The sequence below is a fragment of the Nonomuraea sp. NPDC001636 genome, from assembly GCF_040298265.1.
In the GTDB taxonomy this organism is placed as follows: domain Bacteria; phylum Actinomycetota; class Actinomycetes; order Streptosporangiales; family Streptosporangiaceae; genus Nonomuraea.
The window spans coordinates 1-110651 of sequence record NZ_JBEOZT010000027.1 but is presented as its reverse complement, the minus strand read 5'-3'; the positions used below and the strand labels follow the sequence as shown (position 1 = coordinate 110651).

General features: G+C 70.6%; 109 protein-coding genes, 2 tRNA genes and 1 other RNA gene (1 of these 112 running past the window's edge). 55 read left to right on the top strand and 57 right to left on the bottom strand.

Annotated features, from left to right (window positions below; translation table 11 throughout):
* A protein-coding gene (locus ABT158_RS38770) for a D-alanine--D-alanine ligase family protein (RefSeq protein ID WP_352362290.1) crosses the window boundary here: on the bottom strand, positions 1-671 show its 5' portion. 286 nt of this gene lie to the left of the window's left edge; 671 of the gene's 957 nt are visible here — the first part of the coding sequence; the start codon lies at positions 669-671; the stop codon falls past the left edge of the window.
* A 129-nt stretch (positions 672-800) separates the two neighbouring features.
* A complete protein-coding gene (locus ABT158_RS38765) occupies positions 801-2147 on the bottom strand; it encodes an aminotransferase-like domain-containing protein (RefSeq protein ID WP_397178812.1) in 1347 nt (448 codons plus the stop codon).
* A gap of 155 nt (positions 2148-2302) precedes the next feature.
* Between ABT158_RS38765 and ABT158_RS38760 the strand changes: the two genes are divergently transcribed.
* Positions 2303-2920, top strand: coding sequence for a GNAT family N-acetyltransferase (locus ABT158_RS38760; protein WP_352322962.1), 618 nt, complete (start codon positions 2303-2305; stop codon positions 2918-2920).
* Between the two features lie 77 nt (positions 2921-2997).
* Here the strand turns inward: ABT158_RS38760 and trxA are convergent, their stop codons facing one another.
* From trxA to ABT158_RS38720, 8 genes are all read right to left on the bottom strand, one after another.
* Positions 2998-3312: a thioredoxin gene (gene trxA, locus ABT158_RS38755; RefSeq protein WP_352322961.1), complete on the bottom strand. Its 315-nt coding sequence runs from the start codon at positions 3310-3312 to the stop codon at positions 2998-3000.
* Between the two features lie 10 nt (positions 3313-3322).
* Complete coding sequence (gene trxB, locus ABT158_RS38750; protein ID WP_352362285.1) at positions 3323-4255, bottom strand: thioredoxin-disulfide reductase; 933 nt, start codon at positions 4253-4255, stop codon at positions 3323-3325.
* Positions 4256-4379: 124 nt separating this feature from the next.
* Positions 4380-5252: an anti-sigma factor family protein gene (locus ABT158_RS38745; RefSeq protein WP_352362283.1), complete on the bottom strand. Its 873-nt coding sequence runs from the start codon at positions 5250-5252 to the stop codon at positions 4380-4382.
* Complete coding sequence (gene sigM, locus ABT158_RS38740; RefSeq protein WP_352322958.1) at positions 5242-5877, bottom strand: RNA polymerase sigma factor SigM; 636 nt, start codon at positions 5875-5877, stop codon at positions 5242-5244. Before sigM ends, ABT158_RS38745 begins: the two co-directional genes overlap by 11 nt.
* 16 nt (positions 5878-5893) lie before the next feature.
* Complete coding sequence (locus ABT158_RS38735; protein WP_352362281.1) at positions 5894-7411, bottom strand: protein kinase family protein; 1518 nt, start codon at positions 7409-7411, stop codon at positions 5894-5896.
* Between the two features lie 230 nt (positions 7412-7641).
* Positions 7642-9246, bottom strand: coding sequence for a murein biosynthesis integral membrane protein MurJ (murJ, locus tag ABT158_RS38730; protein WP_352362279.1), 1605 nt, complete (start codon positions 9244-9246; stop codon positions 7642-7644).
* On the bottom strand, positions 9243-11351 hold the full coding sequence (locus tag ABT158_RS38725; RefSeq protein ID WP_352362277.1) for a DUF6049 family protein: 2109 nt from the start codon (positions 11349-11351) through the stop codon (positions 9243-9245). Before ABT158_RS38725 ends, murJ begins: the two co-directional genes overlap by 4 nt.
* 44 nt (positions 11352-11395) lie before the next feature.
* Positions 11396-11920 (bottom strand): YbaK/EbsC family protein, encoded by a 525-nt coding sequence (locus tag ABT158_RS38720; protein ID WP_352362275.1) that lies wholly within the window; start codon positions 11918-11920, stop codon positions 11396-11398.
* A 130-nt stretch (positions 11921-12050) separates the two neighbouring features.
* Here ABT158_RS38720 and ABT158_RS38715 point away from each other — a divergent pair, with 130 nt between their 5' ends.
* Positions 12051-13475: a CCA tRNA nucleotidyltransferase gene (locus ABT158_RS38715; protein WP_352362373.1), complete on the top strand. Its 1425-nt coding sequence runs from the start codon at positions 12051-12053 to the stop codon at positions 13473-13475.
* On the opposite strand, the gene ABT158_RS38710 is transcribed toward ABT158_RS38715, so the two are convergent.
* Positions 13455-14744, bottom strand: coding sequence for an MFS transporter (locus ABT158_RS38710; RefSeq protein WP_352362273.1), 1290 nt, complete (start codon positions 14742-14744; stop codon positions 13455-13457). The genes ABT158_RS38715 and ABT158_RS38710 overlap by 21 nt on opposite strands.
* A gap of 95 nt (positions 14745-14839) precedes the next feature.
* On the opposite strand from ABT158_RS38710, the gene idi reads away from it, so the two are divergent.
* Positions 14840-15424: an isopentenyl-diphosphate Delta-isomerase gene (gene idi, locus ABT158_RS38705; protein WP_352362271.1), complete on the top strand. Its 585-nt coding sequence runs from the start codon at positions 14840-14842 to the stop codon at positions 15422-15424.
* A 26-nt stretch (positions 15425-15450) separates the two neighbouring features.
* Here the strand turns inward: idi and ABT158_RS38700 are convergent, their stop codons facing one another.
* Positions 15451-16530 carry an inositol-3-phosphate synthase gene (locus tag ABT158_RS38700; RefSeq protein WP_352362269.1) on the bottom strand — a complete coding sequence of 360 codons (1080 nt, stop codon included), beginning with the start codon at positions 16528-16530 and terminating at the stop codon, positions 15451-15453.
* Between the two features lie 13 nt (positions 16531-16543).
* A complete protein-coding gene (locus ABT158_RS38695) occupies positions 16544-17128 on the bottom strand; it encodes a PadR family transcriptional regulator (protein WP_352322949.1) in 585 nt (194 codons plus the stop codon).
* Positions 17129-17261: 133 nt separating this feature from the next.
* On the opposite strand from ABT158_RS38695, the gene ABT158_RS38690 reads away from it, so the two are divergent.
* The 4 genes from ABT158_RS38690 to ABT158_RS38675 all read left to right on the top strand — a co-directional run bounded on the left by ABT158_RS38690 (position 17262) and on the right by ABT158_RS38675 (position 22716).
* On the top strand, positions 17262-17648 hold the full coding sequence (locus ABT158_RS38690; RefSeq protein WP_352322948.1) for a DUF5318 family protein: 387 nt from the start codon (positions 17262-17264) through the stop codon (positions 17646-17648).
* Positions 17649-17879: 231 nt separating this feature from the next.
* A complete protein-coding gene (locus tag ABT158_RS38685) occupies positions 17880-20342 on the top strand; it encodes a transglycosylase domain-containing protein (protein WP_352362266.1) in 2463 nt (820 codons plus the stop codon).
* The gene (locus ABT158_RS38680) at positions 20339-21655 is read left to right on the top strand and encodes a glycosyltransferase family 87 protein (RefSeq protein ID WP_352362264.1); all 1317 of its coding nucleotides are present in this window, start codon (positions 20339-20341) and stop codon (positions 21653-21655) included. Before ABT158_RS38685 ends, ABT158_RS38680 begins: the two co-directional genes overlap by 4 nt.
* Positions 21652-22716 carry a mannosyltransferase family protein gene (locus ABT158_RS38675; RefSeq protein ID WP_352362262.1) on the top strand — a complete coding sequence of 355 codons (1065 nt, stop codon included), beginning with the start codon at positions 21652-21654 and terminating at the stop codon, positions 22714-22716. The genes ABT158_RS38680 and ABT158_RS38675 overlap by 4 nt, the downstream gene beginning before the upstream one ends.
* Positions 22717-22791: 75 nt before the next feature.
* Here ABT158_RS38675 and ABT158_RS38670 read toward each other — a convergent pair whose 3' ends face one another.
* Complete coding sequence (locus ABT158_RS38670) at positions 22792-23535, bottom strand: deoxyribonuclease IV (RefSeq protein ID WP_352362260.1); 744 nt, start codon at positions 23533-23535, stop codon at positions 22792-22794.
* Between the two features lie 75 nt (positions 23536-23610).
* On the opposite strand from ABT158_RS38670, the gene ABT158_RS38665 reads away from it, so the two are divergent.
* On the top strand, positions 23611-23790 hold the full coding sequence (locus ABT158_RS38665; RefSeq protein ID WP_352362258.1) for a hypothetical protein: 180 nt from the start codon (positions 23611-23613) through the stop codon (positions 23788-23790).
* A gap of 58 nt (positions 23791-23848) precedes the next feature.
* On the opposite strand, the gene ABT158_RS38660 is transcribed toward ABT158_RS38665, so the two are convergent.
* Positions 23849-24166, bottom strand: coding sequence for a hypothetical protein (locus ABT158_RS38660; RefSeq protein ID WP_352322942.1), 318 nt, complete (start codon positions 24164-24166; stop codon positions 23849-23851).
* A gap of 191 nt (positions 24167-24357) precedes the next feature.
* Here ABT158_RS38660 and rpsF point away from each other — a divergent pair, with 191 nt between their 5' ends.
* The 7 genes from rpsF (at position 24358) to ABT158_RS38625 (ending at position 28771) form a co-directional block, all read left to right on the top strand.
* On the top strand, positions 24358-24648 hold the full coding sequence (gene rpsF / locus ABT158_RS38655; RefSeq protein ID WP_026214314.1) for a 30S ribosomal protein S6: 291 nt from the start codon (positions 24358-24360) through the stop codon (positions 24646-24648).
* Between the two features lie 148 nt (positions 24649-24796).
* Positions 24797-25354: a single-stranded DNA-binding protein gene (locus ABT158_RS38650; protein WP_352362255.1), complete on the top strand. Its 558-nt coding sequence runs from the start codon at positions 24797-24799 to the stop codon at positions 25352-25354.
* A gap of 63 nt (positions 25355-25417) precedes the next feature.
* Positions 25418-25654, top strand: coding sequence for a 30S ribosomal protein S18 (rpsR, locus tag ABT158_RS38645; RefSeq protein ID WP_020543048.1), 237 nt, complete (start codon positions 25418-25420; stop codon positions 25652-25654).
* Positions 25655-25668: 14 nt separating this feature from the next.
* A complete protein-coding gene (rplI, locus tag ABT158_RS38640; protein ID WP_352322940.1) occupies positions 25669-26115 on the top strand; it encodes a 50S ribosomal protein L9 in 447 nt (148 codons plus the stop codon).
* A gap of 180 nt (positions 26116-26295) precedes the next feature.
* Entirely contained in the window at positions 26296-27174 is an 879-nt protein-coding gene (locus tag ABT158_RS38635; protein ID WP_352362252.1) for an ABC transporter substrate-binding protein, read from the top strand.
* Positions 27175-27191: 17 nt separating this feature from the next.
* A complete protein-coding gene (locus ABT158_RS38630; RefSeq protein WP_352362250.1) occupies positions 27192-28031 on the top strand; it encodes an amino acid ABC transporter permease in 840 nt (279 codons plus the stop codon).
* Positions 28028-28771 (top strand): amino acid ABC transporter ATP-binding protein, encoded by a 744-nt coding sequence (locus ABT158_RS38625; protein WP_352362248.1) that lies wholly within the window; start codon positions 28028-28030, stop codon positions 28769-28771. Before ABT158_RS38630 ends, ABT158_RS38625 begins: the two co-directional genes overlap by 4 nt.
* Here ABT158_RS38625 and ABT158_RS38620 read toward each other — a convergent pair.
* Positions 28768-30237: an APC family permease gene (locus tag ABT158_RS38620; protein WP_352362246.1), complete on the bottom strand. Its 1470-nt coding sequence runs from the start codon at positions 30235-30237 to the stop codon at positions 28768-28770. The genes ABT158_RS38625 and ABT158_RS38620 overlap by 4 nt on opposite strands.
* Positions 30238-30359: 122 nt before the next feature.
* Positions 30360-31661, bottom strand: a complete 1302-nt coding sequence (locus ABT158_RS38615) for an MATE family efflux transporter (RefSeq protein WP_352362244.1) — start codon at positions 31659-31661, stop codon at positions 30360-30362.
* A 284-nt stretch (positions 31662-31945) separates the two neighbouring features.
* Here ABT158_RS38615 and ABT158_RS38610 point away from each other — a divergent pair, with 284 nt between their 5' ends.
* The gene (locus ABT158_RS38610) at positions 31946-36076 is read left to right on the top strand and encodes a replicative DNA helicase (protein ID WP_352362242.1); all 4131 of its coding nucleotides are present in this window, start codon (positions 31946-31948) and stop codon (positions 36074-36076) included.
* Positions 36077-36180: 104 nt separating this feature from the next.
* The gene (locus ABT158_RS38605; protein ID WP_352362240.1) at positions 36181-36636 is read left to right on the top strand and encodes a universal stress protein; all 456 of its coding nucleotides are present in this window, start codon (positions 36181-36183) and stop codon (positions 36634-36636) included.
* Here ABT158_RS38605 and soxR read toward each other — a convergent pair.
* Positions 36602-37108 carry a redox-sensitive transcriptional activator SoxR gene (gene soxR, locus ABT158_RS38600; RefSeq protein ID WP_352362238.1) on the bottom strand — a complete coding sequence of 169 codons (507 nt, stop codon included), beginning with the start codon at positions 37106-37108 and terminating at the stop codon, positions 36602-36604. The two genes, ABT158_RS38605 and soxR, sit on opposite strands and share 35 nt — an antisense overlap.
* Before the next feature lie 9 nt (positions 37109-37117).
* On the bottom strand, positions 37118-37549 hold the full coding sequence (locus ABT158_RS38595) for an Lrp/AsnC family transcriptional regulator (RefSeq protein WP_352362236.1): 432 nt from the start codon (positions 37547-37549) through the stop codon (positions 37118-37120).
* 56 nt (positions 37550-37605) lie between these two features.
* Between ABT158_RS38595 and ABT158_RS38590 the strand changes: the two genes are divergently transcribed.
* Entirely contained in the window at positions 37606-38517 is a 912-nt protein-coding gene (locus ABT158_RS38590; protein ID WP_352362234.1) for an SMP-30/gluconolactonase/LRE family protein, read from the top strand.
* Positions 38518-38522: 5 nt separating this feature from the next.
* On the opposite strand, the gene ABT158_RS38585 is transcribed toward ABT158_RS38590, so the two are convergent.
* A complete protein-coding gene (locus tag ABT158_RS38585) occupies positions 38523-39254 on the bottom strand; it encodes an ABC transporter permease (protein ID WP_352318465.1) in 732 nt (243 codons plus the stop codon).
* The gene (locus ABT158_RS38580) at positions 39251-40156 is read right to left on the bottom strand and encodes an ABC transporter ATP-binding protein (RefSeq protein ID WP_352362232.1); all 906 of its coding nucleotides are present in this window, start codon (positions 40154-40156) and stop codon (positions 39251-39253) included. The genes ABT158_RS38585 and ABT158_RS38580 overlap by 4 nt, the downstream gene beginning before the upstream one ends.
* A 109-nt stretch (positions 40157-40265) precedes the next feature.
* Between ABT158_RS38580 and ABT158_RS38575 the strand changes: the two genes are divergently transcribed.
* From ABT158_RS38575 to dnaN, 3 genes are all read left to right on the top strand, one after another.
* Positions 40266-41684, top strand: a complete 1419-nt coding sequence (locus ABT158_RS38575) for a sensor histidine kinase (protein ID WP_352362230.1) — start codon at positions 40266-40268, stop codon at positions 41682-41684.
* Positions 41684-42337 carry a response regulator transcription factor gene (locus tag ABT158_RS38570; protein ID WP_352362228.1) on the top strand — a complete coding sequence of 218 codons (654 nt, stop codon included), beginning with the start codon at positions 41684-41686 and terminating at the stop codon, positions 42335-42337. The genes ABT158_RS38575 and ABT158_RS38570 overlap by 1 nt, the downstream gene beginning before the upstream one ends.
* 125 nt (positions 42338-42462) lie before the next feature.
* Positions 42463-43560, top strand: coding sequence for a DNA polymerase III subunit beta (gene dnaN / locus ABT158_RS38565; protein ID WP_352362226.1), 1098 nt, complete (start codon positions 42463-42465; stop codon positions 43558-43560).
* Positions 43561-43567: 7 nt separating this feature from the next.
* Here the strand turns inward: dnaN and ABT158_RS38560 are convergent, their stop codons facing one another.
* Positions 43568-44023, bottom strand: a complete 456-nt coding sequence (locus ABT158_RS38560; protein ID WP_352362224.1) for a MarR family winged helix-turn-helix transcriptional regulator — start codon at positions 44021-44023, stop codon at positions 43568-43570.
* Positions 44024-44085: 62 nt separating this feature from the next.
* Between ABT158_RS38560 and ABT158_RS38555 the strand changes: the two genes are divergently transcribed.
* Both ABT158_RS38555 and ABT158_RS38550 read left to right on the top strand, forming a co-directional pair.
* Complete coding sequence (locus tag ABT158_RS38555) at positions 44086-44373, top strand: antibiotic biosynthesis monooxygenase (protein ID WP_352362222.1); 288 nt, start codon at positions 44086-44088, stop codon at positions 44371-44373.
* The gene (locus ABT158_RS38550; protein WP_352362220.1) at positions 44370-45212 is read left to right on the top strand and encodes an SDR family oxidoreductase; all 843 of its coding nucleotides are present in this window, start codon (positions 44370-44372) and stop codon (positions 45210-45212) included. Before ABT158_RS38555 ends, ABT158_RS38550 begins: the two co-directional genes overlap by 4 nt.
* A 7-nt stretch (positions 45213-45219) precedes the next feature.
* On the opposite strand, the gene ABT158_RS38545 is transcribed toward ABT158_RS38550, so the two are convergent.
* From ABT158_RS38545 to upp, 5 genes are all read right to left on the bottom strand, one after another.
* Positions 45220-45894: a FadR/GntR family transcriptional regulator gene (locus ABT158_RS38545; RefSeq protein WP_352318450.1), complete on the bottom strand. Its 675-nt coding sequence runs from the start codon at positions 45892-45894 to the stop codon at positions 45220-45222.
* 100 nt (positions 45895-45994) lie between these two features.
* Positions 45995-47338: a helix-turn-helix domain-containing protein gene (locus ABT158_RS38540; protein ID WP_352362218.1), complete on the bottom strand. Its 1344-nt coding sequence runs from the start codon at positions 47336-47338 to the stop codon at positions 45995-45997.
* Between the two features lie 96 nt (positions 47339-47434).
* Entirely contained in the window at positions 47435-47968 is a 534-nt protein-coding gene (locus ABT158_RS38535) for a PH domain-containing protein (RefSeq protein WP_352318446.1), read from the bottom strand.
* Positions 47969-48220: 252 nt separating this feature from the next.
* Positions 48221-48445, bottom strand: a complete 225-nt coding sequence (locus ABT158_RS38530; RefSeq protein WP_352318442.1) for a hypothetical protein — start codon at positions 48443-48445, stop codon at positions 48221-48223.
* Between the two features lie 210 nt (positions 48446-48655).
* A complete protein-coding gene (upp, locus tag ABT158_RS38525) occupies positions 48656-49294 on the bottom strand; it encodes a uracil phosphoribosyltransferase (protein ID WP_352362215.1) in 639 nt (212 codons plus the stop codon).
* Positions 49295-49443: 149 nt separating this feature from the next.
* Between upp and ABT158_RS38520 the strand changes: the two genes are divergently transcribed.
* The 4 genes from ABT158_RS38520 (at position 49444) to ABT158_RS38505 (ending at position 51007) form a co-directional block, all read left to right on the top strand.
* Positions 49444-49959 carry a tRNA adenosine deaminase-associated protein gene (locus ABT158_RS38520; protein WP_387671736.1) on the top strand — a complete coding sequence of 172 codons (516 nt, stop codon included), beginning with the start codon at positions 49444-49446 and terminating at the stop codon, positions 49957-49959.
* 19 nt (positions 49960-49978) lie between these two features.
* Positions 49979-50455: a tRNA adenosine deaminase-associated protein gene (locus ABT158_RS38515; RefSeq protein ID WP_352362211.1), complete on the top strand. Its 477-nt coding sequence runs from the start codon at positions 49979-49981 to the stop codon at positions 50453-50455.
* A 14-nt stretch (positions 50456-50469) separates the two neighbouring features.
* Positions 50470-50907 carry a tRNA adenosine(34) deaminase TadA gene (gene tadA, locus ABT158_RS38510; RefSeq protein WP_397155899.1) on the top strand — a complete coding sequence of 146 codons (438 nt, stop codon included), beginning with the start codon at positions 50470-50472 and terminating at the stop codon, positions 50905-50907.
* Positions 50908-50917: 10 nt separating this feature from the next.
* Positions 50918-51007: transfer RNA gene (locus ABT158_RS38505), tRNA-Ser, on the top strand.
* 40 nt (positions 51008-51047) lie between these two features.
* Here the strand turns inward: ABT158_RS38505 and ABT158_RS38500 are convergent.
* From ABT158_RS38500 to ypfJ (ABT158_RS38485), 4 genes are all read right to left on the bottom strand, one after another.
* Positions 51048-51365, bottom strand: a complete 318-nt coding sequence (locus tag ABT158_RS38500) for a hypothetical protein (protein WP_352362207.1) — start codon at positions 51363-51365, stop codon at positions 51048-51050.
* Between the two features lie 109 nt (positions 51366-51474).
* Entirely contained in the window at positions 51475-51771 is a 297-nt protein-coding gene (locus ABT158_RS38495; protein WP_352362205.1) for a type II toxin-antitoxin system VapB family antitoxin, read from the bottom strand.
* Positions 51772-51816: 45 nt separating this feature from the next.
* Complete coding sequence (ypfJ, locus tag ABT158_RS38490) at positions 51817-52674, bottom strand: KPN_02809 family neutral zinc metallopeptidase (RefSeq protein ID WP_352362203.1); 858 nt, start codon at positions 52672-52674, stop codon at positions 51817-51819.
* Positions 52675-52727: 53 nt separating this feature from the next.
* Positions 52728-53684, bottom strand: coding sequence for a KPN_02809 family neutral zinc metallopeptidase (gene ypfJ, locus ABT158_RS38485; RefSeq protein WP_352362201.1), 957 nt, complete (start codon positions 53682-53684; stop codon positions 52728-52730).
* A gap of 88 nt (positions 53685-53772) precedes the next feature.
* On the opposite strand from ypfJ (ABT158_RS38485), the gene ABT158_RS38480 reads away from it, so the two are divergent.
* Complete coding sequence (locus tag ABT158_RS38480) at positions 53773-54414, top strand: LysE family translocator (protein WP_352362199.1); 642 nt, start codon at positions 53773-53775, stop codon at positions 54412-54414.
* 7 nt (positions 54415-54421) lie between these two features.
* Here the strand turns inward: ABT158_RS38480 and ABT158_RS38475 are convergent, their stop codons facing one another.
* From ABT158_RS38475 to ABT158_RS38465, 3 genes are all read right to left on the bottom strand, one after another.
* The gene (locus tag ABT158_RS38475; RefSeq protein WP_352362197.1) at positions 54422-54898 is read right to left on the bottom strand and encodes a hypothetical protein; all 477 of its coding nucleotides are present in this window, start codon (positions 54896-54898) and stop codon (positions 54422-54424) included.
* Positions 54899-54988: 90 nt separating this feature from the next.
* The gene (locus tag ABT158_RS38470; RefSeq protein WP_352362195.1) at positions 54989-55771 is read right to left on the bottom strand and encodes a class I SAM-dependent methyltransferase; all 783 of its coding nucleotides are present in this window, start codon (positions 55769-55771) and stop codon (positions 54989-54991) included.
* A gap of 95 nt (positions 55772-55866) precedes the next feature.
* Positions 55867-55954 (bottom strand) — tRNA-Ser (locus ABT158_RS38465).
* 106 nt (positions 55955-56060) lie between these two features.
* Between ABT158_RS38465 and ffs the strand changes: the two genes are divergently transcribed.
* Both ffs and ABT158_RS38455 read left to right on the top strand, forming a co-directional pair.
* Positions 56061-56156, top strand: an RNA gene (gene ffs, locus ABT158_RS38460) — signal recognition particle sRNA small type.
* A 31-nt stretch (positions 56157-56187) separates the two neighbouring features.
* Entirely contained in the window at positions 56188-58539 is a 2352-nt protein-coding gene (locus ABT158_RS38455; RefSeq protein ID WP_352362193.1) for a DNA polymerase III subunit gamma and tau, read from the top strand.
* A 43-nt stretch (positions 58540-58582) separates the two neighbouring features.
* On the opposite strand, the gene ABT158_RS38450 is transcribed toward ABT158_RS38455, so the two are convergent.
* Complete coding sequence (locus tag ABT158_RS38450) at positions 58583-60001, bottom strand: GAF domain-containing protein (RefSeq protein WP_502911603.1); 1419 nt, start codon at positions 59999-60001, stop codon at positions 58583-58585.
* Between the two features lie 332 nt (positions 60002-60333).
* Here ABT158_RS38450 and ABT158_RS38445 point away from each other — a divergent pair, with 332 nt between their 5' ends.
* The 5 genes from ABT158_RS38445 (at position 60334) to ABT158_RS38425 (ending at position 64226) form a co-directional block, all read left to right on the top strand.
* The gene (locus ABT158_RS38445) at positions 60334-60684 is read left to right on the top strand and encodes a YbaB/EbfC family nucleoid-associated protein (protein WP_125640519.1); all 351 of its coding nucleotides are present in this window, start codon (positions 60334-60336) and stop codon (positions 60682-60684) included.
* A gap of 2 nt (positions 60685-60686) precedes the next feature.
* The gene (recR, locus tag ABT158_RS38440; RefSeq protein ID WP_352362189.1) at positions 60687-61286 is read left to right on the top strand and encodes a recombination mediator RecR; all 600 of its coding nucleotides are present in this window, start codon (positions 60687-60689) and stop codon (positions 61284-61286) included.
* Positions 61279-61809 carry a DUF5063 domain-containing protein gene (locus ABT158_RS38435; RefSeq protein WP_352362187.1) on the top strand — a complete coding sequence of 177 codons (531 nt, stop codon included), beginning with the start codon at positions 61279-61281 and terminating at the stop codon, positions 61807-61809. The genes recR and ABT158_RS38435 overlap by 8 nt, the downstream gene beginning before the upstream one ends.
* Positions 61810-61896: 87 nt before the next feature.
* The gene (locus ABT158_RS38430; RefSeq protein ID WP_352362185.1) at positions 61897-63171 is read left to right on the top strand and encodes an aspartate kinase; all 1275 of its coding nucleotides are present in this window, start codon (positions 61897-61899) and stop codon (positions 63169-63171) included.
* Complete coding sequence (locus ABT158_RS38425; RefSeq protein ID WP_352362183.1) at positions 63168-64226, top strand: aspartate-semialdehyde dehydrogenase; 1059 nt, start codon at positions 63168-63170, stop codon at positions 64224-64226. The genes ABT158_RS38430 and ABT158_RS38425 overlap by 4 nt, the downstream gene beginning before the upstream one ends.
* 142 nt (positions 64227-64368) lie before the next feature.
* Here the strand turns inward: ABT158_RS38425 and ABT158_RS38420 are convergent, their stop codons facing one another.
* A complete protein-coding gene (locus ABT158_RS38420; RefSeq protein WP_352362182.1) occupies positions 64369-65118 on the bottom strand; it encodes a hypothetical protein in 750 nt (249 codons plus the stop codon).
* 319 nt (positions 65119-65437) lie between these two features.
* Here ABT158_RS38420 and ABT158_RS38415 point away from each other — a divergent pair, with 319 nt between their 5' ends.
* The 4 genes from ABT158_RS38415 (at position 65438) to ABT158_RS38400 (ending at position 68987) form a co-directional block, all read left to right on the top strand.
* Entirely contained in the window at positions 65438-66106 is a 669-nt protein-coding gene (locus tag ABT158_RS38415) for a TetR/AcrR family transcriptional regulator (protein ID WP_352362180.1), read from the top strand.
* A 66-nt stretch (positions 66107-66172) separates the two neighbouring features.
* Positions 66173-67138, top strand: coding sequence for an LLM class F420-dependent oxidoreductase (locus ABT158_RS38410; RefSeq protein ID WP_352362178.1), 966 nt, complete (start codon positions 66173-66175; stop codon positions 67136-67138).
* Positions 67138-68568 carry an amidase gene (locus tag ABT158_RS38405; protein WP_352362176.1) on the top strand — a complete coding sequence of 477 codons (1431 nt, stop codon included), beginning with the start codon at positions 67138-67140 and terminating at the stop codon, positions 68566-68568. Before ABT158_RS38410 ends, ABT158_RS38405 begins: the two co-directional genes overlap by 1 nt.
* A 65-nt stretch (positions 68569-68633) precedes the next feature.
* Positions 68634-68987: a YkvA family protein gene (locus tag ABT158_RS38400; RefSeq protein WP_352362174.1), complete on the top strand. Its 354-nt coding sequence runs from the start codon at positions 68634-68636 to the stop codon at positions 68985-68987.
* On the opposite strand, the gene ABT158_RS38395 is transcribed toward ABT158_RS38400, so the two are convergent.
* The 4 genes from ABT158_RS38395 to ABT158_RS38380 form a co-directional block, all read right to left on the bottom strand.
* A complete protein-coding gene (locus tag ABT158_RS38395) occupies positions 68984-70180 on the bottom strand; it encodes an amidohydrolase family protein (RefSeq protein WP_352362172.1) in 1197 nt (398 codons plus the stop codon). The genes ABT158_RS38400 and ABT158_RS38395 overlap by 4 nt on opposite strands.
* A 158-nt stretch (positions 70181-70338) precedes the next feature.
* Entirely contained in the window at positions 70339-71082 is a 744-nt protein-coding gene (locus tag ABT158_RS38390; RefSeq protein ID WP_352362170.1) for a tyrosine-protein phosphatase, read from the bottom strand.
* A gap of 10 nt (positions 71083-71092) precedes the next feature.
* On the bottom strand, positions 71093-71914 hold the full coding sequence (locus ABT158_RS38385; protein ID WP_352362168.1) for an SURF1 family cytochrome oxidase biogenesis protein: 822 nt from the start codon (positions 71912-71914) through the stop codon (positions 71093-71095).
* 67 nt (positions 71915-71981) lie between these two features.
* A complete protein-coding gene (locus ABT158_RS38380; RefSeq protein WP_352362166.1) occupies positions 71982-72461 on the bottom strand; it encodes a winged helix-turn-helix transcriptional regulator in 480 nt (159 codons plus the stop codon).
* Positions 72462-72519: 58 nt separating this feature from the next.
* On the opposite strand from ABT158_RS38380, the gene ABT158_RS38375 reads away from it, so the two are divergent.
* The 3 genes from ABT158_RS38375 to ABT158_RS38365 are packed head-to-tail and all read left to right on the top strand — an operon-like array spanning position 72520 to position 74639.
* Positions 72520-73032, top strand: a complete 513-nt coding sequence (locus ABT158_RS38375; protein ID WP_352362164.1) for a GNAT family N-acetyltransferase — start codon at positions 72520-72522, stop codon at positions 73030-73032.
* Positions 73029-73628, top strand: coding sequence for a TetR/AcrR family transcriptional regulator (locus ABT158_RS38370; RefSeq protein WP_352318387.1), 600 nt, complete (start codon positions 73029-73031; stop codon positions 73626-73628). Before ABT158_RS38375 ends, ABT158_RS38370 begins: the two co-directional genes overlap by 4 nt.
* 33 nt (positions 73629-73661) lie before the next feature.
* The gene (locus tag ABT158_RS38365) at positions 73662-74639 is read left to right on the top strand and encodes an NAD(P)-dependent oxidoreductase (protein WP_352362162.1); all 978 of its coding nucleotides are present in this window, start codon (positions 73662-73664) and stop codon (positions 74637-74639) included.
* On the opposite strand, the gene ABT158_RS38360 is transcribed toward ABT158_RS38365, so the two are convergent.
* Positions 74611-74913 (bottom strand): hypothetical protein, encoded by a 303-nt coding sequence (locus tag ABT158_RS38360; protein WP_352318383.1) that lies wholly within the window; start codon positions 74911-74913, stop codon positions 74611-74613. The genes ABT158_RS38365 and ABT158_RS38360 overlap by 29 nt on opposite strands.
* A 124-nt stretch (positions 74914-75037) precedes the next feature.
* On the opposite strand from ABT158_RS38360, the gene ABT158_RS38355 reads away from it, so the two are divergent.
* On the top strand, positions 75038-76450 hold the full coding sequence (locus ABT158_RS38355; protein ID WP_352362160.1) for a DUF7059 domain-containing protein: 1413 nt from the start codon (positions 75038-75040) through the stop codon (positions 76448-76450).
* Positions 76451-76706: 256 nt separating this feature from the next.
* Here the strand turns inward: ABT158_RS38355 and ABT158_RS38350 are convergent, their stop codons facing one another.
* From ABT158_RS38350 to ABT158_RS38340, 3 genes are all read right to left on the bottom strand, one after another.
* Entirely contained in the window at positions 76707-79712 is a 3006-nt protein-coding gene (locus tag ABT158_RS38350) for an AfsR/SARP family transcriptional regulator (protein WP_352362158.1), read from the bottom strand.
* Positions 79713-79966: 254 nt separating this feature from the next.
* Entirely contained in the window at positions 79967-80611 is a 645-nt protein-coding gene (locus ABT158_RS38345; protein ID WP_352318377.1) for a GNAT family N-acetyltransferase, read from the bottom strand.
* Positions 80612-80752: 141 nt separating this feature from the next.
* Positions 80753-82039 carry a pyridoxal phosphate-dependent aminotransferase gene (locus tag ABT158_RS38340; protein ID WP_352362156.1) on the bottom strand — a complete coding sequence of 429 codons (1287 nt, stop codon included), beginning with the start codon at positions 82037-82039 and terminating at the stop codon, positions 80753-80755.
* A 79-nt stretch (positions 82040-82118) separates the two neighbouring features.
* On the opposite strand from ABT158_RS38340, the gene ABT158_RS38335 reads away from it, so the two are divergent.
* Genes ABT158_RS38335 through ABT158_RS38325 form a run of 3 tightly spaced genes read left to right on the top strand, consistent with a single transcriptional unit; the run spans position 82119 to position 84733 of the window.
* On the top strand, positions 82119-83054 hold the full coding sequence (locus ABT158_RS38335; RefSeq protein WP_352362154.1) for a LysR family transcriptional regulator: 936 nt from the start codon (positions 82119-82121) through the stop codon (positions 83052-83054).
* Between the two features lie 9 nt (positions 83055-83063).
* On the top strand, positions 83064-83735 hold the full coding sequence (gene rnhB / locus ABT158_RS38330) for a ribonuclease HII (RefSeq protein ID WP_352362152.1): 672 nt from the start codon (positions 83064-83066) through the stop codon (positions 83733-83735).
* Positions 83736-83752: 17 nt separating this feature from the next.
* Entirely contained in the window at positions 83753-84733 is a 981-nt protein-coding gene (locus ABT158_RS38325) for an LLM class flavin-dependent oxidoreductase (RefSeq protein ID WP_352362150.1), read from the top strand.
* Between the two features lie 35 nt (positions 84734-84768).
* Here ABT158_RS38325 and ABT158_RS38320 read toward each other — a convergent pair whose 3' ends face one another.
* The 3 genes from ABT158_RS38320 to ABT158_RS38310 all read right to left on the bottom strand — a co-directional run bounded on the left by ABT158_RS38320 (position 84769) and on the right by ABT158_RS38310 (position 87670).
* The gene (locus ABT158_RS38320; RefSeq protein WP_352362148.1) at positions 84769-85155 is read right to left on the bottom strand and encodes an SCO5389 family protein; all 387 of its coding nucleotides are present in this window, start codon (positions 85153-85155) and stop codon (positions 84769-84771) included.
* 77 nt (positions 85156-85232) lie between these two features.
* Entirely contained in the window at positions 85233-86162 is a 930-nt protein-coding gene (locus ABT158_RS38315) for an ATP-binding protein (RefSeq protein ID WP_352362146.1), read from the bottom strand.
* 128 nt (positions 86163-86290) lie between these two features.
* Positions 86291-87670 carry an LCP family protein gene (locus ABT158_RS38310; RefSeq protein ID WP_352362144.1) on the bottom strand — a complete coding sequence of 460 codons (1380 nt, stop codon included), beginning with the start codon at positions 87668-87670 and terminating at the stop codon, positions 86291-86293.
* 127 nt (positions 87671-87797) lie between these two features.
* Here ABT158_RS38310 and ABT158_RS38305 point away from each other — a divergent pair, with 127 nt between their 5' ends.
* Positions 87798-88526: a class I SAM-dependent methyltransferase gene (locus tag ABT158_RS38305; RefSeq protein ID WP_352362142.1), complete on the top strand. Its 729-nt coding sequence runs from the start codon at positions 87798-87800 to the stop codon at positions 88524-88526.
* 41 nt (positions 88527-88567) lie between these two features.
* Complete coding sequence (locus tag ABT158_RS38300) at positions 88568-89998, top strand: MFS transporter (protein WP_352362140.1); 1431 nt, start codon at positions 88568-88570, stop codon at positions 89996-89998.
* Here ABT158_RS38300 and ABT158_RS38295 read toward each other — a convergent pair.
* From ABT158_RS38295 to ABT158_RS38285, 3 genes are all read right to left on the bottom strand, one after another.
* Positions 89976-90536, bottom strand: a complete 561-nt coding sequence (locus ABT158_RS38295; protein WP_352362138.1) for a thymidylate synthase family protein — start codon at positions 90534-90536, stop codon at positions 89976-89978. The two genes, ABT158_RS38300 and ABT158_RS38295, sit on opposite strands and share 23 nt — an antisense overlap.
* Before the next feature lie 48 nt (positions 90537-90584).
* Positions 90585-91259, bottom strand: coding sequence for a hypothetical protein (locus ABT158_RS38290; RefSeq protein ID WP_352362137.1), 675 nt, complete (start codon positions 91257-91259; stop codon positions 90585-90587).
* An 84-nt stretch (positions 91260-91343) separates the two neighbouring features.
* Positions 91344-92327 carry a polyprenyl synthetase family protein gene (locus ABT158_RS38285; RefSeq protein WP_352362135.1) on the bottom strand — a complete coding sequence of 328 codons (984 nt, stop codon included), beginning with the start codon at positions 92325-92327 and terminating at the stop codon, positions 91344-91346.
* A gap of 124 nt (positions 92328-92451) precedes the next feature.
* On the opposite strand from ABT158_RS38285, the gene ABT158_RS38280 reads away from it, so the two are divergent.
* Positions 92452-93402 carry a serine hydrolase domain-containing protein gene (locus tag ABT158_RS38280; protein WP_352362133.1) on the top strand — a complete coding sequence of 317 codons (951 nt, stop codon included), beginning with the start codon at positions 92452-92454 and terminating at the stop codon, positions 93400-93402.
* A 5-nt stretch (positions 93403-93407) separates the two neighbouring features.
* Here ABT158_RS38280 and ABT158_RS38275 read toward each other — a convergent pair whose 3' ends face one another.
* On the bottom strand, positions 93408-94361 hold the full coding sequence (locus tag ABT158_RS38275; protein WP_352362131.1) for a quinone oxidoreductase family protein: 954 nt from the start codon (positions 94359-94361) through the stop codon (positions 93408-93410).
* 84 nt (positions 94362-94445) lie between these two features.
* On the opposite strand from ABT158_RS38275, the gene ABT158_RS38270 reads away from it, so the two are divergent.
* Positions 94446-95033 carry a TetR/AcrR family transcriptional regulator gene (locus ABT158_RS38270; protein ID WP_352362129.1) on the top strand — a complete coding sequence of 196 codons (588 nt, stop codon included), beginning with the start codon at positions 94446-94448 and terminating at the stop codon, positions 95031-95033.
* A 25-nt stretch (positions 95034-95058) separates the two neighbouring features.
* Here the strand turns inward: ABT158_RS38270 and ABT158_RS38265 are convergent, their stop codons facing one another.
* A complete protein-coding gene (locus tag ABT158_RS38265) occupies positions 95059-95928 on the bottom strand; it encodes a LysR family transcriptional regulator (protein WP_352362127.1) in 870 nt (289 codons plus the stop codon).
* Between the two features lie 71 nt (positions 95929-95999).
* Here ABT158_RS38265 and ABT158_RS38260 point away from each other — a divergent pair, with 71 nt between their 5' ends.
* On the top strand, positions 96000-96878 hold the full coding sequence (locus ABT158_RS38260) for a 4-hydroxy-tetrahydrodipicolinate synthase family protein (protein ID WP_352362125.1): 879 nt from the start codon (positions 96000-96002) through the stop codon (positions 96876-96878).
* On the opposite strand, the gene ABT158_RS38255 is transcribed toward ABT158_RS38260, so the two are convergent.
* Complete coding sequence (locus ABT158_RS38255) at positions 96840-97991, bottom strand: FAD-dependent oxidoreductase (RefSeq protein ID WP_352362123.1); 1152 nt, start codon at positions 97989-97991, stop codon at positions 96840-96842. The two genes, ABT158_RS38260 and ABT158_RS38255, sit on opposite strands and share 39 nt — an antisense overlap.
* An 84-nt stretch (positions 97992-98075) precedes the next feature.
* Between ABT158_RS38255 and ABT158_RS38250 the strand changes: the two genes are divergently transcribed.
* Both ABT158_RS38250 and ABT158_RS38245 read left to right on the top strand, forming a co-directional pair.
* Entirely contained in the window at positions 98076-98516 is a 441-nt protein-coding gene (locus ABT158_RS38250) for a MarR family winged helix-turn-helix transcriptional regulator (protein ID WP_352362122.1), read from the top strand.
* A 158-nt stretch (positions 98517-98674) separates the two neighbouring features.
* Entirely contained in the window at positions 98675-100378 is a 1704-nt protein-coding gene (locus ABT158_RS38245; RefSeq protein ID WP_352362120.1) for an ABC-F family ATP-binding cassette domain-containing protein, read from the top strand.
* Between the two features lie 78 nt (positions 100379-100456).
* Here ABT158_RS38245 and ABT158_RS38240 read toward each other — a convergent pair whose 3' ends face one another.
* From ABT158_RS38240 to ABT158_RS38230, 3 genes are read right to left on the bottom strand one after another with little or no spacing between them, the layout of a single operon-like run.
* On the bottom strand, positions 100457-105283 hold the full coding sequence (locus ABT158_RS38240) for a DNA repair ATPase (RefSeq protein WP_352362118.1): 4827 nt from the start codon (positions 105281-105283) through the stop codon (positions 100457-100459).
* Between the two features lies 1 nt (position 105284).
* Positions 105285-107381, bottom strand: coding sequence for a flotillin family protein (locus ABT158_RS38235; protein ID WP_352362116.1), 2097 nt, complete (start codon positions 107379-107381; stop codon positions 105285-105287).
* A complete protein-coding gene (locus ABT158_RS38230) occupies positions 107381-107932 on the bottom strand; it encodes a hypothetical protein (protein ID WP_352362114.1) in 552 nt (183 codons plus the stop codon). Before ABT158_RS38230 ends, ABT158_RS38235 begins: the two co-directional genes overlap by 1 nt.
* 155 nt (positions 107933-108087) lie before the next feature.
* Here ABT158_RS38230 and ABT158_RS38225 point away from each other — a divergent pair, with 155 nt between their 5' ends.
* Positions 108088-109002: an NADP-dependent oxidoreductase gene (locus ABT158_RS38225; protein WP_352362371.1), complete on the top strand. Its 915-nt coding sequence runs from the start codon at positions 108088-108090 to the stop codon at positions 109000-109002.
* Between the two features lie 33 nt (positions 109003-109035).
* Here the strand turns inward: ABT158_RS38225 and ABT158_RS38220 are convergent, their stop codons facing one another.
* Positions 109036-109557, bottom strand: coding sequence for a CGNR zinc finger domain-containing protein (locus ABT158_RS38220; protein ID WP_352362112.1), 522 nt, complete (start codon positions 109555-109557; stop codon positions 109036-109038).
* A gap of 97 nt (positions 109558-109654) precedes the next feature.
* On the opposite strand from ABT158_RS38220, the gene ABT158_RS38215 reads away from it, so the two are divergent.
* Positions 109655-110515: an alpha/beta fold hydrolase gene (locus tag ABT158_RS38215; RefSeq protein ID WP_352362110.1), complete on the top strand. Its 861-nt coding sequence runs from the start codon at positions 109655-109657 to the stop codon at positions 110513-110515.
* Positions 110516-110651: the final 136 nt, after the last annotated feature.

The window sequence follows — 110651 nt, the reverse complement described above, 5'->3', positions numbered from 1 at the left end:
GTGTAGCGGGCGGCGTAGTCGTAGACGCCGGCGTCGGGGACGATCTCCACGGCGGGCAGCGCCACGGGCCCCTCGCCGAGGTCGACGACCGAGACCGACACCTCGACGCCCTCGACGTACCGTTCGATGAGGGCGGTGTCGCCGTAGGCGAAGCAGCCGACCATGGCGGCGGGCAGCTCTTCGGCCGTACGGACGATGGACGCGCCGAGCGCCGAGCCGCCGCGGGCGGGCTTGACGAACAGGGGCAGGCCGAGCCGGTCGATGATGCGGCCGAGCACGACGGTGGCGCCGAGGTCGTGGAAGGTCTCCCTGGGGAGGGTGACGGACTCGGGGGTGCGCAGGCCGACCGAGCGTACGACGGCCTTGGCGGTGGGCTTGTCGAAGGCCACGCGGCAGGCGTCGGGGCCGGCGCCGACGTAGGGCACGTCGAGGAGTTCGAGCACGGATCGGATCGCGCCGTCCTCGCCCGCGCCGCCGTGGAGGGTGACGAAGACCGCCTCGGGCGGGTCGGCGAGGATGGCGGGCACGAGGGAGGCGTCGGTGTCGCGGGCCTCCACGTCGATGCCCGTGGCGCGCAGCACCTCGCTCACCCGGCGGCCGGAGCGCAGGGACACCTCCCGCTCATAGGAGAGGCCCCCGGCCAGCACGAGCACGTGGCCCAGATCGCTCATCACATCTCCTCCGCTGATCGTACGCGTCCAACCGTACCGGCGGCTGGCGGCGAATGGTGTAGGTGAGGCCCGCACACGAGTACGGCCGGCGTCCCCGTCCCCGGGGAGCGCCGGCCGTACCGGGGAAGGCTAGGCCAGTTCGGGCCCCGGCGTGTCAACGCCGGCCCGCTCGGGACCGGATCCGGTGCCGAACATGTCCCGGAGCTGCATCTCCTGCTCGATCACCCCGGACAGGCGCCGGACGCCTTCGCGGATGCGGTCGGGCTCGGGGAAGCAGTAGGACAGTCGCATGTGCCGGGCGCCGCTGCCGTCGGAGAAGAACCCGGTGCCGGGCACGAACGCCACCCGCTCGGCCACGGCCCGCGGCAGGATCGCCTTGGAGTCGAGCCCTTCTGGCAGGGTCGCCCAGACGAAGAAGCCGCCGGCCGGCCGGGTCCAGGTGACCTCGGGCGGCATCAGGGCCTCCAGGGAGTCCAGCATGGAGTCGCGCCGCTCGCGGTAGAGCTCCTTGAAGGACTTGATCTGCTCCCGCCACGGCTGCGTGGCCAGGAACTGGCCCACGGCGAGCTGCGTGAACACCGAGTGCGACAGCACGGCCGACTCCATGGCCAGGATCAGCTTGTCGCGGATGGCGTGCGGCGCGAGCGCCCAGCCGACGCGGAAGCCGGGGGCGAGCGTCTTGGAGAACGACCCCAGGTAGACCACGCCGTCGGGGTTGTCGGCGCGCAGGGCGCGCATGGGCTCGCCGTCGAAGCCGAGCAGCCCGTACGGGTTGTCCTCGATGATGAGGATGCCGGCCCGCTGGCAGATGTCGAGCACCTGCTGCCGTCTGGCCAGGTTGAGCGTGACGCCGGCCGGGTTCTGGAAGGTCGGGATCGTGTAGAGGAACTTGACGGGAGCTCCGGCGGTCTCCAGCGCGTAGATGGTCTGCGCCAGCGATTCGGGCACGATGCCCTGATCGTCCATGGCGATGTGGACCACTTTGGCCTGGTAGGCGGAGAACGTCCCGAGGGCCCCGACGTACGAGGGGCCTTCGGCGAGCACGACGTCGCCCGGGTCGATGAAGATCCGGGTGATCAGGTCGAGCGCCTGCTGTGAACCGACGGTGACGACGACGTCGTTCGCCCCGGCCTCGATCCCCTCCAGCCGCATGACCTCGCAGATCTGCTCGCGCAGGTGCGGGTCACCCTGGCCGGAACCGTACTGCAGCGCGACCGTGCCGCGCGTGGTGACCAGGTCGGAGACCAGCTCGCCGACCATGTCGAGGGGGAGCGCCGTGACGTACGGCATGCCGCCGGCGAGCGAGACCACCTCGGGTCTCGACGCGACGGCGAAGAGAGCTCGGATCTCGGAGGCGACCATCCCGGTAGCTCGCGCGGCATACCGGTCGACGTAGGCGTCGATGCGCGACCCTTGGGTCGCGGGTGTCTGACCGTGATCAAGCTCTTCCGTCACGGCCCACCTCCTAGGTGTCATATCGGACCGAAATACCAGATTACGCCAGTCGGACATGTCCTTCGTGACCGGGCTCGACCGTCGTGGTATCCGCTGGCTGCATCTTCACTGAGCTACCATGCCACCAACGGACGCGGTTTTCGCGCGCTTTTCTGGGTCGACGATAGGGGCCGTAGTTGTCGCGCCGGCTGGTCAACATAACCCTGGACAATCTCGAAGATCTGCCACGCCGCTGCCGGCGGTGCGTGTTCTGGGAGCTCGATCCCGTCAGCGGCGAGCGTGCCATCCACTCCGGTGACTCCGGGCTGGAGAAGGAGGCCTGGATCTCCGGCACGCTGCTGGAATGGGGGAGCTGCGGGAAAATCGTCTACGTCGACGGGGTTCCGGCCGGGTTCGTCCTCTACAGCCCGCCGCTCTACAGCCCGCGTTCGCTGGCCTTCCCCACCTCGCCGGTGAGCGCCGACGCGGTGCTGCTGATGACGGCCCACATCATCCCCGAGTTCTCGGGCGGCGGGCTGGGCCGGATGCTGATCCAGGGCGTGGCGAAGGATCTGACCCGGCGCGGGGTGAAAGCCATCGAGGCGTTCGGCGACCTGAAGTGGGAAGAGCCTAGTTGTGTAGTTCCTGCTGAATACTTGCTTTCTGTGGGTTTTAAGACGGTTCGACCGCATTTGCGGTTTCCGCGCCTGCGTTTGGAGCTGAAGAGCGCCATCTCGTGGCGTGAGGACGTCGAGGTGGCCCTCGAACGCCTTCTGGGGTCCATGAGTCCGGAGCGCGCCCTTCGTCCCGTCTGACGGCTCTTGGGGGCCGAAGAAGGGCATACGAAAGCCCCCCGCGGGCACCGCCGCAGGGGGCTCTCACATGAGGGCGACTAGATGATGCCGTCGAGCTCGCGGAGCAGCATGGCCTTCGGCTTGGCGCCGATGATCTGCTTCACGACCTCGCCCCCCTTGTAGACGTTCATCGTGGGGATCTGGAGCACGCCGTACTGGCGGGGAACCTCGGGGTTCTCGTCGATGTTCAGCTTGACGATCTCAAGCTTGTCGCCGTGCTCGTTCGCGATCTCCTGCAGGATGGGCGCGACCTGACGGCACGGGCCGCACCACTCGGCCCAGAAGTCGACCAGCACGGGCTTGTCGCTCTTGAGGACCTCGGTCTCGAACGTGGCGTCGGTAACTGCCTTCACGGGGCGCTCCTTACTTCTCGTTGTTGGCCAGCCAGCGCTCGGAGTCGAGCGAGGCGGCACAGCCGGTGCCGGCCGCGGTGATGGCCTGGCGGTAGGTGTGGTCGACGACGTCGCCGGCCGCGAACACGCCGTCGATGTTGGTGGCGGTCGACGGCGAGGCGACCTTGATGTACCCGTCGTCGTCGAGCTCGACCTGGCCCTTGACCAGGTCGGTGCGCGGGTCGTGACCGATGGCCAGGAACAGCGCGTCGGTCGCCAGCTCGCACTCCTCGCCGGTCTTGACGTTGCGCAGCTTGACCGCCTCGACCTTGGTGTCGCCCAGCACGTCGACGACCTCGGAGTCCCAGACGAACCGGATCTTCTCGTTGGCGAACGCGCGCTCCTGCATGATCTTGCTGGCGCGCAGCTCGTCACGGCGGTGGACGACCGTCACCATGCGCCCGAACCGGGTCAGGAACGTCGCCTCCTCCATGGCGGTGTCGCCGCCGCCCACGACCACGATGTCCTTGTTGCGGAAGAAGAAGCCGTCGCAGGTGGCGCACCAGGACACGCCGTGGCCGGACAGGCGCTTCTCGTTCTCCAGGCCCAGCTCGCGGTAGCCCGAGCCCATGGACAGGATCACCGACTTGGCGTAGTACGTGTCGGTGTGGGTCTTGACGACCTTGGGGTTGGCCTCCAGGTCGACCTCGACCACGTCGTCGGCCACCAGCTCGGCGCCGAAGCGCTCGGCCTGCTTGCGCAGGTTGTCCATCAGGTCGGGACCCATGATGCCGTCGGGGAAACCGGGGAAGTTCTCCACGTCGGTGGTGTTCATGAGCGCACCGCCCGCCGTCACGGAGCCCTCGAAGACCAGCGGCTTGAGTTCGGCGCGCGCGGAGTAGACGGCCGCGGTGTAGCCCGCAGGGCCCGACCCAATGATGATCACGTTACGAACGTCGCTCAACGCTCCCACGCCTTCCTCGTCTGCTGTTTGCTTCGGGCTCAACAGATCCTAGGCCGCGCTGATTCCCGGCCCTGCCCGCGAAACGAAAGAGCCCGCCGAAGCGGGCTCTGACGTGGGCTTTCGATTACCAGCGGCCCAATGAGGGCTTGCGCAGGTTCTTGCAGTTGAACGGGTCGACGATGTCGATGCGCAGCTTCTTGGCGGCCTGGTCCTTCCAGGAGGCCACGATCAGCGCCTCCTGGCCGTTGTACTGGCCCTGGTCGACCGCGAACGTCTTCAGCTTCGAACGGGCGGCCACCTTGCCGACGCATCGGTCGACCCTGGCGGTGTCCGTGGGGCCTTCGAGGGCCGGAGCGGCGCCGAAGTACCCGAGCAGCGGCTGGCGCAGCTCCCGGTCGCTGTAGTTGTAGTTGCTGTCGGTCAGCGCGTAGGCCCTCGCCCGCTGGTGAGGCTTCGACGGTGTCACCGGCTGCGCCACCGTGGGCCCGGACGAACCGCCCGGTCCGCTCCCGCCGGCCAGCAACCCGCCCGAGACCGCCAGCGTGCCGACCACCACCGCGGCCGCCGCCGACGCCGCCACGGCGGGCATGGCCCACCTGCGCCGCCGTACCGACCTGGTCCGGGCCGGGACGATCGTGCCGTCGTCGGAGACCACGCCGAGACGTACCGGCTCGGGCGTCTCCGCCGCCGGCTGCTCCCACGGGGAGTCCCGCATGAGCCTGTCCCAGTCAGGTGCCTCCACGAGGTCGACGCCCCCGCGGCGGGACTCCGCCTCGGCGGCCAGCGCCTTGTCGATGCGCAGTGCGACACCCATCGGCATGGCCGGTGTTGGGGTCGCCGCGAGCACCTCGCGAACCGCCGCCAGGTCTGCCAGCAGCTCCCCACAGGGGTCGCAGACCGCGAGATGCTCGCGGACCCGGCGTGCCGTCGCGGCGTCCAAGAGACCCTCTGCCAGCTCGGCTAGGACCTCAAGATCGTAGTGCGTATCACCCGTCACGAAGTTCTGCTCCCTTCGCGGATGAGACGCGATTGAGGTCCGAACGGTTCCGCAGATGCGAAAGAATTGGGGCAAGTTTCGCGCGGCCCCGTGCGCATCTGCTCTTCACGGTGCCGCTGGGCACCTGAAGCACCTGAGCTGCGTCTTCGACGGAATACCCCATCATGTCCACGAGCACGAGAGCCGCCCGCTGGTCGGCGGGCAGCAGTTTCAGAGCGGCCGAAACCTCCATCGAGACCTCGCGCTCGACGGTCTGGTCGGGGAGCGGGCTGTCCCGCTCGGCGGCCTCGATCAGTTCGTCGTCGGCCACCGGACGGACGGACTTGCGCCGCATCCGGTCGAGGCAGGCGTTGACGACGATGCGGTGGAGCCAGGTGGTGACGGCCGCCTCGCCTCGGAACGAGGCAGCCTTGCGATATGCGGAGACGAACGCGTCCTGAACGGCGTCCGCCGCCTCGTCAGGGTCACCGAGAGTACGCAGCGCGACCGCCCACATGCGGTCACGGTGCCTTTTGACGATCTCGCTGAACGCGTGTGGATCCCCGTTGATGTGCGCGGTCAGCAGCTCGGCGTCTGTGATCGCCGGCCGCTCCGCTGGTGAGGGTGTCTCGGGTGGGGAGTTCACAAGAGAGATTCCTGATTTATGCCGATCCGGGAGAATGCACCACTACTTCATAGATGGTGCCACGAAACTGGCCCGCATCTGCCGGAACGCGCGTAAACCAGATCAAAACGTACCGACCGCTTGCCGGGTCGCCGGGGGTCAGGGTGGTCTTGCCCGACGCGCTCTTCTCGGTCGCGACGGTCTTGAGCGAGCCGAGCTCGGGGGAGTCGCCCACCTTCAGCTCGACGCTCGCGCCGCCGGCCTTGCCCAGCGTAGCCACCACGTCGCTGATCTGCATGGACTTGCCCATGTCGAGCAGCAGGCCGACGCCCTTCTTGAGGTTTCCCAGCTCGGCGTTGCCGTAGCTCTGGGTCGTCCAGGCCGTGCTGGGCTTGCCGTCGATGGCCAGCCCGGCGATGTCGGACTTCTCGTCGCCGTCGTCGCCGAGCGGGTCGAAGCCCTTGGCCTTGTCGGGCTTGACGGCCTGGGCCGAGGCCGAGGCGGAGGACTTGCCGGTGGTCGGGCTGACCGACGCCTCGGGGGTGGCGGGGCTGCCGAGGCTGCGGCCGATCGTCCAGGCGCCGACGCCCACGGCGGCGATGACCAGCAGCACCACCAGCGTCATCAGCACCCGGTTGAGCACACTGCCGCCGCCCTGGTTGGGCGGCCGGCGCGGCACGGGCGGCGGTGGCGGCATGGTGCGCTGCTGCCGGTGGGCGATGTCGAGGCCCTCGGTGTGCGAGGCGGAGGCGACCGCCGGCGTCGAGGGGTAGGAGATGGCGATCGGCATGGGCCGGGCCACGTCGGCCAGCGCCTCGGCCACCTCGGACGGGCTCGACAGCGCCCCCTGCCCCCTGCGCGACTCGGGAAGGCAGGCGCGGACGGTGACGGTGTCCAGGTAGTTCGGGACGCCGGCGGTGACCTGCCGCGGCGAGCAGAAGTGCCCGTCGATCATGGGAGCGGCGGGCAGGCCGCCCTCCTCCTCGTCGCCGGGCCAGTGGCCGGTCAGGCCGGCGTACAGCAGCCTGCCCAGCCCCTCGGCGTCGTCGAGGGCGGGCTGGTCGGTGGTGAGCCCGGACAGCGCGGCGTCGACGGCCACGCCGAGCACCTTGACCGTGTTGCCCGTCGTCCACACCAGGTGGGACGGGCGCAGGCACAGGTGGTAGAGCTTGGCCTCATGGGCGTGCGCCAGCGCCTCGGCGGCCTCGGCCACCAGGCCGGCCGCGCGGTCGGGCTCCAGCGGGCCGGCGGCGAGCAGGTCGGTCAGCGTCTCGCCGGTGACCCACTCGCTGACCACGTAGGAGTGCTTGTCGTCCTCGCCGGCGTCGAACACCTGCGTCAGGCGCGGGTCGGTGAGCCGGCTCGCGGCACGGGCGGCGGTGACGACCTCGTGCACGCGCGGGAAGTCGGGACCGAACGTGTGCACCGCCACCGGGCGGGCGAGGATCTCGTCGATCGCCTTCCACAGGGTCGCGCCGTCGGACTCGGTGACGCGGTCCTCCAGCCGGAAGCGCTCGGCCAGTCGGGTGCCGGGTTCCACGGCCGACGTGCTCACAGGCTCTCTCCGCTAGGCCGATCGGGCGTGCTCATGACTCGACTCACCTGCGTGGTGGTGTCCCACGTAGGCACGCTATGCCGGGTGGATCCGCCCACGCCCCTCCTGCTTCCATTCGCGCGTGTCGGGCACCATGGTAGTGCCGAGTCGATTCCGCCCGCGTTCTTTGCCAACGGGAAACTCGTCAGCCGTCGTGGTCAAGTCCGTCCATATGCCGGATTTCCCAATTACTACCGACCTACGCGTCTGGCGACCATACCAACGAGTGAGTTGACCTCCGCTATGCGCATCCTGTGGGCGACGGCGAGATAGAGCAACAGTCCCAGCCCACCACCCACCGCCAGGACAATCAGCGAGTTGACGAAACCGAGACCACCGGACAGCTGAGTGACCACCCAGACCGTGAGCAGCCCCAGCACGGCCGTGGGCAGCGAGGCCAGGTACATCCTGGTCAGCGCCGTGCCGATGGTCCAGCCGCCCAGGCCCTGGACGCGGCGGCTGGCCAGCGTCCAGGCCAGGACCGCGCCCAGCCCGTACGCGACGGCGTACGCCAGCGCCAGGCCCATCACCGCGTAGCGGGCGGGCAGCAGCACGAAGAAGATCACCATGAGCAGTGCGTTGACCGCGGTCGTGCCGGCCCCCACGAACACCGGCGTACGGGTGTCGCCGAAGCTGTAGAACACCCGCAGCAGGAGCTGGAACACCGCGAACGGCACCAGCGCCAGGCCGTAGACCTGCAACACGTTCCCGATGTAGACGGCGTCGGCGACGCTGTTGGCGCCGTGGCCGTAGATCGGCACGGTGACCGCCGGGCCGAGCACCATCAGCAGCAGCGAGACCGGCACCATGAGCGAGCAGATGAGCCGCACGCTCGACCCGAACTCGCTGCGCACGTCGTCGAGCCGGCCCTCGCCCACCGCCCGGCTCATCCGGGGCAGCATCGCCGTGATCACCGACACGCCGATGATCCCGTACGGCAGCTGGAAGAGCTGGAACGCCAGCGTGTACGGGCTGATGCCGTGGCCGGCCACCTCGTTGCCCGCCGAGCTGGCCAGGTTGGTCGTCAGCATGAACCCGAGCTGGGTGACCACCACGTAGCCGATGGTCCAGACCCCGGCCTTGCCCATCTCGCCCAGCCGGGCGTTGCGCACGTCGAAACGCGGCACGAACGAGAACCCCACCCGCTTCAGCGCGACGATCAGCACCACCGCCTGGGCGACGATGCCCGCCGTGGTGCCGAGACCGAGCAGCGCGAGGTCGCCGGTGGTGACCGCCTCGATGTCGGACCCGCTGCCGACCACGGCGTAGGCCACGAACACGCAGATGACGACCAGGTTGTTGAGCACCGGAGCCCACATGGGGGCGCCGTAGCGGTCGCGGGTGTTCAGGATGGCGCCGGCGACCGCGCCGATGCCGAAGAAGGCGAGCTGCGGCAGGATGAACCGGGCCAGCATGACCCCGGTCTCGAACTTGATGCTGCCGCGGTCCCAGTCGGTGTACAGGTCGATGAGCAGCGGCGCGCCGAGCACGGCCACCACGGCCACCACGACCAGCACGGCGGTGGCCAGCGTCAGCAGGCGCTGCTCGTAGGCCCGGCCGCCGTCGGCGTCGTGCTGCTGCGCCCGGACGATCATCGGCACCACGACGCTGCTCAGCACGCCGAGCAGCAGCAGGTCGAGGATGCTGTACGGGATCGCGTAGGCCGCGTTGTAGGAGTCGCCCAGCGCCGCGGTGCCGATGGCGTAGGCCAGCACCATCGTGCGGGCGAACCCGGTGACCCTGGACACCATCGTGCCCGCCGCCATGATGGCGCTGGCCCGCAGCATGCGGCTCATATGGTCTCACTCTCCCGGGATTTGCCCGCTCGCGCGAGCCGTCGCTCGGACCGGCGGCGCAGGATCCGCGTCACGACGGCGGCGAGCATCACCGTCAGCGCGGCGCCCACGATGACCAGGGCGATGCCGGTGTAGCCGGTGGTGCGGATGGTCAGTCGTTCCGGCTTGCCGTAGGGCAGGCCGTCGATCGTGCGCAGCTGCACGGTGACGGTGGCGTCGCCGCTGGTGGTGGCGGTCATCGTCACTTGGCGCGTGCCGCTCAGGTTGCCGTCGATGACCAGCGGCTCCGGCGGGAGCGGCTTGATCTGCAGCCGCCCGGGGTTGTTGGACTTGACGTCGATGTAGAGGGTGATCGGCTTGTCCAGCGAGTTCTTCACGCTGATGGGCACCACGCCGTTGCTGCCGGCGAGCGTGCGCGGTGCGTCGGTCACCTGGATCTTGTCGATGCGCTCGTCCACGGCCGTGCCGACGAGCTTGGTCACCGCGCGGCCGGCGCGGGTGTTGTTGCGCCAGGCCGAGGAGGTGAGCCTGAGCACCGCGGCGTCGAAGGCCGAGGGCGTCCTGGTGCCGGCGACCGAGGCGGTGACGGAGGCGGTGAGCTGCGCCTGCGTGGCGACCTCCTTGACGGGGGCCAGGTACTTGGCGCTCAGCTCCTCCTTGCGGTCCTGCTCGGTGTAGGTGAGCCCGGCCCGCGGCGTGGCCGTCTTGCTCGGCTTGATCGAGTCGAGCTTGGTCAGCGAGAGCCACGGCAGCTTGCCGGCGGTCTTCAGCAGGCTGGTGACCAGCGTCGGGTTGGGGTCCCAGCGGCGCGACGGCGCGACCACCAGCGACCGCGGCTCGACCTGCCCGGTCTCGGCGGCGATCATCGCGGTCTCGGCGATGAAGCGCTGCGAGCTGAGCAGGACCGTCGTGGGCGCGGTCGGCTCGAACAGCCGGCTCAGCTCGGCGTCGGCGACCAGCGCCTTGATCGGGCCGGCGACGCTGTCGAGCGTGGCGGCGGCGTCGGGCGTGTGGCTGACGGGCGGCTGCGGCGGCAGGTTGGTGGAGTTGAGCAGGACGGTGGTGACCTTGCCGGGGCTGACCGAGAGCAGGTCGAGCGCGTCGGCGTCGAGCACGCCCGCGGGCGGCCAGTTGATCGAGGTCTGGGCGTTGCGGTTGAGCAGCGCCCGTGCGGTCTGGCCGCCGAGCTCGATCGCCCGGCCGGGCTGCGCGTCGAGCCCCTGATGGGCCAGGGCCGCCACGTCGGGGTCGCCGTAGGGGGTGGCGATGACGGGGGAGGAGGCCAGCGCCGTGCTCATGGTGGACAGCCAGGTGCCGGCGGTGTCGTTGGCCGGTTTGCCTTCCGTGCCGTTCTTGGTCCTGACGTGGTAGCCCTTGGTCATCGCCTTCAGGTCGTCGAGCAGCGACGGCTCGACGAACCAGGTGACGCTCTTCGGCGCCGCCTGCGCGATGCGGGCCAGGTCGGCCAGGCGGCCCTTGCCGCTGAGCGACTGGCTCAGCTTGTCGTCGACGAACAGCGTCTCGTCGGAGCCGCGGTGGGGCTGGTCGATGACGGGCAGGGCGACGGCCAGCTTGTTGCGCGGCAGCTTCGGCGTGGTGGGCGGGGCATAGGTGAGGAACGTGCGCTGCGCCGAGATCGGCACTTCGTTCTGGGAGACGTCGACGGCGATCCGGTAGACGCCGAAGGCGCGGTAGCCGAGCTGGATCGGGGTCGCCGTGAACGTCCAGGTGGCCTGCCCGCCGACGGCCAGGGCCGGGATGTCCATGGCCGAGGTGCGGGAGACGTTTCCGGGCAGCGTGGCGTTGTTCTGGTCGATCTGGTACGCCGCCATGGAGGCGCGGTCGTAGAAACGTTCGCTCGTGTAGCGCAGGCGTACGCGGAGGGGGCCGAGCGCGGTTCCGGTGTCGTTGCGGACCGTGCCGGTGAACTTGATCTCGTCGGTCGGGCTGGTGGTGAACTGTGGCGTGATCGACGTGATGGAGACCGAGAGCGTCTCCCGCGCCGCCTCCACCGTGGCAGCGGAGTTCGGCGCCGCCGCCACCATGGGGGCGAGCGACGCGACGGACATCACGGCGAGCAGCGCGATCTTACGGATCACACGCATGCCAGAGCTGGGGTACGACGGCGCACGCCCGCAATGGTACGGGTTCAGTGCCGCGGCGCGACCGCCTCGCGTGTTCCCCGTGGTCGGGGCGTACGCAGGTCGACGGTCTTGCCGGTGAGGAGATTCAGCAGGTCGAGCGCACGAAGACAGAGTGCGGTGTGCCGTTCGCCGGTGGCGGTGAAGACCGCCATGTCGTCGGCGACGAGCCGGTCGTCGATGAGCACCGGAAGCGACTCCGGCAGCAGCAGCGGGCAGACGAGCCCGTCGGTGTAGTCGGTGGCCGAGTTGACCAGGAAGGCCGGCGCCGGCCGCACCTGGCGGGCGCCCAGCAGGCCCCCGACGACGCCGGGCTGGGGCGGGTTCGCCGCCGTGGCGACGACGGCGACGACGACCTCGCTGCCGATCCTGGTGGCGACGTCGAACATGGTGACCACGACGCACCGCCCGGGCTCCGCGCGGACCGTCTCAGGCAGTTCCTCCGCGCAAGTCATGGGGCGCGGAAGGCGTACGATCTCATGATGGACCTGGTGTGCGAGGAGCCAGCGGTGGATCGCGAGGGCGTCCTTCATGAAGTCCTCCTCCGTCTCGCCCTGTTCCATGGCCCCCGACGGTCCCCAGACCGAAGGTAACCCGGACCTGATGTGGCTCGGGGGATATGTTCCGGAATCGAAGGACCGACAGGGTTTGTCCGACTCAACAATGACCGACAGCCAGCAGCGGGCGATGCACGACCTGTTCCGCAAGATCGCACCGGTGGCCGACGAGCTCGGCCGCCTGTTCGCCGACCACGGCCACGAGCTGGCCCTCGTCGGCGGCCCCGTGCGCGATATCCTGCTGGGCCGCGTCGGCAGCGACCTCGACCTGACCACCGACGCCAACCCCCACCGGGTGCTCGACGTCGTCAGGGACTGGGCCGACTCCGTGTGGACGATCGGCATCGACTTCGGCACCGTCGGCCTGCGCAAGGGCAACTGGCTGATCGAGATCACCACGTACCGGAGCGAGTCCTACGACCCCAAGTCGCGCAAGCCCGAGGTCGTCTACGGCGAGACGCTGGAGGCCGACCTGGAGCGGCGCGACTTCGCGGTCAACGCGATGGCGGTGCGCCTGCCCGGCCACGAGTTCGTCGACCCCTACGGCGGCCTCGACGACCTGCGCGCCAAGCGGCTGCGCACGCCCGGCACCCCCGAGCGCTCGTTCGCCGACGACCCGCTGCGCATGCTCAGGGCCGCCCGGTTCGCCTCCCAGCTCGGCTTCAGCGTCGACCGGGCCGCCCTGGCGGCGATGACCGCGATGGCCGAGCGCATCGAGATCGTCTCGGCCGAGCGCATCCGCGACGAGCTCGACAAGCTGATCTGCGGCGCCAACCCGCGCGAGGGCCTGCGGCTGCTGGTGGAGACGGGCCTGGCCGCGCACGTGCTGCCCGAGCTGCCCAAGCTGCGCCTGGAGATCGACGAGCACCACCGGCACAAAGACGTCTACGAGCACACGCTGACCGTCCTCGACCAGGCCATCGCCCAGGAGGAGGACGGCAAGCCCGACCGGATCCTGCGCTGGGCCTCGCTCATGCACGACATCGGCAAGCCCAAGACCCGGCGCCACGAGGCCGGCGGGCGGGTGTCGTTCCACCACCACGAGGTCGTCGGCGCGCAGATGACCAAGAAGCGCATGACCGAGCTGAGGTTCCCCAAGGACGTCGTGGCCGACGTCTCCCACCTGGTCGAGCTCCACCTGCGCTTCCACGGCTACGGCACGGGGGAGTGGACCGACAGCGCCGTGCGCCGCTACGTGCGCGACGCCGGCCACCTGCTCGACCGCCTGCACAAGCTGACCAGGGCCGACTGCACCACCCGCAACAAGCGCAAGGCGGCGGCGCTGTCGCGCACCTACGACCAGCTCGAAGACCGCATCGCCCGGCTCGCCGAGGAGGAGGAGCTGGCCAAGATCCGGCCCGAGCTCGACGGCAACGAGATCCAGGCCGTGCTCGGCGTGGGCCCCGGGCCCGTGGTGGGCCGGGCGTACAAGTTCCTGCTCGACCTCAGGCTGGACAAGGGCGTGCTCGGCAAGGAGGCGGCCACCCAGGCGCTGCTCGACTGGGCGAGGTCAAACGGCCTGGGAGCGTGACGACGACGTCGTGACCATCCGGTAGGCCAGCGCCGCCACGGGGTAGCCCACCGTGATGATCACGACGGCCAGGTATGACTTGCCGTTGGGCGGCAGGATCGCCGCCGACAGCGCGGCGGCCAGCACGTACATGCCGTTGAAGAGCATGTCGTAGAGCGAGAAGGCGCGGCCGAGATAGGCGTCCTCGACGTCGCGCTGGACGGTCGTGTCGGCGCAGATCTTGACGCTCTGCCCGGCCACGCCCAGCACGAAGCCGGCCACCGGCAGCCCCCACGTCTGGAACGGCAGCACCAGCGCGCCCGCCAGCACGCCGGCCGAGGACAGCGCGATGACCACCCAGGTGCTGACGCCGAACCGCTCGGTCGCGTACGGGGTGATGATCACCGCGAGGAAGTAGCCGAAGCCGGAGGCGGCCACCACCAGCCCGATCCCGCGCAGGGCGGCGTCGGGGTCGCCGTCGGTGAAGTAGTAGCGGTAGAGGATGATGCCGAGGGCGGTGGCCATGCCGTACAGGAAGCGGTGGGCGGCCATCGCGCCCATGGTCGCCGCCGCCTCGCGGTGGCGCGCCAGGTGGCGGGCGCCGTCGACCAGGCCCACGACCACGTTGCGCAGGGCCTCGCGGGCCTGGGGCTGGTCGGGGTCGTAGGAGGGGCCGAGCAGCGCGCGGTCCATCGTGCGGGCGACCAGGGCGCTCAGCCCGAACATCACGCCGGACACGGCCAGCAGCAGCCCGATGCCCCGGTCGCCGTCGCCGAGCACCTCGCGCAGCAGGAACCCGACGCCCGCGCCGACGAACGTGACCACGGTGCCGCAGGTCGGCGTCACCGCGTTGGCCGCCATCAGCCGGTCGGACGGCACCACGTGCGGCAGCGAGGCGCCAAGGGCGGCCAGGAAGAACCGGTTGACCCCGAGCACGCCGAGCGCGGCCGCGTAGAAGACGGGATCGGGCGCGTCGGAGGCGACCAGCGCCGCCGCGAGCAGCAGCAGCCCACCGCGCACGAACGGCGCTATGACCAGGATCTGCCGCCGCGACCACCGGTCGATGAACACCCCGACGAACGGCCCGAGCACGCTGTACGGCAGGAACAGCACGGCCAGGCCGGCGGCCACCGCCAGGGCCGTCGTCTGCTTCTCGGGGCTGAAGAAGGCGAAGTTCGTGACGCCGAACTGGAAGATCCCGTCGGAGAACTGGGAGACCAGCCGCGTGCCGAACAGCCGTCGGAAGTCACGGCCTTGGAGGACGACGCGGAGATCGGCGACGAATGACACCCCGTCAGCCTAGCCGGGCGCACCGCGGCATAGGATGCGCCGGAGGTGGCCGGGCGGGTTCCGAACGCCCATGGCGATCTCGTACGCTTCAAAGCGTGACCACTGAGGAACACGTTGTGCTGGTCGACCGCGAGGGGCACGCGCTCGGCACCGCGCCCAAGACGTCGGTGCACGGCCGGGAGACCCCGCTCCATCTAGCCTTCTCCAGCTACGTCTTCGACCCCGAGGGCCGCGTGCTGCTCACCAGGCGGGCCAGCCACAAGATCACCTGGCCCGGCGTCTGGACCAACAGCTGCTGCGGCCACCCGCTGCCGGGCGAGCCGCTCGGCCGGGCGGTCATCCGCAGGCTCTCCTACGAGCTGGGCCTGCACGCCGGCGGCGCCGATCTCATGCTGCCCGGCTTCTCCTACCGCGCCGTCATGGGCAACGGCATCGTCGAGAACGAGCTGTGCCCGGTCTACCGCGTCACGGTCGACACCCCGGTGGCGCCCAACCCCGACGAGGTGGGCGAGGTGCGCTGGATGCCGTGGAAGGAGTTCGCCGAGGGCGTGCGCAACGGCCTGCTGGCGATCTCACCGTGGTGCAGGGAACAGGTGCCGCTGCTCAGCGAGCTGGGCGCCGACCCGATGACCTGGTCTCCCGCCTCCGACGACGAACTGCCCCCCGCCGCGCGCGGCTGACGCCGCGGCCGCGAGGGGCCCACAGGTCAGCGCTCGACCTCGCCCCTGATGAACTTCTCGACGTACTCGCGGGCCTCGTCGTCGGAGTACTGCTCCGGCGGCGACTTCATGAAGTACGACGACGCCGACAGGATCGGGCCGCCGATGCCCCGGTCAAGAGCGATCTTGGCCGCGCGCACGGCGTCGATGATGATGCCGGCCGAGTTGGGGGAGTCCCAGACCTCCAGCTTGTACTCCAGGTTCAGCGGGGTGTCGCCGAACGAGCGGCCCTCCAGGCGTACGTACGCCCACTTGCGGTCGTCGAGCCACGGCACGTGGTCCGACGGGCCGATGTGCACGTCGGCCTTGCCCATCTCGTGCGGGATCTGCGAGGTGACCGACTGCGTCTTGGAGATCTTCTTCGACTGGAGCCTGCTGCGCTCCAGCATGTTCATGAAGTCCATGTTGCCGCCGAAGTTGAGCTGGTACGTGCGCAGCAGCTCGACACCGCGGTCCTCGAACAGCTTGGCCAGCACGCGGTGCGTGATGGTGGCGCCGACCTGCGACTTGATGTCGTCGCCGACGATCGGAACCCCGGCCTCGGTGAACTTCTCGGCCCACTCGGGGTCGGAGGCGATGAAGACCGGCAGCGCGTTGACGAACGCCACCTTGGCGTCGATGGCGCACTGCGCGTAGAACCGGTCGGCCTCCTCCGAGCCCACCGGCAGGTACGACACCAGCACGTCGACCTGGTTGTCGCGCAGCACCTTGACCACGTCGACGGGTTCCTCGTCGGACTCCTCGATGATCTCGCGGTAGAACTCGCCCAGACCGTCGAAGGTGTGGCCGCGCAGCACGGTCACCCCCGTGGGCGGCACATCGGTGATCTTCACGGTGTTGTTCTCGCTGGCGACGATCGCCTCGGACAGGTCGCGGCCGACCTTCTTGGCGTCCACGTCGAAGGCGGCGACGAACTCGACGTCACCCACGTGGTACTCACCGAACTTCACGTGCATCAGGCCCGGCACTCGTGCGGCCGGGTCCGCATCCTTGTAGTAGTGGACGCCCTGGACCAGCGAAGACGCGCAGTTGCCGACGCCGACAATGGCCACGCGAACCGAACCCATCGCACTCGCTCCCTTACTCATCAGTTGACGTGGTATCTCTCTCGGGCCCTTCCGAGGCCCGCCGCTCCGTGGCGATCAGCTCGTTCAGCCAACGCACCTCGCGTTCGACCGACTCGAGCCCATGGCGCTGCAGCTCGAGCGTGTAGCTGTCGAGCCGCTCCCTGGTACGGGCCAGCGCCGTGCGCACGCTGTCGAGGCGCTCCTCCAGGCGGCTGCGGCGGCCTTCGAGGATGCGCAGGCGCACCTCGGCCTCCGTGTGCCTGAAGAAGGCGAAGTGCACACCGAAGCTCTCGTCCTCCCAGGCTGACGGGCCGGCCTGGGTCAGCAGCTCCTGGAGGCGTTCCTTGCCCTCCGCGGTGAGCTTGTAGACGATTTTCGACCGGCCGCCGACGATCGTGGCGGGAGCTGGCTGCTCCTCCACGATGAGGCCCTGAGCCAGTAGTGATCGCAGACAGGGGTACAGCGATCCATAGGAGAACGCACGGAACATGCCCAACAGGGCGTTGAGCCGTTTGCGCAGCTCATAGCCGTGTAGCGGCTGTTCGTGCAGCGACCCGAGCACGGCTAGCTCCAGAACTCTGCCTTGTCCGCTGGCCACTGGAACCGCCCCCTCTCGCGCCGATGTATCGAGTCGATACATCCAGAGGATACGTCGATTCGCTATAAGGCCGCAATCAAAGGATTTGCCAAGCCGTTGGGATGATTCGGTAAAACGCCGTAGTCTGGCGCTCATGTGGTCACAGCGGAGGGTGGTGGACTACGGCCTCGCCAAGCGGGCAGCGGTCCGTTCCCTGGAGGTGGGCCGTGCCTCGCGCGGGGACCTCTGTGACGCACAGCCGTACCTCCTTCGCGCGGCCCGCGTGTTCGGCGAGCCGACCGAACGTCTCTGCCCGGTGTGCGAGAGGGAGAACGTCACCAACGTGACCTATGTCTTCGGCGATTCGCTGGGACGGCATGCCGGTCAGGCAAAGGCCACGTCAGAGCTTGTCGAAATGGCCCATGATTACGATGAGTTCCGGGTGTACGTCGTCGAGGTCTGCCAAGGTTGTTCCTGGAACCACCTGACGGTCTCGTTCGTCCTCGGCAACGGACCGCCAGACCTCGTCGGCCAACCGTGAACACCGAGGGCGGCGAGTCACCTCACGCCCATACGCCGTTTTTATCCGACGACGATGCGAGGACGTGTGAGTAACAGCATGAATGAGGGGACGGCCCGCCCGGGAAGGCGCCGTCGCTCCAACTCATCCCGTTCTGTGCCCCCAGGTTCTCCTCCCCAAACCGGCGATTCCGATTGGGGTGCCTCGCAGCAGCAGCGTCGTCCTGAAGCCGCGTACGAGCAGACGGGCGCGATGTCCGCGCAGCCGTACGGCGACCCCGCCTCCGGGCCGCAGCCCCAGCGCGGGGCGCCCCAGGGGCGCGAGGAGCCGACGCCGCGCGGCCGCTCCCGGGCCCGGCAGGACACGCGTTCGCTGAGCAACCAGGAGACCATGGTCAGCGACGCGCCGCCCAGGCGCTCGCGCCGGGCGAGCGGGCAGGGCGAGCCGCCCGAGCCGCCCGGCCCGCCGGACAGGAAGCGCGGCGGCTGGCGCCGGTTCGTGCCGAGCTGGAAGATCGTCGTGGCCAGCGTGGTCGTGCTGGCGGCCGGCATCTTCGGCATGATCATGGTCGCGTACAACCTCACGCCGGTGCCCGAGGGCACGCAGGCGTCGGCGGTGGCGCAGCAGAGCACGCTCTACTACCGCAACGGCAAGGTCCTCGCCAAGCTCGGCGTGCCCCGGCAGACCGTCACCATCGACAAGATGGCGGAGACGGTCAGGGACGCCACGGTCGCCATCGAGAACAAGACGTTCTACGAGGACTCCGGCGTCTCCCTGTCGGGCATGGCCCGTTCGGTGTGGATGACCGCGACCGGCCAGCAGCTCCAGGGCGCCTCGACCATCACCCAGCAGATGGCCCGCGGCTACTACGACGGCCTCAGCCAGGAGGTCTCCGTCAAGCGCAAGCTCAAGGAGATCTTCGTCGCGGTCAAGCTCAACCAGTCGCTGTCCAAGGAAGAGATCCTCGCCCGCTATCTCAACACCGTGAACTTCGGCCTCGCCTACGGCGTCGAGGCCGCCTCGCAGGCGTACTTCGGCAAAAACGTGCACGCCAAGGACCTGACCCCCGAGCAGGGCGCCTACCTGGCCGCCCGCATCCAGCGCCCGAGCTGGGGCCCCGACGACCCCGGCCTGCGCGATCGGTGGAGCACGACCATCAGGTACATGGCCGAGCAGTGGCCCCAGAAGTACGGCGACCTGCCGGCGAAGGCGAAGTTCCCGAAGATCCGCAAGGGTGAGACCAAGGAGGTCTACGCGGGCCTGCGCGGCTACATGATCACGCAGGTGCTGGAGGAGCTGAAGCAGCGCAAGCTCACCCCCGACATGGTCAGGAGCGGCGGCTACCAGATCACCTCGACCTTCGACGAGAACCTCATGAAGGCCGCCAAGACGGCCGTCGAGGCCACGACGGCGAACATGTCGAAGGAGTTCCACGCCGGTCTGGCCGCCGTCGACCCGAGGAACGGCCGCGTCCTGGCCTTCTACGGCGGCTCCGACTACCTCACCGACCCGTTCAACGAGCCCTTCGACGCCGAGAAGCAGGCCGCGTCGGCGTTCAAGCCGTACGTGCTGGCGGCCTGGCTGCAGGCCGGTTACTCGCTCAAGAGCTACGTGCCGGGCAACCAGACCGTGCCGAAGGTCATCCCCGGCCAGCAGGACGGCGGCTTCCGCAACAGCCACAACGTCGGCCAGGCCGTCGACGTGGTCAAGGCCACGGCCCAGTCCGTCAACACCGCGTACGTGTCGATGGCGTACAAGCTGCCCAGGAAGCTCGACGAGGTGAAGGAGCTCGTGGAGAGCGCCGGGTTCGACAAGGCGCGCATGGACCAGGACGTCAAGGACCACCAGTACCAGTTCGCCATCGGCAGCGCCCTGGTGACGCCGATCGAGCAGGCCGCCGGATACTCGATCTTCGCCAACGGCGGCAGGTACACCAAGTACCACGTCGTCCAGGACGTCAAGCTCAACGGCCAGGTCGTCTATCCCGAGCAGCGGACCTCGACCAGGGTCATCGACGCGGAGGTGGCCGCCGACGCGACGACCGCCATGCAGGAGGTGCTGAGGAGCGGCACCGCCGCCGGCCAGGGCCTCGGCAACCGGCCCGCGGCCGGCAAGACCGGCACCAACAACAACGAGAAGGAAGCCTGGTTCGTCGGTTACACGCCGCAGATCTCCGCTGCTGTGGGGTTCTACCGCGAGCGGTGCGTGACCAAGACGGGCAAGACCGTCCAGCCTCTGCACTCCAACTGCCCGGAGACTCCCGGCGGCAAGCCGCACAAGAAGTACAACCGGGAACACCCGTACACCACGGCCGCGGAGGCCCCGCTCGGCTTCGAGGGCGCCGGCCCGCCCACCGCGACCTGGCGGCGGTTCATGCTCGCCGCCCACGAGGGCAAGCCGATCGAGCAGTTCCCGCAGAAGGCCGACATCGGCCTGCCGGAGAACATCGTGGAGCGCCCGGTGCCGACGCCGACGCCGACCGCCACGAACCCGTTCGACGACGGCTCGGGCAACCCCTTCGACGACGGCAACCAGAACTGCCAGGTCGCGCCCTGCAACGACGACAGCGGTGACGTCACCGACGACTCCCAGCAGGACACCGGCATCCCCGAGGCCGACGACCACGGCATCCTGAGCGGCGGCGGAGGCGGCAAGGCGCCCGACTCCCGCCCGTTCGGCACATCCCAGATGAACGCCCGACACGAGGAGTGGTGACCACGACAGAGGCACGCGTCCCGCTGGCGGCGCGTGCCGTGCCGTACCTGCCCCTGGGGCTGATCGCCGCCCTGGGGGCCGTCCTCGGCTACGTCGTGCGGCTGCCGTGCCGGACCGGCGGATGGAACGACCAGGTCCAGACGTACACGAACTTCTGCTACACCGACATCTACCCGCTGTACTTCGACCGGCAGCTCGCGACCCAGAACCCGTACTTCGCCGACGTGCCGTTCGACAAGCAGGTCGAGTACCCCGTGGTGCTCGGCGAGGTGATGCAGGTCATCGCCTGGATCTCGCGGAAGCTGGAGCTCGACCAGGTCGCGCAGGCCGTCCGGTTCTACGACCTCACGGTCCTGCTGCTGGGCGTCTGCCTGGTGGCCGGCGTCCTGCTGATGGCGGCGGTGGCCGGGCCCACCCGCCGGTGGGACGCGCTGTGGTACGCGATCTCGCCCGCCGTGATCCTGGCCGCGTACATCAACTGGGACCTGGTCGCCGGCGCCCTGTCGATGGGCATGCTGCTGGCCTGGGCGCGCAGGCGGCAGGTGCTCGCGGGCGTGCTGCTCGGGCTGGCGATCGCGACCAAGTTCTACCCGCTGATGTTCCTCGGCGCGCTGTTCCTGCTCACGCTGCGGACCGCGCGCTGGCGGCCGTTCCTGGTGACAGTGGGGTCGGCCGCCGGGGCCTGGCTCGTGGTGAACGTGCCCTTCATGGTCTTCGCCTGGGACGGCTGGCGCCGGTTCTACGTCTTCTCCCAGGAACGCGGGATCGATTGGGGCTCGCCGTGGCTGTTCTTCCAGCGCAAGGGCTGGGGGGTCCTGGGCGAGGCCGACGTCAGCACGCTCGGCATGGTGACGCTGGCCGCGCTCTGCCTGGGCATCGCCGTGCTCGCGCTCACCGCGCCGCGCCGGCCCCGGCTGGCGCAGCTGTGCTTCCTCGCCCTGGCCGCTTTCATGATGACGAACAAGGTGTGGTCGCCGCAGTTCGTGTTGTGGCTGGTGCCGTTCGCGGTGCTGGCCAGGCCGAGGTGGAAGCCGCTGGCGTTGTGGCAGTTCGCCGAGGTCTGGTACTTCGCGGCGATCTGGCTCTACCTGCTCGCCCAGCCCCCGCTCAGCAGGGACGACCTGGGCATCGGGGACGACACGTACTTCACCGCCGTCTGGGGACGGGTCATCACCATCGGGATCATGATGGCGTTCGTCGTCCGTGACATCCTGCGTCCGGACCGGGACGTGGTGCGCCAGGACGGCATCGACGACCAGGCGGGCGGGGTGTTCGACGACGCCCCCGACCGGTTCGTGCTGAGAACGAGATGATCACCCGCTCGGCCGCTCGGGACGCGCTGCTGCTGTGGCTCGGATCGCGCGCCGGGCTCCTGCTGTCGACGCTGCTCGGCCTGACCCTGGCCGAGTACGCCGGCAAGTGGCGCCAATGGGACGCCGGCCTGTTCGTCACCATCGCCCAGTACGGGTACGACGGCGAACCGGGCAAACCACGCGACGACGGCCTGCCCGCGTTCTTCCCCGGCTTGCCGGTCGCGCTGCGGGCGGTGCATCTCGTGGTGCCCGACTGGGCGATCTGCGGCCTGCTGATCTCGCTGGTCGCCGGGGCGGTGGCCATGGTCGCGCTGGCCCGGCTGGCCGAGTTCGAGGGCGCGACCGGCTGGATGGCGGTCCTGGCGCTGCTGCTGTTCCCGATGGCCGTGTTCCTGGCGGCGGGCTACAGCGAGTCGCTGTTCCTGGCCTTCGCGATCCCCGCGTGGCTGGCCGCCCGGCTCGGACGCTGGCCGCAGGCCGTCCTGCTGGCGGCGGGGGCGTCGTGCGTGCGGATCACCGGCCTGTTCCTGGCGGTCGCGCTGGCGGTGGAGTTCGTCAGGAGCAAGGAGTCGTGGCGGCGGGCCGGCTGGCTGGCGGTGCCGTTCCTGCCGCTGGCGGCGTACTCCTTCTACCACTACCGGCGCTCGGGCGACTGGCTGGCGTGGAAGCACGCGCAGGAGGCCGGCTGGGGACGCGACTTCGTCTGGCCCTGGGAGGCGTGGCGCACGACGTGGAACTCGGCCATGGGCACCGACGACTTCGCGGTGGCCTTCCGCATGGAGATCGCCGGGGCCGTGCTGGCGGTGGGCGTGCTGGTGTGGCTGCTGGCGCTGCGCAGGTGGAGCGAGGCCGTCTACTGCGGGTTGCAGGCGGCGGCGCTGATGACCTCGGCGTACTACCTGTCGATCCCGCGCTCGCTGCTGTTGTGGTTCCCGCTGTGGGTCCTGGTCGCCAAGGTCGCGACCAGGAAGCCGTGGGTGATCGTGCTGTACGCGGCGATCTGCGGGCCGCTCATGTACCTGAACGCGGCCCGCTTCCTCACGGGCGCCTGGGCGGGCTGAGATCTCTACCCGTTTCTTCGCCTCGGTAATCCAGGGAAGTTATCCACAGGCTGTGTGTTTTCGGTCGGGAGACGTTCAGAGGTTCTTGCGCAGGAACGCGATGTCGTCGGCCTGGCCCTCGCCCGGCGTCTCCACCACGACCGGGGCGCCCGCCGCGCGGCAGACCGCCAGGATCAGCTCCGGGTCGATCTTCCCCTGACCCAGGTTGGCGTGCCGGTCGGCGCCGGAGTCGAAGTCGTCGCGCGAGTCGTTGCAGTGGACGAGGTCGATGCGGCCGGTGATCGCCTTGACCCGCTCGACCAGGTCGACCAGCTCCTCGCCGCCCGCGTGCGCGTGACAGGTGTCGAGGCAGAAGCCCACGTCGAAGCCGTCGAGCGCGTCCCACAGACGGGCGATGCGCTCCAGCTTGCGGGCCATGGCGTTGCCGCCGCCCGCGGTGTTCTCGATGAGCACGGGGATCGGGCACTCCATGCGCTCGAACACCTTGCGCCAGTTGTCGAAGCCCACCTGCGGGTCGTCGCTCTTGTTGACGTGGCCGCCGTGCACGACCAGGCCCTTCGCGCCGAGCCCCGCGGCCGCCTTGAGGTGCTGTTCGAGCAGCTTGCGGCTGGGGATCCTGATGCGGTTGTTCGTCGTGGCGACGTTGATCAGGTAGGGGGCGTGGATGTAGACGTCGACGCCCTCGACCGGCTTGTCCGGCAGCACCGGCTTGGCGTAGCCCTGCGGGTCGCCGAGGAAGAACTGCACGACCTCCGCGCCGATCCGTTCGGCGTGAGCGGCGGGATCGTCCTGGTCGACGTGAGCTCCGATACGCACCATGTCAAGGAGCTTATCCGTTTGGCGGAACCGCCTCCGGGAAGACGCCCGGCACCCCCTACCCCGAGGAGAGCGCACATGACACGCTGGCGGCTGCGGGCGCTGATCTTATTGGTCTACGTGATCATCGGAATCTACGTCGCCTGGCTCCACGACTACATCACCCCGGGTCTCCTCCGGGACGTCGCCGAGGCCCTGCTCGCGGTGTTCCTCTGGTTCCTGGTGCTGCTCGGCATCGACCTGCACATCGGCAGGTGAGCCACATATACCCGACGGCCCCGGCGTCACCGGGGCCGTCAGCCGGGCGAGCGGCCCGTCAAGGATGCGGCAGGAAGCCGCCGTGGGCGATGCCGAGCACGGCCCCCACGAACGAGGCCACCAGGCCGACGATGTTGACCGAGCGCTGAGGCGTGGTCACCGAGATGTACTGCGAGTAGAGCCCGGTCCCGAAACCGAGCGTGCCGATCCAGGACGAGATCACGTGGGCGGCGGGGAAGAACGCGGCGACGAACGCCACGAGCCCGCACACCAGTGTCGCGATCGCCAGGCCGTTCTCCACCGGGTGAGAGCGTCCGTCGGTGTTGAGCGTGAGCCTGAACCGCTCCCTCTCCGAGGGATGAAGCACATGTGGCACAGCCGCCACCCCCTTGGTTTCCTACAGGCCTTCCCACCTACTCGTGGCTGGTAACCTGGGCAGCGCTGCGTTGTGATGGGTGAACCATCGCCCCGGGGCGCCGAAATGGGGCGCCGCGGCCTGACGTCAGCGTCCTCCTGTCACGGCAGAGTGTCGTGACCGCAAAAGTCCAGAGGAGGTTGGAGTCCCGCATGCGTCGTTACGAAGTAATGGTCATTCTGGACCCTTCGCTCGATGAGCGCACTGTCGCGCCGTCCCTCGACCAGTTCCTCACCGTGGTCCGCAACGACGGCGGCACCGTGGAGAAGGTCGACGTCTGGGGCCGTCGCCGTCTCGCCTACGACATCGACAAGAAGTCGGAAGGCATCTACGCCGTCATCGACCTGTCCGCGGAGCCCGCGACGGTCAAGGAGCTCGACCGCCAGATGAACCTCAACGAGGGCATCCTGCGCACCAAGGTCCTGCGCCCGGACGTGCACTAGCCACAGGAAAGCCGCGAAGCGGGCCGTCCCTCCGGGAGGCGGCTCAACGAGCGGGTTTCTTGTTGACGACCACCGGCTTTTTGTCGGAGAGCACCCGTACTCTGAGCCGTAACCCAAGCGAAGGCGTGCAGGAAGGCGAGCGCTAGCCATGGCAGCAGGCGACACCGTAATCACCATCGTCGGCAATCTTGTCGACGACCCGGAGCTGCGCTTCACCCCGACGGGTCAAGCGGTGGCTCGATTCCGCATCGCGTCCACTCCGCGGTTCATGGATCGCCAGACCAACGAGTGGAAGGATGGCGAAAGCCTCTTCCTGACCTGCAACGTGTGGCGGCAGGCGGCGGAGAACGCCGCCGAGAGCCTCCAGCGCGGCATGCGGGTCATCGTGCAGGGGCGGCTCAAGCAACGGTCTTACGAGACCAAGGAAGGCGAGAAGCGCACGGTCTATGAGGTCGAGGTCGACGAGGTCGGCCCGTCCCTGCGCAACGCCACGGCCAAGGTCAACCGCACCACCCGCCAGGGTGGCGGCGGTGGTGGCGGCGGCTTCGGCGGCGGTCCCGCCGACGACCCGTGGGCCTCTGCCTCGCCCGCCCCGCCCCAGGGCGGCGGCTACCAGGGCGGCGGCGGCGGCTTCGGCGGCGGTGGCGGCAACCAGGGCGGCGGCTTCGGCGGCGGCAACGACTTCAGCGACGAACCGCCTTTCTAACACCTGTCCACAAGCCCGAGTCCATTCCCGCCCGAAAGGCGGGGCTCTGAGAGGAGCACCACGATGGCTAAGCCGGCACTGCGCAAGCCCAAGAAGAAGGTTTGCCTGTTCTGCCACGACAAGATCTCATACGTCGACTACAAGGACACGGCGCTGCTGCGGAAGTTCATCTCCGACCGCGGCAAGATCCGTGCGCGCCGGGTGACGGGCAACTGCACCCAGCACCAGCGCGACGTGGCGACCGCGATCAAGAACGCCCGTGAGGTGGCTCTGCTGCCTTACACGAGCACCGCGCGCTAAGGAGGTCTGTCGACATGAAGCTCATCCTCACCAACGAGGTCTCCGGCCTCGGCGCCCCTGGCGACGTCGTCGAGGTCAAGGACGGCTACGGCCGTAACTACCTCATCCCGCGCGGCTACGCCATGCGCTGGACGCGTGGCGCCGAGCGCCAGATCGAGACCATCAAGAAGGCTCGCGACGCTCGCGAGATCCGCGACCTCGGCACCGCCAAGGAGGTCGCCGGCCAGCTCGGCGCCCTGCGCGTGCGGCTGTCCACCCGCGCGGGCGAGTCGGGCCGGCTGTTCGGCTCGATCACCACGGGCGACATCGCCGACGCCGTCAAGGCGGCCGGTGGCCCGATCCTCGACCGCCGTCGCATCGAGATCCGCAACCCGATCAAGAGCGTCGGGTCGCACAAGATCACCGTCAAGCTCCACCCCGAGGTGTCGGCGTCCGTCGACGTCGACGTCGTGGCCGGCTGACGAACGCTGATCAAGCCCCTCTCCGCCAGGAGGGGGGCTTTTTCGCGTTCCGGGGGCGGCCGCCACGGCGGCGCGTTCCCTGCGGGACCGGCTGCCCTGGTGACCTGCGCACTTAATTCCTATCGGGGCCGCGTAGAATGCCTGCGTTCTTTGTGTGTGTTTCCCCCTGGAGGCTCTGCCATGGCCCGTTCCACGATGCTGCTTGCGATCGGTGTGCTCGCGGTAGGGGCCGTCGCATGTGCCCCGGCCGACCAACCGGCCGCCACGGCGACCGGTTCCGCCCCGACCGGCTCCGCGGCGGCCGACGCCTGCGCCAAGGACCAGCTCAAGCTCGTCAACGGCGGCAAGCTGACCGTCGGCACCGACAAGCCGGCCTACGAGCCGTGGTTCAAGGACGACGACCCGAGCAACGGCCAGGGGTTCGAGAGCGCGGTGGCGTTCGCGGTGGCCGGTGAGCTCGGCTTCGACCGGACCGAGGTGGAGTGGAGCACGGTCAAGTTCGACTCCGCGTTCGCGCCCGGGGCCAAGCAGTTCGACTTCGACGTCAACCAGGTCTCGATCAACCCCGACCGCGCCAAGGCGGTCGACTTCAGCAAGGGCTACTACACGGTCAAGCAGGCCGTCGTGGCGATCAAGGGCAGCAAGTTCGCCGAGGCCAAGAGCCTGGCCGAGCTCAAGGACGCCAAGTTCGGCGTCCAGGTGGGCACGACGTCGCTGGCCGGCGTCAAGGACGTGATCAAGCCGTCCGCCGAGCCCAACGTCTACAACGACCAGGTCGACGCCGTGAACGCGCTGAAGAACAAGCAGGTGGACGCGATCGTCGTCGACGTGCCCACCGCGTTCTACGTGACGGCCGCGCAGGTGGAGAACTCCAAGATCGTCGGCCAGTTCAGCTCGACCGGCGGCACGCCGGAGGAGTTCGGGCTGGTCATGGAGAAGGGCAGCGCGCTCAAGCCCTGCCTCGACAAGGCCGTCGACTCGCTGAAGTCGAAGGGTGAGCTGGCGAAGATCGAGCAGGAGTGGCTGGGCTCGGCGGCGGGCGCGCCCGAACTGTCGTGAGCCCGACCAGTGAGCCCGTGAGCGAGCACGTCCCCTCGCAACGGCAGCTTGAGCGCGAGCGCGTCCGCAGGTCGCGGGCGCGCCGCTCGGCCTCGATCGCGACGGCCTCGACGATCGTGTTCGTCGTCCTGGTCGCCGTCCCGGTCACGAACTCGCCCGGCTGGCCCCGGGTCCAGGAGGCGTTCTTCGCGCCCGAGTGGTTCGTCGCCGCGCTGCCCAAGGTGCTGGAAGGGTTCCTGCTCAACGTCAAGATGTTCCTGATCGCCGAGCCGCTGATCCTGATCGTCGGGCTGCTGGTGGCGCTGGCCAGGGGCATCACCGCGCCCGCGTTCTTCCCGATCAGGGCCCTGGCCACGCTGTACACCGACGTCTTCCGCGGCGTGCCGACGATCCTGGTCATCTACCTCATCGGGTTCGGGCTGCCCGCGCTGCGGTTGCAGGGCATCCCGACCGACCTGGCGACGCTGGGCGTGATCGCACTGACGCTGTCGTACGGCGCGTACGTGGCCGAGGTGTTCCGCTCCGGCATCGAGTCGGTGCATCCGAGCCAGATCGCCGCCGCCCGCTCGCTGGGCCTGAGCCACTTCAAGGCCATGCGGTTCGTGGTGCTGCCGCAGGCCACCCGCCGGGTCGTGCCGCCGCTGCTCAACGACTTCGTCTCGCTGCAGAAGGACACCGCGCTGGTGGCCACCATCGGGCCGCTGGAGGCCCTCAGGCAGGCCCAGATCATCGCCACCAGCAAGTTCAACTACACCCCCTACCTGGTCGCCTCGCTGGTGTTCATCCTGCTCACGATCCCTATGGCCAGGTTCACCGACCACCTGGCCGCCCGTACGCGCAGGAGGCGTGGCGCATGAGCCTGCTGACCATCGAAGGGGTGTGGAAGAACTTCCACGGCCACAGCGTGCTGCGCGGGATCGACCTCGAGGTGCAGCCGCACGAGGTCGTCAGCCTGATCGGCGCGTCCGGGTCGGGCAAGTCCACCCTCCTGCGCTGCGTGAACCTGCTGGAGACCGTCGACGACGGCGCCATCCACCTCGACGGCCAGGAGATCACCGACCCCCGCGTGGACGTCGACGACGTGCGCAAGCGGCTCGGCATCGTCTTCCAGGCGTTCAACCTGTTCCCGCACATGAGCGTGCTCGACAACGTCACGCTGGCGCCGCGGCGGGTGCTCGGGACGTCCAAGGAGCAGGCCGAGGAGCAGGCGCACGAGCTGCTGGCCAGGTTCGGGCTGGCGGCCAAGTCCGGCGCGTACCCCGACCAGCTGTCGGGCGGGCAGCAGCAGCGGGTCGCGGTCATCCGGGCGCTGGCCATGCAGCCCAGGCTGATGCTGCTCGACGAGGTCACCTCGGCGCTCGACCCCCAGCTGGTGGTGGAGGTGCTGGGCATCGTCAGGGAGCTCAAGGAGTCGGGGATGACGATGATCCTCACGACCCACGAGATGAGCTTCTGCCGCGACATCTCCGACACCGTGTGCTTCCTCGACGGCGGGGTGCTGGTGGAGAAGGGCCCGCCGGAGAAGATCTTCGCCGCGCCGGAGCAGCCGCGGACCAGGGAGTTCCTGCGCAGCGTGCTCGAATCCGGACGCCTCTAGCGGCGGTGGCGGCCCCGGCCGTGTTCGGCCGGGGTGTCCCGCGGGGTGGCCAGCAGGCTGTTGCGGCGGCCGTACAGAAGGTAGACCAGCAGGCCGAAGGCCATCCACAGGACGAACCACGCCCAGGTGAGCAGGCGCAGGTTGAGCATCAGCCACAGCGTGGCGACCAGCGACAGCGCGGGCAGCAGCGGCGAGAGTGGCACGCGGAAGCCGCGTTCCAGGTGCGGCATGCGCCGCCGCATCACGATCACGCCCGCCGCCACGAACAGGAACGCGAACAGCGTCCCGATGACGACCAGTTCCTGCATGGTGAGCACCGGGACGAACTCGGCCAGCACGATCGCGATGCACCCGATCACCAGCGTCACCCGCGACGGGGTGTGGTACTTGCGGCTGACCGTGGCCAGGCCGCGCGGGATCAGCCCGTCGCGGGCCATCGAGAACAGCACCCGCGTCTGACCCACGATCAGTACCAGGATCACGGTGGTCAGCCCGAGCACCGCCCCCGCGTCGATGACGTGCACCATCCAGTCCACGCCCACGGCACGGAACGCGCTGGACAGCGGCGCGTCCCCGCTGATCTTCGTGTACGACACCATGCCCACCATGACCAGCGCGACCGCCAGATAGATGACCGTGGCGATCACCAGGCTGCGGATCATGCCCTTGGGCACGGACTTCGGCGCGTTGACGCTCTCCTCGGCCGAGGTCGCGACGATGTCGAAGCCGATGTAGGCGAACGCGATCGCCGAGGCCGCGGCGAAGACGCCGAACCAGCCGAAGGCCATGCCGTGCCCGGCGAAGACCTCGATGACGGTCTGCGGGCGGACGGGCAGGGCCTCGGGCTCGACGTAGAAGTCGCCGTAGTTGGCCACGTCGATGTGGGTCAGGCCCACGACGATGACCGCCCCGATGGCCAGCAGCTTGGCCGACACCATGATCCACAGTGCCCGGAGCCCCACCCGCGCGCCGAGGGCCACGATGCCCGTGAGCAGCACCAGGATGACCAGGACGAGCACGTCGTCCACACGTTGAGGCACCCGCACGCCGAAGTCGGCGACCGCCTTGACCGCGATGGACGCCCACGCCCTGGCCACCACCGCGGCGGCGAACTGCAGCTCCAGGATCAGCGCCCAGCCGATGATCCAGGCCCAGACCTCGCCGAAGATGACGTACGTGAAGGTGTAGGCGCTGCCCGACGTCGGCATCGTGGACGACAGCTCGGCGTAGCACAGGCAGGCGAGCAGGCACGCGATGCCGGCGATCATGAACGACAGGATCACGCCGGGACCGGCCATGGTGTGGGCCTGCTCGCCGGCGATGCTGAAGATGCCGGCGCCGATGATCACACCGAGACCGAGAACGACGAGGTCGGCCGGGCGGTAGACCTCGGACAGGCTGTGCCGGGCGCCGGTGCGTAACCCGGTCGCCTCTGACGGTGGCAGTCGTCGAAGAATCGTGGACACGGAACACCCCGCTCAGGGAACTCGCCCACTCTGTCTCACCACTTGGACAACGGCAAGCACAGGACGATTACGGTGACCCGGCGTCCGGGCGTCCGCAGGGGGGACGCGGCCGGTCGGATCGGCTACGCGCCGGTCACCAGCCAGGCCGTGCCGGCCGCGCGCCGCCCGAGGGTGACCAACCGGGCGACCATCCACACCCCGAGCGCGCACCAGAGCGCCACCACGCCGAACCCGGCGGCCAGGAACGCCGCCGGCAGGTACGCCAGCGTCGTCCACACCCCCGCCCAGGCCAGGTAGCGCTGGTCGCCCGCGCCGATGAGCACGCCGTCGAGCACGAACACCACCCCGCAGATCGGCTGGAACAGCGCGACCGGCCACAACACGGCCAGCAGCTCACCGGTCACGGCCGGGTCGGCGCCGAACAGGCCGGGCAGCAGCGGCCTGGCCGCCACGACCACCACGCCGAGCGCCAGGCCCGACCACAGGCCCCACTGCATCATCCGCCTGGTCGCGGCCCTGGTGGCGACCGTGTCCCCGGCGCCGAGCGAGCGTCCGGTGATGGCCTGGCCGGCGATCGCGATCGCGTCCAGGGCGAAGGCCATCAGGTTCCACACCTGGCCGGCGATGGCGTACGCGGCCAGTTCGGCCTGGCCCATCCTGGTGGCGACCACCGTGCCCACGATGAGCACGATCCGCAGGCACACCGTACGGATGAGCAGCGCGAAACCGGCCGTACCGGCCTGCCGGACGCCCGCCAGGTCGGGCATGAGCGGTGTGCCGAGCCGTCGGGCGCCCCGGACCACCACGACCAGGTAGACGGCCGCGCCCAGCGTCTGGGCCAGCGTGGTGCCCCACGCGGACCCGGCGATGCCCCAATGCAGCCCGAGCACGAACCAGGCGTTCAGCGCCGCGTTCAGCGCGAACGAGCCCACGGCCACCACCAGCGGCGTGACGGTGTCCTGAAGGCCGCGCAGCACCCCGGTGCCCGCCAGCACGACCAGCATGCCGGGCGCGCCGAGCAGGCTGATCCGCAGGTACGTCACGGCCAGCGCGGCCTGGTCGGGACCGGCGCCGAACAGGTCCACCATGGCCGGGGCGAGCGGCCAGCCCAGGGCGATGAGCACGACGCCGATGGCCAGGGCGAGCCAGATGCCGTCCACGCCGTTGCGCATGGCCCGCCCGTGGTTGCCGGCGCCGCTCTGCCGCGCCACGGACGCCGTCGTGCCGTACGCCAGGAAGACGCAGAGGTTCACCAGCGTCGCCAGGACGGCCCCCGCCACGCCCAGCGCGCCCACGGCGGTGGTGCCGAGGCCGTGGCCGACGATGGCGTAGTCGGCGAGCAGGAAGAGCGGCTCGGCGACCAGCGCACCGAACGCCGGCAGCGCGAGCCGCAGAATCTCCCGGTCCCGGGGTGTAATGGGCATTTGTCTATTATGGCCATTACACGGCGTGTCGGGCCAACTTTCTTTCCTCCACAGTCGGTGGACACTGTTTGCCCAGGTCAGACGATGATCGGTGCATATCCGAAAGAGTTATCCCCAGGCTCGTCCACAGAGCTTTCACACCCTGAGCGCGATAGTGCACAGCTCACCCACAGCGTTGTCCACAGGCCGCGTTGCCCTCACGCGCCGAACGAGCGAAACTGTCACACCGGTCGGCTACAAGTGGGGGTGGTGCGACCGCCTGCGAGGTTGTTCGAGGGGGCGCGGTGAGCATTGACGAAGAGGGCGGCGGAGGCCCCGGTTTCGAGCGCACCCCGCCGCACAACATCGAGGCCGAGCAGTCGGTGCTCGGCGGCATGCTGCTGTCCAAGGACGCCATCGCCGACGTCGTCGAGATCCTGCGGTCCGACGACTTCTACCGGCCCGCCCACCAGATGGTCTACGACGTCATCACCGACCTCTACGGCCGCGGTGAGCCCGCCGACGCCGTCACCGTCTTCGACGAGCTGCAGAAGCGCGGCGAGATGGCCCGGGTGGGCGGCGCCGCATACCTCCACACGCTCACGGCGGTCGTCCCCACGGCCGCCAACGCCGGCTACTACGCCAAGATCGTGCGCGAGCAGGCGATCCTGCGTCGCCTCATCGAGGCCGGCACCCGCATCGTCTCCTTCGGCTACGGCGGCCAGAACGAGGAGGTCGACGACCTCGTCGACCGCGCCCAGGCGGAGATCTACAAGGTCACCGAGCGCCGCACGTCGGAAGACTACGCGCCGCTGGCCGACATCATGCCGGGCGCCCTCGACGAGCTGGAGGCCATCGGCAGCCGCGGCGGCCAGATGGTCGGCGTCCCGACCGGCTTCCAGGACCTCGACCAGCTCACCAACGGCCTCCACCCAGGCCAGATGATCGTCGTGGCCGCCCGCCCGGCCATCGGCAAGGCGCTGGCCCTGGACACTCCGCTGCCCACGCCGACCGGCTGGACGACGATGGGCGAGGTCGAGGTCGGCGACGAGCTGATCGGCGCCGACGGCAGGCCGACCAGGGTCGTCGCGGCGACCGGCGTGATGCACGACAGGCCGTGTTACGAGGTGGAGTTCAGCGACGGCACGGTGATCGTCGCGGACGCCCAGCACCAGTGGCGTACGTCCACGCGCGCGGCCAGGAAGGCGGCCGGCACGCAGCCGTCCTTCCACTGGACGGCGGAGGTGGTCCGGCGGGTCGAAGGGGCCCGCCACGCGGCGTCCGGGCATCCCGACCGGCTGGTGACGCATCGCGAGGCCCTTGAGACCGTGGGGGAGGAGTTCCGCAACGTCCTCCACACCGTCCAGCGGCAGGTGGGCCCGATGGAGAAGGTCCTCACCGCCGTGGGCGGCCCGATCAGGAGCTACTCCTGGCACGCCCCTGCCTATCGGGCGGGCGAGCTCTACAGCGCTCTGTACACGCGGATCACCACACCGAAGAACGCCGCCACCACCGCGGAGCACCAGCAGGTCGTGACGACGGAGGAGATCGCCGCCACCCTCCGCTGCGCGACCGCCGACCGGCGGCCCAACCACGCGGTGGCGGTGGCCGCGCCGTTCGCGCTGGAGGAGCGGGAGCTTCCGCTGTCCCCGTACGTGCTCGGCGTGTGGCTGGGCGACGGCCACAGCGCGGCCGCGCGGTTCTCGACCATGGACCCGGAGATCATCGAGAACATCGAGGCCGAGGGGGTCCGGGTCACCCGCGTGGGCTCCTCGATCTCCTACCAGATGACCCTTCCGGAGCCGCCGCCGTCCCGGCGGGCATGCGTGGTGTGCGGCGCCGGGTTCGTGCCCAAGACCTCGCAGGTCCGCACCTGTGGAAGGAGCTGCGGCGCGAGGGTCCGGTCGCTCTCCGAGCCGGTGGCCGCGCCCACGTGTCCCGACTGCGGCGGCCGATCAAGCGGGCTGCGGCGGTGTCAGGCCTGCCATCTCGAACACGGCACCGTCCAGGGCATCCTTCGTACTCTTGGCGTTCTCGGTGACAAGCACATCCCCGCGAGCTACCTGCGGGCCTCCGAGGGGCAACGACGAGCCCTGCTGGCCGGGCTGCTCGACTCCGACGGTTACGTCAGCGCCGCGGGGCAGATCCAGTTCGCCGTCACCAGCAAGCGCCTCGCCGCCGACGTGCACGAGCTGGTGCTGAGCCTCGGCTACAAGGCCACCATGCGCACCAAGCCGGTCAGAGGCAGGTCCGAGGAGAGCTCGACCTGCTACATGATCGATTTCACCACCTCCGACAAGGTCTTCCGGCTGCCGAGGAAGGCCGACAGGCAGGTCGGCGCCACCCATCCCAAGACTCTGGTCCGCTACATCGTCGATGTTCGGAAGATCGAGAGCCGTCCGGTGCGCTGCGTCGAGGTCGACAACGCGGACCACATGTACCTGGCCGGCCGGGCCTGCATTCCCACCCACAACAGCACGTTGGGCCTCGACTTCGCACGGTCTGCGGCGATCAAGCATGGAATGACCACCGTCATCTTCTCGCTGGAGATGTCCCGCAACGAGATCACCATGCGTCTGCTGTCCGCCGAGGCCAGGGTCGCCCTGCACGCCATGCGCTCGGGCATGATGGGCGACGACGACTGGACCCGTCTCGCGCGCAGGATGAGCGAGGTGGCCGAGGCGCCACTGTTCATCGACGACTCGCCCAACATGTCGATGATGGAGATCCGGGCCAAGTGCCGGCGGCTCAAACAGCGCAACGACCTGCGGTTCGTGGTCATCGACTACCTCCAGCTCATGAGCTCGCCGAAGAAGACCGAGAGCCGCCAGAACGAGGTCTCGGAGATCTCCCGTGCGATCAAGCTGCTGGCCAAGGAGCTGGAGGTGCCGGTCATCGCCATCTCGCAGCTGAACCGAGGCCCCGAGCAGCGCACGGACAAGCGGCCGGCGGTCAGCGACCTTCGCGAGTCGGGCTGCCTGACCGCCGCCACCCGCATCATGCGCGCCGACACCGGCGCCGAGGTGTCGATCGGCGAACTGCTGGAGAGCGGCGCGCGCGACATCCCGGTGTGGTCGCTCGACGAACGGCTGCGGCTCGTGCCGCGCACGATGACACACGCCTTCCCGAGCGGGGTCAAGGAGGTCTTCCGCCTGCGTCTGCGCTCCGGACGTGAGATCGAGGCCACCGCGAACCACCCCTTCCTGACCTACGACGGCTGGCGGCCGCTGGGTGAGCTGACCACCGGGTCCAGGCTGGCGGTCCCACGCCACGTTCCGGCCCCGCAGGGCCTCCAGGAGTGGCCGGAGGCGGAGATCGTGCTGCTCGCGCACATGATCGGCGACGGCTCCTTCGTCGAGCGTCAGCCGATCCGCTACGCGAGCACGGACGAGGCCTGCCTGACGGCGGTGACGCGGGCGGCCGAGCACTTCGGGATCAGTGCCGTCCGCGATGAGTACGCTGCCGCACGGGTCACCACCTTGAGGTTGCCGGCTCCCCACCGGCTGACTCACGGCAGGCGCAACCCCGTCGCCGCCTGGCTGGACGGCTTGGGGCTCTTCGGGTCGCGGAGCCATGAGAAGTTCGTCCCTGATGGAGTCTTCTCCCTGCCCAAGAAGCAGATCGCGCTGTTCCTGCGGCACCTGTGGGCCACCGATGGCTGTGTGTGGTGGGACGCGAAGAGCGGTCAGTCGAGGATCTACTACGCCTCGACGAGCCGCAGGCTGGTCGACGACGTGGCTCGGCTGCTCCTCCGGTTCAACGTGATGACCCGCGTGAAGGAGGTGCGGAAGGACGGCCACAGGCCCGGATACCAGTTGGTCGTCTACGGTGCCGAGAACCAGCTGCGGTTCCTGGACGAGGTGGGCGTGCACGGCGAGCGGTCGGCGCAGGCGGACGCGTCCGCGGGCCGGCTGCGGGAGATCAAGGGCAACACCAATCTGGACACGGTTCCCCGCGAGATCTGGGACCGCGTGCGCGGCGTGCTGTCGGAGCGCGGCACGACTCACCGGGAGTTCTCCGCCCGGCTCGGCACCCAGTTCTGCGGCAGCACGTTGGGGAAGCACGCGCCGAGCCGGGAACGTCTGGGCAAGGTGGCTTCGATCCTCGACGACGCCGACATGGAGATGCTGGCGACGAACGACGTGTTCTGGGACGAGGTCGCATCGATCGAGAGCCTGGGCGATCAGCCGGTGTTCGACGCCACGGTCCTCGGCACCCACAACTTCGTCGCCAACGGCATCGCGGTGCACAACAGCATCGAACAGGACGCCGACATGGTCATCCTGTTGCACCGCGAGGACGCCTACGAGCGGGAGTCCCCCCGGGCCGGTGAGGCCGACCTGATCGTGGCCAAGCACCGTAACGGCCCCACCGCCACGGTGACCGTGGCCTTCCAGGGGCACTACAGCCGTTTCGTGGACATGGCCCAGCACTGAAGGTGAAAGCCCGGTCAAGGTGTGACAAACCAGACAGCGCGGAAGGGATGGCGATCGATCATCGGGGCGCTTTACCCGATGACTGAAGCAAAGGGGAGAACGCCATGACCATCCTGATCGCCTACGACGGCTCGGCCGACTCGCGCAGCGCCATCGAGTTCGCCGCCAAGCATCTGGCCGCCCAGCCGGCCGTCGTCGTCACCGTCTGGGAGCCGCTGCTCGTGCAGATCAGGAAGCACCCGCTGGCGGCGGGGGCGATCTCCCCCGAGACCGAGACCGAGGGGCAGGCCCAGGCCGAGTACTACGCCAAGGAGGGCGCCGAGCTGGCCACCGCCGCCGGGCTGCCCGAGGTGAGCTACCGCGCGGTCGCCGACAACGAGTCCATCTGGAAGACGATCGTCGACGTGGCCGACGAGCTGGACGCCTCGCTCATCGTGACCGGTTCGCGTGGCCTGGCGGGGGTCAGGTCGGTGCTGCTCGGCAGCGTGTCCAACCATGTGCTGCACCACGCCCACCGGCCGACGCTCATCGTTCCGCCGGTTGCGCAGCCGAAGGCGTGACGCAGCAGACCTTGGGTGGGGACAGCCGGGTGTCCATGCGACGGGCGCCCGGTCCCTCCTCGCCGAGCCGGTCGCGGGGGTTGGCCACCGGGCACCGGTCGAGTGACAGGCAGCCGCAGCCGATGCAGTCGGTCAGGTCGTCGCGCAGCCGCTGAAGCTGTTCGATGCGGTCGTCGAGCTCGCCGCGCCAGGCGGCCGACAGCCTGGCCCAGTCCTCGCGGTTGGGGGTGCGCCCGTCGGGCAGCTCGGAGAGCGCGTCCTTGATGGTCGCGAGGGGGATGCCGAGGCGTTGGGAGAGCCGGATGAAGGCGACCCTGCGCAGCGTGTCGCGGTGGTAGCGGCGCTGGTTGCCGGCCGTGCGGCGGCTGGCGATGAGCCCCTTGGTCTCGTAGAAGTGCAGCGCTGAGACGGCCACGCCGCTGCGCTCGGCGAGCTGTCCGACCGTCAGTTCTCTGCTGTTCCAGGCGACCATACCTGAAGCTTACTTGAGGGTTCGTTCGAAGAACGTCTCCAGCACGACGACGGTCTGGGTGCCGGTCACGCCGTCCACCTCGAAGATCTGGCGCAGGACGTCCTGGAGCTCCTTGGTGCTGGACGTGCGCACCTTGAGCAGCAGCGACGCGGGCCCGGCGATGACGTGGGCCTCCTCGACGGCCGGGATCCGCGCCAGCAGGCCGGCGCTGTCGCCCATCCAGCTCGCGCCGTCCACCAGCACGTAGGCGGTCACCGTGCGGCCGAGGGCGTCCTGGTCGACCTCGATCGTGGTGCGCCTGATCACGCCGCGCTCGCGCAGCTTGCGTACGCGTTCGTGCGCGGCCCCGCTGGACAGCCCCACCGCCTTGCCGAGCGCGGCGTACGACTGCGTCGCGTCCTCCAGCAGCAGGCCGATCAGCGTCCTGTCGATCTCATCCATAACCGAATACTATCCGGTGAAATGTGCCGACGGCCGAATGCCGTATGGTGGCCGTCATGGACACGATTCCCACCGAGTTCGAGGTTCTGGACGAGCGCTTCGCCACGGTCGGCGGCGACGACCGGATCGAACGCCTCCACACGGGCACCCGTTGGGCCGAGGGCCCGGTCTACTTCCCGGCCGGCCGCTTCCTGGTCTGGAGCGACATCCCCAACGAGCGCATGCTGCGCTGGGACGAGATGACCGGCGCCGTGGGCCCGTTCCGGCAGCCGTCCGGCTACACGAACGGCAACACCCTCGACCGCGAGGGCCGGTTGATCTCGTGCGAGCAGGGCAACCGCCGCGTCACCCGCACCGAGCCCGACGGCTCGATCACCGTCATCGCCGACCGCTGGCAGGGCAGGCGCCTCAACAGCCCCAACGACGCGGTCGTGCGCTCCGACGGCTCGGTCTGGTTCACCGACCCCCCGTACGGCATCACCAGCAACTACGAGGGCGTCGTGGCCGAGCAGGAGATCGACGGCTGCCACGTCTACCGCGCCGACCCGGTGACCGGCGAGGTGCGCGTGGTGGCCGACGACTTCGTCCGCCCCAACGGCCTGGCCTTCTCCCTCGACGAGAAGCTGCTGTACGTCGCCGACACCAGGGCCAGGCACCTGCGCGTCTTCGAGGTGCGCGAGGACGGCACGCTGTCGGGCGGCCGGGTCTTCGCCGAGGGCACCCAGGCCGACAACTTCGACGGCATGCGCCTCGACGACCGGGGCCGGGTCTGGGCCGCGGCGGGCAAGGCGCTGCTCTGTTTCGACCCCGACGGCACCCTGATCGGCCGGCTCAGGCTGCCGGAGTTCACCGCGAACCTGGTGTTCGGCGGGCTGAAGAGGAACCGGCTGTTCATCGCCTCCTCCTCCTCGCTCTACTCCCTGATGACCAACGTCACCGGCGCCCGCCCGGTCTGGGCCCGCCGCTGACGTCCCTACTCCCACCGGAACAGCCGCACGGCCAGGCCGCCGAACACCGCCAGCCCCGCGGCCATCACCACCAGGTGCAGAAGCTGGGGGCTCTGCCCCGCCCAGGTGTCCTTGAGCGCCTGGGCGAACGGCCCGGCCACGGAGAAGTCGCTGACCTTGCGCAGGGCGTCCGGCATCATCTCGCGCGGCAGCCACATGCCGCCGACGAACATGAGCGGGAACATCACCGCCGACCCGATCCCCGAGGCCGCCTTCCCGTTGGGGGCCAGCGCCGCGATCACCAGGCCGATGGCCATCAGCGCGGCGGTGCCGAGCAGGAAGACGAGCACGAACCCGAGCCACTGCCGGGGCGCCGACGTCCCGAACGCCGCCATCCCGGCCACGATCAGCACGACCGTGGACACGGCCCCGACGGTCAGGTTGATCAGGAGCTGGACGGTCAGCAGCCGTCCGGGATGCACCGGCGTGGTGGACATGCGCCTGAGCACGCCCTGCTCCCGGTAGCCGGCCAGCACGGTGGGCAGCACGCTGCAGGCCAGCGTCAGCAGCGCGAGCAGGGTCATCATGGCCGGCATGTGGGCGTCCACCGACCGCAGGCCGGAGGCGTCGGGCTTGGTCATGTCCGGCACGCTGAGCCCCAGCACCAGCAGCAGGCCGACCGGCAACCCGATGGTGAAGATCATGAACGGCCAGTCCCGCAGGTGCAGCTTGGCCTCCACGAGCAGGATCTTCGTCATGACAACTTCCTTCCGGTGAGCGCGAGGAACGCGTCGTCCAGGGTCGCCTGCTCGATGCGCAGGTCGGCGGGGATGATCTGGTGCTGCGCCAGGGCCAGCGTGACCACGTGGGCGAGGTTGCCGGTGCCGGACACCGAGACCTGCCCGCCGTGCCGGACGACCTCGCGCACCTCGGGCAGCGCCAGCAGCACGGCGTCGTCCAGCGGGCCGGAGGGGCGGAACCGTACGTGCTGCTCGGCCCCGACCTGGGCGATCAGCCCCGCGGGCGTGTCGGTGGCCACCACCTTGCCCGCGTCGATGAGCGCGAGCCGGTCGCAGAGCCGCTCGGCCTCCTCCATGAAGTGGGTGACCAGCACGATCGTCACGCCCGAGTCGCGCACCTGCTCGATCAGCTCCCAGGTGTCCCTGCGGGCCTGCGGGTCGAGGCCGGTGGTCAGCTCGTCGAGCACCGCCACCCGCGGCCGGCCCACCAGCGCCAGCGCGACCGACAGCCGCTGCCGCTGGCCGCCGGACAGGCTCTTGAAGGCGGCGTCCCGCTTGTGCGCCAGACCGACGTGTTCGAGCAGTTCCCGCCAGTCGGCCGGGTCGGGGTAGAAGGAGGCGTACAGGTCCAGGGCCTCCCAGACCTTGATCTTCTCCGGCAGCGCGGCGCTCTGCAGCTGCATGCCGAGCACCTGGCGCAGCTCGTCGCGGTCGCGCCGGGGGTCCAGGCCGGCCACGCGTACGGTGCCGCCGTCCGCCGGGCGCATGCCCGCCACGCACTCCACGGTCGTGGTCTTGCCGGCGCCGTTGGGGCCGAGGATGCCGAAGATCTCGCCCTCGGCGACCTCGAAAGACACGTCGTCCACCGCGAGGTGGTTCGGATACTGCTTGCGCAGGTTCCGCACTTCGATCACCTTCATGGCTTCGACGCTAGGAGCTGCGGGTTTTCCGGGGAATCTCGGTAGATGCCGAGCAAGGGTGTATCTAGGTGCAATGTCCCCGGCGGGGATGTTGGCGCAGACTGGGAGCATGCTTCAACGGTTCGGGCAGGTCGCGGTGTTGTTCGCGCTGCTGCTGGGCGAGGTGGCGCTGATCCCCTTGGCCGGCGCCATGATCATGCTGTCGTTCGCGCTGGGGATGGTCTTCTTCTTCCCGTGGCAGGCCAGGCTGGTCAGGCGGACGGCCGAGCGGCACCGGCGCCTGCTGCGCGCGTGGACCGGCGTCGAGATCGAGGCGCCCTACCTGCCCGAGCCGCCGCCGCCGGTCCCCATGGCCGGCGGCCTCTACCGCGTCGATCGCACGCTGTACAAGTCGCCGCGCATGCCGGCCTGGAACGACCGGTTCAAGTGGCTGCTCACCGACCCGGCGACCTGGCGGGACACGCTCTGGCTGACGCTCGACCCGGTCGTCAAGATCGGCCTGCTGCCGCTGTTCGTCCTGCTCCCGGCGCGCGGTCTGCGTCTGTACGCCCTCACCGTCCGCCTCCTGCTCGGCGCCACCTCCGCCAGCCGCCTGGCCGTCCAGATCACCCATCTGCGGCAGGTGCGCAACCTCGCCGCCGACTCCCAGGCCGCCGAGATGCGCAGGATCGAACGCGACCTGCACGACGGCACCCAGGCCCGCCTGGTGGCCATCGGCATGACGCTGGGCGCGGTCGAGCAGCTCATCGACGACAACCCGGCCGCCGCCAAGGCACTGCTGGCCAAGACCAGGGACGCCTCCGCCGAGACCCTGACCGAGCTGCGTACCGTCATCCGCGGCATCCACCCGCCGGTGCTGGCCGAACGCGGCCTCGCCGACGCCGTGCGCGCCCTGGCCATGGACAGCCCGCTGCGCGTCAAGGTGGACGTCGAGCTGCCCCACCGCCTGGAACCCCCGGTGGAGGCGGCGGCCTACTTCGCGATCAGCGAACTGCTCGCCAACGCCGCCCGGCACAGCGGCGCCGAGTCGGTGGCCATCGACATCAGCGTCAACGGCGCGGCCCTGCGCGTCACCGTCAGCGACGACGGCATGGGCGGCGCCGACCCGGCCAAGGGCAGCGGCCTGACCGGCATCGAACGCCGTCTGGCCGCCTTCGACGGCGTGCTGGCCCTGCACAGCCCGCCGGGCGGCCCCACCACCGTCACCCTGGACATCCCGCACGTCCTGCCCGAGCAGGCCGACCAGGCGAAGCTGCCCCCCAAGAAGGCCGCCACGATCGCCGTCCTGTACGGCACGGCCTGGTGCCCGCTCTTCCCCCAGGGCCTCGTCACGGCCGTCTTCAAGGCGTTCCACATCGACGAGCGCAGCTGGTTCCTGGCCCTCTACCTGCCCGAGCCCCTGCAATGGCCGGTGATCGTGGCCAACATCGCCCTCGGCACGCTCATGTACATTGCGGCCATGCGCATCCGGCTCGTCCACAACAGAAGCCTCGTACTCGGCCGCGTCGGCGGTCTGGGGCCCTGCTGATGAAGCGGGTGCTCGTCGCCGAAGACCTCTACCTGCTCAGAGACGGCCTGGTCCACCTGCTGCAGGCGCACGGCTTCACGGTCGTCGCCGCCGTCGAGAGCGGGCCTGAGCTGCTGAAGGGCCTGCTGGAGCTGCGCCCCGACGTCTCGGTCGTCGATGTACGGCTGCCGCCCACGTTCACCGACGAGGGCCTGCAGGCCGCGCTGGCCGCCCGCGCGCAGATCCCGGGGCTGCCCGTCCTCGTGCTGTCGCAGCACGTCGAACAGCTCTACGCCCGCGAGCTGCTGGCCGACGGCTCGGGCGGCATCGGCTACCTGCTGAAGGACCGGGTGTTCAACGCGGAGCAGTTCGTCGACGCCGTGCGCAGGGTCGCCGAGGGCGGCACCGCGATGGACCCCGAGGTGATCGCCAAGCTGCTGGCCAGCAACGCCAGGAACGAGCCGCTGGCCGCGCTCACGCCCCGCGAGCGCGAGGTGCTGGAGGCCATGGCGGAGGGCCGCTCCAACGCCGCGATCTCCCAGCGGCTCTTCCTCAGCGAGAGCGCCGTCGCCAAGCACACGGCCGGCATCTTCGCCAAGCTCGGCCTGGCCCCCTCCGACGACGACAACCGCCGCGTCCTCGCCGTGCTCGCCTACCTGAACAGCCGCGCCTGACCGCCCTTCCGGCCCCATCAGGCCCATCCTGCACAGGGCGCCCAGCCGTGCCCGGACACAGCCGTAGTTGTCGGTGGGAGCGGCTATTTTCATAGAGGCACGGCGCGACGAAAGGGTGGATCCTCGTGAAGATCCGGGTTAACCGCGATGTACTGGCAGATGCGGTGGCATGGGCCGCCAGAGTCCTGCCCAGCCGCCCGGTGGTGCCCGTACTCTCCGGGTTGCTGCTGGAGGCGGGCGACGAGCTGAGCCTGTCCGCCTTCGACTACGACGTCTCCGCGCGCGCCCTGGTCGACGCCGACGTGGTCGAGCCCGGGAGCGTGCTCATCCCCGGCCGGCTGCTCGCCGAGATCAGCCGCAGCCTGCCGGCCGAAGACGTCGAGATCGTCACCGAAGGCGCCGAGGCCGTGCTGACCTGCGGAAGCGCCGAGTTCGGGCTGATCACGATGCCGGTCGAAGACTTCCCGGCCCTGCCGACGATGCCCCCGAGCATCGGCGCGATCGGCGGCGGCGTGTTCGCCTCCGCGGTGAGCCAGGTCGCGCCCGCCGCCAGCCGCGACGACACGCTGCCGATGCTCACCGGCATCCGGGTCGACATCGAGGGCGAGTCCGTGGCGATGGCCTCCACCGACCGCTACCGCATCGCCGCCCGCGACTTCACCTGGCGTCCGGCCGCGCCCGACGTCGCCGTCTCGGCCATGGTGCCGGCGAAGGTGCTGGTCGAGGTGGCCAAGTCGCTGCGCGGCGGCGAGGTGTCGGTCGCGATGGGCGACGGCGTGGCCGGGTTCGAGAGCGTCGGCCGCAGCACCACCGTGCGCCTGCTCGACGAGCAGTTCATCGACTACCGGGCCAGGCTGACCTCCGACTGGTCGATCAGGGCCGACATCGCGGTCACCCCGTTCGTCAACGCCATCAAGCGGGTGGCCCTGGTGGCCGAGCGCAACACCGCGATCCGGCTGTCGTTCACGCAGGGCCAGGTGCTGATCCAGGCGGGCGGCGGCGACATCGGGCGCGGCACCGAGGTGGTCCCGTGCGAGCTGCGCGGCGACGACATCCAGATCGCCTTCCAGTCGCAGTTCCTGCTCGACGGCCTGACCGGCATCGAGGGCGAGCTGGCCAGGATCAACATGGAGTCGCCGACCAGGCCCGCCCTCATCCAGGACGTGCCGGGCGACGCCCAGCCCGCCTTCCGCTACCTCGTCATGTCGTTGCGCCTGACCTGAGCGGCCCTCACTCCGCCGCGAGCGTCTGCCGCTCGGCGACCGCCTTGAAGACCCTCTTGAACTCCGCGTACGCCTGCTCGCCCACGGCCCGTGCGTGCGCGGCCTCCATCTCGGCGATGATCGCGTCCGACTTCGCCATGTGGTCCAGCGCCTTGTCCGTCGGCACGATCAGCTTGGCCCGGCGGTCGGCCGGGTCGGGCTGCCGCTCCACGTAGCCGAGCGCGACCAGCTCGTCCACCAGCGTGCCGATCACCTGCTTGTGCTGCCCCGACTGCGCGGCCAGGTCGGTCGCCCTGCTGCCCTCCTCGTCCAGGTAGGCCAGCACGGCGCCGTGCCGCGGCCGCAGCCCCGGATGCCCCTGCTCGGCCAGCTTGGCGAACAGCTCGCGCTGCAGGGCGAAGAGCGTGCGCCCGGCCAGGACGCCGAGGTCTGGTTCGTCCTGCTTGCGATGACTCCTGCGCACGTGTGGCCCTCCAATTAGTCACTGATTTTGACTGTCACTGATTCTTACTATATCGTCATGCCATGACCACGACGGTGGAACTCACCAGATTCAGAGTGTCCCCGGAACGCGCCGGCCAGTTGCTGGCGGCCCGTCCGGGCATGCTCGCCGACTTCGCGGCCGACCGTGCCGGTTTCCTCGGCGCCCGGCTGGTCCGCCTGTCCGACGACGAGTGGCTGGACATCGTCGACTGGCGCTCGGGCGACGACTTCGCCGCCTCCCGTGCCAAGGGCGCGAACCTGCCCGGCATCCAGAAGTTCTTCGACCTGATCGACGAGTTGATCTCTGCAGAAGAGGGGGCATTGCGATGACCATCCTGATCACCGGTGCCACCGGCACCGTCTCCGGGGCCGTGCTGAAGTCGCTGGGCGACCTGAGCGACGTGCGCGTCCTGGTGCGCGACGCGGCCAAGGCCCCCGAGGGCGTCGAAGTGGCCGTCGGCGACCTCGACCAGCCTGACACGCTCGACGCCGCCTTCGAGGGGGTCGACACCCTGTGGCTGCTGACCGCCATGGGCCCCCAGGCGCCCCATGCGAGCATGAACGCCCTCTGGGCGGCCCGGAAGGCGGGGGTGCGGCACGTCGTGCGCCTGTCGGCCATCGGAGCCGCGCACGACGCCCCCACGCGCAACGGCCGCCTGCACGCGCTCTCCGACGTCGAGCTGGCCGCCTCGGGCCTCGACTGGACCGTCATCCGCCCGGCCTTCTTCATGCAGAACCTGCTCGGCTCGGTGGCCGGCGACACCCTCTACGGCGGCACGGGCGAGGGCCGGATCGGACTGATCGACGTCCGCGACATCGGCGACTTCGCCGCCGCGGTGCTGCGCGACCCGGCGCCGCACAAGGGCCGCACCTACACGCTCACGGGCCCGGCCAGCATCTCGATGGGGGAGGCGGCCACCGCCCTGACCGAGGTCTACGGCACGCCGATCACCTACCAGCCCGTCGCCCCCGACGACGCCTACCGCTCGATGCTCGACGCCGGCCTGCGCGAGTGGGACGCGGCCGTCACCAGGGAATACCTCACGGCCTACGCCGCGAACTGGGGCGACCTGACGACGACGGCCTTCACCGACGTGACCGGCCGCCCGGGCCGCAGCTTCACCGAGTTCGCCAAGGACCATGCGGCCGAGCTGCGCCCCGCCGCCTGAGGGCCGGTCAGGAGTCGGTGAGGGCGATGAGGATGTGCTCCATGCACGCGTGCCCGGCCCGCTCGGCCGCGGTGGCGTCGCCGGCGGCGATGGCGCGGGCGATGGCGTCGTGCGGGATGTAGCTCTTGTTGAACGACGTGCCCGCGGCCGTGATGCTGGCCCGCAGAGCCGCCGAGAAGTCCTCGTAGAGGTCGATGAGCACGAGATTGTGGGTGGCGTGCGCGACCGCCATGTGGAAGGCGAGGTCGGCCTCGACGAAGAAGTCGGGGTCGTCCAGCTCCCAGGCGCGGTCGCGTTCGGCCAGCGCGGCCTCGATGCGGCGGATGTCCTCGTCGGTGCGGCGGGTCGCGGCCAGCCGGGCGGACTCGACCTCCAGCGCGCGTCGCACCTCAAGGATCTCCAGCTGCTCGGCCTGGCGCAGCCGGCGCAGCATCGCCCCCGACAGCTCACTGGTCGCCCGGACGTAAGTGCCGTCCCCCTGACGGCACTCCAGCAGCCCGGCGTGCGTCAACGCGCGCACGGCCTCGCGAACGGTGTTGCGTCCCACTCCGAGCTGCTCGGCGAGCACGGTCTCGGTGGGGATCTTGCCGTTCATCTGCCACGACCCTGAGGTGATCTGCTCCTTGAGCTGATCGATCACCTGGTCGACGAGCGAAGCCCGCTGCGCCGTACGCAGACTCACAGTCCGCCTCCTCCGGGGAAACCAATCATCCTATGAGTCAATGACTGGTCGACCCTAATTATTCCAGACTCAAAAGTCCAAATCTGGAGCTCCCGGAGGTTCAGTGCGCGACCGTGGCCTCGACCGTCACCCCTGCCAACGCGGAGCGAACTCCGGCAGCTTCAAGGGCTTTACGATATGCGGCGGTCTGCTGTGCTCTTGCCCCGACCCTGCCGTAAAGGTCACCCAGCTCGCGCCAGCAGCGGGCGGCCTGCCTGTCGGACCCGAACACCGGACGGTCGAGCGAGTCGAGCAGCTCGTGCGCGGTACGGAGCTGCGTCGTGGCACTGCCGTCGAGGTCGAGCGCGACGGTGGCGAGCACCAGGTTCGCCTCGGCCGGCGTGGTGCCCGAACCGTCGTGGGCCAGCCCCAGCGCCGTGGTGGCCAGCTCGGCGGCGCCCGCCTGGTCGCCCGCCCGCAGCCGCACCCGAGCGTGCGCGACGAGGCTCTCGCCGTGCTCGCGGACACTGCCGGGCGAGGACGCGAACGCCCGCGACGCGGCGGCGGCCAGCCGCTCGGCCTCGTCGAGCGGCGCGGTGACCAGCCTGGACCAGTGCATGGCCGCCCGCGCGAGCTGCAGCGCGAGCCGGGACTGACGACCGGCCATGATGGCGTCGTCGGCCAGGCGCACGGCCAGCGCGGAGTCCTCGCCGGCGGCGGCGGCGGAGCTCGCCTGCCACAGGGCGTGGATCTCCTCGGAACGGTCCATAACTTCAGGAACGCCGCTGTTGTCCAGCACCCGCTTGACGTACTCGAGCTCGGGGGAGTCGCCCTGACGCTCGCTGCGCGCCTCGACCAGAGCGGTGGCCAGGTCGACCGCGATCTCGCCCTGCGAGATGGACAGCCGCTCGGCCTGCTCCAGCGCGGACGCGGCCAGGTCGCGGGCCCTCAGCCGGTCGCCGGCCCGCTGGTAGCAGCGGCTCAGCGCGATCGTGAGCGGCAGGTCGGCCAGCCGCTCGGGATGCGCGGCGGCTTCCCTGCGCAGCCGTTCGAACGCCTCGACGGCCTGGCCGAGACGCCCCTGGACCTCCAGCGCGCGGGCCCGGCCGAAGCGGGCGTGCGCGGTGAGCATGGCGTTCTCCTCGTCGGCCGCCTTCACGATCTCCGTGAAGCGGTCGGCCGCCACCGCGGGGTCGCCGTGCTGAAGCTCCAGCTCGGCATGGCGAAGACCCAGCTCGGTGTCGATGCGCTGCCGCGGTTCGATGCCGTGCAGGAGGAACTCGGTGGTGCATCCCAGCCGCTCGGCGAGGAGGCGGGCCACGACAGGAGTCGGCGTGCGCTTGCCCGACTCGATGAGCGAGACATAACTGTCAGACAGGTCGGGTCCGGCCAACTGGGCCTGGGACATCCGCCTGTTCAGCCGCAGTCCACGGACGCGGTCACCGATGGTTCCCTGACTCGGCATCTCATCTCTCAAGGCGGGGAAGGGTCAACAACACGCAATGATTGCATGAAGTAGCCGAATCTGGTATCCCCGCGTGAAGAATTTGCCGCGCGGAGATTAATCGTCGCTGTCGTCCTTGCTGGGGAAAAGCATCTGGCAGACCTCCAGGTAGAGGGTCTCCGGATACGGAATGTACTCGACCGTTGACAGAGCCTGGTCCTGACCAGCGGACTCGAGGATGAACTCGCCGTAACCGAGCATGCGGCCCAGGAGAGATCGCTGGAAGCTCATGTCGGTGACCTTGCCGAGCGGCATCATCGCGACCTTGCGCGTGATCAACCCGGTGGTGAGCAACATCCGCTTGGATGTCACCACAAAGTAATCGACCGACCACTCCGCGACTTTCCACACGAAACGCACGAGCAGCAGCAGCCACAGCCACCACACCACGACGAGCGCCGTGCCGCCGGACTCCCCTCCACCGAAGAACTTGCTGAGGAGCCCGGCGATGACCAGGCCGCCGAAGACCTCGGCGACCGGGCGCAGCAGCACGGCGGGATGACGCCGCACCATGATGACCTGTTGTTCGTTGGGGAGGAGGTAGCGGTTGACCGACGACGGAGCAGAGTCCCCGTGGGTCACCAGTCTCATGCGAGGTTGTTCACAAATTGGGCCAGAGAGTCGGCCGCGTTGAACACCGTGTCGAACGCCCCCTTCACCGCGTCTGCGGCATCAGCTGGTCGTGCGAACAGGTAGTACGCCACAAATGCGATCCCACTGTATGTGAGGACTTTTTTGACCTGCACTGTCGCCTCCGTGCCACTAACCCACTCCACCCGCCGTCTACATTACCCACCCGGCAGCCGGGGTAAAGGTAACTTGGCGGGTTAGTTTTGATCTTGCTTAGCCACGTTCGCTGGCGACCAGCGCCAGGACGTGAAGGTGCTTCCGGGCGATGCGCTCCACAAGGCTCGGATGCGCATAGCCGGTGACCTCCAGCGCGCCGTAGTGCGCTGCTTCCACACAGCGGGTTACGGTGGTGGAGGAATGCACGCCGGCGAACTCGTCGCGCAGCGCGGCCTCGACCTCCGCGTACGGGGTCGGGTCGGCCTCGGTGTGCTCGCTCATGCGCCCTCCTGTGCTGGTCGCATGAGACGGGGCACTGCTGTTGCCGGTCGGTCGCTCGTTCACGAGGACTCCTCGGCACCGGGCATGTCGCTCATCGTGCTTCCCCCACGCGCATGCGGAAGTTCCCTTCCTGTCTCTTCGTACCCACCCAACCACAGTATGTAACGAAGTGACGACCCAGCGTAAGGAGAAGGGGAGCCGATGGAAGGGTCAGACCACGCCGTAGAGGCGGTCGCCGGCGTCGCCGAGACCCGGGACGATGTAGCCGTTCTCGTTGAGCCGCTCGTCGAGGGCGGCGGTGACCACGCGGATGGGCTTGCCCGAGCCCGCGAACACCTTGTCCATGTACGCCAGGCCCTCGGGGGCGGCCAGCAGGCAGATGGCCGTGACGTCGACCGCGCCGCGGTCGAACAGGAACTGCACGGCCGCGGCGAGCGTGCCGCCGGTGGCGAGCATCGGGTCGACGACGAAGCACTGACGCCCGGACAGGTCGTCGGGCAGGCGGGTGGCGTACGTCTCGGCCTGGAGGGTGGACTCGTTGCGGATCATGCCGAGGAAGCCGACCTCGGCGGTGGGCAGCAGCCGGGTCATGCCGTCGAGCATGCCGAGCCCGGCGCGCAGGATGGGCACGACCAGCGGCTGGGGCTTGGCCAGGCGCACGCCGTGGGCGGGGGAGACCGGGGTCTGGACGGTGACGTCGGTGACCCGGACGTCGCGCGTCGCCTCGTACGCCAGCAGCGTCACCAACTCGTCCGCGAGCCTGCGGAAGGTCGGCGAGTCGGTGCGGACATCGCGCAGCGTGGTCAGCTTGTGGGCCACGAGCGGATGGTCGACGACGAGGGTTTCCATAGCGCCCAACGGTATCCGGTGGACGGAGTGGTGGCATCCCGGGCCTTTGGTTTTGATCACAATTTGGTCGGAGAAGCACACGCCGCGTGGCCTGTTCTGGAACGATTGGGGTCTGGTGCGAACCTGTCGTGTCAGAGGCTCGGGTGGGGATGGCGATGACAGACGAAGATGCGCTCGACTTCGCCATAGTGATTTACCGCGAGGACGAGCGGTGGCACGCTGAGCTGCTGCCCGTCACGCTCACGTCCGACCTCCAGGGCCTGATCCAGGCCCTCAGGCAGCAGCCGAGCGAGAGCGGCACCATCGGCCTGATCGCCGTCGGCGACGAGTTCTTCGTGGCGCTGCGCGTGCTCGGCGAGCGTGTCGACGTCTTCCTGTCCGACATCGCCGCCTCCTGGGACTTCCCGCTCGCCCGCCAGGTGCTGCACTACCTCGACGTGCCGGTCCCCGACGAGGAGGAGCTCGACGAGATCCTCCAGGACGAGGAGACCGTGCTGCCGGCGGGAGATCTGTCGATCTTCGCCGATCTCGGATTGGACGAGATGGAGCTGGGCATCCTCTCCGGCGACATCGATCTCCTCCCCGAAGATGTGCTGTCCAGCATCGCCGCGCGGCTCGGCTTCTCCGAGCCGTTCGAGCGTGCCATCGAATCGGTCTTCGGCTGAACCCCCCTGGAGTGCGGGCATGGCGTCCAACACCTTCTCTGCGGCTTTTGTCAGGACTTCCGACGGCTGGACCGGCGCAGAGGTCGATCTGCGCGACGCGGAGATCGTCGACGACTTCGGTGACGCCGTCATCGAGACCCTGGGCCTGACGGGCGACGAGCTGGCCCTGCTCTGCGTCGAGGTCGAGGACGAATGGTTCGCCATCGCCCGCTACCGCGGCGAGGACGAGCCCCGGGTGTTCCTGTCGGACGTGCACGCGATCACCTCCAACAGCATGGGCGAGCTGTTCGCCGAGTTCGCCGGAGTGGCCCCCGACAAGGAGGGCAACGGGCTCGGCGTGCGTCCCGCCGGGGACTTCGAGCTGCTCAGCGACCTCGGCGTGAGCTCGGAGGAGCTGCTTGAGCTGAGCATGGAGGAGGGCCTGCTGCCCGCCGACGTCCTCTCGGTGATCGCCGAACGGCTGTCGTTCGCCGACGAGCTCGACCGGTTGCGTTGACCCACGAGGAAGCGATGCGCCTGGCCCTGGCCGAGGCCGTCGCGGCCGGCGGCAGGGGCGAGATCCCCGTCGGCGCCGTCGTCCTCGGCCCGCTGGGCGAGGTGCTGGCCGCGGCCGGCAACGACCGCGAGTCCGCCGCCGATCCCACCGCGCACGCCGAGGTGCTGGCGCTCAGGCGGGCCGCCGCGCTGCGCGGGGAGTGGCGGCTGAGCGGCTGCACGCTGGTGGTCACGCTGGAGCCGTGCACGATGTGCGCGGGCGCGTCCGTGCTCGCCCGGGTCGACCGGATCGTGTACGGCGCCGTCGACGCGAAGGCCGGCGCCGTGGGCTCGCTCTGGGACGTCGTACGCGACCGCAGGCTCAACCATCGGCCCGAGGTCGTCATGGGCGTCCTGGCCGAAGAATGCTCTGCCGTCCTCAAGACGTTCTTCGCTACTCGGAGAATCCGGTAAGCTCGTCCGCGGTGGTGTCGCCTAGTGGCCGAGGGCGCACGCCTCGAAAGCGTGTGATGGGGCAACTCATCCGTGGGTTCAAATCCCACCACCACCGCCAGCGGGCCTCCGACGACCTCGGAGGCCCTTTTCTTTTGCCCTCAGGGCTGCTGGGTGGGCCCGTCGGCCGGCGGATTCAGGTTGAGCTGGACGTCCGGCGGGCTGTCCTCGACGACCTGCGTCTGGACCGTCTCGCCGCCGCGGGTCTGCGGACGGCCGTCGTCGGTCAGGACGAAGAACAGCGCGCCGCAGGCGCTCAGGAGCAGCAGCGGCAGCCCGACGGCCAGCAGCACGATCAGGTTGCGATTGTCGAGCGGCCCGGGCTCCTCGAAGTACTCGTGCGCCGGCGGCTGCGAGTAGTAGGACGGCGGGCCGTATCCGGGTGGCGGCCACGACCCGTGTGGCGGTGGATACGACACGGCATTCTCCGAATGATGTTGAAAGACGCGGACGTGACACACGGCACGTCGATCAGGTTGACACATGAAAAAGGGAGCCGCGAATGGCGGCTCCCTTTTCCGGCGCGTTTCAGTTGGGCAGATCCAGGACCCTGGCGTGCAGGATCGACCGTTGGTGCAGGGCCGCGCGCAGGGCCCGGTGGAGGCCGTCCTCCAGATAGAGCTCGCCCTGCCAGTGCACGACGTGCGGGAACAGGTCGCCGTAGAAAGTGGAGTCAGCGGCGAGCAGCGAGTGCAGGTCCAGCATGGCCTTCGTGGTGATCAACGAGTCGAGCCGGACCTGCCTGGGAGGGATCTGCGCCCACTCTCGGTTCGTCAGACCGTGTTCGGGATAAGGGCGTCCGTCGCCGACGAGCTTGAAGATCACCCACCTCATTTTAGGAGAGAATTCGACCTGCTGCGTTGTCCAGGGCTATCGGCCCAGCTCAGACTGTTCACAGTCGCCCGGCCGGCCGTTTTGGTAGCCGCGCTGGAAGGCGTTGACGCGTTGCTCGGACGAGCCGTGCGTAAACGATTCGGGATCGATTCTGCCGCTCGTGCGTTGCTGGATTCTGTCGTCGCCCACGGCGGCCGCGGCGTCCAGGGCCTCGGCGATTTCCGTCTGGGTGAAGGGCTTTTCGTAGAAGCCGGTGCGGACGGCGTTGTGCGCCCACACGCCCGCGTAGCAGTCGGCCTGGAGCTCGACGGGGACCGAACTGCCGGTGTCCGACTGGAGGGCGCCACGCAGGTCCTGGACGTGATGGCCGTATTCGTGGGCGATCACGTACGCCTGGGCGAAGGGGCCGCCCTTGGCGCCGAACTGGCTGTGGAGCTGGTCGAAGAAGCTCAGGTCGAGGTAGACGCGCTGGTCGCTCGGGCAGTAGAACGGCCCGACGGCGGAGCTGGCCGCGCCGCATCCGGTACGGAGGCTGCCGGAGTACAGGATCGTCTTCGACGTCCGGTAGTCGGGGATCTCCTGCTTCCAGTAGTCCTGGATGCTGTTGACCACGCCCACGACGCGGCACTTCTCCGACTGGTCGGCGTCCTTGCCCGTCTTGCACTCCTCGGCGAGTTTGGCCGGGGGCTGCTTCTGCGCCGGCTCGGCGTCGCCGCCCCCGCCGCCGAGGTTGTTGAGCACGAACACCAGCACTAAGGCGATCAGGCCGACGATGCCGCCGCCCCCGAGGACCATGCCGCCGGGGAAGCCGCCGCCCGAGAACCCGCCGCCACCGCGACCGCCGACGTCCTCGACCTGTGACGAGTCGAGGTTGACGTCGTCCTTGAAATCCATATCTGACGTCCCTTCTGGGTGCTGCCCGCTAGAGAGCTTCCCCGGGAGGGCGTCTAGATGCCATCCGAGAAGGTGTCACATCTGTCCGGGAGGCCGCTGTCGTACCCTACGCTGAACCACTTCTCGCGTTGCTGGGAGGTGCCGTGGGTGAACGCGTCGGGCGTGACGCGGCCCTGCGAGCGGCGCTGGATGCTGTCGTCGCCGACCGCCGCGGCGGCGTCGAGGGCCTGGTTGATGTCGGCCTGCGAGAACGGCTCGCGGTAGAAGCCCGTCTTGACCGCGTTGTGCGCCCAGACGCCGGCATAGCAGTCGGCCTGCAGCTCCAGGCGCACGGACGCGCTGCCGGCGCCCGGCCTGCTGTTGTTGCCGACCTTGTCCATGGTGCCGAGCAGGTTCTGGACGTGGTGGCCGTACTCGTGGGCGACCACGTACGCCTGGGCGAACGGGCCGCCCTCGGCGCCGAAGTCGCGCTGGAGCGTGTCGAAGAAGGCCAGGTCCAGATAGACCTTGCGGTCGCGCGGGCAGTAGAACGGGCCCACGGCCGAGTCGGCGGGGCCGCAGCCGGTGTTCACGGCCCGGGAGAACAGCACGGTCTTGGCCGGCGTGTACTGCTTGTCGCGTTCCTTGAACTCCTGCCGCCAGTAGGACTGGATGCTGTTCACCGTGCCGACGATCCGGCAGTCCTCCGACTGGTCGGCGTCGGCACCCGTACGGCAGCGCTCGGCCAGGTTGCCGCTGGGGGAGAGCTGGCCGGGGGCGCTGGGGTAGCGTCCGCCGCCCTGCTCGCCGCCCTCGTCGCCGCTGAACGGCGTGGGGGCGAGCTTGAACAGGAACAGCCCGGCCACCGCCAGGACCAGCAGCAGGCAGCCGCCGCCACGGCCGCCGATGGGCAACATGCAGCCGCCGCCCGGCATCCCGCCCCAGCCGCCGCCGCGGCCGGGCTGGGAGCCGGAGGCCCGGACGTCCTCGACCTGTGAGGGGTCGAGTGGCGCGTCATCGTCGAACTGCATGCCCTGTGTCATCCCCCGTAGTCGGTCGATTACGCAAGGCAATGTGCGGGACAGTGATTTTCTGCCATTTGTCAGCTAATCTGCCGCTATGACGGGTGGCTTGGTGGGGATCGCGCTGGTGTCCCTGGGCATGGTTCTGACGCCCGGACCGAACATGATCTATCTGGTCTCCCGCTCGATCAGCCAGGGGCGTCGTGCCGGGCTGATCTCGCTCATCGGTGTCGCGCTCGGGTTCATGGCGTACCTGACGGCGACGTGCCTCGGGCTGACGGCCGTGTTCGCGTACGTGCCGGCGGCCTACACGGCGCTCAAGCTGGCCGGGGCCGCGTACCTGCTCTGGATGGCCTGGAACGCGGTCAGGCCGGGCGGCGCCTCGGTCTTCCAGCCGCGCGAGCTGGCGGTCGAGAGGCCGCGGAAACTGTTCGCCATGGGGCTGCTCACCTGCCTGCTCAACCCCAAGATCGCGATTCTGTACCTGTCGCTGCTGCCGCAGTTCATCGACCCCGCCATGGGGCACGTGCTGCTGCAGAGCCTCGCGCTCGGCTCGGTGCAGATCGCGATCGGCACGCTGGTCAACGCGCTGATCGCGATCTCGGCCGGCGGCCTCGCCGCCTTCCTCGCCCGCCGTCCGGTGTGGCTGAAGGTGCAGCGGTACGCGATGGGGACCGTGCTCGGCGTCTTCGCCGTACGGATGGTCGCCGACCGTTCCAAGGCGCTCGTGCCGGCCTGACCGGGCTCTACTGGCTCACTTGGGCCCTGAAGCGCTCGTGGGCCGCCTGCTTGGAGATCCCCATGGCCTCCCCGATCTCCGCCCAGGAGGCGCCGTTGTCCCGCGCCCCGGCGACGGCCTGGTCGAGCAGCGTCCGCTGCCAGCTCTCCACCTGGGACAGCAGGGTGAGCGCGGCCAGCGGACGATCGGCCGCGAGCTTGACGACCTGCTCGCACAGCAGGTTCGACTTCGTCACCAGCCAGCTGGGCGGGGCGGCGGCGAGCAGCGGCGGCGTGTGCCTGCTCCACCAGCGGTACTCCGCCTCCTTGGCCCCCTCCGGGGTCGCCGGATACCGCCGCCGATCGGTCCATCCGCACGAACAGGCGGCCTGATACCCGACGAACGTCCTGGTGAAGGCGCTGGACGACGTGGCCAGTTCCCCGTCGGGCAGGACGGGCGCGACGAAACCCTCGTGCCCGGGAAGATCGGGAATGCTCAAGGTCATAACCGTCAAGATATCCTGACGATTTCAGCTCCCGCCACCCCTTCCGTGGTGCCAGGCACCGAAAATGACGTCCACGGCGGCACGACCGGCTCAGCGCCCCGGTCGCCTGGCGACCAGCACCTCGGTGGTCAGCCGCTGCTCCCACCGGCCCGCGGGGTTGTCGGCGAGGAGCGCCCGTCGCAGTGCTTCGACGAAGGCGGGCAGACGGGCGCCGAGCCTGGCGGGCGAGCTGTAGGAGTAGGAGAGCTGGAGCCCGATCAGTCCGTCCACGTCCCACGTCAGCCGTCGGCTGAACACCCGGGACTCAAGGCTGCTGAAGGGCGAGGCGGCGAGCACGCCGGTGTGGTGCTCGCCGGTGGCGTGGAACGAACTGGCGGCGGTGTGGATGTCGAGGCCGAACTCCTCGCACACCCGTCTCTCGATCGGCTGCCACGGTTGCGCGTCCGGCTGCCACGGCTCACCCTGCTGCCTCGCGGGGCCGACCAGCGCCACCACGCCGCCGGGCGGCAGCAGCCCGTCCAGCTCCACCAGCACCGACCGGCGGTCCATCCAGTGGAACGACCGCCCCATCACCACGTGCTCGAACGGCGGCAACGCCCCCAGATCGGTCGAGTCACCACGCACCCAGACGACGTTCGTGACGTCCCCGGCCAGCCGCCTGCCCTCCGCCAGCATCTCGGACGCCGGATCCACGGCGAGCACGGCCCTGACCCGCCGCGCCAGGGGGATCGCGATCGTCCCGGGGCCGCAGCCGAGATCCAGCACCCGGCTGTCCGCGCCGAACGTCTTCGCCAGGTGCTCGGTCGTCGCCTGCCCGTGGCCTGGACGGTACCTGGCGTAGTACGGCGCGGCGCTGCCGAACACAGCCTCCATGAACCGGACCATAGAAGACCGACCGGCCGAGGCGCCCGAAGGACGACACAACGCCAGAAGGGCCATGCCGTTGACCTGGCATGACCCTTCTGAACTGGCGGAGGATAGGGGATTTGAACCCCTGATAGGTTGCCCTATACACGCTTTCCAAGCGTGCGCCCTCGGCCACTAGGCGAATCCTCCGCCGACGAGCTTACCGGACTTCCGGCACTGCGGTGACCGCGATTTTTCCGGGACGTGCTCGACCCGAACCGTGGAGCGAGCACTGCTGAGGCCGGTTAGACTGTCCAGGGACCCCTCGCGCGGCGTCATCCTGTGAACCTCCCCAGGGCCGGAAGGCAGCAAGGATAAGCGGGCTCTGGCGGGTGTGCGGGGGGTCTCTTCGTTGAGAGCCCCCTCGCAGGCGGGATGGTCGCATGAGCCTTGCGCTTTACCGCAAGTACCGACCCGGGACCTTCGCCGAGGTCAAGGGTCAGGAACACGTCACAGATCCGCTGCGACAGGCGTTGCGTACGGGCCGCATCAACCACGCGTACCTGTTCAGCGGCCCCCGCGGATGTGGCAAGACCTCCAGCGCGCGCATTCTCGCCCGCTCCCTCAACTGCGAGCAGGGCCCGACGCCCGACCCCTGCGGCACCTGCGAGTCGTGTGTGGCGCTCGCCCCGACCGGCCCCGGCCACCTCGACGTCATCGAGATCGACGCGGCCTCCCACGGTGGTGTCGACGACGCGCGTGACCTGCGCGAACGCGCCTTCTTCGCGCCCGTCTCGGCGCGCTACAAGATCTACATCATCGACGAGGCGCACATGGTGACCCGCGAGGGTTTCAACGCGCTGCTCAAGCTCGTCGAGGAGCCTCCGCCGCACCTGAAGTTCATCTTCGCGACGACCGAGCCGGAAAAGGTCATCGGCACCATCAAGTCGCGCACGCACCACTACCCGTTCAGGCTGATGCCGCCGGCGACGCTCAAGGCGCTGATGGAGGAGATCCTCACCTCCGAGAGCGTGCCCTTCGAGCCGCCCGCACTGCCGCTGGTCGTCCGCGCGGGCGCCGGCTCGGCCCGTGACTCGCTCTCCATCCTCGACCAGCTCCTCGCCGGCGCCGAGGACGACGGCATCACCTACGCCAAGGCCGTCTCCCTGCTCGGCTACACCGACGGCGACCTGCTCGACGAGGTCGTCAACGCGTTCGCCGCGCGCGACGGCGGCCAGGTGTTCCAGGCGGTCAACCGGGTGATCGAGGGCGGCCACGACCCGCGCCGCTTCGCCTCCGACCTGCTGGAGCGCTTCCGCGACCTGGTGATCCTGGCCAACGTGCCCGAGGCGGCGTCCAGTGGGCTGCTCGACCGTCCCGCCGACGAGCTGGAGCGGCTGGTGGGGCAGGCGTCCTCGATGGGGCCGGCCGAGCTCACCCGGGCGGCCGAGATCTTCAACGCGGGGCTCACCGAGATGCGCGGCGCCACCTCGCCGCGGCTGCTGCTCGAACTGATGTGCGCGCGTGTGCTGCTGCCGGGCGCCTCGCAGGGCGAGGCGTCCCTGCTCGCCCGGCTCGAACGTCTGGAGCGCGGCGGGGCGGTCGCCCAGATGGCCTCAAGGGCGGGCGCGGTGACGATCCCGCGTCCGGCCGCCCCGGGCGGCGGCCACGACGTGCACGTTCCCGTCGCGCCCCCGGCTGTTCCCGTCGGCACGCCGGCGCCGGTCGGCGGCGACGCGGCGGCTCCTGAGCCTGCGACGCCCGCGGGGAGCAACGGTTCCGCCGGTGGTCAGGGGCCGGTGGGCGGCGGGGCCGACGACTGGCCCGAGCCCGTACGTCCCGGTTCGGCGGCGGCTACGGCCTCCGACGCGCCCGCACCCGTCGCGCAGGCGCCTGCCGCTCAGGCGCCCGCGGCGGCGGGCCCGGTCGCGGGCGGCGCGGCCGGCATGCAGCAGCAGTGGCCCGCCGTGCTGGCCGCGCTCAAGCAGCGCAGCATCGTGGTCTGGGCCAACGTCAGTACGAACGCCCAGGTCGTGGGCGTCGAAGGCAACCTGGTCACGCTCGGGTTCAGCCAGGTCGGCGCGATGAAGAACTTCACCGGCGGCGGCAAGGACGCCGTCGTGGCGACCGCGCTCGGCGACGTGCTCGGCGGCACCTGGCGGGTCGAGGCGGTGGTCGGCGGCTCTCCGGCGCCCCAGGCCACCCGCGGCCCCGCACGCCAGCAGCCGCCGTCGGGCGGCCACGGCGCCCCCGCTCCTCAGACGGCCCCGCCCGCGAGCCAGGCGACGACCAGCCCGCAGGGCGGGACGGGCGTCCAGGCGACCTCCCAGGGGCGGTCCGGCTCGCACGGCGGCTCCCAGGACGACCAGGGCTCCCAGGACCCGGGCCAACCTCCGGCCGCCGCGCCCGCGCGCCCGGCCACCGAGTCCGCGCGCCCGACCACCGACGAGTCGTGGCCCGACGCGCCCGACGACCTCAGCCCCGGTTCCCCGCCGAGCCCCGACCCCACCCAGACCGTGACCGCCCGGCAGCCCGCCGCGCCGGTCGGAGCGGGGCTGGCCGCCGCGCGGTCGGCCGCCAAGGCGGCCGCTCAGGCGGGTCCGCGTACGCCGGCGTCACGCGCGGGCGGCACGACGGCGTGGCCGAGCGCGATCCCGGGCCGTGACAAGGCCGCCGACGCCGACGACGTCGACCCGCTGAACGACGCGGACGCCGACGTCGACGCCGTCTCCGGCATGGCCCTGCTGCAACGCGAGCTCGGCGCCCAGGTCATCGGCGAGATCGACCACACCTGACCGAACCCTCCCTCCACCCCAGCCCGGAGGGGAATAGCTGGAGTCAGGGGAAGAGGCGGGCGCGGGCGGCGGCCGAGCGGGGGTCCGTCGGGGGAAGGGCCGACAGGCGTTCCAGGATCTGGTAGTCGTCGCGGCCGTTGGGGGTCTGGGCGTAGGTCCACAGGTCGTCGGGCGAGCCGTGGCGCAGGAGGCACGCGCGTACCTGGGCTTCGAGCTCCTCGCGTTCGCGCCGGAGGTCCGGCGACTCCGAGCGCGGCAGGAGCGGCCCGGGGTAGGCGCGGGCCAGCGCGGCGGTGTCGCCCGAGTCGAGGAGCCGCCGGACGTCGAGGAAGTCCGCCTCGACCGGGCAGACCAGCCGGTACGGCTTCGCCGCCAGCACCTCCCCGAGCTGACCGCGCAGCCGATGGATCTCGGCCCGGATGGTCACCGGGTTGCCGTCGTCGCCGTAGAGGTGGAACGAGAGCTGGTCGGCCGACAGGCCCTGTGGGTGCAGGGCGAGCAGGGCGAGGATCTCGGCGTGGCGCAGCGAGAGCTGACGCGGGCGCTCGCCCAGGTCGGCCGTCGGGGTGCCCTCGCCCAGGCAGGTCAGGCGCAGGGTGGGCGGCGTCGCGGACGGCGTGTCGCGCAGCAGGTAGCCGTCGCAGAAGGGTTCGAGGAAGGCGACGCTGCCGTCCCGCAGGATCATGCGCTGGCCGGACAGGGGGAGGCGGGCGCCGAGGCGGCCCATGGGATCGCCGGAGATGACCCGGCCCGTGGGCGACAGCAGGATGCCGCCGCGGTTGCGCAGCGACTCGTAGCGGCGGCGCAGGCGTTCGTCGCGCTCGTGCATTCGTACGGCGAGCTGCGACTCGGCGAGCTTGGCCGTCGCGCCGACCAGGGCGACGGTCGCCGGATGCAGGGACCGCGCGATGCCGCTGACGTCGACGCAGCCGATGACGTTGCCCGACTCCGGATCGCTGATCGGCGCCGCGCTGCACGACCAGACGTGCAGCACCCGCATCAGGTGCTCCTCGGAGTAGACGTGCACCGGCCGGCCGGTGGCGAGCGCGGTGCCGATGCCGTTGGTGCCGGCCATGCACTCGCCCCAGTGGTGGCCGTCGGCCAGGCCCACCTGGTCCGCATCGCGCAGGATGCCGCCTTTGCCCTCACGCCAGAGCACTCGGCCGTCACGGTCTGTGACGATCATGACGTGGTCGGCCTCGTCGGCCAGGCCGGAGAGCGTCTGGGCGAGCAGGGGCAGCAGCGGCCGCAGCGGATGAGCCTCGCGGATGTCGACGACGTCGGAGGACTCGCAGACCAAAGGGGCGCTCCGGCCATCCGGGTCGATCCCCGCCGCGAGCGATCGCCGCCACGAGGCCGTGATCAGGGTGCGGGGCGAATCAGGCGAACTCTGCCCGGTAGCCGCCGCTTCGTGTGCTCCGCGTAGAAGACGGGAGTACGCATCGAGATGGCCGTAACTCATCGGTCACTCCAAGTAGTCAACAACGAGCATCCGTCCTGGCGGCGATATGCGCAAGCTGTTCAGGGGGATTGCGTAGGGTGATTGAATGAACGCAACGTGTGTGCAACGTTGGGCGCACTACCGTTCCGAAACACGCGTCGGCGTGGTGCGGCCGCTCCGTCCGACGTGATGGCCGGGTCTCGGACACTGGAGGGGGGCCGAGATCCGGCCATGACAAAGGTCCGTGACGAATGTCTGGAGGGAAACATGGGGAGCCCTCCCAGTACATGACGCCGCCCAAACACCGTAGGCTCGTGGCAGTCAAGAACCGGAGCCACGAGGAGCGCACGACGGTGAACCCAGGGGATGTCAACCTGCAGCAGCTGCTGGAGCAGGCTCAGCTCATGCAGCAGCAGCTTGTGAGCGCCCAGCAGGAGCTCAACGACGCGCAGATCGAGGGCTCGTCGGGCGGCGGCATGGTCACTGCCGTCGTCAACGGCTCAGGTGAGCTGCTCGAACTCAAGATCGACCCGAGCGTGATCGACGCGGCCGACCCGCAGGACACCGCCGACACGATCGCCGACCTGGTGATCGCGGCCGTCCGCGACGCGGTGCGTGCCGCCGCCGACCTGCAGCAGGAGAAGCTCGGCCCGCTCGCCCAAGGTCTGGGCGGCGGCGGACTCGGACAGCTGCCAGGGTTCTAGGCATGTACGAAGGGGTCGTCCAGAACCTGATCGACGAGCTCGGCATGCTGCCCGGCGTCGGTCCGAAGAGCGCGCAGCGCATCGCGTTCCACCTGCTGGCGGCCGATCCGGCCGACGTCAGGCGGCTGGCGCACGCGCTGCTCGAAGTCAAGGACAAGGTGCGCTTCTGCCGGGTGTGCGGCAACGTGGCCGCCGAGGAGGAGTGCCGCATCTGCCGTGACCCGCGGCGCGACACGCACGTCATCTGCGTGGTCGAGGAGTCGAAGGACGTCGTGGCGATCGAGAAGACGCGCGAGTACCGCGGCACGTACCACGTGCTCGGCGGCGCGATCAGCCCGATCGACGGCATCGGCCCCGACGACCTGCGCATCCGCGAGCTCATGACGCGCCTGGCCGACGGGCGGGTCACCGAGCTCATCCTCGCCACCGACCCCAACCTCGAAGGCGAGGCGACCGCTACCTACCTCGCCCGTCTGGTCAAGCCGATGGGCATCAAAGTGACACGACTCGCCAGCGGCCTGCCGGTGGGCGGTGACCTCGAGTACGCCGACGAGGTGACCCTGGGCCGTGCTTTCGAAGGACGGAGGCTCCTGGATGTCTGATATGTGGGATGTGCTGGCCGAAGAGATCGCCGCGCACGCGCAGAACTACGTCGACGGCCTGACCAGGGTCGCCGGCGGTGAGGGCGGCGACGCGATCTGGTCGCTGCTCCTGGTGGAGGTCGCGCAGGTGAGCCTGGCCGGCGCCAAGCTCGGCGCCAACCGCGACGTGATCCTGTCGGGCAACTACGAGCCGCCGATGAGCGAGGACCCCGACATCGACGGCGTGCGCACGGCGCTGGCCGAGCGGCTGGAGGCGGTCGACGACTACGCCGAGGTGTTCGACCCGTACAAGGACACGTCGGTCACGCCGTACCGGCTGTCGGACGACCTGACCGCGGTGGCCGCCGACCTCATCCACGGGCTGCGTCACTTCCACGCGGGCCGTCCGCACGAGGCGCTGTGGTGGTGGCAGTACTCCTACTTCAACACCTGGGGCAACCACGCGGGCGCGGCGATGCGCGCGCTGCAGGCCCTCGCCGCGCACTCGCGGCTCGACGTGGCGGAGGAAGCCACCACCGTGTGATGATCATCCACATAGTGGTATGAACCATCAGGCCCATAAGAGGCCCCCAGTAGACTGGCAGTTCACAGTCCAGACCGGGAGACTCTCGTGGCGCTCGTTGTGCAAAAGTACGGTGGTTCGTCCGTCGCCGACGCGTCCTGCATCAAGCGGGTCGCGCAGCGGATCGTCGCGACGAAAAAAACCGGCAACGACGTGGTCGTGATCGTCTCCGCGATGGGCGACACGACGGATGAGCTGCTCGACCTGGCCGAGCAGGTGTCGCCGCTGCCTCCGGGCCGCGAGCTCGACATGTTGCTGACCTCCGGAGAGCGCATCTCGATGGCCCTGCTGGCCATGGCGATCGCCAACCTCGGCCACGAGGCGCGCTCGTTCACCGGCTCGCAGGCCGGCGTGATCACCGACTCCACCCACGGCAAGGCGCGCATCATCGACGTGACGCCGGGCCGCATCCGCGAGGCGCTCGACCAGGGTCACATCGCGATCGTGGCCGGTTTCCAGGGCGTCTCGCAGGACACCAAGGACATCACCACGCTGGGCCGCGGCGGCTCCGACACCACCGCGGTCGCGCTCGCGGCGGCCCTGGAGGCCGACGTCTGCGAGATCTACACCGACGTCGACGGCATCTTCACGGCCGACCCCCGGATCGTGCCCGTCGCCCGCAAGATCCCCAAGATCTCGTACGACGAGATGATGGAGATGGCGGCCTGCGGCGCGAAGATCCTGCATCTGCGCTGCGTCGAGTACGCTCGGCGGTTCGACCTGCCGATCCACGTACGCAGCTCGTTCAGCACCACGGAAGGCACGTGGGTCGTCTCCGACCCTTACACCGAAGGAACCGAGATGGAGCAGCCGATCATCTCCGGCGTCGCGCACGACCGGAGCGAGGCCAAGATCACTGTTGTCGGGGTCCCCGACAAGGTCGGCGAGGCTGCCACGATCTTCAAAACGCTGGCCGACGCCGAGATCAACATCGACATGATCGTCCAGAACGTCTCGGCCGCGGCCACGGGCCGCACGGACATCTCCTTCACGCTGCCCACGGCCGACAGCCAGGTGGCGCTGACCGCGCTGAAGAAGATCCAGGGCCGCATCGGCTACGAGTCGCTGCTCTTCGACGACCAGATCGGGAAGGTGTCGCTGATCGGCGCGGGCATGCGCTCGCACCCCGGCGTCACGGCGACGTTCTTCGCGGCCCTCGCCGACGCGGGGGTCAACATCGAGATGATCTCCACCTCGGAGATCCGCATCTCGGTGATCGTCGAGCAGGACGGTGTCGACGCGGCCGTGGCGGCCGCCCACCGTGCCTTCGATCTCGACGCCGACCAGGTCGAAGCTGTGGTGTACGGAGGTAGCGGACGATGAGCAGGCCCAATCTCGCCCTGATCGGCGCCACCGGCGCCGTGGGCACCGTCATGCGGGACATCGTGTCCAGCCGGGAGGACATCTGGGGCGAGATCCGTCTCGTCGCCTCCCCGCGCTCGGCGGGCAAGGTGCTGAGCGTGCGCGGCGAGGACGTCGTGGTCCAGGCGCTAGCGCCCGAGGTCTTCGACGGCATCGACATCGCCATCTTCGACGTGCCGGACGAGGTGTCGGCCGTGTGGGTGCCGATCGCGGCCGAGCGCGGCGCGATCGCGATCGACAAGTCCGGCACGTTCCGCATGGAGCCCGACGTGCCGCTGGTGGTGCCCGAGGTCAACCCGCTCGACGCGCGGCAGCGGCCCAGGAACATCATCTCGACCCCCAACTGCACCACGCTGTCGATGATGGCGGCCATGGGCGCGCTGCACGCCGAGTACGTGCTCAAGGAGCTCGTCGTCGCCTCCTACCAGGCGGTGTCGGGCGCGGGCGTGGCCGGCTCGGCCCGGCTCTACGACGAGGTCGAGGCGCTGGCCGGCGACCGTTCGCTCGGCCAGACGGCCGGCGACGTGCGCAAGGCGCTGGCGGGCAAGCTGCCCGACGAGTCGCCGTTCCCGGCGCCGATCGCGTTCAACGTGGTGCCGTGGGCGGGCTCGTACAAGGACGGCGGCTGGGCGTCCGAGGAGCTCAAGCTGCGCAACGAGTCGCGCAAGATCCTCGGCATCCCCGACCTGAAGGTCTCGGCGACCTGCGTCCGCGTGCCGGTGATCACCACTCACTCGCTGGCCGTGCACGCCCGCTTCGAGCGTGAGATCACGGTCGAGGACGCCCACCGCGTGCTCTCGGCGGCGCCGACGGTGGTGCTGATGGACGATCCGGCCAACGGCGTCTTCCCGACGCCGCTCGAAGTGGTCGGCAACGACCCGACCTACGTGGGCCGCGTCCGTCAGGCGATCGACTTCCCCAACACGCTCGACCTGTTCGTCTGCGGCGACAACCTGCGCAAGGGCGCCGCGCTCAACGCGGCTGAGATCGCCGAGCTGGTGGCCTCCGAGCTGTAGCCCGGCCCGACTCCGTGGGGACGCCGTGCGGGTGTGCGGCGTCCTTCGCGTTTTCCCGGAGAGTTCTGTCGTCCCGGAAGAGTCGCGGTTCCCGGCGATTCGTGCTTCCGAGGGAGTCGTGTCCTCCCGCGGGCGGGGCCTGTCACCGGAAGAGGATGTCCCAGTGGCTGCTCTCGTTGGCGAAGACGGTTCCGGTGGCGGAGCGGTAGAGCGCGGCGCCGTCGCCGCGGACCCCCGTCTTGCGGTGGTGCCTGGTGATGTAGCGGTCGATGCACGCGTTGTGCGTGATGTCGAGCTTGTAGCCGTTTCCGTGGCTGTACTGGCCGGGCGCGTGACCCGCCTCGGTGCCGCCGGTCACCAGGACCGGGCAGCCGCTGTCATGCTTGAGGTCGATGATCCGGGCGATCGTGCCGGCCCTTACGGAGTCGAGCGAGGTGCAGTGGTGCATGTGGCGGCTCGTACAGTGGCCCGACGACTTCGTGCGCAGGCCCGAGCTCTTGAGCCAGCGGGCGGCCAGGGCGTGGGTCATGTGCATGGCGGCCTGCCTGGGCAGCACACGCGCCAGATCAAGCTGAGATCGCCTCTGCGACCTCTGCGGCCGGCTCTGGGGCGTCATCGCCTCCTCGACGCTCGCGGGCCTCGTGACGGCTTCTGAGCGCTCGGCGTGGTCCTGCATGTCCGACTGCGCGGCGAACGCGTCCTCGGCCTCGGCCCAGGCGTCCTCCGTCTCCTCGGAGTCCTCCTTCGACAACTGCGACTTGGCGGCCGCGGGGTCCGCCTGGTGCTGCTCGACCTGGTATGTCTCCGCCAGGGCCGCCTCGACGGCGGCCTGCCGGATGTTCGTCCACGGTCCGTCGATCCCCTCCGGGAACCACAGGGACAGGTCGAGCATCCCCCCGGTCTCGTCAGGACGGTTGAACGGTGTTGGCGCCTGAACCCGCTCTCCACCTGATGGGTGGGAGGCGGCGGAAGCGGCCGACGCCAGCGCGATTATGGTGATCTGAATGCCGAGGAGCGCCACCGCGAAGGTGCGCGCTGTTCCACGTATCCACATGTCGATGCCTTTTCGCGGAAAAGAGCCCTTCCGCCTGAAACGACAATCCCACCATTCCCAGGAGATAACTCATGTCTCATAGTCATCTTTGCCCTGTGGCGGCGATCACCGTGCCACTCCATGACCCACCGCGCTTTCAAGACGTAAAGTGACGAACGTGTCCGAAGCCCGAAACAGAGGATCGGAGAGCACCCGAGAGGTCATCGTCGAGACGGCCTTGCGACTGTTCCGTGAGCGTGGCTTCGACGCGACGACCATGCGCGCCATCGCCGCCGAGGCAGGGGTGTCAGTGGGCAACGCCTACTACTACTTCGAGAGCAAGGAGGCGCTGATCCAGGCCTACTACGACCGTGCGCAGGCCGAGCACGAGCAGGCCTGCCGGGAGTTCCTGGCCACGGAGAGGTCGTTCGCCGCGCGGCTGAGCGGGGTGCTGCGCGAGTGGGTGCGCGTGTCGGAGCCGTACCACGAGTTCGCGGTGAAGTTCTTCAAGCACGCGGCCGAGCCGACGAACCCGCTGAGCCCGTTCAGCGAGCAGTCGTCGCCGGCGCGGGAGGCGTCCATCGGGATCTACCGCGAGGTGGTCGAGGGGTCGAAGGACCGGATGAACGCCGAGCTGCGGGCGGAGCTGCCCGAGCTGCTGTGGTTGTTGTCGATGGGCATGGTGCTGTTCTGGGTGCACGACACCTCGCCGGGGTGCGCGCGGACGTACCGGCTGATCGAGGTCACGGTGCCGCTGGTGGACCGGCTGGTGGGGCTGTCGCATCTGCCCGGGTTGCAGGGGATCACGAAGGACTTCATCGCCGCGGTGCACGAATTGCGGGCCTAGGGGGCTCCTTGCGGTGACATACCGCTTGGTATGGTCGGCTCACCGTCGCCGAACCGGAGGCCATGAATGACGCCGAACTGGGGCATGACCATCCCCTTCTACGACCGTTCCCTGGCCAGGTCGCAGGAGCTGATCGCGGAGCTGCCGGGCCTCGGCTACACCGACGCCTGGTCGGCCGAGGTCAACGGGAACGACGGGTTCGTCCCGCTGGCGATGGCCACGCAGTGGGCTCCGGGGATGAGGCTCGGGAGCGCGATCGTCCCGGTCTCCACGCGGGGGCCGGGGCTGCTGGCCATGTCCGCGGCCACCCTGGCCGACCTGGCCCCCGGCCGGTTCGTGCTCGGCATCGGCTCCTCCTCGCCGGCGATCGTCGAGCGGTGGAACGCCGTCGAGTTCGCCAAGCCGTACGCCCGCACCCGCGACACGCTGCGCTTCCTGCGGCGGGCGCTGGCGGGGGAGAAGGTCTCCGAGCGGTACGAGACGTTCGAGATCAAGGGCTTCAAGCTGGAACGGGCGCCGAAGACCGCCCCCAAGATCGTGCTGGCCGCCCTGCGGCCCCGGATGTTGCACCTGGCCGCCGAGGAGGCCGACGGCGCGATCACCAACTGGCTCGCCCCCGAGGACGTGCCCAAGGTGCGCGCCGAGATCGGCCCGGACACCGAGCTGATCGCCCGCCTGTTCGTCTGTGTGAGTGAGGACGCAGAAAAGGTGCGCGAGATGGCCAGGTGGATGCTGGCGAGCTACCTGACCGTGCCCGCCTACGCCGCCTTCCACGACTGGCTGGGCCGGGGCGAGGTGCTGCGTCCCATGCACGAGGCGTGGGCGGCGGGCGACCGCCAGGCCGCGCTCAAGGCCATCCCCGACGAGGTGGTCGACGCCCTCGTCGTGCACGGCGACGCCGCCACCTGCCGGACCAGGATCCGCCAGTACGTCGACAACGGGCTCGACACGCCGGTGCTCGCGCCCATCCCCGGCGGCGAGGTGCCGATCGAGCAGGCCGTGCGCGACCTGGCCCCGGTCCGGGAGGGCTGATGGACGACGTGCTGCGGCTCGACGCCGTCGGCCAGGCCCAGGCGGTCAGGGACGGGCAGGTGTCGGCCCGCGAGCTGGCCGAGGCCGCCATCGCCGCCGTCGAGGCCCACGACGGCGAGCTCAACGCCGTCGTCCACCGGCGGTTCGAGCGGGCGCTGGCCGAGATCGACGGCCTCCCGGCGGACGCGCCCTTCCGCGGCGTGCCGATCCTGCTGAAGGACCTGGGCTGGCGGCAGGCCGGCGAGCCGTACGCCGCGGGCTCGCGGGTGCGCGACGACCTCGACGCCGCAGATGACGGCGCACAGGACGGCCACGGCGTCGTGCGGCTGTGCCGGGCCGGTTTCGTGCTGCTGGGCCGGACGAACACCCCCGAGTTCGGCAGCACGGTCACGACCGAGCCGCTGGCGTACGGCCCCACCCGCAACCCCTACGACCCGGCGTACTCGGCGGGCGGGTCGAGCGGCGGCTCGGCGGCGGCGGTGGCCGCGGGCATGGTCGCGCTGGCCACGGCGAGCGACGGCGGCGGCTCGATCCGCGTCCCGGCCTCGCTCTGCGGCCTGGTGGGGCTCAAGCCGACGCGCGGGCGGCTGAGCATGGGCCCGTCCATGGGAGAGGGCTGGAGCGGCTTCTCCTGCCCCGGCTTCGTGAGCAGGACCGTGCGCGACACGGCGGCCGCGCTCGACGCGGTCTCCGGCTACGAGCCGGGCGACCCCTACGACGCCCCCGCGCTGCCCGGCCCCCTGACCGCCGAACTGCACGCCGACCCCGGACGGCTGCGCATCGGCTTCCTGACCGCCCACCCGAGGCCGGACGTGCCCGCCGACCCCGACCTGGCCGAGGCCGTCACCCGGGCGGCGGCGCTGCTGGAGAGCCTCGGTCACGACGTGACCCCCGGCGGCCCGCCGGCGCTCGCCGAGCCGGAGTTCGCCCGGCACTTCGGCGCCATCGTCGCCAACAACCTCGCCGCGCACGTGGTGAGCCTGGGCGCGGCCCGCGGCAGGCCGGTGGAGCTGCACGAGCTCGAACCGCGCAACGCGGCCATGGTCACCGCCGCCCGCGCCAACAGCGCGGCCGACCACATCCTGGCCACCCAGTGGGTGGACGGCTTCCGCCGCCGCATGGCCTCCTGGTGGGCCGCGGGCAACGACCTGCTGCTGATGCCGTCGTCGGGGGCGGCGCCGTTCCGGCTCGGCTGGATCCCGCCCGCCGACCTGAGCACCGCCTTCGGCAGGACCGCGCAGGTGGTGGCCTACACCTCGCCGATCAACGCGACCGGCCAGCCCGCCGTCTCGCTGCCGCTGCACAGGGACGCGGCGGGCATGCCGGTCGGCGTGCAGCTCGTGGCGGCGGCCGGACGGGAGGATCTGCTGATCCGGGTGGCCGCGCAGATCGAGCAGGTCAGGCCGTTCGAGCACGCCGCCATGCGCTGATCGTCAGGAACCCCTCACCCGGCTGACGCGTTATGTCGTGAGAAGCCGGGGGTAGGAGGATCGTCATGATGGCGAAGGCAGCACGGGCAGCGGCGGCGTGGCGGACGTACCGCGAGGTGACCAGGCCTGGCACGCCGGGGATGTTGACCAGGGTGCGGGCGATCCCGCGCATGCTCGGCGCGGTCACCCGCGGCCGCTACGACGGCATGGGCAAGGGCAAGCTCGCCCTGATGGCGCTCGGCGTGGTCTACATTTTGTCGCCGATCGACGTCATCCCCGACTTCCTGGTGGTCATCGGGGTGGCCGACGACTTCGGCGTGTTCCTGTGGCTGATCGCCTCGCTGCTCGGCGAGAGCGGTCGCTACGTCGAGCACGAGCGCAATGTCATTCAGGCCAGGCTGGTTGAGGACGAGGGTTAGATCTCCTCCATCCGCAACCAGGCGCGCGAGGGCAGCGGGTGCCCGAACAGGCGGGCGGCGTTGCCGTAGGCGACCCTGGCGATGTCGGCGGGCGGCAGCGCGCCGAGGTTCGCGGCCACGGCCTTCTGGGTGTCGGGCCAGGTCGAGTCGGAGTGCGGGTAACCGCTCTCCTGGAGCACGTGGTCGAGGCCGACCGCGAGCCGCACGCCGGACAGCGCGTGGTCGTCGAGCGTGCCGAAGAAGAAGTTGCGGCGCAGCACCTCGCTGGGCTTGAGGCCGCCGTCCCAGGCGGCCTCGCCCGCGACGGGGTGGTCGAGCGCGTAGTCGGCGCGCTCGGCCAGCATCGGCAGCCAGCCGACCCCGCCCTCGACGATGAGGATGCGCAGCCCGGGGAAACGCAGCGGCAGGCCCGACCAGAGCCAGTCGGCGCAGGCGAACATGGCGCTGGTGGGCATCAGCGTGGTGATCGCCTCGATGGGCGTGTCGGGCGAGGGCACGGGCGACCAGGACGAGTCGCCGGTGTGCAGGGCCACGACCGTGCCGGTCTCCTCGCAGGCGGCGAAGAACGGGTCCCAGTGGCCGGTGTGGATCGACGGCAGCCTCAGCCTGGTCGGGAACTCGGGGAAGACCACGGCCTTGAAGCCGCGGGCGGCGTTGGCCCTGATCTCCTTGGCGGCGATGTCAGGATCGGGCAGCCAGGGCAGTTGCAGGCCGATGATCCGCTCGGGGTAGGTGCCGGCCCAGACGTCGATGTGCCAGTCGTTCCACGCCTTGACCAGGGCAAGGCCGAGTTCCTGGTCGCGGGTGCGGGCGAACGGCATGCCCGCCTGGCCGGCCAGCATGCCGGGGAAGCACAGCGCGGCCCAGATGCCGGCGACGTCCATGTCCTGGACGCGGGCCTCGATGTCGTGGCAGCCGGGACGCATCTGCTCGAACCTGACCGGATCCAGGGTCCACTGCTCGCGCGGCAGCCCGGCGCCCACGTCGATGCCCGCGCACGGGTACGTGGCACCGCCGTAGCGCCAGACCTGGTGACCGGCGTCCGTCTCCACGACCTTGGGCGCGACGTCGGCGTATTTCTCCGGGAGCCTGTCCTCGAAGAGGTCAGGAGGCTCGATCAGGTGATCGTCGGCAGAGATGATCACATAGTCGCGCCGCCGGGGGTCAGGGTCGGGGAGCAGCGGCGTAGTCACGCAGGTAACCGTACGACGGCGGCATAACGTCGAACAAGCTGCGACGTATCCGTTGGGTATCCATGCATTCGTACCCGGGACCGCCTGGAGGGGGATGGGGGCGATCCCGGGCTTGTGGGGTCCTTGAGGATGCTGCCCCTTGCGGACCCCGGCGCCTTCTACCCGCGGGAGATCGAATCAGTCAGGAGATTTTCGCGAAGTTCCGCGATGGTGGCCCGGTCGACCTGGAGCACGCCGGTGACGTAGCCCTCGACGGAGCCGTGCCGGTCGATCAGGTCGTCCAGGAACAGGCGCATGGCCTGGGCGGGGGCCCGGCCGAACCCCGGCCACAGCGGGGCGTCCGGGTGTCTGGTGCGCTGGTCGGCGATGAAGCGCTCGGTCGCCAGGCCGGTCAGGGCGTAGTCGGCGACGATGTCGTCCTCGGCGACGCCGACGAGCGCGAGGATCAGCGCGGTGAGCAGGCCGGTGCGGTCCTTGCCCACCGCGCAGTGGATGACGACCGGCGCGTTGTCCGCGACGGCGACCGTCTGCACGGCGGCGCGCAGGTTCTCCACGCCGTCCTCGGTCACCTCCAGGTACCGGTCGGCGAGGTAGCGCTCGACGCCGATCTCCTCGCTGAACCGGGCGATGTCCCAGGGGCGGCCCTCGATCGGCAGGTTGCGGTAGCGCAGCCCCTCGGTCTCCGGCACCCGGCCGGCCCGCTCGACCTCGGCGGGATGTCTCAGGTCGATCACGGTGCGCACGCGCAGCGCGTGGAAGGCCCGCAGGTCGTCGCCGGCCAGCCAGCCCAGGGAGTCGGCCCGGTAGAGCCGCTGCCACCGGACGGTGCGCCCGTCCTCGGTGGCATATCCACCTACGTCACGAAAGTTGCGGAGATTGGTGAACTCAATGTGGCGGATCACCCTTCACACCTTAATTGGCGGCGGTTTCCGCTTCTTGGGTCGCCACCGTCTCACCGGCGGGTTTCCCGGACCTCTGCTCGGCCACCTCGCGCCGGATCAGCAGGATCCAGCCGCCGATCGCGATGCCGATGAACAGCCACCACTGGACCCCGTAGGCCAGGTTGAGGCCGCCGCCGGAACCGACGTCGGGGGCGGGCACCGGAGCGGGCGCGGCGGCGGCCTGCGGCTGCTGCCCGGTGAGCTCGACATAGCCGCCCACCAGCCGGTACGGCATGCGCTGCCCGATCTTGGCCGCGTCGATCAGCAGCACCTGGCCGTCCGGCAGCCCGGGCCGGTCGCGGAGGCCGGTGGAGTCCTCGGTCTCGCTCTGACGTAGCCGCCCGGTGACAGTTACCTGTCCGGTGGGCGGCGGGGGGACCTGGGGGGCCGCGTCGGCGCTGGCGGCGGCCGGGATCCAGCCGCGGTTGACGATCACGGCGGCGCCGTCGCCGGTGACGAGCGGGGTCAGGACGTAGAAGCCGTTGCGGCCCTCCTGCGGGCGGCGGCGGACGAGCAGGCCGTGGGCGGCGTCGTACGTGCCGGAGGTGACGACCGTGCGGTAACGGTCGCCCTCGCCGACCTGCCGGCCGGGAGCCGCGAGCCGGTCGAGCGGGACGGCGGCGGCCTCGATGTTGGCGGTCACCCTGTCCTTGTTGTCGGACCGCTCCTCGAAACGCCCGAACTGCCACCTGCCCAGGAACACGAAGGCGGGGATGACCAGCAGCACCACGACGTGGAGCGCCAGCCACCGGGGCGTCAGCAGGAACCGGTACACGCCTTCAAGGTTAGGCACCGGGGCGGGTGCTCCCTCACGCGGCTCGCCCGCTTAGGGGTGGGTGCTCCCTTACGCGGCTCGCCCGCTAGACGCTGCGCAGCCCGGGGCCCGGGCCGGGGACCGGCGTGACCTCGCGCGGACCGGCCACCTCGTGGCCCTCGGCGCAGCGGAAGTGCAGCTCGATGGGGGCGCCGCAGTCGCGGTGGGTGAGCAGCACCGGCGGGCCCTCCTCGTCGGCCAGGTATTTGTCACCCCAGTGCATGAGCGCGACGAGCAGCGGATAGAGATCGCGGCCCTTGTCGGTCAGCCGGTATTCGTCGCGCTGGCGCTGGCCGGGCTCGCGGTAGGGCTCCTTGCGCAGCAGGCCCTCGTCGACCAGCCGGGCCAGGCGCGCGCTGAGCACCTGGCGGGGGGCGCCGGTGACCGCCTGCATGTCGGCGAACCTGCGCACGCCGCTGAACGCCTCGCGCAGCACCAGGAAGGTCCACTTCTCCCCGACGATGTCCAGGGTGCGCTCGATCGAGCAGTTGTCCACCCGGAAGCCCAGTCGGAACGGCACGTTCATCTCCGCATTATATCTGAGTTCGATTGACAGACTCAGCTCGTAAGAGCAGGCTGAGTCTATGCACGGAACCCAGATCCGCCCGGTCCGCCCGGACGACGAGGAACGGATCAGACGCTTCCTGGCGGGGTTGTCGCTGCACACCAAGACGCTGCGCTTCTTCACCGGCGTGACCGTCCCGGCCGCCCACCTCGTCCGCACTCTGCTGACCCTGGACGAACGCCGCGACGCGCTCGTCGTCACCGCCGGGGACGAGATCGTCGGGCACGCCATGAGCTACCGGGGCGGCTGCGCCGACGTCGAGGTGGCCGTCGTCGTGGCCGACCGCTGGCAGGGGAACGGGCTCGGCCCGCGGCTCGTCGACACCTTGCTGCTCAGGGCCGCCGTGCGGGGGGCGCGCACGGTCGGGATGGACGTGCTGGGCGAGAACCGGCGGGTGCTCAGGCTCGTCCGCAGGCTGTGGCCGGACGCCGAGATGAAGGTCGCGGCGGGGACGGTCGAGGTGACCGCTATGATCGATCTGGCCGGAGTATTTGCGGAACAACGTTCTGGTGGCACACCATTGACAGTGTGAAGAGTGTCAAGAACGGACGCGACGGCCGCACCCGCATCATCGAGGGCGCCCTCCGCCGCTTCAGCCAGGACGGTGTCTCCGCCACCACGCTGGCCAGTCTGCGCGAGGAGAGCGGTGTAAGCGTCGGCAGCTTCTACCACCACTTCGCCAGCAAAGAGCACGTCTACGGCGTCCTGTACGCCGAGATCCTCGACGCCTACCAGCAGGAGTTCCTCGCCGAGCTGGTCCGGCACGACGACGCCCGCGCCGGCATCGAGGCCGTGGTCGCCTTCCACATGCGCTGGGCCGGCGAGCACCCCGAGCGGGCCAGGATCCTGGTCAGCGAGCGCCCGCCGCGCAAGCACGAGCCGGGCGGCGCCGAGGTGGCCGAGGCCAGGCGGGCGTTCTTCCGCCAGGTCTCCGACTGGTGGAAGCCGCACATGAAGAACGGGCAGCTCCAGCCCGTCCACGCCACCATGTGCTACGTCCTGTGGCTCGGGCCGGCGCAGGAGATGTGCCGCCTGTGGTTCGCCGGGGCGCACACCCCGACCGAGGAAGAGATCAAGGGCCTGGGCGAGGCGGCCTGGCAGAGTCTCCGCCAGCGCGGGGAGCAATGATCTGAGTACCGTCTGTGGTGTTATTGTCCAAATGTGAGAAGACCTCGGGCGCTCGTGCTGCCCGACCTGCCGGAGCGCGCGCTCGCCCGTCTGGGCGAGGTCGCCGACGTGGCCGAGGCTCCTCCCCGGCCGAGCGTCGGCTTCACCGACGAGCAGCTCGCCGACCTGGTCATCGAGACCGGCGCGAACGTGCTCATCACCGACGGCGACCAGGTTCGCACCTCGGTGCTCGGACTCCACATCGACATCGTGGCCAGCCTCGGCGCCCCCACGGGGGTGGACCTGCGCCTGGCGGCCGAACGCGGGGTCACCGTCCTGCACGCCCCCGGCCGCGACCCCGAGGCGGTGGCCGAGCTGACGCTCGCCCTGCTGTTCGCGGTCAGCAGGAACATCGTCACCGCCGACCGTGAGGTGCGCAGAGGCCGCGCCCATCGCGGCAGGGTGCCCCCCGCCCAGCGCCACCGCGGCAGACGGCTCACCGGACGCACGTTCGGCATCGTCGGCCTCGGCCGGGTGGGCCGGGCCATGCGCTGGCGCTGCCAGGGGCTGGGCATGCGGGTGGTCACCTGCGACCCGTTCGTCGCCGAGGCCACGCACACCCTGCCCGCGCTGCTGGCGGAGGCCGACGTGGTGTCGCTGCACGTGCCGCTGACCGCGGACACGAGGGGCCTGTTCGGCTACAGCGAGTTCGGCGCGATGCGCCAGGGCGCGATCTACCTCAACACCTCGCGCGGCGCCCTGCACGACCTGACCGCCCTGGTGGACGCGCTGCGCCAGGGCCAGGTGGGCGGCGCCGGGCTCGACCACTTCGAGGGCGAATGGCTCGATCCGGCCCACCCGCTGACCAGGCTGCCGAACGTGGTGCTCACCCCCAGGCTCGGCGAGGCCACCGGGGAGAGCCTGGAGGAGCTGGCGGAGGCGCTGGTGGAGGACATCGCGCGGCTGCTGCGGGGCGAGCCGCCCGCGTACGCGTGCGCGCCGGTCAGGCCGGTTGCCGGATCCGCGTCCTGACCTGCCAGCGGGAGCGGTCGAGGGAGATGTCCAGCCGCAGGTCGCCGCGCTGCCTGCGCAGGCCGGGCACGCGCAGCCGGTCGTGCACGTCGAACCTGCCGCGCGAGGGGTAGCCGAACCCCAGCTCGCCGGGCAGCACCCGCAGGTCGTCGCGGTTGCCGCAGCGCGGGCAGGTCCACGAGACCAGGTCCAGGCCCCGGTTGTAGTCGGAGCAGGCGTTGAAGTACTCGTCGGGCCCGAACCGCGACTCGCAGGCCAAGCAGGGGATCAGCATGGGGGCGCGCTCCTCGGTACGGCGTCTTGCACCCCTAGAGATACCGCCACCCACTTGTCCATGGCTTGCAGAACACTTGGGCGCGTAAGTAACAGTATGAGCACTGTCGGTGGCTGGTGAAAGGATGGTGTCCGTGGAACGACTGCGCCATCACCTCCTCGAAACCGGCTACACGATCGACGGCGTCCGCGACCGGCTCGGCGCCATGGCGGCCTCGGCCCTGGCGCGGGAGGAGCTCGTCCCGGCCCTGCGGGCGACCGCCGACGGCGACCCGCTGGGCACCCTGATCAGGCTCTGGTGGCTCGGCGTGCCGGTGCCGGCCGGATCCGTGCCGGCCGCCGTCCTGGAATCCGGGCTGGTGTCGGCCGACGGCGACCTGATCAGGGCGACCGTGCACCTCCAGCCGTGGGAGACCGGCGGCTACGTGGTCTCCGACCGCAAGGTCCGGCCCGGCGACCCGGCGCTGCGGGCCGACCACGTCGTGGGGGCCGGGGGCGCCTCGGCCAACCTGGCCCAGCTCGTCAGCCGCCGGCCCGTCTCGCGCGCGCTCGACCTCGGCACGGGCTGCGGCGTCCAGGTGCTCCACCTCGACGGGCGGGCCGAGCAGGTGGTCGCCACCGACCTCAACCCGCGCGCCGTGGAGCTGGCCCGGCTGAGCTGGGAGCTGTCCGGCGTGACGGGCGTCGACGCGCGGGTGGGGTCGATGTTCGAGCCGGTCGAGGGCGAGCTGTTCGACCTGATCGTCAGCAACCCGCCGTTCGTCATCGCGCCCGGCGCCGAGCGCACGCTGACCTACCGCGAGTCCGGCGGCGAGGCCGACGACTTCTGCTGCGACCTGGTCCGGCGCACCCCGCGCCACCTCGCGCCCGGCGGGCAGGCCCACTTCCTGGCCAACTGGCTGCACGTCGAGGGCGAGGACTGGCACGACCGGGTCGGCGGCTGGCTGCGCGAGACCGGCTGCGACGCCTGGGTCGTCCAGCGTGACGTGCAGGATCCGGCCGAATACGTCGAGCTGTGGCTCAAGGACGCGGCCGAGCAGGGCACCAAGGGCTACACCGACCACTACGACCGGTGGCTGGCCTGGTTCGACGAGCGCAAGGTCGAGGGCATCGGCTTCGGCTGGATCACCATGCGCAACTCGGGCACCCTCGACCCGGTCGTGCGCGTGGAGCACCTGCCCCACCAGGTGGCCCTGCCGGTCGGCGACTACGTCGACGACGTGCTCGACTCCATCGCCGCCGCCCACCGCGCCGCCGACCTCGACGCGGCGCTGCTGCGCACGGCCGACGGGGTGCTCGACGAACGCGTCGGCCTGCCCGGCGCCGAGGACCCGATCCGCATCGTGCTGCGCCAGACGCAGGGGCTGCGGCGCAGCAGGGAGGTCGGCACCGTCGAGGCCGCGCTGGCCGGCGTGTGCGACGGCGAGCTGGCGCTCGGCCCGCTGCTCAATGTGATCGCCGAGCTGGTCGGCGACGGGGAGATCCCCAACGCCGACGCGGTCCGGCCGCTCATCGCCGAGGGTTATTTCCTGCTTTGATTCACCGTTGATCCGACGTTGACCGCGCCGGTGGAGGCTTCTGACCGAGACGCGGGCCTGGGGGGTTCGAAGGTCCGCGTCGAGTCCGGCCGGTCGTCTGTTGTGAGGCGGCTAGCCGTCACGCGAAGCATCCGGATGACCGGGCCCCCTGGCGACGCGTGGCGGTCAGGATGACCGGCCGGGCTGCCATCGGCATTGACTAAGGACAGCCTTGATCAACCATGTGTGGATGACACGTCTGGACGACGAGCTGTACTCAGGACTCGACGACGGACCGTTCGACGGCGAAGCCGTCCAGCAGCAGCTTCAGGTCGCCGGCCTCGGGGGCGCCGAGCCTGGTGAAGACGTCGTAGGCCTGCCTGAGGCAGTCGAGGCTCCGCGCGGCGCTGCCCAGTCCGCGTAGCGCCCGGCCGAGCACGGTGAGCGAGAGCGCCTCGCCGTAGGGATGGCCGATCTCGCGCGAGACCACGAGCGCCTGCTCGGCGTGGCGTACGGCGTCGGGGTAGCGCCCGGCGGCGATGAACGTCTCGGCCAGCCGGGAGCACACGCGTTGCTCCCAGACCCGCTGCTTGCTGGAGCGGAAGAAGGCCAGGCACTCGGCGTGGTGGTGCACCGCCTCGGTGAGCCGGCCGACCCGGCTGAGCACGATGCCCAGGTGGTAGCGGGCGCGGGCGGTGCCGGCGCCGCTGCCGATCTCGGTGAAGATGGCCAGGCCCTTCTCCGCCGCGGCGATGGCGTCCTCGGCGTGGCCGAGGCCCAGGTGGTCGCGGGCCGAGTAGCTGAGCACCAGGGCCTCGCCGGCGGGGACGCCGTTCTCGCGGTAGTAGCGGGAGGCGGCGTCGAACAGGGTGAGGGCCTCGGTGTGGCGGCGCTGCCGGCCGACGACGACGGCCAGCGCGTTGAGCACCTCGCCGGTGACGATCTTCTCGCCGCGGGTCTCGGAGAGCTCGTGCACGCGGCGGAAGTGGGTCTCGGACTCCGAGAGCTGGTTGCCGGCGAACAGCACCCGGCCCAGCACGTACCGGGAGCGCAGCTCGCCGGCCTCGTCGCCCAGGTTCAGCGCGGCGGCGAGCACCGCGCGGGTGCCCTGGTCGAACTCGCGGGTGTGGGTACCGGCCTCCAGCAGCGGTTCCATGGCCACCAGCATGTCGGCGGCGGGCAGGAGCTGCTCGCCGTCGGTGGACGTGGTCGCGGCCTGGTTGATGGCCGCGAACAGCGAGTCGCCCTCGGAGATCAGCCAGGCCACGGCCTCGTCGACGGTGGTGAAGGTGAGCCCGCTGCCGACCACGGCCAGGTTGTCGGGGATCATGCTGCCCTCGTAGGCCAGCCGGTGGGCGGACCGGGACGAGGCCAGGTAGAAGCCGAGCAGCCGGCGCAGCGCCAGCGTCTTGTCCTCGGGACGCTCGGTCTTGTCCAGGACGCGCCTGGCGAACAGCCTGAGCAGGTCGTGGAAGCGGTAGCGGCCGGGCGCGGTGGCCTCCAGGAGGCTCATGTCGACCAGCGACTCCAGCAGCTCCTCGGCCTCGTACATGTTCATCGCCAGGACGGCCGCGGCGGCCCCGATCGAGATGTCGGGGCCCTTCGGCAGGGACAGCAGGCGGAAGGCGCGGGCCTGGGCCGGTTCGAGCTGGCCGTAACCGAGCGCGAAGGTGGCCTCGACGGCCAGGTTGCCCACGCGCAGCTCGTCGAGGCGGCGCTGTTCGTCGGCCAGCCTGGGCGCCAGCGAGGCGACCGTCCAGGAGGGGCGGGCGGCCAGCCGGGCGGCCACGATCCGGACGGCCAGCGGCAGGAAACCGCAGGCGGCGACCACGTCCATGGCGGCGCCGTGCTCGGCGGCCACCCGCTCGGGCCCGGCCACGGTGGAGAACAGCGACAGCGCCTCGTCCGGCTCCATGACGTCGAGGTCGATCAGCCGGGCCGCGGGCAGGTCGGCCAGCTTGGCCCGGCTGGTGACGATCGTGGCGCAGCCCGGCGAGCCCGGCAGCAGCGGGCTGACCTGGTCGGCGTCGCGGGCGTTGTCCAGCAGCACGAGGATGCGCCGGTCGGACAGCAGCGAGCGGTAGAGCGCCGAACGTTCGGCCAGGCCGTCGGGGATGACGTCCGGCGGGATGCCGAGCGCGCGCAGGAAGCCGCCGAGCGCCGACTCGGGAGCGGTCACCTCGTCGCTGTGGCCGCGCAGGTCGGCGTAGAGCTGGCCGTCGGGGAACAGGTCGTCGGCCGCGTGCGCCACGTGGACGGCCAGCGTGGTCTTGCCGACGCCGCCGATGCCGCACAACGCCACCACCGGCACGCCCTCGGCCGACGACTGCGCGGACAGCAGGGTGTGGACGCGGACGGCCACCTCCTTGCGCCCGGTGAAGTCGCTGACCGCGGCCGGGAGCTGCGCCGGGCGGGGCAGTTCGAGCGCGGGCGGCTCCTCCTCGGCCGCGGGCTCGCCGGCGGCCTGCTCGGCCGGGGCGGCGGGCGGCGGCACGTGGGTGAGCGCCGGGTCGGCGGCCAGGATGCGCTGGTGGAGCGCGGTCAGCTCGCTGCCGGGCTCGATGCCCAGCTCGTCGATCAGCGCCTCGCGGGTCTCGGTGAACACGTTGAGGGCGTCGCCCTGCCGTCCGCAGCGGTAGTAGGCCAGCATGAGCTGGGCGCGCAGCCGTTCGCGCAGGGGGTGTTCGGCGGTGAGCGCGATCAGCTCGGAGACGACCGCGGCGTGCCCGCCCAGCTGCAGGTCGAGGTCCATGAGCGTCTCGATGACGCTGACGCGGCGTTCGGCCAGGCGGTCGCGCTGGTGCTCGGCGTACGGGCCGACGGCGCCGGCCAGCGGCTCGCCCTCGAACAGGGTCAGCGCGGCCCGCATGCCCTCGGCGGCGGCGGAGAGCCGGCCGGCCTTGCGGGCGGCCTCGGCCTCGGCGATGCCGCGTTCGAAGCGGGTCAGGTCGAGCGCGTTGTCGGGCAGGCGGAGGGCGTAGCCGCGGCCGATGGAGGTCAGCAGCTCGGGACGGGAGCGGGCGGGCCTGTCGGGTTCGAGCACCGTGCGCAGGCGGGAGACGTACGTGCGCAGCGCGCCCAGGGCGCGGGGCGGCGCGTCCTCGCCCCACACGGCGTCGATCATCTCGGCGGGGGTGACCGCGCGGCCCTCCCGCAGGAGCAGCATGCCGAGGATCGAACGTTGCAGCGGGGTGCCCAGGTCGAGTTCCTGCCCCTCGCGCCACGCGCGGACGGGACCGAGCACGGCGAACCGCAGCCCGCCCTCAACGCTCTGACCAGCCATGCCGTCTGTCTCCCGGGCAATGGAACGATTTGTGTCCAAATGATAGATCCAGTACCGCTTACCACCTAGAACTGGGCTGATCGCCGAAACGAACCGTTGATCCGCCTTTGATCCGGTGTTGACCGAGCCTCCGCATGCTGATGGCAGGCCGTACATGGCGCACCGACACGGGGGCGTGTCATGTAGAGCCGATGGGGACGCGGAAAAATACAGGCCCCGCCCGGAAAGTATGGGCGGGGCCGTTGCCGATGTTCCTACGCTGCCTCTACCAGTCCGAGCCGCATGGCCAGCCGTTCTCGGACGAGCGGCCATTCGGAGTTCAGGATCGAGTAGAAGGCCGTATCTCGGACCGTGTTGTCGGCGCCTCGGCTATCCGCTCGCCGCACCCCGTCGAAGTGTGCGCCGAGGGCCTCGATGGCGGCCCGGGATCGGACGTTCCTGACATCTGCCTTGAGTGTGATGCGGTGGACGTTCCAGGTCTCGAAGGCGAGTGAGAGCATGAGGAACTTGCTCTCCCGGTTGACGCCGGTGCCCTGGGCGCAGGCGCCCAGCCAGGTGTAACCGATGTCCGCCACGGACGGGATGTCGCCCACCGCACCCCGTGTACCCGGCGGCCAGGGCATGGGGCCCTGCCAATACTCCAGGTGCATGAGACGGGTGGCACCGACCACGCGGTCGGTGTTCAGCCACCGGATGGCGAAGGGCAACGTGCGGCCCTCCGCCTGCTCAGCCATGGCGGCCTCCACATAGGAGACCATCTCGTCCCGGCCGTCCGGGACGCGAGTGAAGGCGTAAGTGGAGCGGTCTTCACTCGCCGCGGCGACGAGATCGTCGATCACCGCGTGGCTGAGAGGTTCCAGGCGCACGGAGCGCCCGGACAAGGTGACAAGAGCGGGCATGAGCACATGATGAGGCTCGCGCGGCGCGCGCGTAACCAGGCTCTCGAAGCCATCTTTCCCGGGTTTCTGGATGTGCGGTGTTTCCGCAGGTCAGAGGGCTGATTTGGTGGATGGTAAACCAGCTCTTGGGGAAAGATTCGCCTAACCGTGACATGGCGCCGGCACCAGCGCCGGGTGGCGTTCACCCACGACGCCGTGACGGACCAGAGAGAGCTCCTTCAGACCCATGGACAGATGGTTCAGATTGGCTGCGATCCATGGCAGTTGAAGGGGATCTGTGCTGTTCAGCGCGGTCAGTCGTTCCTCGGGCGAGTCGCCGTACAGGAGGCTCACCGCCACGCGCACCCGGGCGGCCGACGGGTCGTCGCCGAAGGCGTGTCCGGGCAGGACGCCGATGCCGTGCTCGTCCAGCAGGATCCGGGTGATCTCGGCGGAGCCGCCGAGCCTGAGGTGGCTCAGGTCGGGATAGAGGTAGAAGCCTCCCTGAGGTCGCGGCACCGAGGCGCCGATCTCCGTGAACCGCTCGTGGACGGCCCGCGCCACGATGCCGTGCAACCTCCGGCTGCCGGCGACCCGGTCGGTCAGCTCGCGCGGCTCGTCGAAGGCGTAGGCCGCGGCCTCCTGGACGGGCGCGGCCGGCGCCGACCAGATCTCGCTGGCCACCGCCAGCAGCCGGGTACGCAGCCCGTGCGCGCCCTCGGGCAGCCGGGCCACGCCGATCCGCCACCCGCCGAGCGCCAGGCTCTTGCTCAGCCCGGTGGTGATGATCGTGCGCTCGGGCGCGAGGTCGGCCGGCGAGGTGTAGCCCGCCGACTCGTCGTGGACCAGGTCGCGGTAGATCTCGTCGGAGATCACGATCAGGTCCAGCTCACGCGCCACGGCCGCCAGACGGGCCACGGTCTGCGGCGTGGCCAGCCGGCCGGTCGGGTTGTCGGGCAGCGTGACCAGCAGCGAGCTGACCGTCCTGCCCTCCGACCGGGCCTTGCGGACCGCCGCGACGACCAGGTCGGGGTCGGGCACCCCGCCCTCTCCTGGCGGTGCGGGCACCAGGATGGGACGGGAGCCCACCAGATCGGCCTGCGCGGCGTAGCTGACCCAGCTGGGCATGGGCAGGACGATGTCGCCGCCGATCGCCAGGAGCAGGCCGTACAGCAGCGACTTGCTGCCAGGTCCGCAGACGACCAGCTCGGGGTCGGTCGAGAGCCCCCGTCGTGTCCAGTAGCCCGCTGCCGCGGACCGGAGCCCGGACGCGCCCGCGACCGGCCCGTAGCCGTTGCGCTCGGAAGCGGCGGCCAGCTTGTCGCGCAGCGCCGGGTGGACGGGCAGACCGGCCTCGCCGAAGGCCAGGTGCAGCACGCGTTCCCCGGCACGCCGTCTTCGTTCGATGTCTTCGTTCGCCGCCAAGGTGGCGGACAAGGTCACGGTCATGTTTGTCACGTTCCCAGGGTGGTTGTATGAAGGCATCAGTACAAGCGAGGCTTTTTGTGGGTAGGTGTAAGGAAGTCTGATGCTCGAATTCCGGCGTTTGGCGCTGATCTGTGAGTTCGCTCGCCGGGGCAGCATCGCGGCCGCCGCCGAGTCTCTGGGCTACAGCCCCTCGGCCGTCTCCCAGCAGCTCGCGGCGCTGGAACGGGAGACCGGCACCGCGCTGATCGACAGAACCGCGCGCAGCGCGGAGCTGACCGACGCCGGACGCCGGCTCGTCCAGCACGCCGAGCGCATCCTGTCAATGGTCGAGGAGGCCGAGTCCGACCTCTCCGCCCATGCGGGCACCCCCTCGGGGCGCGTCGTCGTCACCGCCTTCCCCACAGCGGCCGTGGCATTCGCGCCGGCGCTGGCGCGTTCGCTGCGCCGCCACACCGAGCTGACGCTCCGCCTGGGCCAGAGCAGGTCGGGGCGGGGCATGCGGGAGGTCCAGTCGGGCGAGGTGGACATCGCCCTCGTCGACGACTGGTACGGGTCGGTCCGCGAGAGCGAGAGCCTGCGGGTCTTCCCCCTGCTGCGCGACCCCATCGTGCTCGTCGTGCCGCGCAGGCACCGGCTGGCCGACCCCGGAGTGCCGCTCGACCTGCGCGAGCTGCGCGACGAGCCGTGGATGGCCACCCCCGACGGCGAGCCCTCACGCCTGGCCGTCGACCGGCTGTTCGTGGACGTCGGCGGCACCCGGCCGACGCCCTGGGAGTTCGAGGGGCTCGGGACGATCCTGTCCCTCGTCGCCAAGGGCATCGGCATCGCCGCGGTGCCCGCCCTCGCGCTGGCCGCCGGGGTGCGCGGGCTGGCGGTCAGGGAGTTCCCCGGCAACCCGGTCGGCCGCGACGTGCACGCGGTCGCCCGCAGGTCCAGCGTGCACCGGCCGTCGGTGTCGGTGACGTTGCGGGCGATCCACGTGGCCGCCCGGTACATCGCCGGCGATCTGGAGCCGGTGACCCCGGCCGAGCGGTAGCGTCTGCCCATGGCGCCGACGTACGAGATCGAGCAGCTCCTGCTGTCCATGCCGAGCACCCGCACGGTCGCGGGCGTCGACGAGGTGGGCAGGGGCGCGTGGGCGGGGCCGGTGATGGTCTGCGCCGTCGTGACCGATCTGTCCGAGCCGCCGCCCGGCCTGACCGACTCCAAGCAGGTCTCGGCCGCCAAGCGCGGCCCGCTCGCCGACGAGCTGACCGCATGGGCGGCCGGCATCGGGTTCGGCGAGGCGAGCCACGCCGAGATCGACGCGCTCGGCATGACCGAGGCGCTGCGCAGGGCCGCCCGCCGGGCGCTCGAAGCCCTGCCGGTGCGCCCCGACGCCGTGATCCTCGACGGCAAGCACGACTACATCGGCGCCCCCTGGCCGGTCCGCCTGGAGATCAAGGGCGACGCGGCCAGCGTCTCGGTCGCGGCGGCCTCGGTCCTGGCCAAGGTACGGCGGGACGCCTACATGGGCACGATCGGCCATGACGAGTACGGCTTCGCGGAGAACGCCGGATATCCCTCGCCCGCGCACCAGGAGGCCCTGGCCCGGCTCGGCCCCACACCGCACCACCGGCTCTCCTGGTCCTACCTGGACGACCTGCCGCAATGGCGGCATCTGAAGCAGGCCAGGGATCCGCTCGTGGGCGAAGGGCAGGCCGCGCTGTTCGGCTGAGCCGTAGGATCGGGGGAGTGCGGATCGGGATCTTCGTCATCGCGGCCTGCTTTCCCGGCCAGGACCCAGGGCAGGTCCTGCGGAACTCGGTGGAGCTGATCGAGGCCGCCGAGGCGGCCGGGTTCCACGACGCCTGGATCGCCGAGCACCATTTCATGTCCTACGGCGTGTGCCCGTCGGCGGTCACGCTGGCCGCCGTGGCGGCGGGGCGTACCAGCCGGATCGGGCTCGGCACGGCGGTGAGCGTGCTGTCGTCCCAGCATCCCGTGGCGCTGGCCGAGCAGGCGGCCATGCTCCACCACCTGTCGGGCGGGCGGTTCACGCCCGGCGTCGGCAGGGGCGGCCCGTGGGTCGACCTAGAGGTGTTCGGCACCGGGCTCGACCGGTTCGAGCGGGGCTTCGCCGAGTCGCTCGACCTGCTGGTCGAGGCCCTGGCCGCGGGGTCGGTGGCGGCCGAGGGGGAGTTCTTCCGGTTCAGGGAGGTCGCCCTGGTGCCGCGGGCCCGGCTGCGGCCCGTGGTGGCGTGCACGTCGGGCTCGACGGTGGCGCTCGCGGCCGAGCGCGGGCTGCCGATGCTGCTCGGCATGCACATCGGCGACCACGACAAGGCCCTGCTGGTCGCCGAGCACGTCGCGCGGGGCGGGAGCCCGGCGGGGCACCTGGCGGCCGGGGTGGCGCACGTGGCCGACTCGACCGAGGCGGCCGTCCGGGAGCTGACGGAGTCGATGCCCGCGTGGCTGGGCCCCGGGCTGGCCGGTTACGTTCCGGTGGACGGCCGGCCGCGCCCCTCGCGGGACGTCACCGCCTACGTCGACCTGCTGACGCGCATCCATCCGGTCGGCTCGCCCGACCACTGCGCCGAGGTGCTGCGGCGCACGGCCGAGAGGACCGGGATCGAGCACGTGATCCTGACCGTGGAGGGCATCGGCGACCACCGCCGGGCCCTGGAGGACGTGCGCCGCCTCGGCGCCGAGGTCCTCCCCCTGGTGGCGGACTGACGGGCGAGCCGGGACGGCCCGGCTCGCCCGTGGGTTCAGCAGTCGACCAGCTCCGGTTCCTGGTTGAGGATCTGGGCCCGCGGGGTGACGAACTCGTCGAGGGCCTTGGTGGCCGACGGGTCGAAGACGGCGACCCGGTGGCAGTTCTGGAAGGCCAGCCGTACGCCGAAGTGGCGTTCGAGCGCGCCGCGCATCGCGTCGCTCGCCAGACACCGCAGGAGCTGGCCGCGTGCCTCCTCGGACGGCGGTGGCACCTGGTTGTCGGCGAACTCGGCTCCGCTCTGCGTGCGCTCGGCGACCAGCTCGCTGATCAGCGACCACGCGTAGGGGAGTGAGTCGCGGACGCAGGCGACGAACGCGGCGTCGTCCACGTCTCCGGCTCGGGCCTGGTCCAGCAGATCGTTCGGGACGGTCAGCGACATGCTGTCTCCTCTCGAAGGGGATCGAATCTGACGTTATGTGGGAGAAGTGGGTAGCTCCAGAGACCTGGAGGTGCGTTTTAGGGGCCGTAGACGAAGTCAGGATCGATCTGCTCGGCCAGGTCGGCTCCCGTGCGGGCGTTGGCCCACGCGCGGGCGTTGCGCAGGTGGAACTCGGCGGTCTGGCGGCCGAAGCGCGGCCAGTCCTTCTCCTGCGCGTCGAGGGTCTTGCGCAGGACGGCCAGCGCCTCGGTGTTGGCCGGCTCCAGGTCGTCGAGCGTGAAGTGGCGGCCCTGCTCCATGGCGCGCACCGCCGAGGAGTGCTCCATCCAGGTCAGCAGGTCGTCGCCCACGTGCGCGCGGAGGAACTCCACGTCAGACGGGCCGTGGACCTTGTTGCCGACCACGGCGAGCGCGACGTCGTACTTGGCGGCGTGGTCGCGGTACTGCTGGTAGACGCTCACGCCCTGCCTGGTGGGCTCGGCGACGAGGAAGGTCAGGTCGAACCGGGTGAACAGCCCGGAGGCGAAGGAGTCGGAACCGGCGGTCATGTCGACCACGACGTATTCGCCCTGGCCGTCGACCAGGTGGTTGAGCAGCAGCTCCACCGCGCCGACCTTCGAGTGGTAGCAGGCCACGCCGAGGTCGTCGTCGTCGAACGGGCCGGTGGCCAGCAGGCGCAGGCCATGAGGGGTGGTCACGGCGTAGTCGAGCGCGGCCAGGTCGTCGAAGCCCAGCAGGCGCGAGCCGCGGCCCGGCGGGGTGGTCTTGACCATGGTCTCGGCCGAGGCGATGCGCGGGTTGTCGCCGCGCAGCAGGTCTTTGATCTCGGTGAGGTGGGCCCCGAGCGGCTCGGGCTGGGCGTCGAGGCCGAGCACCAGGGCCAGGTGCTGGTTGATGTCGGCGTCCATGACGACCACCGGGTCGCCCTGGGCCGCCACGTGCCGCGCGAACAGCGCCGAGATCGTCGTCTTCCCGCTGCCGCCCTTGCCGACGAATGCCACTCTCACGTGCGCTCCTGAAATGACGATGAAAATCGTTTCCGTTGGGCCCGCGCACCATCATGCCACACTCCGTGCTCGGGTGATGGCTGTCGGAAAGGTGAGAGCTCGGGTGATGGCTGTCGGAAAGGTGAGAGTCAGCCGCAGGCGGCGTCCAGGCTGACCGGGGTCTCCGGGTCCTGGGTCGGGGCGGCGGAGTGGTGCGCGCTCGCCGACCGGTTGGCCGGGCGCTCGTCCAGGGCCTCGGAGACCTTGCGCCTGATCAGGTACCAGTCGGGCGTGACGGTGCTGATCAGCGGCGGGACGAAGCTGAGGCTCCGGATCCTGGTGTCCTTGACCTTGTCCGACAGCTCGATCAGGGCGGGCAGCAGGTCCTGTGGCACGTCGCTGGAGATGGCCCGCTTGGTGGCCGCGGCCAGCTTCTCGAAGCTCTTGAGCACGGTCATCGGATCGGCCTGCTTGGCGACCGCGTTGAGCAGGCACTTCTGGCGGCCCATGCGGACGTAGTCGTCGCTGTCGGTGCGGGAGCGGCCGTACCAGAGGGCCTCCTCGCCGGACAGTTTGCGGGTGCCGGCGGGCAGCAGGCCCTCGCGGTACTTGCCGTACACGATGGGGTCCTTGACGGTGACCCGGACGCCGCCCATCGCATCGACGATCTCGGCGAAGCCCTTCATGTCGACCATGGCGTAGTAGTTGACCGGGATGCCGAGGATGTCGCTGACGGTGCGCTTGAGCAGCGACGGGCCGCGCTTGCCCTTGCCCACGCCGGGGACCATCTCCGGGTGGTCCTCGGCGTACTGGAAGATCTCGTTGAGCAGGCCGGGGGTGCTGGGGCCGTCGCCGGTGAAGCCGAAGGGGAAGCGGCTCCTGGCCGGGCCGTGCGGGAGCTGGACCTTCTGCAGGTTGCGCGGCAGGCCGAACAGGGTGGTGGCGCCGGTCTCGGTGTCCACGCTGGCCACGGTCATGCTGTCGGTGCGCACGCCGGGACGGCCGGGGGCGGCGTCCGCGCCGATCAGCAGGAAGTTGACGCGCTTGGCGCCGTTCCACGGGTCCTGGGCGACGACGGGGGCGCTGCTGGTGGTGGTGGCGAAGACGTGGCTGACGACGTCGCGGGACAGGTAGGCCATGCGGGTGGCGTACGCGGTGGGCGCCAGGACGAGCGCGCAGAGGGCGGCCGCGAGCGTGGTGGTCAGGAACCGTCCGGCGGTGTCGGAGGAGTCGGGACGGACGAGCAGGAAAGACCGGATGATCACCGCGGTCCACGCCAGCGCGATCCCGACCAGCGCCCCGGTGAGCACCGTGAGCCAGCCGGGCTGGACCGCCAGCGACAGCAGCCGGGTGCTGAACGCCGTGAACACCGTCAGGACGCCGGCGAGCATCAGCACGTAGGCCGCCATGAGGGCGATGCCCATCCGGTGACGGTGGGTGGCCAGGTGCGCCACCCCCCAGAGCGCGGCCGACGCCACCGTCAGCGCGATGCTCGCTCCTAGGCCGAATTCGCGTTGTTTCCCTGTCATGCCTGGTCAAACCCCCAATGCCAGCCCATCCAAGTCACCATAGTTATTGCGTTGCGGGCTATTTGAGGGTGAAGGGGAAGTGTTTGCTCAATTCCCGGTCAAGACCCTCTTGAGATATAACGTGAGAGTGAGCACTCGACACGGTAGCTACGGATTCGACGCACCGTGGGCCCTTGGCGGACTGCTCTTCGGGGCGATCGTCCTGCTGGCTCTCGCGGCGGTCTCCTTCGTGCTGGACATCCCCGCCGCCGGGATCGCCTTCGCCTTCGGCGGGCTCTACACGCTGGCCAGCGCGGCCAGCTACCTCTACACCACGCGCCGGGGCAAGTTCGCCGTCTGGGCCGAGCTGCTGGAGCCGCTCGAAGGCGGTGAGCGGGTGCTCGACCTCGGCTGCGGGCGCGGCGCGGTGCTGCTGGCCGCCGCCGCCCGGCTCACCTCCGGACGGGCGGCCGGCGTCGACCTGTGGAGCTCGAAGGACCAGTCGGGCAACGCCGCGGCCGTCACCCTGGCCAACGCCGCGGCCGAGGGCGTCGCCGACCGGATCGACCTGGTCACGGGCGACCTGCGCGACCTGCCGTTCGAGGACGGCGCGTTCGACGTCGTCGTGTCGAGCCTGGCGATCCACAACATCCCCTCCGCCGAGGGCCGCCGGCAGGCGATCACGGAGGCCCATCGGGTGCTGCGGCCCGGCGGCCTCATGCTGATCGCCGACTTCCGGTACGCGCCCGACTACGAGGACGCCCTGCGCGACCTGGGCGTGATCGACATCCGCCGGCGCGACCTGGGCGCCCGCCTGTGGTACGGCGGCCCCTGGTTCGGCACCACCCTGGTCGAGGCCAGAAAACCTGCCTTGTAGGGAACGTTTGCCATCCGTTTACCGGGTACCCAAGTGCCCTTATGAGCGACGTGGATACCGGCACCGTAACTACCAAGGTGCCCGCACGGCTGGACCGGCTGCCGTGGTCCCGCTGGCACTGGATGATCGTCATCGGCCTCGGCACGGTATGGGTGCTCGACGGGCTGGAGGTCACCATCGTCGGCAACCTGTCCGGGCAGCTCGCCAAGCCCGGCAGCGGCCTGGACATCACCCAGGCGCAGGTCGCCGGCCTCGCCGCGGCCCTCTACGTGGCCGGGGCCTGCGCGGGGGCGCTGTTCTTCGGCTGGCTGACCGACAAATTCGGCAGGAAGAAGCTGTTCCTGCTGACGCTGGTGGTCTACCTCGCGGCGACGCTGATGACCGCCCTGTCCTTCGACGCCTGGTGGTTCTTCCTGTTCCGCTTCATGACCGGCTTCGGCATCGGCGGCGAGTACGCGGCCATCAACTCGGCCATCGACGAGCTGATCCCGAGCCACCACCGCGGGCGCATCGACATCATCATCAACGGCAGCTACTGGCTCGGCGCGGCGGGCGGCGCCCTGCTCACCGTGCCGCTGCTGAACGACCTGCCGGTCAACATCGGCTGGCGGGTGGCGTTCGGGCTGGGCGTGGTGCTCGGCCTGGCCATCCTCCTGGTGCGCAGGAACGTCCCGGAGAGCCCGCGCTGGCTGTTCATCCACGGCCGCGACCGCGAGGCCGAGCAGATCGTGGAGGACATCGAACGCCGGATCGGCCGGGACCTGCCCGAGCCGCAGGAGTCGATGACCATCCACCAGCGTAGGTCGATCGGCTTCCTGAAGATCGCGCACACGATGGTCGCGCTCTACCCCAAGCGCACGGTCCTCGGGTTGTCGCTCTTCATCGGCCAGGCGTTCCTCTACAACGCGATCACCTTCGGCTACGCCCAGATCCTGACCACGTTCTTCAAGATCGACTCGTACACGGGCTACTACTTCGCGATCATCGCGGTCGGCAACTTCCTCGGGCCGCTGCTGCTCGGCAGGCTCTTCGACACCGTCGGCCGGGTCCCCATGATCTCGGCGACCTACATCGGCTCCGGGGTGCTGCTGCTCGGCACCGCCTGGCTGTTCGACCAGGGCGCGCTGACCGCGATGACGCTGACCCTCTGCTGGTCGGTGGTGCTCTTCGTGGCCTCGGCGGGGGCCAGCGCGGCGTACCTGACGGTGAGCGAGATCTTCCCCATGGAGACCAGGGCGATGGCCATCGCGTTCTTCTTCGCCATCGGCACGGCCGCCGGCGGCATCGCCGGCCCGCTCGTGTTCGCCTCGCTGGTGGAGAGCGGCGCGCCGGGCGACACGGCGCTGGCGTTCTCGATCGGCGCGATCGTGATGATCGTCGCCGGGCTGGTCGAGCTGGCCTTCGGGGTCAAGGCCGAGCGCAAGGGGCTGGAGGAGATCGCCGCGCCGCTCACCGCCGCGCGGGCCGCATGACCCGCAGCACCTGGGTGCTGTCGGCCAGGTACAGGTGCGGCACGTCCACGAACACCCGCATCGGCCCGCGGTCCAGTGCCAGGTCGCGGGCCATGGACGCGTGCACCTCGGCCAGCGGCAGGTAGTTGAGGTAGCTGGTGAAGGCGTTCTGGGAGCGGAAGGTCGCGGTCATGGCGAGCGCGCCGTCCCGGATCCGGAACGCCACGCCGATCAGGCAGGGCACCGCGTCGTACGGCTCGCCGGGGATGGTCAGCGAGATCCACGCGCTCTTGCTGTACGGCTTGACCCGCAGCAGGTCGGCCGCCCAGGCGAGCTGTCCCCTGATCCGGGCGCCGTAGCTGTACTTGAACGGCGGCACGATCACGTCCTCGCTGAACTTCCTGCTGTACAGGGCCAGCCGCTCAGCGTCGCCGTACCGCGCGATGATCGGGTCGTCGCCCCGCACCTCGGCGATCTCGAACAGCACGGACGGGGCCTCGATCACGGGGCCGCGGTCGTCGTCGGCGAGCGTGCCCGCCGTCCAGACATGTCGCATCATCCACATCCACGCCTCCCCACATGACGCCCATGACGCAGGGCCGGGCATTCAGGTCTCCTGATCCGGGAACTCGTAGGGGTCGCGCGGGAGCCGGCGCCGCCTGGTCACGTTGCAGCGCACGTAGTAGACGGCGTAGTGGACCAGCGTGACGAGGAGGATGCCGAAGGTGAGCAGGAGCAGGTTGGGCGCCTGCCCGCACAGGCCGGTCAGGCCCACCGTCAGGTAGGCCGAGTTCGCCAGCGCCAGCGTCGTCACGTTGATCCCGGGCCAGGCCAGCGGCGCGTACGTCTCCGGGAAGCGGGGGTCGATCGGCAGGTTCGGGCTCCAGCCGAGCCGGTCCTTGAGCCTGGAGGCGTACAGCAGGCGGAAGTTGTTGATCGCGCGGGCCGTCCTGGCGTGTGCGCGGACCGCCTCGATCAGCCGCAGGAACGGCAGCACGCTGAGCACCCCGAACGCCGTGACCAGGGCGAACAGGTACCACGGCACGCGCTGCCACTCCGTGAGGCTCTGCGGGTCCACCACCTTGGCGCTGGTCAGGGCGATGGCCGCGAGGAACGGCCCCGACAACAGGCTCATGGCGAGCCTGGTCATCTTCAGCCGTTCTTCCTTCGCGGCCAGGTGGACCGCGTAGATGCCGGTGAAGTCCACGGCGGCGAGCTGGAGGAAGTGACTGGACTCAAGCCCGTCGTCCCGGATCATCATGCGAGGGGGGATCTTTCGCATGTGCGCTCCTGTAGTGCGTGACTCCAGTATTAGCGCGATTCGCCGGGTTGTGGAGGCGATTCCTACCAATTGTTCCAACAAATCTCAACCGACGCCCGTCAACTGCGACGACACCTCCGCGACGTGGTCGATGTAGGCCGTCGGGAGGCCGTACAGCAGGGCCGCGATCTCCCTGTCGTGGATCACCGGCAGGGCGGCCAGCGCGTCCGAGGCCAGGCCGCGGCAGAACTCCAGCGTGTTGGGCACCAGGTCGCCCGCGCGCAGCCGGCGCAGCGCCTCGTCCACCTGCTCGTCGCTCATGTCGCGGCCGAGCAGGTCGCCGAGGTCGGTGCCGGACAGGAGCAGCGGCAGGCTGTAGACGCCCTGCCGCAGGTCGTTGCCGGCCGGCTTGCCGAGCTGGGCGCTGGAGGCGGTCAGGTCGAGCAGGTCGTCCAGCACCTGGAAGATCAGCCCGAACTTCTCGCCGTACGCCGCCACGCGCGCCCGGTCCTCGGCGCAGGCCCGCGCGCAGACGGCCGCCACCAGGCAGCCGGCCCGGAACAGCGCGGCGGTCTTGCCGGTGATCGAACGCAGCGCGCTCTCCCTGGTCCTGGCCGGGTTGAACAGGTCGCTCGTCTCCAGGTACTGGCCCTCGGCCAGCTCCACCACGGTGGCCGCGAGCACCTCGGCGACCGGCCTGGACACCGCGGTGATCGCCGCCAGACCCGCCCTGGCCAGCATGAAGTCGCCGATCACCAGAGCCTTGCCCTCGCCCAGCTCGGCATTGAGCGTACGGGTGCCGCGCCGCTCGGTCGCCCGGTCCATGAGGTCGTCGTGCACGAGCGAGCCGGCGTGGATCAGCTCGACGCAGGCGGCGGCCGTGACCACCCGGCGGTCGGGGGCCTTGCCGAGGGCGAGCGAGGTCGCCAGCGTCAGCGCCGGACGCAACCGCTTGCCTCCGGCGCTGACGATCCGCCCGGCGCCCGCGTTGATCCCCGGCAGCGCGGACGAGCCGCTGAGCCGCCTGATCCTGGCCTCGACCTTGCGCAGACCCTGGCTGACGGCGGGGCTGTTCACGAGTTGCTCCATGGGACCAAGCCTGCTCCCGCGCCGCTGTGCCGCTCCTGAGAGACGCTGAGGACGCTCTCAGCCCTTGACCCTGACATCGTGTGAGCGGGTACGACAGGATGTCCCCCGGGCTTAGGAGGACATCATGGGAATGGCGGAGCGGGTCGAGGCGGTCCTGAAGGCCGGCACGGCGCCCAATCTGCACGCGGTCGTGGTCATGCGGGGCGGCGAGGTCGTCGTCGAGCACTACGGCGCGGGCGTCGACCAGCGGATCACCGAGGAGCCCCGGCACGTCGTGTTCGACCGCGACACGCCGCACGACGTGCGGTCGGTCACCAAGAGCGTGGTCGCGCTGCTGTACGGCGTGGCCCTGCGCGACGGGCTGGTGCCGCCGCCGGACGCGAGACTGGTGGAGCAGTTCCCCGAATATCCGGACCTGGTGGCTGACCCGGGCCGGGCGCACCTCACCGTCGCCCATGCGCTCACCATGACGCTCGGCATCGACTGGAACGAGGACCTGCCGTACACGAGCCCGGCCAACAGCGAGATCGCGATGGAGCTCGCTCCTGACCGGTACCGGTTCATTTTGGAACGTCCGGTGGTCGAGGAGGCCGGGAAGCGGTGGCGGTACTGCGGCGGGGCCTCGGCCCTGCTCGGCGGGCTCATCGCGCGGGGGGCCGGCGAACCGCTGGCGGAGTACGCCGCCAAGGCGCTGTTCGAGCCGCTGGGCATCACCCGCACCGAGTGGGTCAAGGGCACGGACGGCGTGGCGATGGCCGCGGCCGGGCTGCGGCTGCGGCCCCTCGACCTGGCCGCGCTCGGCCGGCTGGTGCTCGGCGGCGGGCTGGGCATCGTCCCCGAGCAGTGGGTGCGCGAGATGACGCGGCCCCGCGTCGTCATCGACGGCGACTTCCGCTACGGCTACCAGTGGTACGTGAGCACCGGCGACCGGCCGTGGACCGAGGCCATCGGGAACGGCGGCCAGCGGCTGCTCGTGCTGCCCGGCGAGGAGCTGGTCGTCGCGGTGACGGCCGGCGACTACAACGCCGAGCAGGTCAGCGCCACGGCCGTGCTGGACGCCGTCCTCGGCCGCTGAGCCGGTCACGGCACCAGCAGGACGCGGCCCGTGACCGCGCGCGACTCCAGGAGGCGGTGGGCCTTCGCCGCCTCGGCCAGCGGCAGGGTCTCGTGGACGACGGCGCGGCTGCGTCCTGAGCCGAGCCGGGCCAGCATCTCGGGATAGTGCGTGCCGAACACCTGACCGGCCCAGCCGGGGCCGCTGCAGCCGACGACGGTCACGCCGCGTTCCATCAGGTCGGCGGCCGTGACGGCGGCGGGCTCGCCGCTCAGCATGCCGTAGAACAACATCCGCCCGGTGCCGGGCGCGAGCCGGTCGAGCACCCGCCGGGCCGACGCGCCGCCGATCGACTCGAAGGCCACGTCGACGTCCGGCAGCGCGTCCGGCCAGCTCGGGTCGCCGTGGTCCAGGGCCTGGTCGGCGCCCAGGTCGAGGGCCTGCTGCCGCTTGGCCGGCGAGCCCGCGGTGGCGATCACCCGGGCCGCCCCGAACTCCTTGGCGTGCGCGACCACGTAGCCGCCGACCGCGCCGGCGCCCGCCTCGACCAGCACGGTCTCCCCGCCGCCGAGCCGCGCCCGGTGCAGCAGGGCGAGGGCGATCGCGCCGGGCGCGGCCCCGGCCAGGGCCTCCAGGGGCGGCACGTCCGCGGGGACGGGGCAGGTCAGGGCGGCGGGCATGGCCACGTACTCGGCGTAGGCGCCGAGACCGCCGGTCACCCCCACGCGGACGGTGCCGAGCAGGCCGTCGTCCACGCCCTCGCCGGTCTCGACGACCTCGCCGACCGCCTCCGCGCCGGGCACGACGGGCAGCGGCAGCGGGAACGGCAGCGCGCCCGAGCGGATCTGCGTCTCGGCGTAGCTGACGCCGATCGCCTGCGCGCGGAGGAGGACCTGGCCCGCCTCGGGGCGCGGGCGGGGCAGGTCCACCGGCCGCAGGGTCTCGGGGCCGCCGATGGCGTCGAGCTGGATGGCACGCATGGTTGTTCCCGTCTCTATCTGAACCGTTGGTCCAGTTAATATATGGACCGCTGGTCAAGTTTGTCCATGGGCAACAATGACCGGATGGAACGTCAAGAGCGGGCCGACGCCGCGCGCAACAGGCGGGCGATCCTGCGGGCGGCGGAGGAACTGCTCCGCCGCCACCCGCCCGAGCAGGTCTCCGTCGAGCGGGTGGCGGTGGCCGCCGGCGTGGGCAAGGGGACGGTGTTCCACCGGTTCGGCAGCCGTACCGGGCTGATGCGGGAGCTGATGAGCGAGCGGGCCCGCGAGCTGGACAAGGCGGTGGCCGAGGGACCGCCGCCGCTCGGCCCCGGAGCGCCGCCCGTCGAGCGGCTGGTCGCCTTCCTGGGCGCGGTGGCCGAGCTGGCGGCGCGCAACGGCAACCTGGTGGCGGCGCACGAGCACGCGGTCGCGACCAGCAGATCCGAGCCCCGGGAGACCAATCCGATCTACACCGGCTGGCACCGGCACGTCACCGCCCTGATCGCCGAGGGCCGCCCCGACGTGGACGCGGACGAGATCGCGCACCTGCTGCTCGGGTCCCTGCACATGGAGCCGATCGCGAGCCGGTTGCGGGCGGGGGACAGCGCGCGGCTCGCCCGCAGCTTCGCCGCCCTGGCCGAGGGCCTGCTCGGCCGGCCCGCCCCTTAGCGCCGAGGACCGGCGGGCACGGCCGTCAGAGGGGGAGGGTGGTGGCGGCCGTGTGGAAGGCGGCGACGGCAGCGCGGACCGCCGGGTGGTCGCCGTAGCCGCGGCGGAAGGCCGCCCGCGTGCGGCGGCTCAGGGGCAGGCGGGTCAGCGAGACGCCGGCCGGCGGGGTCAGCGCCGCCAGCCTGGGCACGAGCGCGACGCCCTGACCGGCGGCGGCGAAGGCGAGCACGGTGTCGAAGTCGTCGATGTGGTGCCGGACCCGGGGCTCGAACCCGGCCGCCTGGCAGGCCCTGATCGCCATGGTGTGGCAGAGCGTGCCCGGCTTGCCCGTGATCCACGGGTCGTCGCGGGCGTCGAGGACGCGGGCCCGGTCGGTCAGGTACATCGGCTCGGTGAACAGCGGCTCGGTCTCGATGGAGGCGTCGGTGACCGGGGGCACGAAGTCGTACTCGTGCACGAGGGCGACGTCGAGCTCGCCCGCCCGCAGCGCCGCCGAGACGTCGGCGGGGTCGATCTCGGCCACCATCGGCTCCAGCCCGGGACAGTCCGCGGCCAGGCGGGCGAGCGCGGGCGGCAGCAGCACGCGGGTCGCCGTGGGGAACGCGCCGATCCGCAGGGGCCCCGACGGCCCGCCCTGCGCGGCGGCGAGCGCGGCCGAGGCGCGTTCGAGCTGTTCCAGGACGGCCTGCGCGTGCTCGACCAGCAGCAGCCCGGCCGGGGTGAGCGTGACCGTGCGCCCGGTGCGTTCCAGCAGCGGCACGCCCGCCTCCCGTTCCAGGGCGCTGAGCTGCTGCGAGACCGCCGAGGGGGTGAACGTGACCGCCTCGGCCACGGCGGTGATCGTGCCGCGCCTGGCCAGCTCGCGGAGCAGGTGGAGCTTGCGTGGGTCGAGCATAAGTCCATCTTAAGCTCGAACGAAGAAATCCGAACTGGACCTAACAGGTCTGCGGGCGGCAGGCTCGAAGCATGCTGAGAGGAATCCACGTACCGCTGGTCACGCCGTTCACGTCGTCGGGGGAGGTGGCCGCCGACGCGGTCGAGAAGCTCGCCCGGCAGATGCTCGACGAGGGCGCGGCCGGTCTGGTGGCGCTGGGGACGACGGCCGAGGTGGCCGCCCTCGACCCCGGCGAGCGGGCCCTGGTGGTCGAGACCTGCGTACGCGTGTGCGCGGAGCGCCGGGCGCTGCTGACCGTCGGCGTGACCGGGAACGACACCCGCACGACCGCCGCGGCGCTGCGCGAACTCCCCACCGGGGTGGACGCGGCCCTGGTGACCGTGCCGTACTTCCTGCGGCCCGGCGAGCGCGGCGTGATCGCGCACTTCGAGGCGCTGGCCGAGGCGTCACCCGTGCCGCTGGTGATCTACCACATCCCCTACCGGACCGGACAGGCCGTGGGCGCCGCGACGCTGCGGGCCGTCGGTGAGCACCCGAACATCGCGGGCGTCAAGTACGCCGCCGGCGGCATCGACCAGGACACGGTGGACCTGCTCGCGGACCTGCCCGACGGCTTCGAGGTGCTGGGCGGCGACGACGCGTTCGTCTCGCCGCTGCTCGCGCTCGGCGCCACCGGCGGCATCCTGGCCTCGGCGCACGTCCTGACCAGGAGCTTCGTCGAGCTGGCCGACGCCTGGCTGGCCGGCGACGTGGCCACCGCGCGCCCGCTCGGGCACCGGCTGGCCCAGGTCTCCCGCGCGCTCTTCACCGAGCCCAACCCGACCGTGATCAAGGGCGTCCTGCACGCCAGGGGCCTGATCCCGACGCCGGACGTGCGGCTGCCGCTGCTGCCCGCCTCCGCCGCCGCGGTGTCACAGGCCGACCTGGTGGCGGTACATCCAGGCCAGTGACTCCTGGCTCGCGCTGCGCTTCAGGAACATCGGCAGCATCAGGTCGCGGAAGACCCGGGCGACCGGGCCCGCGGCCTTGCTGTTGCTGATCGTCCTGGAGTAGGCGACCACCCGCTCGACCCTGGGCCGCCGCTCGGCCTCGAACCGTTCGAACGCCGCGCGGTGGTCCTTCGCCTCGCGCAGGCACCTGGCCAGGACGACCGCGTCCTCGACGGCCAGCGAGGCGCCCTGGCCGGAGCTGGGCGAGGTGGCGTGGGCGGCGTCCCCGGTGAGCAGGACGCGGCCCCGGTGCCAGACGGGCACCGGCGGCAGGTCGTACACCGGCAGCGCCGGGCCCACGGGGCCGCTGCGGACGAGGTCGGCCGAGGGGTTCGCGTCCCCCTCGAACGCCGCCGCCAGGACCGGCCGCCAGTCGGCGGGCACGTCGCCGAGCCGTCTGGGCAGGTTCGCGAACCACCAGGTGTCGCCCGACTCGGTCACCGTGCAGCCGAAGAAGGCCCGCTTGCCGAAGACCATGTCGTAGACGCCGGGCTCGCCGAAGCCGCCGGTTCCAGTGTTCCTGACGATGCCGCCGAAGCTGTACAGGCCGCTGTAGCGCGGGCCGGGCGCGCCGGGGTCAAGCAGCGAACGGGTGCGCGAGTGCACGCCGTCGCAGGCGATCAGCAGGTCGCCGGCGGCCGAGGTGCCGTCCTCGAAGGTCGCCACGACCTGGTCGCCGGTGTCGTCGTAGGAGACCAGGCGGTGGCCGTACGCGATCGGGACGCCGCGCCGGGCGGCCTCGTCGCGCAGGGCGCCGTAGAGGTCGGAGCGGAGCACGGTGTGGCTGACCGTGCCGTCGTCGAGGCGCAGGCCGTTGGCCACCTCGCCGAGGCGCTTGCCGGTGCCGCTCCACATGACCATGCGCGGGGTGGGGATGGCCGACGACAGCACCTCGCGGTGGACGCCGAGCACGCGCAGGGCGGCCAGGCCGTTGGAGGCGAGGTTGAGGAACGAGCCGACGTTCTCGGCGCCCCGCGGGTACGCCTCGTGGATCTCGGCGTCGATGCCGGCCGCCTGAAGGGCCATCGCCGTGACCGGCCCGCCGATCCCGCAGCCTATGATCAGAGCCTTCATGCTGGTATCCTTTCGTTCGACCGAACGAAATATATGAGCGCGGGTGGCGGGATGTCCAGGGATATTTCGGAGCATCGAAAGAAATTGTTGGACGAACTGGTCGAGGCGGGCCGGGAGAGCAGCAACGCCGCGGTCATGTACCACAGCGCCATGGGCGAGCGGCTGGGTCTGGGGATGACCGAGGAGAAGACGCTCGACCTGCTCCAGCGCCTCGGGCCGCTGACCGCCGGAGAGCTGTCCCAGCACACGGGCCTCGCCCCGGCCTCCGTCAGCGGGCTGATCGACCGGCTGGAGGCCAAATGGCTGGTCCGCCGGGTGCGCGACACCAAAGACCGGCGCCGGGTCATCGTCGAGATCAACTGGGAGCGGCTGGCCGGCTTCGGCGAGCTGTTCGAGCCGTTCGTGGCCGCCATGTCCGGCCTGTACGACCGCTACACCGACGACGAGCTGGCCCTGATCGTCGACTTCCTCCGGCGGTCCACCGCCCTGCAGCGGGAGGCCACCACGTCGCTGCGCGCCGAATAAGGGGCTGTACACAATCCCGCTTATGGGCTATGGTGTCCGCCGATATGGGTTACTGCTTCCTGTGATTCTCACGCCCGAGGCGCGCACGCGTTGAGCCGACCGCTCCGCCGCGCCTCGTACCGGTCATATCCGCGTTGAGACAAGGAGGTGGAGCCTCTATGCGTACCGCTGCCCAATTGGCACTGAACGAGATCACCAAGCGTTACGACACCCGAATCGTCCTGGACCGGGTGTCGCTCACCGTCCGGCCCGGCGAGAAGGCCGGGGTGATCGGCGACAACGGCTCGGGCAAGTCCACGCTGCTCAGGCTCATGGCGGGCGTCGAGCGTCCGGACAACGGCGAGCTGACCGTGGTCGCGCCCGGCGGCGTGGGGCACCTGCCGCAGTCGCTGGAGCTGCCGCCGCACGCCACCGTGGCCGACGTCGTCGACCTGGCCCTGGCCGAGCTGCGCGAGATCGAGGCGCGCATGCGCGCGCTCGCCGGCACCGACCTGGACGCCTACGCCGCCGCCGTCGCCGAGTTCGAGGCGCGCGGCGGCTACGAGGCCGACACCCGGGTGGACGTCGCGCTGCACGGACTGGGCCTGCCCGGCCTCGACCGGGACCGCCCGGTCGCGACGATGTCGGGCGGCGAGCGGTCCAGGCTCGCCCTGGCCGCCACGCTGGCCGCCGCGCCGGAGCTGCTGCTGCTCGACGAGCCGACCAACGACCTGGACGACCAGGCCGTCGCCTGGCTCGAACAGCACCTGCGCGAGCACCGCGGCACGGTCGTCGCGATCAGCCACGACCGCGCGTTCCTCGACCGGGTCACCACGATGATCCTGGAGGTCTCCGACGGGCGGGTGCGCCGCTACGGCGACGGCTACTCGGGCTACCTCGCGGCCAAGGCCGCCGAACGGGCCGCGCACGTGCGGGCCCACGAGGAGTGGCGGTCCGAGCTGGCCCGGCACGCCGGGCTGGTGGCGGCCAACGCGGGGCGGCTGGCGGCCATCCCGCGCGGGATGGTCCAGGCCGGGATGGGCACCGGCGCGTGGCGGGCGCGGTCGCGTACGCACGGCGCCGCCGGGCGCGTCCGGCAGTCGCGGGCGCGGATGCGATGGCTCGAAGAGCACGCGGTGCCGCCGCCCCCGGTGCCGCTCCGCTTCACCGCCGCCATCACCACCCCGCTTCCCGCCGACGTGCTTCTCCCGGAACATCCCGACGTGGTCGTCCCGGCTGATGTGCGTCTGCCGGAACGCCTTCAGGGCGTGGCCGATGCGGGCGGGGTGGGGCCGCGGTCCATGGTGGTCGTGCTCGACGGGGTGCGGGTGGCCGGGCGGCTGTGGATCGACGGGCTCGCCGTACGGCGGGGGGAGCGGCTGCTCGTCACCGGGCCGAACGGCGCGGGCAAGACCACGCTCATGCGGGTGCTGGCCGGCGAGCTGCGTCCCGACGAGGGGACCGTACGCCGGACCGGACGGGCCGGTCTGCTGCGCCAGGAGGAACGGGCGGCCCGGCTGGACCGTACCGTCCTCGCGGCCTTCGCCGAGGGACGGACGGGCAGCCCCGACGAGCACGCCGACCGGCTGCTCGGCCTGGGCCTGTTCCGGCCGGACGACCTGCGTCGGCGGCTGGCCGACCTCTCGTACGGACAGCGCCGCCGGGTCGAGCTGGCCCGCCTGGTCACCGAACCGGTGGACCTGCTGCTGCTCGACGAGCCGACCAACCACCTGTCGCCGATGCTGGTGGAGCAGCTTGAGGAGGCGCTGGCGCACTACGAGGGCGCGCTGGTGGTCGTCACCCACGACCGCCGCCTGCGCGCCGCGTTCACCGGCACCCACCTGGAGCTCGCACCCGCCCCGCCCAGCGAGCGGACCCGCTGACAGCCGGGCCCGCCCTGCTCAGGGTTCGGGCCCGCTGACGGCCGGGCCCGCTGCGCTCAGGGGGCGGGCCCGCTGCGGTCAGCGGTCCGACTCCCTGATGGCCGTGCCCACCTCGCTCACCCGGTCGGCGAGGAGGCCGAGGGCGCCCACGGCCCTGGTCATCGGGTCGTCGCCGGAGCCGCCGAGCGCCCTGGCCCGCAGGAAGGCCGCCTTGATCTCCGCCCAGCGCGCCGCCTGGGCGGGGGTGAGGCGGCCGCGCAGCTCGGCCAGCTTGAGCAGGTTGGCCTCGGCGTCCTGGGTGAGGGTCTGCGCCTCGCCCAGGTAGTGGTCGTCGATCACCGCCTCAAGCTCCTCGTCGTTCATGGCGGGCACGATGCGCTCGGCCAGCTTGTTCATGTTCCGGTACGACCCCTGCAACCGGTACGGCGGCTCGGTCCTGGACGCCTCCGCCTGGGACGCCGACGCGATGTAGGCCGCGTTGTTGGCCAGCACCACCTCCTGCGCCCGCACCAGCTTGCCCAGCACGCCGAGCACCTGCTCCAGCTCGGCCTTGCCGTACGGGTGCCGCAGCTGGTCGGGGCGGACGGCCGGGTCGCCCTTGGCCAGGCGTACCAGGAGCTCGACGTCGGCCCGGTCGCGGCCCGAGAGGGGGGCGAGCACCGGGTTGGAGGTCAGCGCGTTGTCCACGTAGCTCAGCGCGAACAGCTCGTCCCTGCCGGAGAGCACGTCGCCCAGGTTCCACACGTCGGCGCGGTTGGCCAGCATGTCCGGGATGCGGAAGCGCTGCCCGGACTCGGTGTACGGGTTGCCCGCCATGCACACCGCGAAGCGCTTCCCGCGCAGGTCGTATGTGCGGGTCCGGCCGTTCCAGACGCCCTCGATGCGGCGCTGGGCGTCGCACAGCGAGATGAACTTCTGCAGCAGCTCCGGCGAGGTGTGCTGGATGTCGTCCAGGTAGAGCAGGGTGTTGTTGCCGCTCTCCAGCGCGAAGGAGATCTTCTCGACCTCCTGCCTGGCCGTGGCGTCGGGCGCGTCGGCCGGGTCGAGCGAGGTGACGCCGTGGCCGAGCGCCGGGCCGTTCACCTTGACGAAGACCAGGCCGAGGCGGCTGGCGACGTACTCCATCAGCGTGGTCTTGCCGTAGCCGGGCGGCGAGATGAGCAGCAGCAGGCCCATCTGGTCGGTGCGCTTGCCCGCGCCCGCCGCGCCGAGCTGCTTGGCCAGGTTGTCGCCGATCAGCGGCAGGTAGACCTCGTCCAGCAGCCGGTTGCGGACGAACGCGCTCATGACCTTGGGCCGGTACTCCTCCAGGCGCAACCGGCGGCGTTCCTGCTCGATCAGCTCGTTGCGGCGGCGCTGGTAGGCCCGGTAGGCCGGGACCCGGTCCTGCCGGAAGGCGCGCGCCCTGGTCAGCAGCTCGTCGAGCCTGACCCGCAGCCTGCGGTCCTGCACGCGCGGATGCGCGCCGAGCAGCCCCTCGACGGTCTCCTCTACGGCTGCGTCGGAGTCGTGGCGCGGCAGGTCGCACAGGAGCACGGCGACGGCCTCGGCCACCTCGGGGCCCTGCCGGTAGGCGCCGATCCAGGCGTGGGCGAGCTGCAGCCGCTCGGGCAGGGGGAGCGCGGCCAGCTCCTCCTCGAACTCGCGCGTCCTGGCCGGGCCGAGCGCCTGCCGGAAGCCGTCGAGGAGGTCGCGCGCCGCCTTGCCGGTCACGAAGCCGGACGGCGTCGCGCCCAGCTCCTCGACCAGGTACTCGCCGGCCAGCGCGGCCGTGCTCTGCCCGGTGTCCTGCCCGGTGTCCTGCCCGGTGTCCTGGCCGGGGGAGAAGGCGGCGATCCGGGCGCCGAGCTCGGCGGCCAGCGCGTCCAGGGCGGGCGTCCGGCCGAAGACCGCGCGGGCGCGGACCAGGGAGGCGGCCCTGGTGGCCAATGTTTTACGTGAAACCTCGTCCGTGCCGAAGGCCCAGAAGAGCTGCGCCGCCGCGCGGGCCTCGGGCGGGTAGCGCAGCAGGCCGGCGCCCTCGCGCAGGCGGACCAGGCTCTCCAGGACGAGGAGCGCGTCGTGGTCGTGCACTCCGCGCTCGTAGCCCTCGTCGTAGCGCTGCTCGGCAGCCTGGCGTACCAGGTCGGCCAGGGGAGCGCCGGGCTCTGCGGAGTCCAGGAGCGAGGCGGCCAGGTGCTCGGCCCGGTAGATCTCCGGCGTCTCCGACACCAGCAGCTGCTCCCAGAACGGCCGCGTGTCGGCGAACGACGCCGGCACGGGCGCGCGGTAGTCGGTGCCGGTGATCGCGAAGTGCATCTCGCCGTCGTGCGGGACCAGCGTCAGGTCGATCGGCTGGGTGTTGACGGCGAACAGGTGACGGCCGAGCCGCAGCGTCTCGCCGCCGTCGGTGAACAGGTCCAGCCGGTCCCGCAGGGCGCGGCCGGCCTCCTGCTGGGCCGCCTTGACCCGGCCGTCCAGCTCCTCGGCCCGGACGGCGTCGCCCAGGGAACGCAGCTCGGCCGCCGCCGTACGGACCCTGCCGACCATCGGATCGGTGGCGAAGTACGTGTTGACCTCGTCCATCGAGCCCAGCGACGCCAGCCGCCTGGTCACGCTGCCCAGGATGCGCTCGGCCGAGGCGAAGACCCGGTCGGCCCGCCGGGCCAGGCCGTCGAGCTGGGTCTGCTTCCTGGCCGAGAACGCCTCGTAGACCTCGTCCCGCTTGCCCGCGAGCTGGGTGGCGAAGTCGTCGAACTCGCCGAACCGCGCCTCCAGGTTCTCCACCTGGAGCATCAGGCGACCGAGCTGCTCGTCGCACTTGTCCGGCGTGTCGGCCATCGCCAGCGCGCCCGACACAGCCTGGCCGAACAGGGCGAACTCGGCGGCGAAGGCCGCGCGGCCCTCCGAGCCGAGCAGCTCGCGCCGCCGCCCGTCCAGGACGGCCCGCGCCCGGTTCACCCCGGCCAGCACCTCGGCGATCCGGCCCAGGATCGACGTGCGGACCGTGGCGTCGGCGATCTCCAGCGAGCCGACGACCTCCGTCACCACCTCCAGGCCCTCCGCCTGCTCGGCCAGCCGGTCGGCGACGGGCGCGGCCTCGGCCACGGTCGCGATCGCGGCGGCGTCGGCGGCCAGCCGTTCGACCGCCGCGTGGTAGGCGGTGAACGCCTCCGCGCCCTCCAGGAAGGCGACCGCGCGCCGGCCGGTCGCGGCCAGCTCCGCGGTCACGGCGGCGGACAGCTCGTCCAGGCGGGTGAGGTCCAGGTAGCGGACGTCGCGCAGGGTCACCAGGCGGCCCTGCTGCCTGCGCAGGCCGGCCAGCGTGGTGACCCAGGCGTCGGCGCCGGCGGGGGTGTCGGCGGCGGCCGCGCGTACCAGGTGGGTGGTCTCCTCGGCGGCCGCGGCCAGGGTGTCGGCGGCCTGGCGGGTGAGCTGCTCGACGTTCTCGTACTCGTCGAGCACCTGCTCGGCGGTGGCGCGCACGTCGGCGAGCGGCGCGGCGAGCCCGTGCTCGCCGAGCCAGTGGTAGGAGTCGGCGGCGCGGGTGCAGGCGGCGATCAGCGCCTCGAACGTGGCCTCCGACGCCGCCATCTCCTCGACCATGCGGGCCACGGACAGGCAGTCGGAGATGCCGCGCACCAGCTCGGCGTTGCCGATGCGCTCCAGGGGCCCGGTCCCGGCGGGCTGGGCGGCGGCGTAGGTGTCGGACACGTACGGCGTCTGCCACACCTGCATCGGGTGGACCCGGGTCGGCTCCTCGGAGAGGGCGCGGAAGACCACCATCGTGCCGTCGTCGAACAGGGAGTACCCGTGGCAGACGATGGGGTTGGCCACCTCCTTCCTGATCACGTTGTACGGCAGCAGCAACGAGCGGCCGTCGCCCCGGGCGTGGAAGACGTACAGGACGTCCTCGCCGTTGGGGGAGCGCACGACCCGCTCGAACTCCAGGTCCGCCACGTCCGTGTCGAAGGTCTTGCTGATCCCGGTCGCCAGGTAGTAGCCGCCCGGGAAGATCAGCCCCTGGTCCTCGGGCAGCCGCTGGCAGGACTGGCCGATGCCGTCGAGCCTGGTCACCGCCTTGGTACGGGTGTTGAACACCAGATGCCGCCAGTCCGGCTCCTTGTACGGCCTGATCCGCATCAGGACGAGCGGTCCGACCCTGGCGTACTCGACGTCGGCGTCGGCCAGCGACTGGAGGCGTTCGGTGACCGGCTCGGAGTAGACGCCCGCGCCGGTCTCGGTGTTGTTCTCGACCTTGATGGTGAGGTCGCCGCCGATCGTCTCGACGAAGACCTCGCCCTCGATGGAGATGTGCGGATGGCGGCCGAGCACGTGGTCGTCACGGGTGGTCGGCGTCCATTCGAAGTCGTGGGACGGGGGGAAGACGTGGTCCCGCTCCCCCCTGTTGTCCAGATATTTCGGGACACCGCCGTTGCTGACCGTCCACCTGAGCACCCGCGTGTCCGCCGGGCCCGTCCGGAACACCGCCAGCAGCTTGCCCTCGACCCGGCGCAGCTGCTGGAGCCTGGTCTCCTTGTAGTACCGGTACAGCTCGGCGAAGTCCTTCCTGAACGCCGGCTCCTCCAGCGTCTCCAGCTTCCCCGTCTCGAACGTGAACGCGTCCCCGTCCCTGGTGAAGCGGTGGACGGCGAACACGTCGGCCACGGTCGTCTCCGGCTTGAGCCCGATGAAGACGTTGTAGCCGAACAACATCACCTCGCCCAGCGAGACGATGTCCCTCGGGACGCAGTTGTTCTCGGTCCTGATCCGCTCGGTGCCGAGCAGGCGCAGCTCCGCGCCGCCGAAGACGCGCAGCCGCTGCCCGTTGACCTCCTCCGCCGCCACCGCGAGGGCCTTGGCCTGCGCCTGGAGACGGTTCCGCAGAACCTCGTAGGTCCCGGCTTCCAGCTCGGTGGTGCTCACGTCAGCCCTTCGCCGCCGCCAGCGCGGCCACGGGGGAGTCGGCCACGCCCAGCCGGCGCGCGGTCTCCAGCAGCTCGCCGAGCGCCGTCGACTGCGGGCCGCCGTCCTGGATGAGCCGCATGAGCAGGGCCGAGACGGTCAGGTTCTTGATGTCCTCGGTGCGCACCCCGCCGACCACGCTCGCGATGTCCGCCGCCAGGCTGGCCGTCCCGTTGAGGTACGGCGCCGCGAGGGCCCCGGCCACGTTCGAGTGGCCGACGAAGCCGTCCACCGCCTTGCCCGCGGTGATCGAGCCGACCACCTTGTCGAAGAACATCGTGTCGCCGCCGACGATGTCGATGTTGGCCTTGGCCAGGCCCGCCGCCAGCACGCTGGCCTGCGACTCGGCCACCTGGCGGGTGACGTCGATGTGCTTGAGCCGGATCTCCTTGTCGGCCTCCAGGCGCAGGCGGTACTCCTCGTGGCCCCGGCTGGCCTCGTCCAGGGCGGCCATCGCGGCGGCCTTCTGGGTCAGGCCCTCGGCCTCGGCCTTCAGCTTCTCGCCGATCGCGGTGGCGCCGGCCAGCGCCATGGCCTGCTCGCCCGCGGCCTGCGCCTTGAGCCGGTCGCCCTCGATCAGCGCCATGGCCCGCGCGCCCTCGGCCTCGGCCCGCAGCCGCTCGCCCAGGGACAGGGCCTCGGCGCGGCCGACCTTCTCGATGGCGTCCGCGTCGCGCTCCTTGACCTGCACCTGCGCCAGCCCGGCCGCGGCGGACTCGGCCTGCACGCCCTCCGCGAGCCGGATCTTGGCCCGCGCCTCCAGCTCGGCGGCCTGCTGCCGGGCCTCGGCCAGCACCAGCTCCTCGCGGGCCTTGAACTTCGAGGCCGCCTCCGCGGCCTCGGCCGCCTTGATGTCCTTGACCAGGTTCTCCTGCGCCTCGGCCTCGGCCGCGATGATCACCTGCTGACGGGTGCGCTCGGCCTCCTCGACCACGCGCAGCCGCTTGATGCTCTCCTCCTGCTCGGCCACCGTCTTGTCGACCGCGATGCGCTCCCTGATGACCTCGGCGATCGACCGCTTCTCGGTCTCGACCTCCTTGTCCTTGGCGATGCGCGACAGCTCGGTCTCCCGCTCGCGGGCGATGACCTCCAGCAGGCGGTCCTTCTCTATGCGCTCGCTCTCGATCGCGATCACCCGCTCGCGGTTCTTCTCGGCGACCGCCACCTCGCGGGCCTGGTTCTCGCGCTGCACGCCGATCTGCTCGTCGGTCTTGATGCCGGCCGTCTGCGCGCGCAGCCGCTCCTCGGCCTGCACGCGGGCGATCTCCGCCTCCTCGCGGGCCTTGACGGTCTCGATCTCGCGGCGCTGCTTGAGCTCGGCGTCGGCCTGGCGGCGCTGGAGCTCCAGGATGGCCTCGCGGGCGTCCACGTTCTGGCGGGTGATCTCCTTCTCCTCGGCCCGCTGGAACTCGTTGGTCCGTACGTGCTCCAGCGCGGTCAGCTCGGTGATCTTCCTGATGCCCTGCGCGTCCAGGATGTTGCTGGAGTCGAGCTGGGTGAGCGCGGTCTGCTCCAGGTAGTCGATGGCGGCGTCTTCGAGGCTGTAGCCGTTCAGGTCGGTGCCGATGAGCCGGATGATCTCGTCGCGGAACTCGTCCCGCTTGGTGTAGAGGTCGACGAAGTCGAGCTGCTTGCCGGCCGTCTTCAGCGCCTCGGAGAACTTGGCGCTGAACAGCTCCTGGAGGGTGTTCTCGTCGCTGGCCCGCGCGGTGCCGATGGCCTGGGCGACCTTGATGACGTCCTCGGCGGTCTTGTTCACCCGGACGAAGAACGTGATCTTGATGTCGGCCCTGATGTTGTCCCGGCAGATCAGCCCCTCACGGCCGGTACGCGTGATCTCGATGGTCTTCACCGAGATGTCCATGGTCTCGGCCTTGTGGACGACCGGCAGCACGATGGCGCCGGTGAACGTCACGTCCACCTTGTTGACCTTCGACACGATCAGCGCCTTGCCCTGTTCCACCTTGCGGAAAAGGCGGCCGATGATGACCAGCAGGCCAATCACGATGACCAGGACGACGGCGAGAAATACGCCGAAGCCCGTGGAGATGACGTCCATCAGAGCTCGCTTTCGTAGGGCATGACCCAGAAGAATTCGCCGTCTTTGTCGTATTCGAAGATGAGTGCTTTGTCGCCGCGGCCCAGGCGGTCCCGCCCGGTCGTCCGGACCTGGACGACCGCGGTCGAGCCGTCCTCGGCGGTGACCTCGGCCTGGCCGAAGTCGGGGGTGGCGGCACCGGTGCGGATGACGCACGGGCGGCCCACGAGGTCGCCGCGCGAGTGCTGCCCGCCGTCCTGGAAAGCCCTGCGCAGCGGCCCGACCAGGGCGCGCGTGGCGAGCCAGCCGCCCGCCGCCGCGGCGAAGGGCACGGCGGCCAGCGCGGCGTCCGGCAGCACCTGGCTGCCGACCAGACTCAGCAGCCACGCGACCGCGACCAGCAGGGAGATGACGATCCCGGCGGGGACGCCCCCGAGTCCCAGCCATGGCGCGTCGTGGTCGAGGTCCAGCAGGCCCGCGATGACGGCCAGCCAATAAGCCAGAACCGCCGCGAGGAGGAAAGTGAAAATGACGGTCGGAAAGCTCAGAGCGGCGTGGAAGAACTCGGTCATCAGCCCTCGGTTTGCCCCATCCCCCGGTGTGTCCTGACGGACTATATACATATAAAGCGCGACTAAAGCGGAAAGTTCCCGACTTCATATCGAAAGTTAGCCGACTTGACCTCAAGGGCGGTTGAGGTAGCACGCTCGACGACATGACTGACGTGATGAGGGCGGCGGCGTTCGCCGAGCCGGGCGGCCCCGAGGTGCTGAAGGTGATGGAGGTGCCCGCGCCGCAGGCGGGCCCGGGACAGGTGCGCGTCCGCGTGCGGGCGGCCGGCGTGCAGCCGTTCGACGCGGCCGTACGGGCGGGGTGGCTGCCGCCGTACATGGGGGACGTGCCGTGGCCGCGCATCCCGGGCAACGAGTTCGCCGGCGTGGTCGACCAGGTGGGCGACGGGGTCGCCGGGGTGTCGGCCGGGGACGAGGTGCTGGGCTTCTCGCGCCTGTTCGCCTACGCCGAGTACATCGCGGTCCCGGCGGCCGACGTGGCCTCCAAGCCCGCCGGGACGCCCTGGGAGGTGGCCGGCGGGCTGACCTCCGGCGTGCAGACGGCCGAGCTGGCCCTCGACGCCCTGGCGGTCGGCGCCGGCGAGACGCTGCTCGTGCACGGCGCGGCCGGGTCCGTGGGCACGGCGGCCGTGCAGATCGCCCGCATGCGCGGCGCCACGGTGATCGGCACCGCCCGCGAGGCCAACCACGACCACCTGCGCGACCTCGGCGCGATCCCGGTCGCCTACGGTGACGGGCTCGCCGGCCGGGTGCGCGCGCTCGCCCCCGGCGGCGTGCACGCGGCCCTCGACGGCGCCGGCGGCCACGCCCTGGAGGTCTCGCTCGACCTGGTCGCCGACCGCGGGCGCATCGTCACGCTGGTCGAGCACGGCCGGGCGGCCGAGCTGGGCGTCAAGGTCGTCCAGGGCGAGCGCACGGCCGAACGGCTCGGCCGGTACGCCGCCCTGTACGCCGAGGGCCGCTTCGCCTTCCCGGTACGGCGGACGTACCGGCTGGAGGAGGCGGCCGACGCCCACCGCGAGATCGAGACCAGCCACGGCCGGGGGAAGGTCGTCCTGGTGACGGACTGAGCCCCCAGCCCCTCGCATTCCAGGCGGGCCGGTTCAGACGGCGTTCTTGTGGCGCTGGTTGAACCGGCCCGCCTTCGCGCGGTTGCCGCACACCTCCATCGAGCACCACCTGCGGCTGCCGTTCTTGCTCACGTCGAGGAACCACAGGACGCAGGCCGGGTTCGCGCACTTGCGCAGCCGTTCTGGACGTTCGCGCAGGAGCCGGACGAAGTCGGCGGCCGTCGTCCAGGCCGCCTCCCAGGCCGGGTCGCTCACCACGACGGTCTCGCGCGGCCCGTCGGCGTCCACCCGCGGCCTGGTCGAGCCCTCGGCGAGCACCGCGTTGAGCGCGTCGTGCCCCCGCCCTTCGAGCGAGCCGCGCAGCGCGTCCCGCGCCCGGACGAGCCGGTCGCGCACCCGTTCCAGATCGTCCTCGCCCGGCAGGCCGTGGTCGCCGAGCCAGGAGCGCACGCCGTCCAGGTCGTCGAACTGGTCGAGCAGGGCGCCGTGCTCCACCCAGACGGTGTCGACCAGGTCGAGCGCCATGGGCTCGTCGCGAAGCGGCCGTATCCTCACAGCTTCTAACCCCCCAAAGCGATTTGACTGGTTATCGATCGCCATGCTATCACTTAACCAGCAAAACAGGTTTAGCCGGTTATAGCTGGAGGATGAGATGACTGTTCGGTACCGCACCGCTGTGGTGGACGGCCTCGACGTGTTCTACCGGGAGGCCGGTGACCCGTCGGCGCCCACGCTGGTGCTGCTGCACGGGTTCCCGACCTCGTCGGTGGCCTACCAGGAGCTGATCGCCGACCTGGCGGACGAGTTCCATCTGATCGCGCCCGACTACCCGGGCTTCGGGCACAGCTCGGCCCCCGCGGCCGACGAGTGGGAGTACAGCTTCGACCACCTGGCCGACGTGGTGGACAGCCTCCTCGACACCCTGGGCGTCACCAGGTACGCGCTCTACGTGCACGACTACGGCGCCCCCGTCGGCTTCCGGCTCGCCGTCCGGCACCCGGAGCGCATCACCGGCATCGTCACCCAGAACGGCAACGCGTACGAGGAGGGCCTGACGCCGTTCTGGGAGCCGCTGCGCAAGGCGTGGGCCGACCCCTCCGAGGAGAACACCTCCGCGCTGCTCGGCCTGCTCACCCCCGAGGCCACCCACTGGCAGTACACGCACGGCGTCCCCGACGCCGCCCTGGTCAACCCCGACAAGGCGGCCCTCGACCAGGCCCGCCTCGACCGGCCCGGCAACCACGCCGTCCAGCTCGCCCTCTTCGTGGACTACGGCCGCAACCCGGGCCTCTACCCGCAGTGGCAGGAGTACCTGCGCACGCACCAGCCGCCGGTGCTGGCCGTGTGGGGGCGGCACGACGAGATCTTCGGCCCCGACGGCGCCCTCGCCTTCGACCGGGACACCAGGCGCGCCGAGATCCAGCTCATCGACGCCGGCCACTTCGCCCTGGAGACCCGTGGCCGGCAGATCGCCGCGCTGGTCCGCGACTTCCTCCGCCGCCTCTCCGACTGACGGGAGCCTCCGATGACACAGCCCCGCCGCCGCGCGAACACCACGGCCCGCCCCGGCCTGTCCGCCGCGGCCGTCCACACGCACCGATCCCTGGGCTCCCGCCGCGCGCCCGCCCCCCACGGGCGCGGGGCGGGCC

Excerpts from the sequence above, each read along its gene's own strand:
- ABT158_RS38765 (WP_397178812.1), bottom strand. The coding sequence starts at position 2,147 with ATGACACCTAGGAGGTGGGCCGTGACGGAAGAGCTTGATCACGGTCAG.
- murJ (WP_352362279.1), bottom strand. The coding sequence starts at position 9,246 with ATGAGCCGCATGCTGCGGGCCAGCGCCATCATGGCGGCGGGCACGATG.
- ABT158_RS38725 (WP_352362277.1), bottom strand. The coding sequence starts at position 11,351 with ATGCGTGTGATCCGTAAGATCGCGCTGCTCGCCGTGATGTCCGTCGCG.
- ABT158_RS38720 (WP_352362275.1), bottom strand. The coding sequence starts at position 11,920 with ATGAAGGACGCCCTCGCGATCCACCGCTGGCTCCTCGCACACCAGGTC.
- ABT158_RS38715 (WP_352362373.1), top strand. The coding sequence starts at position 12,051 with ATGACCGACAGCCAGCAGCGGGCGATGCACGACCTGTTCCGCAAGATC.
- ABT158_RS38700 (WP_352362269.1), bottom strand. The coding sequence starts at position 16,530 with ATGGGTTCGGTTCGCGTGGCCATTGTCGGCGTCGGCAACTGCGCGTCT.
- ABT158_RS38690 (WP_352322948.1), top strand. The coding sequence starts at position 17,262 with ATGTGGTCACAGCGGAGGGTGGTGGACTACGGCCTCGCCAAGCGGGCA.
- ABT158_RS38685 (WP_352362266.1), top strand. The coding sequence starts at position 17,880 with ATGTCCGCGCAGCCGTACGGCGACCCCGCCTCCGGGCCGCAGCCCCAG.
- ABT158_RS38675 (WP_352362262.1), top strand. The coding sequence starts at position 21,652 with ATGATCACCCGCTCGGCCGCTCGGGACGCGCTGCTGCTGTGGCTCGGA.
- ABT158_RS38670 (WP_352362260.1), bottom strand. The coding sequence starts at position 23,535 with ATGGTGCGTATCGGAGCTCACGTCGACCAGGACGATCCCGCCGCTCAC.
- ABT158_RS38665 (WP_352362258.1), top strand. The coding sequence starts at position 23,611 with ATGACACGCTGGCGGCTGCGGGCGCTGATCTTATTGGTCTACGTGATC.
- rpsF (WP_026214314.1), top strand. The coding sequence starts at position 24,358 with ATGCGTCGTTACGAAGTAATGGTCATTCTGGACCCTTCGCTCGATGAG.
- ABT158_RS38650 (WP_352362255.1), top strand. The coding sequence starts at position 24,797 with ATGGCAGCAGGCGACACCGTAATCACCATCGTCGGCAATCTTGTCGAC.
- rpsR (WP_020543048.1), top strand. The coding sequence starts at position 25,418 with ATGGCTAAGCCGGCACTGCGCAAGCCCAAGAAGAAGGTTTGCCTGTTC.
- rplI (WP_352322940.1), top strand. The coding sequence starts at position 25,669 with ATGAAGCTCATCCTCACCAACGAGGTCTCCGGCCTCGGCGCCCCTGGC.
- ABT158_RS38635 (WP_352362252.1), top strand. The coding sequence starts at position 26,296 with ATGGCCCGTTCCACGATGCTGCTTGCGATCGGTGTGCTCGCGGTAGGG.
- ABT158_RS38625 (WP_352362248.1), top strand. The coding sequence starts at position 28,028 with ATGAGCCTGCTGACCATCGAAGGGGTGTGGAAGAACTTCCACGGCCAC.
- ABT158_RS38615 (WP_352362244.1), bottom strand. The coding sequence starts at position 31,661 with ATGCCCATTACACCCCGGGACCGGGAGATTCTGCGGCTCGCGCTGCCG.
- ABT158_RS38605 (WP_352362240.1), top strand. The coding sequence starts at position 36,181 with ATGACCATCCTGATCGCCTACGACGGCTCGGCCGACTCGCGCAGCGCC.
- soxR (WP_352362238.1), bottom strand. The coding sequence starts at position 37,108 with ATGGTCGCCTGGAACAGCAGAGAACTGACGGTCGGACAGCTCGCCGAG.
- ABT158_RS38595 (WP_352362236.1), bottom strand. The coding sequence starts at position 37,549 with ATGGATGAGATCGACAGGACGCTGATCGGCCTGCTGCTGGAGGACGCG.
- ABT158_RS38590 (WP_352362234.1), top strand. The coding sequence starts at position 37,606 with ATGGACACGATTCCCACCGAGTTCGAGGTTCTGGACGAGCGCTTCGCC.
- ABT158_RS38585 (WP_352318465.1), bottom strand. The coding sequence starts at position 39,254 with ATGACGAAGATCCTGCTCGTGGAGGCCAAGCTGCACCTGCGGGACTGG.
- ABT158_RS38580 (WP_352362232.1), bottom strand. The coding sequence starts at position 40,156 with ATGAAGGTGATCGAAGTGCGGAACCTGCGCAAGCAGTATCCGAACCAC.
- ABT158_RS38575 (WP_352362230.1), top strand. The coding sequence starts at position 40,266 with ATGCTTCAACGGTTCGGGCAGGTCGCGGTGTTGTTCGCGCTGCTGCTG.
- ABT158_RS38570 (WP_352362228.1), top strand. The coding sequence starts at position 41,684 with ATGAAGCGGGTGCTCGTCGCCGAAGACCTCTACCTGCTCAGAGACGGC.
- ABT158_RS38555 (WP_352362222.1), top strand. The coding sequence starts at position 44,086 with ATGACCACGACGGTGGAACTCACCAGATTCAGAGTGTCCCCGGAACGC.
- ABT158_RS38550 (WP_352362220.1), top strand. The coding sequence starts at position 44,370 with ATGACCATCCTGATCACCGGTGCCACCGGCACCGTCTCCGGGGCCGTG.
- ABT158_RS38540 (WP_352362218.1), bottom strand. The coding sequence starts at position 47,338 with ATGCCGAGTCAGGGAACCATCGGTGACCGCGTCCGTGGACTGCGGCTG.
- ABT158_RS38535 (WP_352318446.1), bottom strand. The coding sequence starts at position 47,968 with ATGAGACTGGTGACCCACGGGGACTCTGCTCCGTCGTCGGTCAACCGC.
- ABT158_RS38530 (WP_352318442.1), bottom strand. The coding sequence starts at position 48,445 with ATGAGCGAGCACACCGAGGCCGACCCGACCCCGTACGCGGAGGTCGAG.
- upp (WP_352362215.1), bottom strand. The coding sequence starts at position 49,294 with ATGGAAACCCTCGTCGTCGACCATCCGCTCGTGGCCCACAAGCTGACC.
- ABT158_RS38520 (WP_387671736.1), top strand. The coding sequence starts at position 49,444 with ATGGCGATGACAGACGAAGATGCGCTCGACTTCGCCATAGTGATTTAC.
- ABT158_RS38515 (WP_352362211.1), top strand. The coding sequence starts at position 49,979 with ATGGCGTCCAACACCTTCTCTGCGGCTTTTGTCAGGACTTCCGACGGC.
- tadA (WP_397155899.1), top strand. The coding sequence starts at position 50,470 with ATGCGCCTGGCCCTGGCCGAGGCCGTCGCGGCCGGCGGCAGGGGCGAG.
- ypfJ (WP_352362203.1), bottom strand. The coding sequence starts at position 52,674 with ATGGATTTCAAGGACGACGTCAACCTCGACTCGTCACAGGTCGAGGAC.
- ypfJ (WP_352362201.1), bottom strand. The coding sequence starts at position 53,684 with ATGCAGTTCGACGATGACGCGCCACTCGACCCCTCACAGGTCGAGGAC.
- ABT158_RS38480 (WP_352362199.1), top strand. The coding sequence starts at position 53,773 with ATGACGGGTGGCTTGGTGGGGATCGCGCTGGTGTCCCTGGGCATGGTT.
- ABT158_RS38475 (WP_352362197.1), bottom strand. The coding sequence starts at position 54,898 with ATGACCTTGAGCATTCCCGATCTTCCCGGGCACGAGGGTTTCGTCGCG.
- ABT158_RS38470 (WP_352362195.1), bottom strand. The coding sequence starts at position 55,771 with ATGGAGGCTGTGTTCGGCAGCGCCGCGCCGTACTACGCCAGGTACCGT.
- ABT158_RS38455 (WP_352362193.1), top strand. The coding sequence starts at position 56,188 with ATGAGCCTTGCGCTTTACCGCAAGTACCGACCCGGGACCTTCGCCGAG.
- ABT158_RS38450 (WP_502911603.1), bottom strand. The coding sequence starts at position 60,001 with ATGAGTTACGGCCATCTCGATGCGTACTCCCGTCTTCTACGCGGAGCA.
- recR (WP_352362189.1), top strand. The coding sequence starts at position 60,687 with ATGTACGAAGGGGTCGTCCAGAACCTGATCGACGAGCTCGGCATGCTG.
- ABT158_RS38435 (WP_352362187.1), top strand. The coding sequence starts at position 61,279 with ATGTCTGATATGTGGGATGTGCTGGCCGAAGAGATCGCCGCGCACGCG.
- ABT158_RS38425 (WP_352362183.1), top strand. The coding sequence starts at position 63,168 with ATGAGCAGGCCCAATCTCGCCCTGATCGGCGCCACCGGCGCCGTGGGC.
- ABT158_RS38420 (WP_352362182.1), bottom strand. The coding sequence starts at position 65,118 with ATGCTCGACCTGTCCCTGTGGTTCCCGGAGGGGATCGACGGACCGTGG.
- ABT158_RS38410 (WP_352362178.1), top strand. The coding sequence starts at position 66,173 with ATGACGCCGAACTGGGGCATGACCATCCCCTTCTACGACCGTTCCCTG.
- ABT158_RS38405 (WP_352362176.1), top strand. The coding sequence starts at position 67,138 with ATGGACGACGTGCTGCGGCTCGACGCCGTCGGCCAGGCCCAGGCGGTC.
- ABT158_RS38400 (WP_352362174.1), top strand. The coding sequence starts at position 68,634 with ATGATGGCGAAGGCAGCACGGGCAGCGGCGGCGTGGCGGACGTACCGC.
- ABT158_RS38380 (WP_352362166.1), bottom strand. The coding sequence starts at position 72,461 with ATGAACGTGCCGTTCCGACTGGGCTTCCGGGTGGACAACTGCTCGATC.
- ABT158_RS38375 (WP_352362164.1), top strand. The coding sequence starts at position 72,520 with ATGCACGGAACCCAGATCCGCCCGGTCCGCCCGGACGACGAGGAACGG.
- ABT158_RS38360 (WP_352318383.1), bottom strand. The coding sequence starts at position 74,913 with ATGCTGATCCCCTGCTTGGCCTGCGAGTCGCGGTTCGGGCCCGACGAG.
- ABT158_RS38355 (WP_352362160.1), top strand. The coding sequence starts at position 75,038 with ATGGTGTCCGTGGAACGACTGCGCCATCACCTCCTCGAAACCGGCTAC.
- ABT158_RS38350 (WP_352362158.1), bottom strand. The coding sequence starts at position 79,712 with ATGGCTGGTCAGAGCGTTGAGGGCGGGCTGCGGTTCGCCGTGCTCGGT.
- ABT158_RS38345 (WP_352318377.1), bottom strand. The coding sequence starts at position 80,611 with ATGCCCGCTCTTGTCACCTTGTCCGGGCGCTCCGTGCGCCTGGAACCT.
- ABT158_RS38340 (WP_352362156.1), bottom strand. The coding sequence starts at position 82,039 with ATGACCGTGACCTTGTCCGCCACCTTGGCGGCGAACGAAGACATCGAA.
- ABT158_RS38335 (WP_352362154.1), top strand. The coding sequence starts at position 82,119 with ATGCTCGAATTCCGGCGTTTGGCGCTGATCTGTGAGTTCGCTCGCCGG.
- rnhB (WP_352362152.1), top strand. The coding sequence starts at position 83,064 with ATGGCGCCGACGTACGAGATCGAGCAGCTCCTGCTGTCCATGCCGAGC.
- ABT158_RS38320 (WP_352362148.1), bottom strand. The coding sequence starts at position 85,155 with ATGTCGCTGACCGTCCCGAACGATCTGCTGGACCAGGCCCGAGCCGGA.
- ABT158_RS38310 (WP_352362144.1), bottom strand. The coding sequence starts at position 87,670 with ATGACAGGGAAACAACGCGAATTCGGCCTAGGAGCGAGCATCGCGCTG.
- ABT158_RS38300 (WP_352362140.1), top strand. The coding sequence starts at position 88,568 with ATGAGCGACGTGGATACCGGCACCGTAACTACCAAGGTGCCCGCACGG.
- ABT158_RS38295 (WP_352362138.1), bottom strand. The coding sequence starts at position 90,536 with ATGATGCGACATGTCTGGACGGCGGGCACGCTCGCCGACGACGACCGC.
- ABT158_RS38290 (WP_352362137.1), bottom strand. The coding sequence starts at position 91,259 with ATGCGAAAGATCCCCCCTCGCATGATGATCCGGGACGACGGGCTTGAG.
- ABT158_RS38285 (WP_352362135.1), bottom strand. The coding sequence starts at position 92,327 with ATGGAGCAACTCGTGAACAGCCCCGCCGTCAGCCAGGGTCTGCGCAAG.
- ABT158_RS38280 (WP_352362133.1), top strand. The coding sequence starts at position 92,452 with ATGGGAATGGCGGAGCGGGTCGAGGCGGTCCTGAAGGCCGGCACGGCG.
- ABT158_RS38275 (WP_352362131.1), bottom strand. The coding sequence starts at position 94,361 with ATGCGTGCCATCCAGCTCGACGCCATCGGCGGCCCCGAGACCCTGCGG.
- ABT158_RS38270 (WP_352362129.1), top strand. The coding sequence starts at position 94,446 with ATGGAACGTCAAGAGCGGGCCGACGCCGCGCGCAACAGGCGGGCGATC.
- ABT158_RS38265 (WP_352362127.1), bottom strand. The coding sequence starts at position 95,928 with ATGCTCGACCCACGCAAGCTCCACCTGCTCCGCGAGCTGGCCAGGCGC.
- ABT158_RS38260 (WP_352362125.1), top strand. The coding sequence starts at position 96,000 with ATGCTGAGAGGAATCCACGTACCGCTGGTCACGCCGTTCACGTCGTCG.
- ABT158_RS38255 (WP_352362123.1), bottom strand. The coding sequence starts at position 97,991 with ATGAAGGCTCTGATCATAGGCTGCGGGATCGGCGGGCCGGTCACGGCG.
- ABT158_RS38245 (WP_352362120.1), top strand. The coding sequence starts at position 98,675 with ATGCGTACCGCTGCCCAATTGGCACTGAACGAGATCACCAAGCGTTAC.
- ABT158_RS38235 (WP_352362116.1), bottom strand. The coding sequence starts at position 107,381 with ATGGACGTCATCTCCACGGGCTTCGGCGTATTTCTCGCCGTCGTCCTG.
- ABT158_RS38230 (WP_352362114.1), bottom strand. The coding sequence starts at position 107,932 with ATGACCGAGTTCTTCCACGCCGCTCTGAGCTTTCCGACCGTCATTTTC.
- ABT158_RS38225 (WP_352362371.1), top strand. The coding sequence starts at position 108,088 with ATGAGGGCGGCGGCGTTCGCCGAGCCGGGCGGCCCCGAGGTGCTGAAG.
- ABT158_RS38215 (WP_352362110.1), top strand. The coding sequence starts at position 109,655 with ATGACTGTTCGGTACCGCACCGCTGTGGTGGACGGCCTCGACGTGTTC.